The organism is Thermaurantiacus tibetensis, assembly GCF_015354055.1.
In the GTDB taxonomy this organism is placed as follows: Bacteria; Pseudomonadota; Alphaproteobacteria; order Sphingomonadales; family Sphingomonadaceae; genus Thermaurantiacus; species Thermaurantiacus tibetensis.
In genome coordinates this window covers 277501-388450 of record NZ_JACHTM010000003.1, presented here as the reverse complement: position 1 = coordinate 388450, position 110950 = coordinate 277501, and the positions used below count along the sequence as shown (strand labels likewise).

At 72.5% G+C, this 110950-nt stretch carries 102 protein-coding genes, 3 tRNA genes and 1 pseudogene (1 of these 106 cut by a window edge); 70 read left to right on the top strand and 36 right to left on the bottom strand.

Features of this window, described 5'->3' with window-relative positions:
- On the bottom strand, positions 1 to 222 hold the 5' portion of the coding sequence (locus H3H34_RS10445) for a hypothetical protein (protein WP_194745211.1). 75 nt of this gene lie to the left of the window's left edge; the window shows 222 of its 297 coding nt (coding positions 1-222); it begins with the start codon at positions 220 to 222; the stop codon falls past the left edge of the window.
- 147 nt (positions 223 to 369) lie between these two features.
- Here H3H34_RS10445 and H3H34_RS10440 point away from each other — a divergent pair, with 147 nt between their 5' ends.
- The 3 genes from H3H34_RS10440 (at position 370) to H3H34_RS10430 (ending at position 5950) form a co-directional block, all read left to right on the top strand.
- Entirely contained in the window at positions 370 to 2523 is a 2154-nt protein-coding gene (locus H3H34_RS10440) for an AMP-binding protein (protein ID WP_194745210.1), read from the top strand.
- A gap of 42 nt (positions 2524 to 2565) precedes the next feature.
- Complete coding sequence (locus tag H3H34_RS10435; protein WP_194745209.1) at positions 2566 to 2937, top strand: hypothetical protein; 372 nt, start codon at positions 2566 to 2568, stop codon at positions 2935 to 2937.
- A 709-nt stretch (positions 2938 to 3646) separates the two neighbouring features.
- Positions 3647 to 5950 carry a TonB-dependent receptor gene (locus tag H3H34_RS10430; RefSeq protein WP_194745208.1) on the top strand — a complete coding sequence of 768 codons (2304 nt, stop codon included), beginning with the start codon at positions 3647 to 3649 and terminating at the stop codon, positions 5948 to 5950.
- Here the strand turns inward: H3H34_RS10430 and H3H34_RS10425 are convergent.
- Positions 5928 to 6878, bottom strand: coding sequence for a Rid family hydrolase (locus tag H3H34_RS10425; RefSeq protein WP_194745207.1), 951 nt, complete (start codon positions 6876 to 6878; stop codon positions 5928 to 5930). The genes H3H34_RS10430 and H3H34_RS10425 overlap by 23 nt on opposite strands.
- Positions 6857 to 7675: an alpha/beta hydrolase gene (locus H3H34_RS10420; protein WP_194745206.1), complete on the bottom strand. Its 819-nt coding sequence runs from the start codon at positions 7673 to 7675 to the stop codon at positions 6857 to 6859. Before H3H34_RS10420 ends, H3H34_RS10425 begins: the two co-directional genes overlap by 22 nt.
- A 72-nt stretch (positions 7676 to 7747) precedes the next feature.
- On the opposite strand from H3H34_RS10420, the gene H3H34_RS10415 reads away from it, so the two are divergent.
- From H3H34_RS10415 to H3H34_RS10405, 3 genes are read left to right on the top strand one after another with little or no spacing between them, the layout of a single operon-like run.
- Positions 7748 to 8299 carry a VOC family protein gene (locus H3H34_RS10415; protein ID WP_194745205.1) on the top strand — a complete coding sequence of 184 codons (552 nt, stop codon included), beginning with the start codon at positions 7748 to 7750 and terminating at the stop codon, positions 8297 to 8299.
- Positions 8296 to 9186 (top strand): DUF1838 family protein, encoded by an 891-nt coding sequence (locus H3H34_RS10410; RefSeq protein WP_194745204.1) that lies wholly within the window; start codon positions 8296 to 8298, stop codon positions 9184 to 9186. The genes H3H34_RS10415 and H3H34_RS10410 overlap by 4 nt, the downstream gene beginning before the upstream one ends.
- Positions 9187 to 9211: 25 nt before the next feature.
- A complete protein-coding gene (locus tag H3H34_RS10405) occupies positions 9212 to 10345 on the top strand; it encodes a nitrilase-related carbon-nitrogen hydrolase (RefSeq protein ID WP_194745203.1) in 1134 nt (377 codons plus the stop codon).
- 111 nt (positions 10346 to 10456) lie between these two features.
- On the opposite strand, the gene H3H34_RS10400 is transcribed toward H3H34_RS10405, so the two are convergent.
- From H3H34_RS10400 to H3H34_RS10385, 4 genes are all read right to left on the bottom strand, one after another.
- Entirely contained in the window at positions 10457 to 11824 is a 1368-nt protein-coding gene (locus H3H34_RS10400; protein ID WP_194745202.1) for a sensor histidine kinase, read from the bottom strand.
- Positions 11825 to 11829: 5 nt separating this feature from the next.
- Positions 11830 to 12501: a winged helix-turn-helix domain-containing protein gene (locus H3H34_RS10395; protein ID WP_194745201.1), complete on the bottom strand. Its 672-nt coding sequence runs from the start codon at positions 12499 to 12501 to the stop codon at positions 11830 to 11832.
- 135 nt (positions 12502 to 12636) lie between these two features.
- Positions 12637 to 13260: a DUF1345 domain-containing protein gene (locus H3H34_RS10390; protein ID WP_194745200.1), complete on the bottom strand. Its 624-nt coding sequence runs from the start codon at positions 13258 to 13260 to the stop codon at positions 12637 to 12639.
- Positions 13257 to 13967 (bottom strand): VIT1/CCC1 transporter family protein, encoded by a 711-nt coding sequence (locus tag H3H34_RS10385; protein WP_194745199.1) that lies wholly within the window; start codon positions 13965 to 13967, stop codon positions 13257 to 13259. Before H3H34_RS10385 ends, H3H34_RS10390 begins: the two co-directional genes overlap by 4 nt.
- Positions 13968 to 14112: 145 nt before the next feature.
- On the opposite strand from H3H34_RS10385, the gene H3H34_RS10380 reads away from it, so the two are divergent.
- The gene (locus H3H34_RS10380) at positions 14113 to 14724 is read left to right on the top strand and encodes a PepSY domain-containing protein (RefSeq protein ID WP_194745198.1); all 612 of its coding nucleotides are present in this window, start codon (positions 14113 to 14115) and stop codon (positions 14722 to 14724) included.
- A gap of 24 nt (positions 14725 to 14748) precedes the next feature.
- Here H3H34_RS10380 and H3H34_RS10375 read toward each other — a convergent pair whose 3' ends face one another.
- Positions 14749 to 15624: a LysR family transcriptional regulator gene (locus H3H34_RS10375; RefSeq protein WP_194745197.1), complete on the bottom strand. Its 876-nt coding sequence runs from the start codon at positions 15622 to 15624 to the stop codon at positions 14749 to 14751.
- A gap of 103 nt (positions 15625 to 15727) precedes the next feature.
- Here H3H34_RS10375 and H3H34_RS10370 point away from each other — a divergent pair, with 103 nt between their 5' ends.
- On the top strand, positions 15728 to 17266 hold the full coding sequence (locus tag H3H34_RS10370; protein ID WP_194745196.1) for a proton-conducting transporter transmembrane domain-containing protein: 1539 nt from the start codon (positions 15728 to 15730) through the stop codon (positions 17264 to 17266).
- Between the two features lie 38 nt (positions 17267 to 17304).
- Positions 17305 to 19728: a YbcC family protein gene (locus tag H3H34_RS10365; RefSeq protein WP_194745195.1), complete on the top strand. Its 2424-nt coding sequence runs from the start codon at positions 17305 to 17307 to the stop codon at positions 19726 to 19728.
- Positions 19729 to 19740: 12 nt separating this feature from the next.
- Here H3H34_RS10365 and H3H34_RS10360 read toward each other — a convergent pair whose 3' ends face one another.
- Genes H3H34_RS10360 through H3H34_RS10350 form a run of 3 tightly spaced genes read right to left on the bottom strand, consistent with a single transcriptional unit; the run spans position 19741 to position 25101 of the window.
- Positions 19741 to 20964 (bottom strand): TolC family protein, encoded by a 1224-nt coding sequence (locus tag H3H34_RS10360; RefSeq protein WP_194745194.1) that lies wholly within the window; start codon positions 20962 to 20964, stop codon positions 19741 to 19743.
- Positions 20964 to 24071, bottom strand: coding sequence for an efflux RND transporter permease subunit (locus H3H34_RS10355; RefSeq protein WP_194745193.1), 3108 nt, complete (start codon positions 24069 to 24071; stop codon positions 20964 to 20966). Before H3H34_RS10355 ends, H3H34_RS10360 begins: the two co-directional genes overlap by 1 nt.
- Before the next feature lie 4 nt (positions 24072 to 24075).
- Positions 24076 to 25101 (bottom strand): efflux RND transporter periplasmic adaptor subunit, encoded by a 1026-nt coding sequence (locus H3H34_RS10350; RefSeq protein WP_194745192.1) that lies wholly within the window; start codon positions 25099 to 25101, stop codon positions 24076 to 24078.
- Between the two features lie 98 nt (positions 25102 to 25199).
- Between H3H34_RS10350 and H3H34_RS10345 the strand changes: the two genes are divergently transcribed.
- The 15 genes from H3H34_RS10345 to H3H34_RS10275 all read left to right on the top strand — a co-directional run bounded on the left by H3H34_RS10345 (position 25200) and on the right by H3H34_RS10275 (position 43326).
- Entirely contained in the window at positions 25200 to 25856 is a 657-nt protein-coding gene (locus H3H34_RS10345; protein WP_194745191.1) for a response regulator transcription factor, read from the top strand.
- Entirely contained in the window at positions 25856 to 27208 is a 1353-nt protein-coding gene (locus H3H34_RS10340) for a sensor histidine kinase (protein ID WP_194745190.1), read from the top strand. Before H3H34_RS10345 ends, H3H34_RS10340 begins: the two co-directional genes overlap by 1 nt.
- Before the next feature lie 226 nt (positions 27209 to 27434).
- Positions 27435 to 28367 carry a sigma-54 interaction domain-containing protein gene (locus H3H34_RS10335; RefSeq protein ID WP_194745189.1) on the top strand — a complete coding sequence of 311 codons (933 nt, stop codon included), beginning with the start codon at positions 27435 to 27437 and terminating at the stop codon, positions 28365 to 28367.
- 153 nt (positions 28368 to 28520) lie between these two features.
- Entirely contained in the window at positions 28521 to 28868 is a 348-nt protein-coding gene (locus H3H34_RS10330) for a DUF3467 domain-containing protein (protein WP_194745188.1), read from the top strand.
- Between the two features lie 6 nt (positions 28869 to 28874).
- On the top strand, positions 28875 to 32123 hold the full coding sequence (locus H3H34_RS10325; protein WP_194745187.1) for a YiiX/YebB-like N1pC/P60 family cysteine hydrolase: 3249 nt from the start codon (positions 28875 to 28877) through the stop codon (positions 32121 to 32123).
- An 88-nt stretch (positions 32124 to 32211) separates the two neighbouring features.
- Complete coding sequence (locus H3H34_RS10320) at positions 32212 to 33141, top strand: hypothetical protein (RefSeq protein ID WP_194745186.1); 930 nt, start codon at positions 32212 to 32214, stop codon at positions 33139 to 33141.
- Positions 33138 to 33401, top strand: coding sequence for a hypothetical protein (locus H3H34_RS10315; protein ID WP_194745185.1), 264 nt, complete (start codon positions 33138 to 33140; stop codon positions 33399 to 33401). Before H3H34_RS10320 ends, H3H34_RS10315 begins: the two co-directional genes overlap by 4 nt.
- A complete protein-coding gene (locus H3H34_RS10310) occupies positions 33398 to 34180 on the top strand; it encodes a hypothetical protein (protein WP_194745184.1) in 783 nt (260 codons plus the stop codon). The genes H3H34_RS10315 and H3H34_RS10310 overlap by 4 nt, the downstream gene beginning before the upstream one ends.
- Positions 34177 to 35565 carry a S8 family peptidase gene (locus H3H34_RS10305; RefSeq protein ID WP_194745183.1) on the top strand — a complete coding sequence of 463 codons (1389 nt, stop codon included), beginning with the start codon at positions 34177 to 34179 and terminating at the stop codon, positions 35563 to 35565. The genes H3H34_RS10310 and H3H34_RS10305 overlap by 4 nt, the downstream gene beginning before the upstream one ends.
- 67 nt (positions 35566 to 35632) lie before the next feature.
- Positions 35633 to 37522, top strand: coding sequence for a hypothetical protein (locus tag H3H34_RS10300; RefSeq protein WP_194745182.1), 1890 nt, complete (start codon positions 35633 to 35635; stop codon positions 37520 to 37522).
- Between the two features lie 10 nt (positions 37523 to 37532).
- Positions 37533 to 38564: a hypothetical protein gene (locus tag H3H34_RS10295; RefSeq protein ID WP_194745181.1), complete on the top strand. Its 1032-nt coding sequence runs from the start codon at positions 37533 to 37535 to the stop codon at positions 38562 to 38564.
- A gap of 19 nt (positions 38565 to 38583) precedes the next feature.
- On the top strand, positions 38584 to 39867 hold the full coding sequence (locus H3H34_RS10290; RefSeq protein WP_194745180.1) for a hypothetical protein: 1284 nt from the start codon (positions 38584 to 38586) through the stop codon (positions 39865 to 39867).
- Positions 39868 to 39870: 3 nt separating this feature from the next.
- Entirely contained in the window at positions 39871 to 41064 is a 1194-nt protein-coding gene (locus H3H34_RS10285; RefSeq protein WP_194745179.1) for a hypothetical protein, read from the top strand.
- 4 nt (positions 41065 to 41068) lie between these two features.
- The gene (locus H3H34_RS10280; protein ID WP_194745178.1) at positions 41069 to 42010 is read left to right on the top strand and encodes a hypothetical protein; all 942 of its coding nucleotides are present in this window, start codon (positions 41069 to 41071) and stop codon (positions 42008 to 42010) included.
- A 5-nt stretch (positions 42011 to 42015) separates the two neighbouring features.
- Positions 42016 to 43326: a hypothetical protein gene (locus H3H34_RS10275; protein ID WP_194745177.1), complete on the top strand. Its 1311-nt coding sequence runs from the start codon at positions 42016 to 42018 to the stop codon at positions 43324 to 43326.
- A gap of 26 nt (positions 43327 to 43352) precedes the next feature.
- Here H3H34_RS10275 and H3H34_RS10270 read toward each other — a convergent pair whose 3' ends face one another.
- Genes H3H34_RS10270 through H3H34_RS10255 form a run of 4 tightly spaced genes read right to left on the bottom strand, consistent with a single transcriptional unit; the run spans position 43353 to position 47063 of the window.
- Positions 43353 to 44111, bottom strand: coding sequence for an ATP-binding cassette domain-containing protein (locus H3H34_RS10270; protein ID WP_194745176.1), 759 nt, complete (start codon positions 44109 to 44111; stop codon positions 43353 to 43355).
- On the bottom strand, positions 44111 to 45181 hold the full coding sequence (locus tag H3H34_RS10265; protein ID WP_207790875.1) for a FecCD family ABC transporter permease: 1071 nt from the start codon (positions 45179 to 45181) through the stop codon (positions 44111 to 44113). Before H3H34_RS10265 ends, H3H34_RS10270 begins: the two co-directional genes overlap by 1 nt.
- Positions 45182 to 45186: 5 nt before the next feature.
- Entirely contained in the window at positions 45187 to 46008 is an 822-nt protein-coding gene (locus H3H34_RS10260; RefSeq protein WP_194745175.1) for a heme/hemin ABC transporter substrate-binding protein, read from the bottom strand.
- Complete coding sequence (locus H3H34_RS10255) at positions 46005 to 47063, bottom strand: hemin-degrading factor (protein ID WP_194745174.1); 1059 nt, start codon at positions 47061 to 47063, stop codon at positions 46005 to 46007. The genes H3H34_RS10260 and H3H34_RS10255 overlap by 4 nt, the downstream gene beginning before the upstream one ends.
- Positions 47064 to 47152: 89 nt before the next feature.
- On the opposite strand from H3H34_RS10255, the gene H3H34_RS10250 reads away from it, so the two are divergent.
- Complete coding sequence (locus H3H34_RS10250) at positions 47153 to 49420, top strand: TonB-dependent hemoglobin/transferrin/lactoferrin family receptor (protein ID WP_194745173.1); 2268 nt, start codon at positions 47153 to 47155, stop codon at positions 49418 to 49420.
- Here the strand turns inward: H3H34_RS10250 and H3H34_RS10245 are convergent.
- Positions 49392 to 50354: pseudogene (locus H3H34_RS10245) on the bottom strand (SUMF1/EgtB/PvdO family nonheme iron enzyme). The gene H3H34_RS10250 and the pseudogene H3H34_RS10245 overlap by 29 nt on opposite strands.
- A 134-nt stretch (positions 50355 to 50488) precedes the next feature.
- On the opposite strand from H3H34_RS10245, the gene H3H34_RS10240 reads away from it, so the two are divergent.
- Positions 50489 to 50565: transfer RNA gene (locus tag H3H34_RS10240), tRNA-Pro, on the top strand.
- A gap of 155 nt (positions 50566 to 50720) precedes the next feature.
- Here H3H34_RS10240 and H3H34_RS10235 read toward each other — a convergent pair.
- Together H3H34_RS10235 and H3H34_RS10230 are read right to left on the bottom strand one after the other, a co-directional pair.
- Positions 50721 to 51497 carry an SDR family oxidoreductase gene (locus H3H34_RS10235; protein ID WP_194745172.1) on the bottom strand — a complete coding sequence of 259 codons (777 nt, stop codon included), beginning with the start codon at positions 51495 to 51497 and terminating at the stop codon, positions 50721 to 50723.
- On the bottom strand, positions 51494 to 53056 hold the full coding sequence (locus H3H34_RS10230) for an MFS transporter (protein ID WP_194745171.1): 1563 nt from the start codon (positions 53054 to 53056) through the stop codon (positions 51494 to 51496). The genes H3H34_RS10235 and H3H34_RS10230 overlap by 4 nt, the downstream gene beginning before the upstream one ends.
- A gap of 124 nt (positions 53057 to 53180) precedes the next feature.
- On the opposite strand from H3H34_RS10230, the gene H3H34_RS10225 reads away from it, so the two are divergent.
- Positions 53181 to 55949 carry a [protein-PII] uridylyltransferase gene (locus tag H3H34_RS10225; protein WP_194745170.1) on the top strand — a complete coding sequence of 923 codons (2769 nt, stop codon included), beginning with the start codon at positions 53181 to 53183 and terminating at the stop codon, positions 55947 to 55949.
- 13 nt (positions 55950 to 55962) lie between these two features.
- Here the strand turns inward: H3H34_RS10225 and H3H34_RS10220 are convergent, their stop codons facing one another.
- Both H3H34_RS10220 and H3H34_RS10215 read right to left on the bottom strand, forming a co-directional pair.
- Positions 55963 to 56496 carry an EF-hand domain-containing protein gene (locus H3H34_RS10220; RefSeq protein ID WP_194745169.1) on the bottom strand — a complete coding sequence of 178 codons (534 nt, stop codon included), beginning with the start codon at positions 56494 to 56496 and terminating at the stop codon, positions 55963 to 55965.
- 48 nt (positions 56497 to 56544) lie between these two features.
- Complete coding sequence (locus tag H3H34_RS10215) at positions 56545 to 57246, bottom strand: squalene/phytoene synthase family protein (protein WP_194745168.1); 702 nt, start codon at positions 57244 to 57246, stop codon at positions 56545 to 56547.
- A gap of 106 nt (positions 57247 to 57352) precedes the next feature.
- On the opposite strand from H3H34_RS10215, the gene H3H34_RS10210 reads away from it, so the two are divergent.
- From H3H34_RS10210 to H3H34_RS10185, 6 genes are all read left to right on the top strand, one after another.
- On the top strand, positions 57353 to 59008 hold the full coding sequence (locus tag H3H34_RS10210) for an alpha-amylase family glycosyl hydrolase (RefSeq protein ID WP_194745167.1): 1656 nt from the start codon (positions 57353 to 57355) through the stop codon (positions 59006 to 59008).
- Positions 59005 to 60009, top strand: coding sequence for a glucokinase (locus H3H34_RS10205; protein ID WP_194745166.1), 1005 nt, complete (start codon positions 59005 to 59007; stop codon positions 60007 to 60009). The genes H3H34_RS10210 and H3H34_RS10205 overlap by 4 nt, the downstream gene beginning before the upstream one ends.
- Before the next feature lie 70 nt (positions 60010 to 60079).
- Entirely contained in the window at positions 60080 to 61024 is a 945-nt protein-coding gene (gene cysD / locus H3H34_RS10200; RefSeq protein ID WP_194745165.1) for a sulfate adenylyltransferase subunit CysD, read from the top strand.
- Positions 61024 to 62943, top strand: a complete 1920-nt coding sequence (cysN, locus tag H3H34_RS10195; protein ID WP_194745164.1) for a sulfate adenylyltransferase subunit CysN — start codon at positions 61024 to 61026, stop codon at positions 62941 to 62943. The genes cysD and cysN overlap by 1 nt, the downstream gene beginning before the upstream one ends.
- A gap of 75 nt (positions 62944 to 63018) precedes the next feature.
- The gene (locus H3H34_RS10190) at positions 63019 to 63471 is read left to right on the top strand and encodes a c-type cytochrome (RefSeq protein WP_194745163.1); all 453 of its coding nucleotides are present in this window, start codon (positions 63019 to 63021) and stop codon (positions 63469 to 63471) included.
- Positions 63468 to 64163, top strand: coding sequence for a cytochrome b/b6 domain-containing protein (locus H3H34_RS10185; RefSeq protein WP_194745162.1), 696 nt, complete (start codon positions 63468 to 63470; stop codon positions 64161 to 64163). Before H3H34_RS10190 ends, H3H34_RS10185 begins: the two co-directional genes overlap by 4 nt.
- Before the next feature lie 31 nt (positions 64164 to 64194).
- Here the strand turns inward: H3H34_RS10185 and H3H34_RS10180 are convergent, their stop codons facing one another.
- Positions 64195 to 65742 carry an AbgT family transporter gene (locus H3H34_RS10180; protein ID WP_194745161.1) on the bottom strand — a complete coding sequence of 516 codons (1548 nt, stop codon included), beginning with the start codon at positions 65740 to 65742 and terminating at the stop codon, positions 64195 to 64197.
- A 198-nt stretch (positions 65743 to 65940) separates the two neighbouring features.
- Here H3H34_RS10180 and H3H34_RS10175 point away from each other — a divergent pair, with 198 nt between their 5' ends.
- The 4 genes from H3H34_RS10175 (at position 65941) to rpoN (ending at position 70336) form a co-directional block, all read left to right on the top strand.
- On the top strand, positions 65941 to 66279 hold the full coding sequence (locus H3H34_RS10175) for a P-II family nitrogen regulator (RefSeq protein ID WP_194745160.1): 339 nt from the start codon (positions 65941 to 65943) through the stop codon (positions 66277 to 66279).
- Between the two features lie 53 nt (positions 66280 to 66332).
- On the top strand, positions 66333 to 67745 hold the full coding sequence (gene glnA / locus H3H34_RS10170) for a type I glutamate--ammonia ligase (RefSeq protein WP_194745159.1): 1413 nt from the start codon (positions 66333 to 66335) through the stop codon (positions 67743 to 67745).
- Between the two features lie 286 nt (positions 67746 to 68031).
- Positions 68032 to 68847 carry an LPS export ABC transporter ATP-binding protein gene (lptB, locus tag H3H34_RS10165; protein WP_194745158.1) on the top strand — a complete coding sequence of 272 codons (816 nt, stop codon included), beginning with the start codon at positions 68032 to 68034 and terminating at the stop codon, positions 68845 to 68847.
- A 7-nt stretch (positions 68848 to 68854) separates the two neighbouring features.
- A complete protein-coding gene (gene rpoN, locus H3H34_RS10160) occupies positions 68855 to 70336 on the top strand; it encodes an RNA polymerase factor sigma-54 (RefSeq protein ID WP_194745157.1) in 1482 nt (493 codons plus the stop codon).
- Here the strand turns inward: rpoN and H3H34_RS10155 are convergent.
- Complete coding sequence (locus tag H3H34_RS10155) at positions 70333 to 70980, bottom strand: HAD-IA family hydrolase (protein ID WP_194745156.1); 648 nt, start codon at positions 70978 to 70980, stop codon at positions 70333 to 70335. The two genes, rpoN and H3H34_RS10155, sit on opposite strands and share 4 nt — an antisense overlap.
- A 78-nt stretch (positions 70981 to 71058) precedes the next feature.
- On the opposite strand from H3H34_RS10155, the gene H3H34_RS10150 reads away from it, so the two are divergent.
- Both H3H34_RS10150 and H3H34_RS10145 read left to right on the top strand, forming a co-directional pair.
- On the top strand, positions 71059 to 72330 hold the full coding sequence (locus tag H3H34_RS10150) for a dicarboxylate/amino acid:cation symporter (RefSeq protein WP_194745155.1): 1272 nt from the start codon (positions 71059 to 71061) through the stop codon (positions 72328 to 72330).
- A 123-nt stretch (positions 72331 to 72453) separates the two neighbouring features.
- A complete protein-coding gene (locus H3H34_RS10145; RefSeq protein WP_194745154.1) occupies positions 72454 to 73698 on the top strand; it encodes a cytochrome P450 in 1245 nt (414 codons plus the stop codon).
- Positions 73699 to 73944: 246 nt separating this feature from the next.
- Here the strand turns inward: H3H34_RS10145 and H3H34_RS10140 are convergent, their stop codons facing one another.
- Positions 73945 to 75468 (bottom strand): YifB family Mg chelatase-like AAA ATPase, encoded by a 1524-nt coding sequence (locus H3H34_RS10140; RefSeq protein ID WP_194745153.1) that lies wholly within the window; start codon positions 75466 to 75468, stop codon positions 73945 to 73947.
- Positions 75469 to 75596: 128 nt separating this feature from the next.
- Here H3H34_RS10140 and H3H34_RS10135 point away from each other — a divergent pair.
- The 7 genes from H3H34_RS10135 to H3H34_RS10105 all read left to right on the top strand — a co-directional run bounded on the left by H3H34_RS10135 (position 75597) and on the right by H3H34_RS10105 (position 82167).
- Positions 75597 to 75669: transfer RNA gene (locus tag H3H34_RS10135), tRNA-Thr, on the top strand.
- Between the two features lie 168 nt (positions 75670 to 75837).
- Positions 75838 to 76461, top strand: coding sequence for a GTP cyclohydrolase I FolE (folE, locus tag H3H34_RS10130; protein WP_194745152.1), 624 nt, complete (start codon positions 75838 to 75840; stop codon positions 76459 to 76461).
- A 5-nt stretch (positions 76462 to 76466) separates the two neighbouring features.
- Positions 76467 to 77798 carry a 30S ribosomal protein S12 methylthiotransferase RimO gene (gene rimO / locus H3H34_RS10125; protein WP_194745151.1) on the top strand — a complete coding sequence of 444 codons (1332 nt, stop codon included), beginning with the start codon at positions 76467 to 76469 and terminating at the stop codon, positions 77796 to 77798.
- Complete coding sequence (locus tag H3H34_RS10120; RefSeq protein WP_194745150.1) at positions 77792 to 78313, top strand: methylated-DNA--[protein]-cysteine S-methyltransferase; 522 nt, start codon at positions 77792 to 77794, stop codon at positions 78311 to 78313. The genes rimO and H3H34_RS10120 overlap by 7 nt, the downstream gene beginning before the upstream one ends.
- A gap of 44 nt (positions 78314 to 78357) precedes the next feature.
- A complete protein-coding gene (locus H3H34_RS10115) occupies positions 78358 to 80598 on the top strand; it encodes a spermidine synthase (RefSeq protein WP_328831822.1) in 2241 nt (746 codons plus the stop codon).
- A 10-nt stretch (positions 80599 to 80608) separates the two neighbouring features.
- A complete protein-coding gene (gene argC, locus H3H34_RS10110) occupies positions 80609 to 81649 on the top strand; it encodes an N-acetyl-gamma-glutamyl-phosphate reductase (protein WP_194745148.1) in 1041 nt (346 codons plus the stop codon).
- The gene (locus tag H3H34_RS10105) at positions 81649 to 82167 is read left to right on the top strand and encodes a gamma carbonic anhydrase family protein (RefSeq protein ID WP_194745147.1); all 519 of its coding nucleotides are present in this window, start codon (positions 81649 to 81651) and stop codon (positions 82165 to 82167) included. The genes argC and H3H34_RS10105 overlap by 1 nt, the downstream gene beginning before the upstream one ends.
- Before the next feature lie 124 nt (positions 82168 to 82291).
- On the opposite strand, the gene H3H34_RS10100 is transcribed toward H3H34_RS10105, so the two are convergent.
- Positions 82292 to 82368, bottom strand: a tRNA-Pro gene (locus H3H34_RS10100).
- A 260-nt stretch (positions 82369 to 82628) separates the two neighbouring features.
- On the opposite strand from H3H34_RS10100, the gene ccmA reads away from it, so the two are divergent.
- Complete coding sequence (gene ccmA, locus H3H34_RS10095) at positions 82629 to 83270, top strand: heme ABC exporter ATP-binding protein CcmA (protein WP_194745146.1); 642 nt, start codon at positions 82629 to 82631, stop codon at positions 83268 to 83270.
- Here the strand turns inward: ccmA and H3H34_RS10090 are convergent.
- A complete protein-coding gene (locus H3H34_RS10090) occupies positions 83203 to 84126 on the bottom strand; it encodes a peptidoglycan DD-metalloendopeptidase family protein (RefSeq protein ID WP_194745145.1) in 924 nt (307 codons plus the stop codon). The two genes, ccmA and H3H34_RS10090, sit on opposite strands and share 68 nt — an antisense overlap.
- A 209-nt stretch (positions 84127 to 84335) precedes the next feature.
- On the opposite strand from H3H34_RS10090, the gene H3H34_RS13685 reads away from it, so the two are divergent.
- Positions 84336 to 85049, top strand: coding sequence for a PEPxxWA-CTERM sorting domain-containing protein (locus tag H3H34_RS13685; protein ID WP_194745144.1), 714 nt, complete (start codon positions 84336 to 84338; stop codon positions 85047 to 85049).
- An 11-nt stretch (positions 85050 to 85060) separates the two neighbouring features.
- On the opposite strand, the gene surE is transcribed toward H3H34_RS13685, so the two are convergent.
- The 8 genes from surE to H3H34_RS10045 all read right to left on the bottom strand — a co-directional run bounded on the left by surE (position 85061) and on the right by H3H34_RS10045 (position 91613).
- On the bottom strand, positions 85061 to 85819 hold the full coding sequence (surE, locus tag H3H34_RS10080; protein WP_194745143.1) for a 5'/3'-nucleotidase SurE: 759 nt from the start codon (positions 85817 to 85819) through the stop codon (positions 85061 to 85063).
- Positions 85819 to 87087 carry a serine--tRNA ligase gene (gene serS, locus H3H34_RS10075; protein ID WP_194745142.1) on the bottom strand — a complete coding sequence of 423 codons (1269 nt, stop codon included), beginning with the start codon at positions 87085 to 87087 and terminating at the stop codon, positions 85819 to 85821. The genes surE and serS overlap by 1 nt, the downstream gene beginning before the upstream one ends.
- 42 nt (positions 87088 to 87129) lie before the next feature.
- Positions 87130 to 87717, bottom strand: coding sequence for a hypothetical protein (locus tag H3H34_RS10070; protein WP_194745141.1), 588 nt, complete (start codon positions 87715 to 87717; stop codon positions 87130 to 87132).
- A gap of 155 nt (positions 87718 to 87872) precedes the next feature.
- Positions 87873 to 88718 (bottom strand): enoyl-CoA hydratase-related protein, encoded by an 846-nt coding sequence (locus H3H34_RS10065; protein ID WP_194745140.1) that lies wholly within the window; start codon positions 88716 to 88718, stop codon positions 87873 to 87875.
- A 27-nt stretch (positions 88719 to 88745) separates the two neighbouring features.
- The gene (gene ruvB / locus H3H34_RS10060; protein WP_194745139.1) at positions 88746 to 89774 is read right to left on the bottom strand and encodes a Holliday junction branch migration DNA helicase RuvB; all 1029 of its coding nucleotides are present in this window, start codon (positions 89772 to 89774) and stop codon (positions 88746 to 88748) included.
- Positions 89771 to 90376 carry a Holliday junction branch migration protein RuvA gene (gene ruvA / locus H3H34_RS10055; RefSeq protein ID WP_194745138.1) on the bottom strand — a complete coding sequence of 202 codons (606 nt, stop codon included), beginning with the start codon at positions 90374 to 90376 and terminating at the stop codon, positions 89771 to 89773. The genes ruvB and ruvA overlap by 4 nt, the downstream gene beginning before the upstream one ends.
- Positions 90373 to 90873, bottom strand: a complete 501-nt coding sequence (gene ruvC / locus H3H34_RS10050; RefSeq protein ID WP_194745137.1) for a crossover junction endodeoxyribonuclease RuvC — start codon at positions 90871 to 90873, stop codon at positions 90373 to 90375. The genes ruvA and ruvC overlap by 4 nt, the downstream gene beginning before the upstream one ends.
- The gene (locus H3H34_RS10045; RefSeq protein ID WP_194745136.1) at positions 90870 to 91613 is read right to left on the bottom strand and encodes a YebC/PmpR family DNA-binding transcriptional regulator; all 744 of its coding nucleotides are present in this window, start codon (positions 91611 to 91613) and stop codon (positions 90870 to 90872) included. Before H3H34_RS10045 ends, ruvC begins: the two co-directional genes overlap by 4 nt.
- Positions 91614 to 91658: 45 nt before the next feature.
- On the opposite strand from H3H34_RS10045, the gene H3H34_RS10040 reads away from it, so the two are divergent.
- The 15 genes from H3H34_RS10040 to ispG all read left to right on the top strand — a co-directional run bounded on the left by H3H34_RS10040 (position 91659) and on the right by ispG (position 103531).
- Positions 91659 to 92024 carry a DUF6152 family protein gene (locus H3H34_RS10040; RefSeq protein ID WP_194745135.1) on the top strand — a complete coding sequence of 122 codons (366 nt, stop codon included), beginning with the start codon at positions 91659 to 91661 and terminating at the stop codon, positions 92022 to 92024.
- Positions 92025 to 92031: 7 nt separating this feature from the next.
- Positions 92032 to 92487, top strand: a complete 456-nt coding sequence (locus tag H3H34_RS10035; RefSeq protein WP_207790874.1) for a DUF6644 family protein — start codon at positions 92032 to 92034, stop codon at positions 92485 to 92487.
- Positions 92488 to 92529: 42 nt separating this feature from the next.
- Complete coding sequence (locus tag H3H34_RS10030) at positions 92530 to 94059, top strand: MFS transporter (protein ID WP_235945664.1); 1530 nt, start codon at positions 92530 to 92532, stop codon at positions 94057 to 94059.
- A gap of 149 nt (positions 94060 to 94208) precedes the next feature.
- Positions 94209 to 95660, top strand: coding sequence for a signal recognition particle protein (gene ffh / locus H3H34_RS10025; RefSeq protein WP_194745134.1), 1452 nt, complete (start codon positions 94209 to 94211; stop codon positions 95658 to 95660).
- Positions 95661 to 95670: 10 nt separating this feature from the next.
- Positions 95671 to 96045, top strand: a complete 375-nt coding sequence (gene rpsP / locus H3H34_RS10020; RefSeq protein WP_194745133.1) for a 30S ribosomal protein S16 — start codon at positions 95671 to 95673, stop codon at positions 96043 to 96045.
- Between the two features lie 73 nt (positions 96046 to 96118).
- On the top strand, positions 96119 to 96586 hold the full coding sequence (rimM, locus tag H3H34_RS10015; protein WP_207790900.1) for a ribosome maturation factor RimM: 468 nt from the start codon (positions 96119 to 96121) through the stop codon (positions 96584 to 96586).
- A 1-nt stretch (position 96587) separates the two neighbouring features.
- Positions 96588 to 97364: a tRNA (guanosine(37)-N1)-methyltransferase TrmD gene (trmD, locus tag H3H34_RS10010; protein ID WP_194751911.1), complete on the top strand. Its 777-nt coding sequence runs from the start codon at positions 96588 to 96590 to the stop codon at positions 97362 to 97364.
- Positions 97361 to 97789: a 50S ribosomal protein L19 gene (rplS, locus tag H3H34_RS10005; RefSeq protein WP_194745130.1), complete on the top strand. Its 429-nt coding sequence runs from the start codon at positions 97361 to 97363 to the stop codon at positions 97787 to 97789. The genes trmD and rplS overlap by 4 nt, the downstream gene beginning before the upstream one ends.
- Before the next feature lie 29 nt (positions 97790 to 97818).
- The gene (ybgC, locus tag H3H34_RS10000) at positions 97819 to 98232 is read left to right on the top strand and encodes a tol-pal system-associated acyl-CoA thioesterase (RefSeq protein WP_328831811.1); all 414 of its coding nucleotides are present in this window, start codon (positions 97819 to 97821) and stop codon (positions 98230 to 98232) included.
- A gap of 116 nt (positions 98233 to 98348) precedes the next feature.
- Positions 98349 to 99026 carry a protein TolQ gene (gene tolQ, locus H3H34_RS09995; RefSeq protein ID WP_235945732.1) on the top strand — a complete coding sequence of 226 codons (678 nt, stop codon included), beginning with the start codon at positions 98349 to 98351 and terminating at the stop codon, positions 99024 to 99026.
- A 56-nt stretch (positions 99027 to 99082) separates the two neighbouring features.
- Complete coding sequence (locus H3H34_RS09990) at positions 99083 to 99478, top strand: ExbD/TolR family protein (RefSeq protein WP_235945663.1); 396 nt, start codon at positions 99083 to 99085, stop codon at positions 99476 to 99478.
- Positions 99475 to 100290, top strand: coding sequence for an energy transducer TonB (locus H3H34_RS09985; protein WP_194745128.1), 816 nt, complete (start codon positions 99475 to 99477; stop codon positions 100288 to 100290). Before H3H34_RS09990 ends, H3H34_RS09985 begins: the two co-directional genes overlap by 4 nt.
- A gap of 14 nt (positions 100291 to 100304) precedes the next feature.
- Positions 100305 to 101618 carry a Tol-Pal system beta propeller repeat protein TolB gene (tolB, locus tag H3H34_RS09980; protein WP_235945729.1) on the top strand — a complete coding sequence of 438 codons (1314 nt, stop codon included), beginning with the start codon at positions 100305 to 100307 and terminating at the stop codon, positions 101616 to 101618.
- Positions 101619 to 101754: 136 nt separating this feature from the next.
- Positions 101755 to 102291: a peptidoglycan-associated lipoprotein Pal gene (gene pal, locus H3H34_RS09975; protein ID WP_194745126.1), complete on the top strand. Its 537-nt coding sequence runs from the start codon at positions 101755 to 101757 to the stop codon at positions 102289 to 102291.
- A 115-nt stretch (positions 102292 to 102406) separates the two neighbouring features.
- Complete coding sequence (gene ispG, locus H3H34_RS09970) at positions 102407 to 103531, top strand: flavodoxin-dependent (E)-4-hydroxy-3-methylbut-2-enyl-diphosphate synthase (protein ID WP_194745125.1); 1125 nt, start codon at positions 102407 to 102409, stop codon at positions 103529 to 103531.
- Between the two features lie 319 nt (positions 103532 to 103850).
- Here ispG and H3H34_RS09965 read toward each other — a convergent pair whose 3' ends face one another.
- Together H3H34_RS09965 and ppa are read right to left on the bottom strand one after the other, a co-directional pair.
- Positions 103851 to 104120, bottom strand: coding sequence for a hypothetical protein (locus tag H3H34_RS09965; protein ID WP_194745124.1), 270 nt, complete (start codon positions 104118 to 104120; stop codon positions 103851 to 103853).
- A 256-nt stretch (positions 104121 to 104376) separates the two neighbouring features.
- The gene (gene ppa / locus H3H34_RS09960) at positions 104377 to 104958 is read right to left on the bottom strand and encodes an inorganic diphosphatase (protein ID WP_194745123.1); all 582 of its coding nucleotides are present in this window, start codon (positions 104956 to 104958) and stop codon (positions 104377 to 104379) included.
- A gap of 57 nt (positions 104959 to 105015) precedes the next feature.
- Between ppa and H3H34_RS09955 the strand changes: the two genes are divergently transcribed.
- The 6 genes from H3H34_RS09955 (at position 105016) to H3H34_RS09930 (ending at position 110167) form a co-directional block, all read left to right on the top strand.
- Positions 105016 to 105351: a DMT family transporter gene (locus H3H34_RS09955; protein ID WP_194745122.1), complete on the top strand. Its 336-nt coding sequence runs from the start codon at positions 105016 to 105018 to the stop codon at positions 105349 to 105351.
- 52 nt (positions 105352 to 105403) lie between these two features.
- On the top strand, positions 105404 to 106669 hold the full coding sequence (gene hisS / locus H3H34_RS09950) for a histidine--tRNA ligase (RefSeq protein ID WP_194745121.1): 1266 nt from the start codon (positions 105404 to 105406) through the stop codon (positions 106667 to 106669).
- Positions 106666 to 107751, top strand: a complete 1086-nt coding sequence (gene prfA / locus H3H34_RS09945; RefSeq protein ID WP_194745120.1) for a peptide chain release factor 1 — start codon at positions 106666 to 106668, stop codon at positions 107749 to 107751. Before hisS ends, prfA begins: the two co-directional genes overlap by 4 nt.
- Positions 107748 to 108644 (top strand): peptide chain release factor N(5)-glutamine methyltransferase, encoded by an 897-nt coding sequence (prmC, locus tag H3H34_RS09940; RefSeq protein ID WP_408033955.1) that lies wholly within the window; start codon positions 107748 to 107750, stop codon positions 108642 to 108644. The genes prfA and prmC overlap by 4 nt, the downstream gene beginning before the upstream one ends.
- Before the next feature lie 237 nt (positions 108645 to 108881).
- The gene (locus H3H34_RS09935; RefSeq protein WP_207790872.1) at positions 108882 to 109544 is read left to right on the top strand and encodes a DUF4167 domain-containing protein; all 663 of its coding nucleotides are present in this window, start codon (positions 108882 to 108884) and stop codon (positions 109542 to 109544) included.
- The gene (locus tag H3H34_RS09930; RefSeq protein ID WP_194745119.1) at positions 109544 to 110167 is read left to right on the top strand and encodes a pyridoxamine 5'-phosphate oxidase family protein; all 624 of its coding nucleotides are present in this window, start codon (positions 109544 to 109546) and stop codon (positions 110165 to 110167) included. Before H3H34_RS09935 ends, H3H34_RS09930 begins: the two co-directional genes overlap by 1 nt.
- Here the strand turns inward: H3H34_RS09930 and H3H34_RS09925 are convergent.
- Positions 110157 to 110441: a hypothetical protein gene (locus tag H3H34_RS09925; RefSeq protein WP_194745118.1), complete on the bottom strand. Its 285-nt coding sequence runs from the start codon at positions 110439 to 110441 to the stop codon at positions 110157 to 110159. The two genes, H3H34_RS09930 and H3H34_RS09925, sit on opposite strands and share 11 nt — an antisense overlap.
- 125 nt (positions 110442 to 110566) lie before the next feature.
- Between H3H34_RS09925 and H3H34_RS09920 the strand changes: the two genes are divergently transcribed.
- A complete protein-coding gene (locus H3H34_RS09920) occupies positions 110567 to 110950 on the top strand; it encodes a CBS domain-containing protein (protein WP_328831805.1) in 384 nt (127 codons plus the stop codon).

Genomic DNA, 110950 nt, shown 5'->3' with positions numbered 1-110950 from the left:
AACGTCATGCGCGGCGAGAGTGGCGGAGCTTGGGCTGGCGCGGGGCCGCACGGTTCCTGATATCTGGCGGCGAATCGAGGTTCCGTTGTTGGACATGACCGCAAGCGGCAAGCGCAGCACCCTCCCGGTGACCTGCATGCGCGTGGCCTGCCAGGCGGCCTCGAGACCATCGTCGGTCGGCCGGATGAACAGGCCGTGCCGGAGGGTGACCTCGCCAATCAAGGCACCGCCTGGTCGCCATGCGAGGCCGAGGGACAAGTTCCTCGCCCCGTCGCCGAGGGTCCGACGGTCGAGGTCCGGCCCTCGTTCCCGGCCGGTGCCACGGGGTGTTGGGGGCAGGGTGCTGCGTCCTCATGCGGGACGCGCCCGATGAATGCCGGTGCGTCATCGGCTGGCATCGGGCTTGCCATCGGGCTCGAACGCCATGGGGCGCAAATCGCCCTCATCACCGCCGATGGCCGGCGCTTCAGCTACACCGAAATGGCCGCCATGGCGGATGCAGCGCCCCTGCCGGCCACGCGCTGCCTCGTGGCGCTGGGAATCCGCCCGGTGCCGGAAGACATCGCCCTCTATCTCGGGGCGCTCAGGCGCGGTTATCCGATCCTTCTGCTCGCGGATACCGACAGCGAGGCGTCGCGGGCCATCATCGCCCGCTATGGTGCGTGGACCGTGAGGGATCCTGAACCCGCCAGAGTCCCTGAGCTCCACCCGGATCTTGCCGTCCTCCTGTCAACCTCGGGCAGCACGGGTAGCCCAAAGCTGGTCCGGCTTTCGGCCACCAACATTTCCAGCAATGCCGCGAGCATCGCCAGCTATCTCGACACCGCCCCCATGGATCGGGCCATTACCAGCCTGCCGCTGCATTATTCATACGGCCTTTCGGTGCTGAACTCTCACCTCGCCGTGGGCGCAGCCGTCATCCTCACCGAGGCCTCGGTGGCCGACGCCGGCTTCTGGGAGCTGTTCCAGCGCGAAAAGGCGACGCACCTGGCCGGTGTGCCCTACAGCTACGAGCTGCTGGAGCGCACGGGTTTCCGCAACCGTCTTCTGCCCAGCCTGCGAACGCTTACCCAGGCCGGCGGGCGGCTTCCGCCAGCGCTTGTGGAAACCTACGCGCAATGGGCGGCGGAGCGCGGCGTGCGCTTCTACGCGATGTATGGCCAGACCGAGGCCACCGCTCGCATCGCCTGGCTTCCACCCGAACTTGCCGCCACCCACAGCGATTGCATCGGTGTCCCGATCCCCGGCGGGACGCTGACGGTGGAGGACGAGGCGGGCCGCGATCTGGGCGACGGTCCGGGCGAGCTGGTCTACCGCGGGCCCAATGTGATGATGGGCTATGCCACGGGCCCGGACGATCTCGCGCGCGGCTCTGAACTGCAGGCGCTGCGCACTGGCGATATGGCCGAACGCACATCCGCCGGACTGTTCCGGATTGTCGGCCGGATGAACCGGTTTTCCAAGCTGTTCGGCCTGCGCATCAGCCACGACGAGGTGGAGCGACAGCTCGAGGCCGATGGGCTCGATGCCCTGGTCACTGGCGATGATGACGCGCTGGTGGTGCTGGTCGCGGGCGAACCTCCGGCCGATCTCGCCGCCCGTCTGGCCGCGCGCTATGGCTTGCCGGAGGGGGCCGTGCATGTGGAGGCGGTGGACGCGATGCCGCGCCTGCCATCGGGCAAGCCCGATTATGGCGCCGCTCGCCAGCTTGCCCGGCAGCGCCGCGCAGCGAGCGCGGGTGTGCGCCCCGGAAGCGTGGCCGCGGTGTTTGCGCAGGCGTTCCCGGGGAGGGCGCTGCGGCCGACCGACAGTTTTGCGAGCCTCGGCGGAGATTCGCTCAACTACGTCACCTTCGCGCTGATGCTGGAGGACGTGATCGGCGATTTGCCCGCGGATTGGCCCGAGTTGTCGATGGCCGAGTTGGCCGCTCGCGAGAACCGGACCGCCCGGCGGCGCCTGCGCTGGCTGGACAGCGACGTCGTGGTGCGTGCGGCGGCCATTTGCTCGGTGGTTCTGGTGCACACCGGACTTGGAATTCCCAAGGACATGGCACCCGCGGGCAGCTTCGGCGGCGGCGCGCTGGCGCTCATGATCCTGTTCGGCTTCAATCTGGGCCGCTTCCAGCAGCCGAGACTGCTGGCCGGAAAAGGACTTGAGGTGGCCGGAGATTTCTTCGGCCGGGTGATCCTTCTCTATCTTGGCCTGCTGTTCGTCTATGGGCTGTACAAGGGGAAGATGGACTGGCCCTCGCTGCTGCTGGTCTCCAACTGGTTCGGCCGGTTCGGCTCCATGCTGGAGCCCTACTGGTTCCTTGAGGCCGCCGGGCAGATGATGCTGGCAGTGGTGGTGCTGTTCGCCATTCCCGCGGTCCGTGCGCATGCCGCCGCCCGACCGCTGCGCTTTGCCGGAGAAATGCTGCTTGCTTCGCTTGCGATCAAGGCCGCTGGCGCGCTGCTGTTGGACCAGACAGCGCTCAAGCACCGCACGCTTGATGCCAATCTCGTCTGGCTTGCCATCGGCTAGGCGGCCACGCTGCCCCTCGCGCGCTGGCAGCGGGTCGGCCTGGTGGCGCTGGGCGGTGCCCTGGCCGCGCTCGATTGGGGGGGCCACTCGACCTATGTGCCGTGGGCGGTGAGTGCACTGGCGGTGATCCTGTTCGTCCCGAAGCTGCCGCTGCCGCGCCCGCTGGCATGGCCGGTCGTCACCGTGGCTCAGGCAAGCTTTACCATCTATCTTACCCATCTCATCGTCATCAACCTCATGGAATTGCGCCTTGGCGTGGTGGCGCCATGGATCACGCTGGTACTGGCGTTGGCATTCGGTGTGAGTGTGTGGTTCCTGCAGGAAGCTTTGATCGGCCGATATCGCGGCCGTCGCGGGCCTGCCCTCCGCAAGCGCGACCCGCAGCTTGTCACCCCTGCTCCGCCTCCCTCATAGGAAGGGACCGGGGGCTCGAAGGCCGCGGCCAGCGGATCATGGCCGGCCTGCAAGTGGTAGGCAACCAGCCGCCCTCCAGCGGGTTTGACTGAGCTGAGCCGGCAGTGCCCGGCGGGCTGGTTCAGGAACCGTCGATCCGGGGCAGGATCTGCTCGGCCAGGAGAGTGTCGGGCCGGGCATCCGTCCTGCAGTCGCCTCAGCCGCCCGGTCTCAGCGGCCTCGAGGCCGTCATCCTCTGACCTTCAAGTTGCAGCGCGGCGCTTTCGCCACCTCATGCTGCCTCGCGGGATCAGCCATCTCTGCCCCCGCCTCCGCCGTCTTCGCGAGCGCGACGATCGGTGCGTCCCCGGCTCCGTCTCATCCGTGCATGCGCTCCAGGGGCCGGACTCTCATCCTTGAAAGAAGCTTTCCGTGGCAGGTCGCACGAGGTCCGGGCCCTCCGAACCGGCACCCCCGATGACATGCCGACAGCCGCGGAGGGCGTGACGGCCAATGGCTCGGCAAGGCCACCCGAATGACCGGGTCGCCTCCTCATGCCACCCGATGCGGCCCCCCTCGCGATGGCGTCCGAGCCGTTGCGGCCGCGAGCGACCGTCGGGCCCTCGCTTGGCCTGCCCCCCGCCCACGCCCCACGGCGGCACCGCTCCATTTTTTGACAGGAGGGCATGAAACTATGCTGCGTTAGCGTAAGAGGTCCAAGGGGACTGCAATGTTGCGCACGACTGGCATCATCCTGCTGCTTTCAAGCGTGGCGGGCCTTCCCGTCGCGTTTCCGGCATCCGCCACGCCGACAGAGGAAGTCAACGAACGGAGCGGCATCGTCGATATCCTCGTCACGGCGCGCCGGAAGGAGGAACGGCTCCAGGATGCGCCCGTCTCGGTCAGGGCGTTCACGGCAGACGAGATTGCCCAGCGCGGCGCGGTCAACCTTTCGGATCTGATTGCCGCCACCCCCAACCTCATCCTTGACTCGCGCACCAACGGCGCCGACTTCCGTCCGGCCGTGCGCGGCATCTCCTCGCCGCTGTTCGACCCCTACCGGAACCGCGCCGTTCTCGGCTTCTTCATCGACGGCGTTCCGGTCATCGCCAATCTCCAGACCCTGCCGCTTGGCGATGTCGAACGGCTCGAGATCATCCGCGGCCCGCAGTCGGCCCTCTACGGGCGGGCGACCTATGCGGGCGCCATCAACTTCGTGCCCCGCCGGCCCGGCAGCGAGCTCTCGGGGCTGGTCGAGGTGTTCGCGGCCACGCGCGACACCTACCGGGCGCTCGCCACCGTTTCGGGGCCGACCGGGATCGACGGGCTCGGCTTTCGTGCCGGGGGCAGCTGGTACCAGTATGGCGGCCAGCACCGCAACCGCTTCTCGGGCCGGATCTACGGCGCGGAGGAGAATTTCTCCGGAAACCTCGGCCTCGATTTCGCCCCATCGGACGATCTCGAGGTCCGCTTCAACTACTTCTATGTCGGCGACAGGAACGGGCCCGGCGCCTACGGCCAGTTCCCCTCGCGCTACAAGAACCAGAACTGCCTGCAGCGCGCTGCCCGCCCGCCCATTCCGGCGCCGCGCATTCCGGGCGTGTTCGACGAGATCGGCTGGGTCTGCGGGAAGCTCGACGCGCGCGACCTCGTGATCAACATCCGCGACGATGACCTGGGCCCCAAGGGCCCGGGCTTCGACCAGGACACGCACATCGCAACCGGCAGCCTCACGTTCGAACGGGGGCCCATCCGTTTCGTCGCCAACACGGCCTGGAACTGGCAGCAGTATGAGCAGCGGTCGAACCAGAGCCGGGTCGTGAGCTCGGTCTTCGACACGCCGGCGCTGCCGACCGGAAGCCAGGCGATCGACCTCGGGACCTTCGAGAGCTTCAGCCAGGAACTGCGGTTCCTCTCCACCAACAGCGACGGGCTGCGCTGGTCGGTCGGAGTCAACTACTATCGGGAAAGCTTCGACCTCGAGCGGCTCAAGGGCGCGCAGAGCCTCGCCTACCCCGACCGGGACGTCGCCACCAACATCGCCGGCTTCGGCAGCCTCGCCTACACGCTGGGCCCCGTGACGCTGACCGCCGAGGGCCGGATGCAGGAAGACCAGATCCTGCGCCGGGATACCCAGCAGGTGGGCGCGACCGGGCAGCGGGTGCTGCGCGAGAAGGTCCGCTTCTCCCGGTTCCTGCCGCGGGTCACCCTCGAATGGCGGGTGGCACCCGACGTCAACCTCTATGGCTCCTATTCGGAAGGGGCCCGGCCCGGCGCCACCAGCCTCGCTTCCGACACCGGCGAGCCGGTGCGGGAAGAGCGCACCATCAACTGGGAGGCGGGCGTCCGCTCGACCTGGCTCGACCGCCGGCTGGTTGCGAACCTCACCGTCTTCCACATCGACTGGAAGGACATCTTCGGCGAAAGCGCCCGCGAAGCCGTGCCGGGTGACCCGACGACGCTCCGGGTCTTCCGCCAGAACCAGGGCGATGCGCGCATCCGCGGCCTCGAGCTCACCCTCATCGCCCGACCCGTCCCCGTGCTCACGCTCGAGGGGAACTACGCCTACCTTGACGCCGCCTATCGCCCGGGCTTCGTGACGCGCGAGGCCTTCGACCTCCTCGGCCAGGACAGCCGCGACTTCCTCGTCGGCAACCGGCCACGCTACATTCCCGCCCATTCCGGCACGGTCTCGGTCGTGCTTGCCGACCAGCTGGCCTCGGGCTTCGGCTGGCGCCTGCGCGGCGACCTCAACTACACCGGGGATCGCTACGGCACCGAGCTCAACACCGACCGCTTCGGCGCCCAGACGCTGGTGAACCTGGCGGCTGCGGTCACGTTCGATCGCTTCGAGATCGAGGCCTGGGGGCGCAATGTCCTGAACGACCGCACCATCCTTGCCTCGGGCCGCTTCCTCAACCTCGATGCGACGCCGGGGGCGCGGCTTCCCGCCAGCCGCTCGGCCAACTTCATCGCGGAAGGGACGCTGCCGCGCGGGCCGCAGGCGGGCGTCACTGCCCGGGCGCGCTTCTAGGCCTCTCCGGGGCGGGAGCCGGCGGGCGGCCCATCTCGGCCGGGGTGCGCTTGCGCCACACGCCGAGGAAGAAGTCGCCCGCGCCCGCGCGCAGCGGAATGATCTCCTGGTAGGCGCTCGACCAGTAGAAGGCGCGGGCCGCCTCGAGGCAGGGAAACTCGGCGACGAGCGCCATGTCGCGCTGGGTCCAGTCGCCTTCGAAGACCTCGAGGGGCCGGCCCGAGAGGAGATAGTGGCCCTGGAGCCGGCCGTAGAGGTCCGACGCCCGGAGCGCTTCCCCATAGGACATGGGCGCGCCTTCGGGCTTCGTGAACCCGCGCTCGGAGAGCGCGCCGAGGACGAGCATCAGCACCGGTTCGCGACAGTCGGCGATCGCCTCCGCCCGCGCCGGCGCCTGCCAGCCCGCGCCCGGTGGCGAGGGGAAGATGGCCGGCACGCGATCGGCCGGGGCAGCAGGCACCGGCGATGGCGGCGCGGACCGCGCGGGGCGGACCTTGGCGACGGCCTGGATCTGCACCCGGAACCGCGGATCCCATGGCACGAAGCCCATGACCGACCGCGCCGGCCGATGCCCGCCCATGCGCTGCACATAGACCGGGTTGGCCGCCCGATAGTCGTCGAGCGATGCCGTCCAGAAGGTCACCTGGACGATGTCGGCGAGCGTTGCGCCAGCGGCCTTCAGGATGGTCTCGAGATTGTCCATCGCCGCGGCCATCTGCGCTGCCGCATCGTCGGCAACGAAGCGCCGCGTCTTCGGGTCCATGCCGGTGATGCCGGCCGTGAAGATGAACCCGTCCTCGGTGCGCACGGCTGCCGACTGGTTGTCCATCACGAGATAGGCGGAGCCATCGTCGAGCAGGGTGAAGGGCCGCTCGGCGGCAGCCACGGGCACGGCGACGGCAAGGCTCAGGCAAAGGAGGCGAAGCATCGGGTCAGGATCTCCGGTTCGGTCAGCATCCCCATGCGGGTGACGGGCAGCTCGATCATCTCCCAGCCCGGCCCGCGTGCCGGGCCCCACATCCGCTCGGAGGAGGGGCTGTAGCGCTGCGCCATCGCCCGGATGCAGGTGCGCGGCAGCCCCTCCCAGCCGCCGTTCTCGAGCACCAGCTCGTCGAGCCAGGCCTTGGCCGGGTGCGGGGTGAGGCGCGCCTTCAGCAGCGCAACCAGGTCTTCCCGCTCGGGCGGCACCAGCATGTCCACCGGGTAGCTCTTCCAGAAGTCCATGGCGTAGCCGCCGGCGAAGCCCTCGGCGCGGCGGATCCACCAGTCAGGCAAGGACCCGTCGGGGTTGCGCGCGACTGCCGACATGCGGCCGGGTGCCGGGATGAGCGCGTCGAAGAAGACCATCCGGCGGATCCGCGCGCGCCTGCGGTCGGCTGCGCCGGTCGCCGCCAGCCCCGAGAAGCTGTGGGCCACGAGGATCACGTCCTCCAGCCCCTCCCAGTCGATGACGCCGGTGATGTCGCGGATGTGGGTCTCGAGCCCCACCTCGGGGCCGATCAGATGATGCCGCTCGCCGCAGCCGGTCAGCGTCGGCGTGAACACGCGGTGGCCCATGGCCCGAAGGCGATCGGCAACCTCCGCCCAGATCCACCCCCCGAGCCAGGTGCCATGGACGAGAAGGAAGGTTGCGCGCGGCCGCGCGCCGGACCGCCGCCCGGACGCGACCGCAGGCCCGGCCGCAAGCCCGGCGATGGCTCCAATCGCTGTCCTCCTGTCGGGCATCCTCTCTCCTCCGGCAGGCTGTTCCATGGGATGCTTCGGCATAGCCTGTCGCAACAAATGTTGCAGCGTGTCATGCTCCCGCTTCTGATCGCCCTCGGCATTGCCGGGCCTTGCAGCGCGGCGGCCGCGGCGCAGCCTCAGCCGGTCCCCGGTCCCTCGGCCCTGTGGAGGGCCACCTTCGTCGTCTCCGATATCGCGGCTGCGCTCGCCGTCTGGCGCGACGTGCTCGGTTTCCGGCTTGCCTACGAGGGCGGCTCGGCCCTCAACGACCCGCGCCTCGTCCGGCTGTTCGGCCTTGGCGAAGGCGAATCGGCGCGCCTGTTCGTGCTGGTCTCGGGCAACACCGCGCTCGGCAACCTCGGCTTCCTCGTGCCCGAGCGCGGCGCCGCCGCGCCCCCGGCGGGGCGGACCGCGTCAGGCGCTCCGGCGCTCTTCGTCAAGACGACGCAGCTCGAGGCAGTCGTGCCCCGGCTGGTGGCCGCCGGCTGCACGCTCCTCGCCGCGCCCGAGGCTGAGCGCACCCCGGGCCGCAACCGCATGGCCTGGCTCATCGACCCGAACGGCATCCGCTTCGTGCTGACCGAGCGCGAGACGATCGAGCTCGCCTACCCGGATCCGCGATGACGGACGGTTCCGACGGCCTTGGCCGCCGCGACATGCTCGGCCTGGGTCTTGCCCTCGGCGGCGCGTCGCTCGCTGGCCCGCCGCGCGTGGCGGCGGCGCCCGGTGCGGACCCGCGGTTCGCCGACCCGCTGTTCAACATGCACGCCGTGGCGCGCCTCCTCGGACGGACGGACGGCCGCGTCGCCTTCTACCACGCGCGCGGCCTCATGTTCGGGATGCGCCCGGGCGAGCACGCGCGGTCGCTGCTCGCGTTCGAGGGCTGCGCGGCGCGCCTGTTCCGCCCGCTGCCCGACGGCACGGGCTACGCGCTCGGCCTGCGCGAGTGGCTGCTGTTCCGCGACCCCGAGACCGGCGTCGTGGCCGAGAGCTGGCGCAACCCCTACACCCGGCGCGAGGGGCCGCTGCCGCACTTCCGCGGCGGCGGGGGCATGCGGCACCTCTGGACGGTGACCGGGCAGGGGCGGATCGGCCAGGAGGCGCTGGCAAAGCCGCTGCCGCCGCAGGTCTATGCCTGGGACTTTGACGGCGACCGCGGCGTGTGCACGATCGAGCAGTTCATCGCCTTTCCCGCCTATGTGACGCCCGACCAGGACCCGGTCGCCTCGACCGGCCCCGTCCGCCACGAGATGCAGGTGCGCAGCTTCACCTTCAGTCGTCGCGACCTCCTCGACTCGAAGCGCGCCTTCGTGCCCGTGATCGAGACCTGGGTCATGAAGAACGACTGGATGCCCTTCATGATGATGGGCAACTGGCCGGGCCACCACATCTGGCGCGCGTCGGGCCGGAAGCTCGATCGGCTGGAGGCGCTGCCGGAGGGCTTCGTCGCCGAGACCGAGCGCCGCTGGCCGGGCACGATCGCCGAGTTCGCCGCCTGGAGCGGCGCGTGACAGGAGAGGGGGGAGGGGGAGGAGCATGAAGTTCGACCGACGCAGCCTGTTCGGCCTTGCCGGGCTCCTCGGCCTCGCCGGGGCGGCGAAGGCGCAAGCAGCCGGGTCCGCCCCGTCCACGTCCACGCCGGCGCCAACGATGGTGCAGGCCGACGGCGGCTATGCCGCCGTGCCGCTCGCGCGGCCGCAGGTGCGCGCCACTGCCATCCAGTCGGCGCTCGTGAACGTCTCGATGGCGAGCCGCGAGGCCGACCTCCGGCGCAACCTCGCCCATGTGCTGGACCAGATCGACGCGGTCTTCAACTATTTCGGCGAGAAGGACCTGGTGACACTCCACGCCCAGGCGCTGCACGGCTGGGACAAGTGGACCAAGCCCGAGCTCGAGCGCATTGCGCTCCGCATCCCCGGCCCCCAGTCCGAGGCGATCTGCGCCCGCGCGAAGCAGTATGGCTGCTGGATTGCCTTCGGCGGCTACATGGTCACGCCCGAATGGCCTGGCCATGTTATCGATGCCATGTTCCTGGCCTCGCCCGAGGGCCGCATCGAGGCCACCCACTGGAAGGCGACCACCCAGCGCGGCCAGCGCGCCGGGGTGGACTATTTCGTGACCCATGTCGTCGACGTGCTCGACGCCTATGTCGAGCGCTACGGGGCCGATGCCGTGCTTCCGGTCGCGCGCACGCCGATCGGCAACATCGCCATGTCGTCCGTGTTCCGCGAGCCCGAGCTCTACCGCGCGCTGGCGATGAAGGGGGCGGAAATCTTCGTGCGCTCGGGGCTTGGCGGCTACACCGAGGCCGACGGCGAGCTGACCTCGCGGGTCAACCGGGCCTTCACCCTCTACATGTCGAACGCGCTCTCGCCAGGCAACCCCCGCTACTTCCCCGACAATGGCACGCTCGGCAACACGGCCATCTACGGCCTGCGCGGCGAGCGGCTCGCCTCCGCCCGCGAGCACGAGACGGCGGTGAGCGCCACTCTTGACGTGGCCGGGCGCCGCGCGCTCGGCCTCATCCCCGACATCAGCTGGGATCTTTACGCGCCCGTCTACGCCCAGTATCGCTCGCGCTTTGCGCCCAATGCCTATGCCAGCCGGGTGCCCGTCAGCCTCGAGGATGCCTCGCGCCTGATGGCAGCCGTGCGGCGCTGGAAGTCCTGAGGCGCCTCTCCCGTTGCCGGAAGATGGCGGGCGGACCACGTCCGCGACGCGCCTTTCCGCGCCCTCTCGTGGCCGCAGCCACGAGAGGGCGCGCTGCCTCGGTCAGGAGTCTCAGGCCGCACCGGGGAAGAGGAGGTCGACGCGGAGGCCGGGGGTAGCGTCGGTGAGGGTGAGGCGGGCGTCGTGGGCTGCGGCGACGGCGGCGACGAGGGCGAGGCCGAGCCCGTGGCCGGGAGTGGTGCGCGAGCGCTCGAGACGGTGGAAGCGGCGAAGCACCGCCCCCCGCTCGGCTTGCGGGATGCCGGGGCCGGTGTCGGCGACCGTCAGCTGCACGCCCTCTTCGCCCCTTGTCACCTCGACCCGCACAGATGTGCCGGGCGGGGTGTGGCGCAGCGCATTGTCGATGAGGTTGGACAGCGCCTGGCCGACGAGATCCCGGTCTCCCAGGAGCGGCACTTCGCCCGGCGGCCTCAAGAGGTCGAGCGCGTGGCCGCTCTCCTCGGCGGCCGGCGCATGGAGGTCGACGATGGTGGCGGCAAGCCCGGCGAGATCGAAGCGGGCGAAGCGCGCCCGGGCGCTGCCGGCCTCGATCCGGGCGATGTGAAGCAGCGCCTCGAAGATGCCGACTGCCCTTGCCGATTCCGCCTCGGCCCGGGCGACGAGCTCCGCCTCGGGGCCGTCTGCCGGCAGGCGGCGGCCGAGCTCCGCGAGGTGGAGGGCGATGCGCTGCACCGGGGTCTTCAGGTCATGGGCGATGTCGGCCGAGACCTGCCGGAGCGCCGCCATCGTCTCATCGAGCGCGCTGGCCATGCGGTCGACGGCGGCGGCAATCGCGCCGAGGTCGTCGGCGCGCGGCGGCTCACCGACGCGCGCGGCGAGATCGCCCGCGCCGAGGCGGGCGAGCGCCGCCTCGATCCGCGCCACCCGCCGCGCCGAGGCGAGGCCAAGCCACAGGCCCGCCGCGAGCGAGGCGAGGAGCGCCGGGGCAAGCCCGAAGAGCAGCAGGCGGCCAAACACCTCCTCGAGCTCGTGGATGGGCTCGAGGCTTTCGCCGAGTAGGAGACGGCCTCCGGCAACCGGCACCTCCCGCGTGGCATAGCCGTGGCGCGACGGCTTCCCGAAGCCGGGCGCGCGGGCGAAGCGGACGGCGCCTGCCTCGTCTTTGCCCGGGCGCAGACGGACATTGCCGAGGCTCGCGCCATCGGCTGCGACGAAGACGATCGCCCGCCGTTCCGGGTCAGAGGCGCGCGCTTCGGCTGCGACCGCCTCGGACACGTCCTCGGCCTCGTCGGGGGCGAGGAAGGGTGCAAGCCGGGCCTCGAGCGCGGCCTCGATCTGGGCCTCGAGGCTGGAGCGCATCTGCGCGAAGGCAAGCCCCAGCAGACCCGTGCCGGTGACCGCGAACAGGAGGACGAGCCCGAGCGCGAGGCGCAAGGGGGTGGCGCGCCACAGCGACCGCAGCAGGGCCGGGAGGCGCACCCGCGCTAGCCGTCGAGCCGGTAGCCGGCGCCGCGCACCGTCTGGATGAGCTCGCGGCCGAACGGCCGGTCCACCTTGGCGCGCAGCCGGCTGATGTGGGTCTCGACCACGTTGGTGCCGGGGTCGAAGCGGATGTCCCAGACGGACTCGAGGAGCATGGTCCGCGTCTGCACCCGGCCCTTGCGGCGCAGCAGATGTTCCAGCAGCGCGAACTCGCGCGGCAGGAGGTCGATCTCGACTCCAGCGCGCGTCACCCTGCGGCGCACGAGATCCATCTCGAGGTCGGCCGCGCGCAGCACCGTCTCCTCCGTGACTGCCCGGGGGCGGCGCGCGATCGCCTCGATCCGCGCCGAAAGTTCCCCGAACGCGAAGGGCTTGACGAGATAGTCGTCGCCGCCGGCCTTGAGGCCCTCGATGCGATCGTCGATTCCGCCCACCGCGGTCAGGAACAGGGCCGGGGTAAGGATCCTTGCCGCGCGCAGCGCCCGGACGAGCGACAGCCCGTCGAGACCGGGCAGCATCCGGTCGACCACCAGGATGTCGTGCCGGTCCTCCATGGCGAGCGCGAGGCCCTCGCGGCCGTCGGCGAGATGGTCCACCACATGGCCTTCCTCGCGCAGCCCGTTGGCGACGTAGGCAGCGGTCACGGGATCGTCCTCGATCAGGAGGATGCGCATGATCCCTCCGCCCGGTGGCCCGGTGGGCCGAAGTCTCCGGCTCCTCTCGTCTTTCTGGTCACGGGCGGGTGCATGGCGCCCGTTTCCGACGTCCGCCTGTCAGCGGGATTACAGGGCTGCAAGGGCGCCCCGCCATCACAGCACCCCGGCCAGCACGTTCACGACGAGCGCGAGGATGCCGAGGTTGAACAGGAAGGCAAGGAGGCCATGCACCGTCACCGCCTTGCGGATGGCACGCGAGGCGATGTCGAGGTCGGCGGTCTGGCAGGTCATGCCGATCACGAAGGCGAAATAGACGAAGTCCGCAAACAGCGGCTCGCCGCCCTCGGGGAAGAGGATGCCGCCGGCATCGCCACCATCCTTCCGGTCGTAGAAGAGATGGGCGTAGTGGAAGGCGAAGACGAGGTTGCCGAACAGCCAGGCGAGCAGGAGCGTGCCTGCGACCACGGCGAGGTCGGCCGCCGAGAGCCGCGCCCTGCCCTCGACGAGGTGACCGAGCGCGAGCAGCACGGCCACGAGCACGGCAACGGCAGTGACCAGCAGCAGCACGCGGCCGCCATCGTCGCGGGCGGCGCGCGCCCGGCCGGCATCCGGATGGTCCTCGGCCCAGAGCGGGAGCGCGCTGGCCACGAAGAGGAGCGCGGCGGCATCGAAGCCCCAGATGACGGCCTCCTCGAGCGGCAGCCACAGCAAAGCAGCCGCTGTTGCCGCCACCAGAACGCCGAGGAAGCCGAGGAACCGCGGATGCGGCAGGCTCATGCCGCGGCCACGCCGAACAGTCGGCCGACTGCCGCGGTTGCGGCCATCGCCAGCGTCCCCCAGAGGAGGACGCGCAGCGCGCCCTTCGTGCGGCGGGCCCCGCCGGCCGCCGCGCCGGCCGCGCCGAGGACGAGAAGCCCGGCAAGGGTGGCCGCAATGGTAGCCGGCAGGAGACGGGCGGCGGGCGCCAGCGCTGCCACCGCAAGCGGGAAGGCCGCGCCCGAGGCGAAGGTGAGCGCCGAGACGATGGCTGCCTGCAGCGGTGCCGCCGCCAGTGCCTCCGACATGCCGAGCTCGTCGCGCAGGTGCGCGCCGAGCGCATCGCGCGCCATCAGCTGCGCGGCAACCTGGCTGGCGAGCGCCGGCGACAGGCCGCGGTTCTCCCAGATGGCGGCAAGCTCCGCCCGCTCCGCCTCCGGGTCGGCGGCAAGCTCGGCGCGCTCGCGGGCGATGTCGGCGCGCTCGGTGTCGGCCTGCGAGCTGACCGAGACATATTCGCCGGCCGCCATCGACATGGCGCCTGCAACGAGGCCGGCAAGCCCGGCGACCAGCACCTCGCCGCGCGCGGTCCCGGCCGCCGCCACGCCGACGATGAGGCTCGCGGTCGAGACCATGCCGTCGTTCGCGCCGAGCACGGCCGCGCGCAGCCAGCCGATCCGCCCGAGCCGGTGCGCTTCCGCATGCCTTGCCCGCAGCCCCGCCCGCATCCTTGCGATCCGTCTGAACCCATGTCGCTTTCGGGCGGGATAACAGACTTTCAATCTGGCCGACAGGTGAGGACAAGCCGCGCGCGCCACTTCGTCCGCCGTGGCAGCCGCGAGCTGCGCTGCCGCAGCAGACGGGAGACAGACCATGAGGACCCTTTCGAAGACCGCGAAGATCGCGCTTGTGGCGGGCGTGGCCGCCGCGGGGCTGGGGACGGCCGGGGCCGTCGTGATGGACCGGCGCGAGGACCGCGCGAAGGAGGCCCGGCATGCGGAGGCGATGGCGGCCGCCCGCCTCTCGCTTGCCCAGGCCATCCGCGCCGCCCAGGCTGCCGCACCCGGCGCCGAGGTGGCGGAGGCGAAGTTCAAGGCCGGCAAGGGCGGGCCGCGCTACGAGTTGGAGCTTGTCCGCGGCCAGGAGGAAGTGAAGCTCTCGATCGACCTGGCGACCGGAACGGTCCTGTCGCAGCGGGTGAAGCCGCTGGGCGCGGGCGAGGAGGATGAGGAGGATGCGGCCGCGGTGCGCGGCGTCCGGCCGAGCCTCCTCGAGGCGGTCGCCGCAGCCGAGGCCAAGGGCGGCCGGGTGCTCGCCGCCGAAGTCGAGATGGAGGCCGGCCGGCCCGTCATCGCGCTCAAGGTCGCCGACAAGGCGGGACAGGTGACCGAAACGCGGCAGCCGGCAACCCGCGCCGCCGCCCGGCCGGCCACCCCCGCGCCCGCTGCTGCAGCAGCCGAGGCACCCACGGCCCCGGCGAGATGATCGCGCCAGACGCCGCCGACGCGCTCAGGCAGGCTCGCGCCCGGCAAGCAGCGGGGCGAGCAGCGGGTTCGGGAAGCGGCGCGGCAGGGTGACGGCAAGGAAGGTCTCGCGCAGGCCTGGGAGCTGCCCGGCCTCGACCAGGTCGCCCGAGCCCAGTTCGTCGCGCACGACGACCGAGGGCAGCACGGCAAGCCCGATGTCTGCGCGGGCGATGAGGCGGAGCATCGCCATGTCGTCGGCCTCGGCGGCAATTCGCGGCGCAAGCCCCATCCGCTCGGCCAGTGCGTCAAACCCGGCGCGGACGGCGGAGCCGGGGGCGGGAAGGACCAGCGGCTCGCGCGCGAGAAGGTCGGCAAGCGTCCGCCCGGTGCCGACGCGCGCCGGCGCCCCCACGAGGCTCACCGGCTGCTCCGCGATCGCGTGGAGGTGGAGGCCCCGCCCGGTCTCGGGTGGCACACGGTTCGTGAGCACCACGTCAAGCTCGAGCGCGGCGAGCTGGGCAAGCAGCACGTCCTCCGGGCCCGAGCGGATCACGACGGCGATGTCGGGGTCGAGAAGCGGCGCCCGCAGGAACTCGAGCTGGAAGTTGCGCGACAGGGTGGCGATGGCACCCACCCGCAGCACCTGCCGCCCTGCCGGCCGGCCGGCAAGGGTGGCCACCAGCTCGTCTGCGGTCGCGAAGATGGCATCGGCATGGGCAAGCGCGATCCGCCCCGCCTCGGTCAGCTGGAGCCGGCGCCCCACCCGGAGGAAGAGGTCAACCCCCAGCCGCTCCTCGAGCTGGCGCAGCTGCGCCGAGAGCGCCGGCGGCGAGAGGTTGAGCCGGGCCGCCGCAGCGGAGATTCCGCCCTCGCGGGCGATGGCATGGAACAGGCGCAGGTGGTGGAGGTTCAGGTTCATTCAAACGTTCCATATCATCTCATGATAGATTACGGAATATGTATTTCCGTCTAATTCCCTTGGCCTCTAAGCCGGCGGGCATCCCTGATCGAGGAGACGCCCGATGTCCGTGCCCCTTCTCCCCCTCGCGGCTCTGCCGCCCCTGCTCGCCGCCCTGGCCTTCGTGGCCGCGCCCGGCCGCAGGCCCGGTCGCCTGCCCGCGCTCGCCGAGGGCGCCGTCCTTGCGGCGCTCTTCCTCGCGCTCGCGGGCGCCGTGCAGGTGGCCCTTGGCGGGCCGCAGCCGGCCGGCTCCGGGCTTCTCGCCGGCGACCGGATCGCTGCAATCCTCGCCTCGCTCGTCGCCTTCATCGGGTGGGTGGTGGTGCGCTACACCCGCCGCTACCTCGATGGCGAGGCGCGCGAGGGCCGCTTCCATGGGCTGCTGCTTGCCGCGGTCGGCACGGTGCTCGCAACCGTCCAGGCCGGGTCGCTCGCGCTCCTCGTTGCGGGGCTTGCCGTCACGGGGCTTCTCGTCGAGCGGCTGCTCCGCTTCTACCCCGAACGGGCCGAGGCCGTGCGCGCGGCCCGGAAGTTCCGCCTGGCCTGGCGGACGAGCGACGCCCTGCTGCTCGGGGTGGCCGGCCTGTTCTGGGTGGCGTTCGGCACGCTCGATCTCGCTGCGCTGAGGGAAGCGGCCGCAGGCGGGCTGCCGCCGGTGGCCCAGGCGGGCGTCATGCTCGCCGCGCTTTCGGCCCTGCTGCGCACCGCGGCCTTTCCCGTCCACGGCTGGCTGACCGAGGTGATGGAAGCCCCCACGCCGGTCTCGGCCCTGCTGCACGCCGGCATCATCAACTCAGGGGGGGTGGTGCTCATTCTCCTCGCACCGCTCGTGCAGGCGAGCCCTGCTGCCATGGCAACGCTGGTGCTCGTCGGCGGCTTCTCGGCGCTCTTCGGCGCCTCGGTCATGCTGACCCAGAGTGCCGTCAAGACGGCGCTCGCCTGGTCGACCGTCGCGCAGATGGGGTTCATGCTGATGCAGTGCGGCCTGGGCCTCTGGGCGCTTGCGCTGCTCCACATCGTCGCCCACTCGCTCTACAAGGCCCATGCCTTCCTCGCCTCGGGCGGGGCGGTCATCGAGGTGCGCGACCGGCGGCGGCCCGGCCCCGTCGCCACGCCCGGCCCCATGGCGGTGACGCGGGCCTTCGCGATCGCCCTTGCCGTCTATGCCGCGGCGGCGACAGCCTCCGGCCTGGTGCTGGGGCCCAAGTCGGCGCAGGCGCTGGCCATCGGCGCCATCCTCGTGTTCGGCATCGCCTATCTGGTGGCGCAGGGCCTGGCGGATGCCGCGCCGGGCGCGCTGACGCGGCGCACCATCGCCGCCTCGGTGGCAGCAACGCTCGCCTACTTCGCCTTCCACGCGCTGGCCGAGAGCGTCGCCGGGCCGGCGCTTCCGGCTCCGCCCGTCCCCTCGCCGCTGGAGTGGGCGCTTCTTGCAGTTGCCCTCCTCTCCTTCGGTGCGGTGGCTGTGGCGCAGGCGCTCTTCCCGCTCTGGGCCCATCACCCGGCCGCCGCCGGACTCAGGGTCCACCTCGCCAACGGTCTCTACGTGAACGCGCTGCTCGATCGCCTGACCGGCGGCCTCGGCACCCGCACCGCCGCCTGACCCTCCCCACGGCGCCTGCCCGACCAAGGAGACGACCCATGCTCATCGCCCCCGACATCGCTCCCGCTGGCACCCGTGCCATCCTCGCTGCCGCCGCCCGGGCCGCTGCCGCCATCCCGCCGGCCTTCCCGCTCGATGCGACGGTCGCCGTCAACCCCTTCGTCGGCCAGGCCGGGGAGGACCTCGCGACCGCTGCGGCCAGGCTCGCGCGGGTGGGTGGTGTGCGCCCGTTCCTTGCCCGGGCCGAGCGGCGCCGGCAGATCGCCGCCGGCGAGATCGGCGAGGCGGACTTGGCCGAGGCGCTTGCAGCCTCCCCGCACCCCGGCAAGCCGGCCGATCTCGCAGCGCTCAGGGCCGCACTCGCCGCCGACCCGGCGCCTGCTGCGGCGCTCCCCACTGTCGCCGAGCTGCTCGCGCAGCACACGGGCACCGACTGGCCCGCGCTCGTCGCCCGCACCTTCGGCCTGTGGGCCGCCGGCCACTTCGACCGCGGCCAGGCGCTCTGGACTCCGGCGCCGGGGCTCGGCGCCTATGCCGCGTGGCGTGCATTCGCGACCCACGACCTCACGCCCGAGATCTTCGGCCTTGCCGGTTTCTGCGCGCATGTCGCCGCAGCTCCCGATACGCCGGAACGCGCCATCCTGCGCGCCAGCGAGCGGCTGGGCCTCTCCGAGCGCGCAGCCGAGACCGCCTTCCACCGCCTGCTCTGCGACCTCGGCGGCTGGGCGCAGCACGCGCGCTACCTCGGCTGGCAGGCCGAGCTTGCCGGCAATCGCGACGAGACGCTCGTCGAGCTGCTCGCCATCCGCCTCGTGTTCGAGGAGGCGCTCCTCGCCCAGGGTGGCGAAGCCGTGGCGGCGCAGTGGGCCAGGGTGGCTGCCGCGCATGTCGCGCCGGTCGCCCCGTCCGCGGACGACATCCTCGACGCCATTCTGCAGGAGGCAGCCGAGCGGGCCTTCCAGCGCGCGCTTGCGTCCCGGCTGGAGGCGGCCGCTGCCGCGCGCACGGGCGTGCCCGCTGCGCCGCCCGCCCCGTGGATGGCAGCGGTCTTCTGCATCGACGTCCGTTCCGAGCCGTTCCGGCGGGCGCTCGAGGGCCTCGATCCCGGCATCGAGACGCGCGGCTTCGCCGGTTTCTTCGGCCTGCCGCTCGCCCACCGCGAGCCGGGCTCGACGCTTGCCGACGCGCATCTGCCCGTGCTGCTGACGCCGGGTCTTTCGAGCAGGCCGGCGCTCGATGCCCCAACCGAGTCGCGGCTGTTCATCGCGGCGCGCGCGCGGCGGGCCTGGGGCCGGTTCCGCCAGGCCGCCGTCTCCTCCTTCGCCTTCGTCGAGGCGGCCGGGGTCGCCTATGCCGGCAAGCTCATCGCCGGAAGCCTCGGCCGCCGCGCGACCGCAGCACCCGCGCCTGCTCCGCGGCCGACCGTGCCCCTTTCGGCGGACGCGAAGGCGGAGACGGCTGCTGCCGTGCTCGGCGCCATGTCCTGGCACGGCGGCTGGCCGCCGCTCGTGCTGCTGCTGGGGCACGGCGCCAGCGTCACCAACAACCCGCATGAGAGTGCCTACCACTGCGGGGCCTGTGGCGGTCACACCGGGGAGGCCTCGGCGCGGCTCTTGGCGGCGCTCCTCAACGACCCGGAGACCCGCGCTGGGCTTGCCGCGCGCGGCCTTGCCATCCCCGAGGGCACGCTGTTCGTGGGCGGCCTCCATGACACCACGACCGACCGGGTGACCCTCTTTGCCGAGGACAGCGGCGCCCCCGAGCGCACCGACCTCGCCCGCGCGCGGGACCTGCTGGCCGAGGCCGGGGCGCTGGCCCGGGCCGAGCGGGCGCCGCGCCTTCCGGGCGCGAGTGCCGCCACGCTCGCGCGGCGGGCGCGGGACTGGGCCGAGGTCCGGCCCGAATGGGGTCTTGCGGGTTGCGCCGCCTTCGTCGCCGCCCCGCGCGAGGCAACCGCAGGACTTGCGCTCGACGGCCGGGCCTTCCTTCACTGCTATGACTGGTCGCGCGACACCGGGTTCGGCACGCTCGAGCTCATCCTGACCGCGCCCGTCGTCGTCGCCAGCTGGATCAGCCTCCAGTATTATGGCTCGTCGGTTGCACCGGACCTGTTCGGCAGCGGCAACAAGCTCCTGCACAACGTGGTGGGCGGCATCGGCGTGCTCGAGGGCAATGGCGGGCGGCTGCGCGCGGGGCTTCCGTGGCAGGCCGTCCACGATGGCGAGCGTTTGGTCCATCCGCCGCTCCGGCTCTCGGTGCTGGTCGAGGCGCCGAGGGACGCCATCCTCGGCGTGCTCGCCCGCCATCCGGAAGTCGCAACGCTCTTCGACCAGGGCTGGCTTCACCTGTTCGCGCTCGAGGGCGGCCGGGTCGCTGCCCGCTACCGCCCGGGCGGCGCGTGGGAGGCCGCGGGCGATGCCGGCCTCCGGACACGGGAGGGGCGGACGGCGGCAGCCGCCTGAGCCGGCGCGGCCTCAGTCCTCCAGCCAGAGGGCATGGGCATCGATGCGCAGCAGCGTCAGCGCCCGCCACGCCGCTGCGCGCGCCCGCGTCTCGGCGAGCTCGGCCTCGAGCGCCGCGCGCTCGGCAAGGAGACGGTCGGCGAGATCGACTCCGCCGAGCGCGTGGCCGCGGGCGAGGCGCGCTGCCACCTCGCGCGCGCGGGCGCTGGCGTCGGCCGAGGCGGCAGCGGCGGCAAGGGCCGCTTCGGCCTCCAGGCGCGCTGCTGCCGCCATCGCCTCGACGTCGCGGCGCGCGCTGGCCAGCTCGGCTGCGGCCGCGCTGCTCAGCGCAGCCCGGCGCTCGGCCTCGGCCCGGCGCGACGGGCCACCGAAGGGGACGCTCACGAGCAGACCCACGCCGCGCTCGGTGCCGCCCTGCTCGGAGAAGCCGCGCAGCCCGAAGGAGGGGTCGGGGAGACGGTCCCGCCGCGCCCGCTCCGCCTCGGCCTCGGCCAGGCGGCGCTCGGCCTCGAGCGCTCCGAGCTCGTGGCTGACCTCGGCGATGCGGCCGGCCAGCGCCACGAGTTCGGACCGCGATGCCTCGGGCAGGGGCAGGCCGGGCGCATCGGCGGGCAGGGGCAGGCCGGGAAAGCGCGCCGCAAGCGCGGCGCGGGCAGCCCGCGCCCGGCCTTCCGCGAGCAGCCGTTCGGCTGACGCGGCCGCTCGCGCCGCGGCCGCGCGCCCGGCATCGAGCGCAGGCGCGTCGCGGAGCGCCACCTGGCGCTCAAGCCCGGCCTGGGCTTTGGCCAGCGTGGCTTCCGCGCCGGCGAGCACCCGCGCCTCGGCCTCCGCGGTGACCCAGTCGAGCCACAGGCCGGCGAGCAGCCGGGCCGCCAGGTGGCGGGCGTCTTCGGCGCGGTTCCCGGCGGCGTCCACGAGCGCGTCGGCCGCAGCCCGGTCCAGCCGGGCCTTGCCGTTGATGCGGACCGCGCGGCTGACCTCAAGCCCGAACTCCGGCACCGCGTCGCCCTGAGCGAGGCTCCGGCGCACGAGGCTGGCAGACGCCTGGAAGGCGTGCGGGCCGGCGGCGCGGGCCCGGCCCTCGGCCACGGCAGCGTCGCGGCGGTCCTCTGCCGCCAGCACTGCGGGATGTTCGGCGATGGCCGCGCGTGCGGCCTCGGCGGGCGGCAGCGGAGAGTCGGCCAGGGCCGGCGCGGCTGCCGCAAACAGGACGAACAGGGCAAGCGGCCCTGGCATCAGCCCTCCATCGCCCGCGCGCGGTCCTCCGCCCCCTCGCCGAACCTGAGGTAGAGGAGCGGCAGCAGCACGAGCGTGAGGAGCGTGGCCGTCACCAGGCCGCCGACGACGACGATGGCAAGCGGCCGCTGGATCTCGGAGCCGGGCCCGGTGGCGGCCAAGAGCGGCATCAGGCCGAAGGCGGCGATCGAGGCAGTCATCAGCACCGGGCGCAGCCGCCGCTTCGCGCCCGAGACCACGGCCTCGCCGAGCGGCAGCCCCTCTTCGCGCAGGTGGCGGATGTGGCTGACGAGGACGAGCCCGTTGAGCACAGCAATCCCGAGCAGCGCGATGAACCCGACCGAGGCCGGAACCGAGAGATATTCGCCCGAGGTCCACAGTGCGAGGATGCCCCCCACCAGCGCGAAAGGGACCATGAGCAGGATGAGGATGGCCGGCCTGAGCGCGCCGAAGGTGGCGTAGAGCAGCAGGAAGATGAGCGCGAGCGCCGCCGGGACGACGATGGCAAGGCGGGCGGCGGCGCGCTGCTGGTTCTCGAACTGCCCGCCCCAGGCGAGGCGCACGCCTTCGGGCAGGGGCACGTCGGCTGCGACGCGCGCCTGCGCCTCCGTCACGAAGCCGACGAGGTCGCGCCCCCCGACGAACGCCTGGACGAGGGCGAAGCGCGAGCCGCCCTCGTGCTCGAGCCGGGCCGGACCTTCGGTTGGCGCAATCCGGGCGACGTCGCCGGGACGGACCAGCGTGCCCGATGCGGTCGCCAGCGGCTGGCCGGCCAGCGTCGCGGCATCGGTCCCGGGGCCGCGTACGAGAATCGGCACGCGGCGCAGCCCCTCGGTGACCACGCCCGCCGGCACGCCCTCGACGGCAAGCCGCAGCGCCTGCTGCAGCTCCTCGGCGGTGATCCCGGCGCGGCCGGCAGCGAGCCGGTCGACGTCGATGGACAGATAGTCGACCGTGTCGGCGGCGCGCGTGATGACGTCGGTCGCGCCGGGCACGCCTGCCACCACCGTCGCGATCCGGGTCGCAAGCGCGGCTAGCTCTCCGAGATCGGGCCCGAAGATGCGCAGCGCGAGATCGCCGCGCGCGCCGGTCAGCATTTCGGAGACCCGCATCTCGATCGGCTGGGTGAAGCCAGGCTCGATGCCGGGGTGCGCGGCCAGCGCCCGGCGCAGCTCGCCCACGAGCCAGCTCTTGTCGGGCCGGCGCCACCCCTCGCGGGGCTTCAGCACGAGGAAACTGTCGGTCTCGTTGAGGCCCATGGGGTCGAGCCCGATCTCGTCGGAGCCGACCCGGGCGACGATGGCCGTCACTTCCGGCACCGCCTCGAGGATGGTCCGCTGGACGGCGAGATCGCCGGCGATGCTGTGGGCAAGGCCGATCGACGGATCCTTGGTGAGCTGGACGAGCACGGTGCCTTCGTCGAGGGTGGGCAGGAACGACTTGCCCACCCGCGCGTAGGCCACGACTGCAAGGGCAAGGGCAGCCACTGCGACGGCGGCGACCGGAGCGGGCCTGCGAATCGCGAACGCAAGCGCCCGGTCGTAGGCGGGGGCGATCTGCCGCATGAGCCAGGGCTGGTGGTGCGCCTCGCCCGGCGGCGGGCTTCCAAGGCCGAGGCTCGCGAGCACCGGCACCAGGGTCAGCGCCAGCAGGAGGGAGGAGGCGAGCGCCATCACGATGGTGAGCGCGACGGGGGCGAAGAGCCGTCCCTCGAGACCCTCGAGCGTGAGGAGCGGCAGGAAGACGAGGATGATGATGGCAATCCCCGAGACGACGGGCTGGATGACCTCCGAGGTTGCGACGAGCACCTGGTTGAGCCGCCCGGTGCCCTGGTGGCGCGCGTCGGACAGGCGTTCGACGATGTTCTCCACCACGACCACCGCGCCATCGACGAGGAGCCCTATGGCGATCGCGAGCCCGCCGAGGCTCATGAGGTTGGCCGAAAGGCCGAAGGCCTTCATGAGGATGAAGGTGAGAAGCGCGGCCATCGGCAGCGCGGCGGTCACGATGAGGGCGGCGCGGACTTCGCCGAGGAACAGGAAGAGCAGCAGCACGACGAGGATCGAGGCCTCGACAAGCGCGCGCTCGACCGTGGCGACGGCGCGGGAGATGAGATCGGAGCGGTCGTAGAAGGGCAAGACCCGCACGCCCGGCGGCAGCGCGGGCGCGAGCTCCACCAGCCGGGCCTTGACCCCGGCCACCACTTCGGCGGCGTTGGCGCCTCTCAGGCCGATGACGATCCCCTGCACCGCCTCGGCCTGGCGGATGGTGCCGTCCTCGCCGCGCACCGAGCGGGTGACCGCCCCCTGCCGGGTGAGCGCGCCCATGCGCACCTCGGCGACATCCCCCACCCGGACGATCCTGCCGTCGACCGTGCGCACCGGCACGGCGGCAAGATCCTCGAGGCGGCGGATGGCAGCGGTTGCCCGTACCACCAGCGCGAACTCGCCATCGGCAACCCGGCCGGCGCCGTCGTTGCGGTTGGCCGCCTCGATCGTGCGCAAGAGCTCGGCCACCGGGATTCGTGCGGCGGCCAGCGCCTCCATGCGCGGCGTGACGAGAAAGGCTTCCACCTCGCCGCCGAGCGCGTTGACGTCGGCAACCCCGGGCACCGTGCGGAGCGCCGGCCGGATGGTCCAGTCGAGAAGCCGCCGCTTCTCCGCCAGCGACAGCGGCCCCTCGATCGTGAACATGAACATGTCGGAGAGCGGCGTGGAGATGGGCGCGAGCCCGCCCTCGACACCGGCCGGCAGCCCCGCCGCGGCGAAGCGTTCGGCCACCTGCTGGCGCGCCCAGTAGATGTCGGTTGCCTCGGAGAAGTCGATGGTGATGTCGGCCAGCCCCACCTTGGCGATCGAGCGCAGCTCGCGCTGGCCGGGGATGCCGAGAAGTTCCTGCTCGAGCGGCACGATCACGCGCGCCTCGACCTCCTCGGGGGTGAGCCCGGGGGCCTTCAGGATCAGCTTCACCTGGGTGGGCGAGATGTCGGGAAAGGCGTCGATGGGAAGGGTGCGGAACGCCCAGACTCCAAGCCCGGCCAGCGCCAGCGCCAGGCCGAGGACGGCGAGCCGCTGGACGAGCGCGATCGCGACGAGCCGGCGCAGCATGGCCTTACTGCCCGGCGGCCGCGCGCAGTTCGGGCAGGTTCGAGACTGCGACCCGCTCGCCGGCCGTCAGCCCCTCGAGGAGGAGCGCAACCCCCCCGGCGCGGGTGGCCACTGCAACCGGCCGGGGCCGGAAGCCGTTCTCGGTTGCCACGAACACGATGTCGCGTCCGCCGTCGCGCACCACGGCCTCGGCCGGCACGGCGACGGCCCCCGGCCCGGCGGGAGCAAGGATGGTCGCTTCCACGCTGCTGCCCGGAAGCAGACCCGGCGCCGACCCGAGCCGGGCCATGGCGGTGACCGCGCGGGCCGACGGATCGAGGCTGGGGGCGACCGAGACGATCTGCCCCCGTATCCCGTTCGCGACCTCGACCGCCATGCCTGGCCGCACCCGGCCGGCGAGCGCCTCGGCCAGCTGCAGTGCGAGAAGCACCTCCCCGCGGCGCTCGATGAGGAACAGGGCGCTGCCGGTGTCGGCGGGTGCGCCGGCGGTGGTGCCCACATGGGCCACGCGGCCGGCGATGGGAGAGATGAGCCGCACCGTGCCATCCGCCCCGGCATGCGCCCGCGCCTGGGAGCGGGCGGCAAGCTCCCGCTCCGCCCGGGCCGATGCGAGCCCTGCCTCGGCCTCGTCGAGGCGGGCGGCCGCCACGATCCCCTCCTCGACCAGCTGGCGCAGCCGCCGGACATCGGCTTCGGCCAGCCGCACGCGCGCCTCGGCCCGGGCGCGGTCGGCGGCGAAGGCGAGGGCCTCCCGGCTCTCGAGCAGCGCAAGCGTGGCCCCGGCGGCGACGTCCTGGCCCTCGATCACGCGGAGCTCGCGCACGAGCCCCGCAACCGGTGCGGCAACCGCCACCCGGGCGTCGGGCGGAAGCGTCACCATCGCCGGCACGCGGGCCAGCGGCGCCGCCTCGGCAGGGGTTGCGGGCGCGGTGCGGGGCGCGGCCGGCTTCGGCGCGGGCGGGGTTGCGGTCTCGGCCCCGTTTCCGCAGGCGGCAAGCAGGAGAAGGAGCAGGATGGTGCCGAGGCGCATGACTTGCGCCCTGCCGCGGGACTCTTGCACGAGGCTGACAGCCTGTCAGGAAGCTGCAAGGATGGCGCGAGACGGCAGCGGCGGACACGGGAGAAGCGATGCGCATCCTGCTGGTCGAGGACGACCCCGATCTCGGGCCGCGGCTCGCGCGCAGGCTCGCCGAGGCGGGCCTCGCTGTCGACCATGCGCGCGACGGCCTCGAAGCGGCGGACTGGCCGGATCTCGGAGCGATCGCGGTCGTCGTGCTCGACCTCGGGCTTCCGGGCCGCTCGGGGCTCGACGTGCTCAAGGGATGGCGGAGCGCTGGGCTTGCCGTTCCCGTCATCGTGCTCACCGCGCGCGGCAGCTGGCAGGAGAAGGTTGAGGGGCTGGAAGCCGGCGCCGACGACTTCGTGGTAAAGCCGGTCAGAAGCGAGGAACTGGTGGCCCGCATCCATGCGCAGGTCCGCCGAAGCCAGCAGGCGGGCGCGCCGGTCATCCGCTGCGGCCCCTTCGCGCTCGACCCGATCGCCCGCACGGTCACGCGCGATGGGCAGCCGCTTCTCCTCTCGGCGCGCGAATACCGGCTTCTCGAGCTGTTCCTGCGCCGGCCAGGCCATGTGCTGGCACCCGCCGATCTCCTCGAGCGGCTCTACCCGCTCGCCGAGACGCCCGACCTCAACACGCTCGAGGTGCAGGTCTCGCGGCTGCGGCGGAAGATCGGGCGGGAGGCCATCCGCACCGTGCGCGGCCTCGGCTACCGGTTCGAGCCCTGATGCGCCTGCCCGCGCGCGGCAGCCTGCGCCTCCGGTTCCTTGCCGGCCTGCTGGCCTGGGTCGGCCTCGGCCTGCTCCTGGTGGGGCTTGGCGCCTCGCGGCTGTTCCATGCTCATGTCGAGGCGCAGTTCCACGACGAGCTCGAAGTCCACCTCGAGGAGCTTGCCGCGCTCACCCGGCTCGATTCCGAAGGCCGGCCGGTGCTCGAGCGGCCGCTCTCCGACCCGCGCTATGCCATTCCCGGCTCCGGCTTCTACTGGCAGGTGGAGCGCCATGGTCGGCCGCCGCTCAGGTCGCCCTCGCTCGGCCCCGCCGGCCGGCTCGACCCCGAACTTGCCCACCAGCCCGAGATCCTCCACCGGCTCGCTCCCGGGCCGACGGGCCCGACGATGACCTACGGCGTCATGCGGAAGGCAGCCGATGGCGGGCCCGACCTGCACTTCGTGATCGCGACCGACCGCCGCCATCTCGACTCGGTGGTCGGCGCCTTCGACGCCGATCTCGCCCGCTGGCTCGGCCTGCTCGCGGTCGTCCTCCTGGGCTCGGCCCTGCTGCTGCTGGCCTGGACGCTCAAGCCGCTCGACCGGCTGGCCGGGGCCGTCGCGCGGGTCCGCAGCGGGGCTGCACGCCGGGTCGGTGCCGACTGGCCTGCCGAGATCCGGCCGCTGGCCGCCGAGCTTGACGAGGCGCTCGCCGCCAGCGAGGCGCGCGTGGCGCGCGCCCGGCTGGAGGCGGGCAACCTCGCCCATGGGCTTCGCACCTCGCTTGCGATCCTCGCCGATGAAGCGGAGGACCTGATGCGCGGACCGGCCGGCGCCTCGGCGGCAGCCGTGCTGGGCCAGTGCCGCACCATGGCCCGGCAGCTCGACTGGCACCTGGCCCGTGCCCGCGCCGGTGCCCCGCGCGGCGGGCAGACCGAGGTCGGGGCTGCCATCGTGCCCATCGTGGCGGCGATGGCGCGGCTTCACGGCCAGCGGAGCGTTTCCTTCCGTCTCGAGCCGGGGCCGGCCGCCGTCGCTGCAATCGATACCGAGGATTTCGCCGAGATCGTCTCGAACCTCCTCGACAACGCCGGCAAGTGGGCACGCGCCGAGGTGACGACGACATGGGCGCTCGAGGGGGGCGCGGTCGCGATCGCCGTCACCGACGACGGTCCGGGCATTCCGCCTGCAGCGCGGGAGGGGCTGTTTGCGCCCGGCGCCCGGCTCGACGAGCAGGTCCCCGGCCATGGCCTCGGTCTTGCGATCGCGCAGGATCTCGCCCTGCGTGTGGGCGGCGCGGTCAGCCTCGACGACCGCGCGGATGGCCGCTCCGGCCTCGTCGCCCGCGTCACCCTTCCCGTCGCCGCCTGACCGGCGCGAACCGGGCCGCGGCCCGTGGCATGCTGGCAGATGCGGCACTGTTCCCCATGAACGCGTGACCGGCGGCGACTGGGCGACGCAAGGTCCGGCGCTCGTGCCGCCGGGCCGGAAGACACCGTTGCGAATCGCGCGGCCAGATGGATAATCGTTAACAACGAAGTGGCCTCCCCGGCCCGTGGTCGCGCCCCTTGCCCTCTGATCGCGCGAGTGCGTGGCCATGCTGCAGCCGGCCGTCGGGATCCTCGGGAACAGTGCGGTGATGGTCGAGCTTCGGGCGTGGCTGCCGAAGGTGGCCCGCTCGTCGGCGAGCGTGCTCGTCACCGGCGAGACCGGAACGGGAAAGGAGCGGGTGGCGAGGGCCATTCACGCCCTTTCGCCTCGCGCGGGCGGGCCCTTCGTCGCCTTGAACTGCGCGGCGCTTCCCGAAGCGCTCGTCGAGTCGGAACTGTTCGGCCACGAGCGCGGGGCCTTTACCGGGGCCGTGCAGCGCGCCAGCGGGCGCATGGTGGACGCCGACGGAGGCACGCTGTTCCTCGACGAGATCGGCGACATGGCGCTTGCCGTCCAGGCCAAGCTGCTGCGGGCGCTCGAACAGCGGGAGGTTCGCCCGCTCGGCGCCAGCCGGACCCGAGCGGTCGACATCCGCATCGTGGCTGCCACGCACCAGCCGCTCGAGGCGCTCGTTTCGGAAGGGCGGTTTCGGGCCGATCTCTACTACCGCCTGAACGTGGCGGTCATCGCGCTGCCGCCGCTCCGGGAGCGGCCGGAGGACGTGCCCCTGCTGCTCGAGGCCGCGCTGGCCGCCGTGCGCGCCCGCACCGGCTGCACCATCGGGCCGCCGGACCCGGAACTCCTTGCCTGCCTCGTTGCGCACGACTGGCCCGGCAACGTGCGGGAGCTCTTCAACCTCGCCGAGGCCATCGCGATCGATCCGCCGGCCGGGCGGATCTGCATGCGGCACCTGCCGCCCTTCTGGCGGCACCGGCTGGAGCGCGCGGGTACGGCGATCACGACCGAGCGCGACCGGCTGGTGGCTGCGCTCTCGCAGGCGCGCTGGAACAAGGCGGAGGCGGCCAAGGCGCTCAACTGGTCCCGCATGACGCTCTACCGCAAGCTCGAACGCTACCGGATCGAGAGACCGCAGACCTGAGTGTCGCGCTGTGACAGCGAGAGCGGGCAGCTGTGACGGCCTGATGCGACACCCGCGCCCCGGGCCAGCCCTGCCTCCAGTCGCAACGGCCTGATTCCGCTTCGAAACCTTCCGCCGCGCGGACCTGGCACGCGGCTTGCTCCGGCAGAAGCGATGGCCGAACCCGATCCTTCCACCCGACGCCGGCTGGCGACTTATGCGAACTACTGCGAGGTCGCGCACAACGCCTTCGAGTTCCTGCTCGACTACGGCCAGGTGCGGCCCGACGGCAGCGGCATCGAGTTCCACACGCGGATCGTGGCCGGCCCGGTTCCGGCGAAGCTCTTCCTGCGCCTGCTCGCCGACTCCGTCGCCCGCTTCGAAGCCGATCACGGGCCCATCCCCGACCCGGGCGAGACCGATGCCCTCGCCCTGCTGCTCGCGGCCACCCCTGACTTCGAGGCGCGCGCGATCGAGGCCCGCCAGCGTCCCGCCCCCCGTTCCGATCCGGAGGAGAGCTAGTCCGCCATGCCCGCGCAGATCCGCCCGAGCCGCCTTGCCGTCACCGACCGCTTCCCCGTGCTGTCCTTCCTGATCCGCAGCTCGAAACCCGGCCGCGCAGAGATCGCGCTCGCGACCGACCCGGCGCTGTTCGAGCCCGGCGCAAGGGAGCGGCGCACGGCAGAGACCTTCTTCGCAAGCGGCGCTGCGGGCGAGCTTGCCGTGCCGCGCGGAGAGGCGGTCTGGACCGTGCCGGCGGATGTCCTTCTGCGCTTTGCCGGCCAGCCCCGGCTCTACTTCACGCTGGCCTTCGCGCCTGACGGGGAGGGGCGGTTCGCGGTCGCAGCACCGGGGGGGGCCGACCGGCCCTATGTCTCGCTTGCCGATCTCACCGGGCGGAGCCTGCGCGGCCTGCGCCTCATGCCGTCGCGCCAGGCCCGGAAGGGCGGCGGGCTCTCCTGGGCAGGCGACGCCGCCGAGCCTTCGGCGCAGCCCGCCCCTGCTTCCCCGGCTTCCGACGCCCCCGCCTACGACGACGGGTTCGGCCCCCTCGAAGACGCACGAGGCCCGGAGCCCGTGGCGGCTCCGCCGCCGGCCGAGGCGCCGCCATCTCCCACCCCGGCCGCCGCGCAGGCCCTCGGTCCGGTCGCACTCGCGCTGTCTCTCGGCAGCGAGCGCGTTCCGGTCTCGCCGCCCCCGGTCACGGCCCTCACGGGCTCGGCGCGGCTTGCAGCGGAAACCGCGCTTCTCGCGCTCAGCGGCCCGATGCTGCCCTTCGTGCTGGCCCTGCGCGGTGCCGCCCGCCTGTCTGCAGCCGCCGGAGCGCCCGTCACCATCGGCCTGGGGCGCGCCGTGGGGGGCGGGCTCGGGGCGGGCGCCTCGCTCGGCGCGGGCATCGTCTTCGGGCCCAACGGCGAGCTTGGCGTCTATGGCGCTGCGCAGTTCAACGTCGGCTTCCTCACCTCGATCTCGGCCACCGCCCAGGTCACCGTGGTGCGCGGCGGGCTCGAGTCCTTCGGCGGCTGGAGCCTCGCGGCAACCGTGTCGGGCGGGGAGGGGGTTGTCGGTGGCGCCTCTGCGCTCTTCGACATGCACGGCAACTTCGCCGGCGTGACGGCCGAGGCCGGCGTCGGGGTCGGCTTCTCGCCCGTCGACTTCTATGTCGCGGTCCAGCGGCAGGTCGCGCATGCCTTCGGGATGGCGGCCGCGCTGGGCGCGCTCGGGAGCGAGGCGGAGGCCATGGGAGCCGGCGGGCCGCGGGTCGAGATCCGTTATCGCGCCTTCATCCCCTCGCCTGCAGTCGCGGGCCCGTTCGACCTTCTGGGCGGCAGGGCGTTCGGCGGCGACGACCGCGGGTTCGACCCCGCCTTCGGCACCAGCCGCGGCGAGATCACGGCCCAGGTGTTCCTGACCGCCGGAGGCGGTGTCGAGCGCATCGAGATGACCGACGCGCGCTGGCACCCGACCACCGCCTACGCGTCGTCCGATGTCGAGCCGGTTGCCGGCAAGCCGGACTGGTGGCGGGCGAGGAAGCCAGGGGCGCGCCCGGTCGAGACGGCGACGCTCGCCCGCACGCCGGCCAACCTCGACGTCGTGCGCGGCGCCTCGGGCACGGCGCGCAATGTCGAGGCGATTGCGGAAAGGGCCTCGCTCGTCAGCGTGCGCGCGGCCGGCGCGAACCCGCTCGTCGCGCTTGCTCCGACCATCGATGCCGATCTCGCCGTCTTCCTGCGCGTGGCCGGCGAGACACTCGAGGCGAAGGTGGTCGGCACCCACGACGGCTTCCCTGCCCACGAGCTCTACGTGAACGGGGTGCGCCTCGTGGCCCACGACCCCGTGGCCGCCGGCAGCTCGCCATGGGATCTGGCCGATCTCCGCGGAGTCGAGGTCCGCACCGGCTGGACGCCCGTCGGCCGCGTGGCGGCTTCGCTCGGGCTTGCTGCACCGGCCGAAGCGTTCGCAGGCGACATTCCGCTCGACCCGGGCGCCGGTGGCATGAGCATCGGCTATGACGCGCTTCGGGTTGGCGACATCATCCTCTCGACGACCGATGCCGCCATCTCGCGCGCCATCCGGGCGGCGACCTCGGGCGCCGTCAGCCACGCGATGCTGTACGTGGGCCAGGGCGGCCAGGTGATCGAGGCGGTCGGCGACGGAGTCCGTCTCGTCCCGCTCGACCGGGCGCTTCAGGACGCGACGGTCGCGGTTGCCTTCCGGGCGCCAGGGCTCGACGATGTGGCGCGCCAGCGGGTGGCCGAGGAAGCCGCGCGCCTTCTCGACCGGCCCTATGACCGGATCGGCATCGCCCGCCAGGCGCTGTTCCAGATCGACCGGCGGCTGTGCGCGGCCCTCCCCAACGGCCTTGCCGAGCGCTGCCGCCGCTTCGCCGGGCGGATTGATCTGGGCACGAGCGGCAACGACTCCTTCTTCTGCTCGGAACTCGTGCTCGAGGCCTATGCGCGTGCCGGCCATCCGCTGACCCTGGAGCCGCCGCACTGGGCCACACCCGAGGACATCGCCGAGCTTCGCTTCGACTACGGCAGGCTGCGCTACGTCGGGCACCTGAAGGCCGCGCCTTCGGGCGGCCTTTTCGGCCACCTGCTGGCCCACGCCGCGGACGCACCGGTGGTGGAGGATGAGGGGCCGACCTCTGCCGGCCATGCGCTGGGTGCGGAGGCGCCAGCAGCCGAACCCGCGCCTGCCGCCGCGCTGGCGGAGGAGGGCCCCGCGCCAGACCCCGAGCCGGAGCCCGGCGGGGAGACGGAGGTGGCTGCACCCCCCGCGCCCCCGGCTGCCTCGGGGCTGGCCGCGGCCGAGCCGGGTCCGCGGCATCGCGTGACGCGCGAGGTGAACGGCGTGACCTTCGATCTCGAGCAGTATGCCGGGATGCGGAGCCCGGAGCCCGCGCCTGCGGTCATGTCCGATCCGCTTGCCGCCGAGGTGCTGATCGAGGACTGGCCCCGGCTGCCCGGCGACGCCGGTGAGGTTGTCGCGGGTGTCCGGATCGGCTGGAGGCATGCCGGCGGCGCCGTGGGCGACATCGAGGTCTCGCCCACCGACGCGGCGACGGCCGACGGCTGGTCGGTTTCCGTGCGCGGCCGGATTGCCGACGGCCCGGACGCGCCCGGGGTGGCAGCGGCGACGGTGGCGCTCGCCTGGCGGTTCGCGCGCGGGGACGAGGAGCGCCGCGCGACCGTGACCGTGATCGTGCGCGGCGACGGCCGCTGGGCGCGCGAGAACGCCTGGGCGGACGCGCCCGAGCCGGTCGAGGCCTGAAGGTTCCGGCGCCGTGCCTCCCCCGCCCGAGGAACGCCTGCCGCCGCCGCCTGCACCGTCTGCCGGCGCGGCGGCGGAGGGGCTGGCCATGGCGCGCGATGCCTTCGGCCGCCCCGTCCCGGCCGGGCCGCCCGCAGGCGAGGCCCCGGCCGATGCGCCGCGGCGCCGCGAGGCGGCGACCGAGAGCATCGGGCGGCGGGCCGGCGCGCTCTCGGACGAGCTCGATTTCCCTGAGTTCGTGGCGAGCCTGGTTCACGGAACCTTCGATGCGATCGTCGATTCCTCCATCCGCCAGATGGAGACGTTCGCCGACCTGATCGCGGCGGTCGCCAAGCCGCTCGACCAGTTCATGGCGGAGAATGTGACGCCGAACCAGGCGCGCGACCACCTGGCCGAGCGCTATCCGCAGGACGTTGCGCTCGCCTCCTCCGCCGACGGGCCGCGCCTGGTGCCGCGGGGCGGCGACGAGGCCGAGCCGGCCTCGCCGGCCTGGCTTCAGGACTATGGGCTGGCCGGCGAGCCGCTGACGGCCGAGCTTCTCGAAGGGGCGCTGCTGCCGCGCGTTCGCGAGCAGGTGGCGGCCCAGCGCCTGCAGACGCTCTCCACTCTCGTCCTCATGGGCATGAACCGCGTGGTGGTGAAGGACGGCAGCATCAACGCGCGGCTGCGCTTCCGGGCCATGGCCGCCGACCGCACCATGGTCGACTATGCGGCAGGCGACGAGGCGGGCCGCCACGCCGACGGCACCGAATGGGGCCGGCGGGGTGCCCGGACCTATGCGGCGCCCGTCACGAAGGTGGCGACGGTGGGCATCAACGCCCAGGCCGACAGCGAACTCAGGGCCGAGCTGTTCGGCGAAGTGCGGATCAACTTCGCAAGCGAGACGGTGCCGCTCGACCGCTTCGTGGACGAGGCGCGCCGCCGCTTCGTCGAGCGGCACGCGCGCGCGCCGCAGGCCGACCGGGCCGGGCCAGGCGTGCCGCCGCCCGTGCCGGGCGCCGGGGAGCGGCAGCCGTGAGCCAGCGCCGCAGCCTTGCCGAGACCATCGTCGACGTGGGCGAGGGCGCGCTTGCGCTGGCGCGGGTGCCGGGCATCCGCCCGCTCCGGATGGACCTGCGGCTGCCGGTCGAGATCCGGTTCGCCGCCGGTGGCGGGTTCCATGCCGACCTGCCGCAGTTCGTGACGCGCACGGTCTTCGACCGGCCGCCGGCGCACCTCGCGCTCGCCTTCGAGCTGGTTGCGCCGCTCTTTCCCGAGACGGAGGAGCCCGCGCCATGAGCCGCGACGCGACCCTGCCGCTCGAGGACTTCATCAAGGCAGTGCAGGCCCAGCTCGACCAGGCGCAGCGGGCCATGGCCATCCGCGCGCGCAACGCCGGCCTGCCGCTCACCTTCGCCGTCAAGGACATCTCGATGGAGCTGCGCGCCCAGGTCGAGTTCCAGGCCGGCCAGGTGCGGATCCGGCCGGCCGCCGCCGGCGACCCCAACGCCAGCGTGCTCCACTTCGCCTTCACCGGGATCACGCGGCCGATGATCGACGAGAACGCCGCGGCCCTTTCCGAGACGCCGGACGACCCGGGGCTCGAGACGCTCGATTCCGAGCTGACCGAGGAGGAGCGGCGGCGGCTCGAATGGGCTGGCATCCGGACCGTCGGCAAGCTGCGCGAGCTGCAGGAGACGGGGGCCGACCGCGAGGTGGCGCGCGTGGCCACGCTGCCCGTCGACCGGCTGCGCAAGGCGCTGGCGCGGACGAGCGCGCCCATGGTCGACGAAGTCCTCCCCGTGGCGCCGGGCCCGGGAGACCCCGGAGACCAGCCCGCCCTCATCCGGCTGCGTGGGCGCAACCTCAAGGGCGCAGGGCTCCCGCGCGTCGCCATCGGCGGGCGGGCGGTGCCCGTGGTGCGCGCGAGCGACCGCGAGATCCTGGTCGCGCCGGCCGCCGACCAGTGGGCGGGCGAGCTGAGCCTGGAGCCGGAGGGCGGCCTGCCCACCGCGGTGGCGTTCGACCTCTCGGCCGTTGCGCCCGTGCCGCTCCCCGGCGCGGAGGCCGGACGATGAGCTCCGCGACCCTCCCTGCCGTGCCGGGCGCGATCGTGCTCACCCTCGCGCTCGGCGAGGCGCCCGAGGCGATCCCCGCCCGCAACGACGTGCGCGACCGTGCCTGCGCCCCGGCCGAGCGGATCGACGGCGGCGCCATCGACCGGATCATCCGCACCCGCGGCGGTGGCGCCCGCATCGCGCGCCTGCACACGGCTGCAGCGGGCATCCGGCGCATCGGGCACCGGCACCGGGGCTATTCCGATCTCGAGCAGCTGACGGGCGTCGCCCGCACCTTCGTCGTGCGCACCGATCGCAGCGTCAGGCTCGGCGAGCTGGTCGACACGCTCATGGAAATCCCGACGGTCGAGCGGGCGATCCCCAACTATCTGAGCGCGACCCCGTTCGACCTGGCGCCCTCGAGGGCTCGGCCGGTGGCGGAGGACACCCGCCCGTGGGACCTGGTCCGCGCCGATGCCGCGCTCGCCCGCGAGCCGGGCGACGATGCCCTGATCCTCGGCGTCATCGACAGCGGCATGCCGCGGGCCCATCCCGAATTCGGCCGTCCGCTGCGCCAGGGGTATGACACCGTCCGCCTGACGGCCGGCGACGTGGCGGCCGGCGTCACGCTCATGGGCGACCTCCAGTCCCCGGACCGCGACCCCGTCGACGAGTTCGTGGGCCACGGCGCCGGCTGCGCCGGCATCGTCTCCGCCGACGGAGTGGGCATGCACCGCGGGCTCGCGGGTGCCGCCCGGCTGCTGCCGATGCGGGCGCTGGGTGCCGCCCGGCTCCCTGACCGCAGCGGCTGGGTGGGTCTCGGGGCGATTGCCGACCTCGACGCGGCGCTCAAGCTGGCCGTCGACCTCGGCGCCCGGGTCCTCAACCTCTCCTTCGGCACCGACGACGCGCTCCTGCCGCCCGCGCTCCCGAAGCCCCACGCCGAGACCGTGGCCTACGCGGCTGCGCGCGACGTGGTGATGGTGGCCGCCAGCGGCAACAACGGGCGCGAGGCGCTGTTCTGGCCTGCCGCCTTCCCCGAGGTGATCGCGGTCGGCGCCTGCGACGCGGATGGCCGGCCCGCCCCCTTCTCGACCCGCGGGTCGCACGTCGCGCTTGCCGCTCCCGGTGTTGCCATCCGCACCGCCGCCCTCGACGGCTACCAGCGCGCGACCGGCACGAGCTTCGCGGCCCCCTTTGTCGCGGCCACCGCCGCGCTGATGCTGGCGCACGCCGCGCGCCGCGCCGCGCCGCTCGCTCCGAGCCAGGTCAGGGCGCTGCTGATGGCCGCGAGCCGCCCCTTCGCCGCGCCGGCGCCGGGGATGGGTGCGGGCATCCTCGATGCGCTCTCCGCGCTCGAGGCGGTCGAGGCGGCGGTCGACCCGGACGGCCCCGACGATGGCTGAGCGGGAGGGACGAGAGGAACGACGGATGACGGGCGCAGGCGCGCCGCGAGGCTTGAGGAGACGACCGATGACGATCGCAGTGAAGGACATCCGCTACATCGATCTCGCCCGGCGCGAGCGCGACCACCGCCTCGCGCTCGAGAACCGGCTGAACCAGCTCGACCGGTCGGCCCGCGCCCGCCTCGGCGGCGCGCCTGGCGACCAGGCGCGGGTTGACCCCATCTACTACACCGCAGCCGAACGGGAGGAGCGCGACCGGATCGCGCGCATCCTCAAGATCCTGGGCGTCGTGCCGGGCCAGCGGGACAGCAACGGCAGTCTGCTCCCCGGCGAGCCGCCGGCCGTGCCGGGCGAATGGAGCGACCCGCTGTTCGTTGCCGCCCGCGAGGGCTTCAACGACTCCCGGCTCCTGATCGGTCGGCTCGGCAACCCGGAAGGCGATCTGGAAGGTGCCCGCGCCGGCGTGGTGCTGCGCAAGAGCCGCCGGGATCGGGACCGGGCGCCCTCTGCGCCAGAGTGCGTGCTCGTCGCCCACGTCCTCGGGATCCTGATCGTGGATGAGGCCCAGCCGCCGCCGCTGCGCATCGACGAGAGCGACGTTCCGATCGCAAACGCCGACGGGAACCTCGAGGCGAAGGATGGCCCTCAGGAGGACCGCGACCGCTTCGCGATCGAGCCCGACAAGGCCCATGCAGGCTGGAAGGGCTTCACCGCCGCCTTCTTCCGCGCCGTCGGCGAGGCCCGCGGGCTCGACGATCTCGCCGGGAAGGTGCTCCCCATTCTTGCGCAGGTGGGCGGCGGCCGCGTCGAGGTGGCCGAATTCGCGCGCGTCATGCGCCAGCTCGCGAAGGCCGGGGTGACGGCCGACGAGCCCCAGCTCGCGCGCCGCGTCGACATCGCGCTCGATCGCGTCCAGAAACGGGGCGGCGACGACCTCGACCGCGTGGTCGAGGGCGGCATCGACCTCCCCGACCTCGAGGACTATGCCGACAACGCCATCGTCTCGGACAATGTCAGGCTGATGGGCGCGGTCATCTGCGGGGCCATGCTCGAGGACCTGCGCGCCTTCCAGGTGGCCGACCATATCCTCGAGGCCGCGCAGGCCGGCACGCTGCCGATCGGCCCGGGCAACGCCGGGCGGATGCTCTACCGGCGCTGGAAGCAGGCGCCCTCGCGGATGACCGAAGCCGAGCGGCGCACCCTCTACGCCATGACCATGGGCCAGCCGGGCGGCGACCCCGCAGCCAATGCCAATCGCGAGTTCAGCGATCTGTGGCTGCGCTTCGTCTCGGCGGTCTCGAGCTTCGTCCGCCAGCAGGATGTCGACCGCCTGCTCCGGGCAAACCTGCCCTCCGCGCTCGGCCAGCAGCAGGTCCGCAAGGCCGCGCGGGACCTTGCGATCAACCTCTCGCTCCACGGCTACGGCATGACCTACTACGCCGCGCTCGACCTCCAGGAGGAGGTGAAGGCCGTCATCGAGCTGCTCTCGGACCCCGAGATCCGCGCCGTCTACGGCGCGCGCGACATGTACCAGGTGATCGACACGGTGGCGACGCTCGAGCTCGGCGGCGCGCGGACGGGCTCGCGCCTGCGCACGCTGGCGACGGCCGGCATGATCATCACCGCTTGGCTTGCCAACAATGTCGAGAAGATCATGCGCCCCTGGGGACCGCTCATCGACATGACCGAAGTCAGGAGCCCCGCGCCGCGCATGGCGGGCAGGCGCGCGACGGTCGAGCCTTCCGACTACGACCTCGTCAACGCCTGCGAGCTCTGGCTCGCCGACACCGCCGTCGACGACAGCCGGGTCGAGCAGCTGGCCCAGCCGCGCGAGACCCCCGTCATGACGTCGAAGCCCGTCCGGGTGCCCGCCTTTGCGCGCGAGTTCCTGGGCGACCTGCCGGACATCGGTCTCCCCATGTCGGCTGGTGCCAATGGCGCCCGCCGGATCAACTGAGGAGGGCGCCATGCCGCTTGCCGAACCGCTCTCGCGCCGCATCACGCACAGGCTGGAAAGGGCTGCCCGGATGATGGGCGCGCGGGATCCGACCGGCCCGCTCCAGGGGCTCATCCAGCGGACCTTCCCCTATCCGGCCGGGCATCCGGCCTATGCCGAGAACGCGCTCTCGCCGGGAGCCGCGCCCTTCGAGCCCAGCTTCTCCGAACTCCAGCCCGGCGCGCTCCGCTTCACGCTCGAGCCGCTTCCGCCCGAGGCCGGCCCGCACGACCGGCGGGACGAGGCGACGCGCGAGATGCGCCGTCTCGTCTCGTCCTTCATGGGCCGCGAGATGCTGCGCTGGTTCGACGAGCGCTCCGAGCCCTTCCGCGGCTTCGGCAGCGGCGGCCGGCTCGGCTACGGGGCCTTCTTCGGGGCCGCCACCGACCGCGACGGGCTTGCCGGCGCGCGCGTCTACTACGAGCTCGACGGCACCGGCATCGCCAACCTGACGCCGCGGCTTCTCCCCGTCGCCACCGCGGCCCTGGCCCATCTGCCCGGGCTCCGGCCGCTCTTCACGACGATCGCCGCCGCACGCGGCGAGGGCGACCAGCGCATCACCTTCCAGCACCCCGGAGCGATGCGCCTCGCCGATCTCGAGCCGCTCATGGAGCAGCTCGGCCTCGCCCACCGCCTCCCCGGCCTGATGCAGATCCTGGGCCTGGTGCTGGGCGGCCGCTTCGACCTGCCGGCAGGCTCGGCCCTCGTCGCGTTCGGGGTGGGTGCCGGCGGCGTGGAGCTTGAGCTCTACGTCGCGCTCGATGCGATCCCGGATCTGCCGCCCCAGTTCCTCGAGCTGCTGACGCTCGGCCTTTCGGAGCGCCCGCGCGAGCTCCACGCGCTGTCGCGCTGGATGGGCGCCTTCACGCCCGAGGACGAGGCGTGGCCGGGCCGCTTCTCGATCCTCTCGGTGCGCTGCGCGGCCGCTTCGCCGCCGCGTGTCAGCCTCTACCTGCGCCCGGCCGAGTTCGAGATCGCACCCCGCCCGTTCGCCGCCGCCTGACCCGAGGGGGGAGACCGCCATGCCGCCTGCCGCCGCTGCCACGCCGCTTCGCCCGGCGCCCCGGGCCGAGGTCCGCCGCGCCGTCCAGGAGCTTCTCGCGCGAAGCGAGGCCTTCGCCGCCATGCCGCCCGAGAAGCGGCGGGAGATTGCGCAGAACACCGCCCGCGTGGCCGATTATCTCGCCGCGCCCGAGGGCTTCGAGGGCAACCGGCTGGCCGCCGCGCAGACCCGCGACGAGGCCGATTACCAGACGGCGCGCCAGGCGGTGCAGGAGATCGGAAGCCAGCCGTGGCGCGCGGCCGCCGCGCGCGAAGGTGCGGAGGCCATGAGCCTCATGCGCTCGGCGATCGACTTTCCCAACTTCGTCGGCGGGCTCATCCAGGGCGTGTTCGCAGCCATCGTGAAAAGCTCCATCGAGCAGATGGAAGCCTATTCGAAGATGATCGCCGAAGTCGCCAAGTCGCTCGACCAGTTCATGCAGGACAACATCTCGCCCAACCAGGGACGGGACCACATGGTGGACCTGTTCCCCGACATCTTCGAAATCGGCACCGACGAATTCTCAGACAGCGGAGGTCCCCGCCTTCGGCTTCGGGACGGCGTGGACGAGAGCGCGGCCCTGAAGAGGGTCAACAACGCGGTCAGCTTCGAGGGCGGCGAGCTCAGGACGCTCGACCTGTCCGACGAGAACGTCGAGCTTGCGATCGTGACGGGCGCGCGCATGCAGCTCGCCCGCCAGCGCCAGCAGCTGATGGCAAGCCTCGTCCTCATGGGCATCAACCGCATCGTCGTGACCGACGGGCGGATCTCGGCCAAGATGCTGATCGACGTGAAGGCGCAGGACAGCCGCAAGCTGACACGAAGCGCGACCGCCTTCGACTATGCACGGGATGCGCAAGGAAACCTGCAGACCACCCACGCCGGCCAAGGCAACTACGATTCGGGCAGCAAGACGAGCGGCGCCAGCTCCTCGGGCTGGTTCCATCGGACGACCGGCGACAACTATGCGCACGAAGCCTATGCCAGGGGCAGCTACAAGTATGAGTCCCGGCCGGTGATGACGGCGATGAGCGCCGCGGCCGAGGCGAGCGATGCGCAGCTTTCCACCCGCGCCCAGCTCGCCGGCACGGTCGAGGTCAACTTCAAGTCGGACTTCCTGCCACTCGAGAAGATGGCGACGCCGGGCATGATCGCCGCCATCCAGGGCAACTCCGCGCCCGTCGATCCCAACGTGCTTCCCTCGCCGCGGGCCGCACCGGCCGCGCCAGGCCAGCCGGCGCCGTCGCCCGCGCCCGGTGCCTGAGCCATGACGGCCCCGACCCCGGCCCAGCCGCTGAGCGCCGAGGCGCTCGCCGCGGTGCGCCCGCAGGTGCGCGCCATGCTCGAGGCCATCCCGGCCTTCGGGAAGATGCCGGCCGAGGACCGCCAGCGGCTCGCGCGCGACCTTGTCAAGGTGCTCGGCTACATTGCCGATCCGGGCGGGATCGCTGCCGATAACGCAGCAGCTGCCCCGCCGCCGGCCGCGGGCCTGTCGCAGCGGGACACCATCCGGAACTTCCGCGATCTCACCCGCGAGCTTCCCGGCCCGGCGGGCAAGGACTTCCGCGCGGGCGCCGCGCGCGAAGGCACCGAGCAGTTCGGGGCACTCGTCCAGAAGGTCGACTTCCCGAAGTTCGTGGGCGGGCTCATCAAGAACGTCTTCGAGGCGATCGTCGAGAGCTCGATGGAGCAGATGCGGGCCTTCGGCGATCTCGTCGCCAACGTCGCCAAGTCCACCGACGCCTTCATGCGCGACAACATCGGCGAGGGCCAGGGACGCGACTGGCTCGTCAACCGCTTTCCCGACTCGCTAGCGCTTGACCTCTCGGGCGCCGGGGGCCTGGCCGAGGGGGCCGAACCGCCGCCGTCGCCCCGGGTGGTGGCGGTCGGCGAGGACCCGGAGCAGGCGCTCGCCGCCGCCTCGGCCGAGCTCGGGGTCACGCCCCCCGTGACCGACCTCTCCGACCCGGCGCAGGAGCTGCGGCTGGTGACCGCCGCGCGGCTCCAGCTGGCCCGCCAGCGCCAGCAGCTCCTCGCCTCGATGGTGATGATGGGGATCAACCGGATCGTCGTGACCGACGGCTCGATCAACGCCAAGGTCGTCTTCGACATGCGGGCGCAGGATGCGGCCAGGGTGGAGGGCCGCGCCTCGATGCTCGACCAGCGCAGCTCCGCCAACCGCAACCGGACGGTCGCCGGGGCCGGGGGCTGGGGCTGGGGCGCGGCCACCGACAACATCAACGAGCAGCGCCACATGGCAACCGTTGGCTCGGCGGTCGACGAGACGAGCGAATCGAAGGCCGAAGTCAAGGCGAAGCTCTCGGGCGAGGTCAGGGTCAACTTCAAGTCCGACTATCTGCCGCTCGAGAAGATGGCGACCCCGGGGATGATGTCGGTCATCCAGGGCAACTCGCTGCCCTTCGATCCGAACCGCCCCGCAGCGGCGCCCGCCGGCGGTTGACGCCATGGCAGACGCCGCGCCCGATGCTGCCCTGCTCGACCTCGCGCTCGTGCGCGCGCGCGCACTCGTCGCCCGCGCCGCCGCGCTCACCGTCAGCCTCGCGGACCTTGACCTGCCCGAGCCTGCGCGCCCCGAGGGAGAGGCCGCCCAGCTCCGGGCGATCGCGGGGCTCTACCTTCTCCGTGAAATCGACCGCGCTGGCCTCATCGAGGCTGCCGAGCGGCTCGCGGGCCTGGGCTCGACGGGGCGCGACTTCGGCGACGCGGCGGCCGACATCGCGGCCTTCTGGCGCGGGCGGCGCGACCGTCTTTCCGCTGCCGAACGCCGGGCACTCTTCGCCGGCCTGTTCGGCGCGGAAGACGATGACCCGCTGCCCGGTGGCCGCCCCGTCAACCGGCACTTCTTCGACGCGATGGTCGAGCTTGCGGAATCGCTCTACAAGCTCGACGAGCTTGCGGGCGGGAACCCCACGGGAGGCGTCGCCCAGCAGGCGCGGGTCCGCCGGGCCGCTCGCACTCTGGCCGATGGTCTGCTGGCGTCGGCCAGCGCGCTCACCCTGGTCGCGGCCGAGGATCTTCTCGCCACCACCCGGGCGGCGCTCGCCATCTTCCGCAAGCCTGCCGCGCAGCAGGCGCTCGGCGCGCGCGACACCTGGGGTGCCGTCTCGGCCGTCCGCCGGCTGGCGCGCCTCCCCGCGCGGCCCGCGGCCCTTCACCTTGCGCGCGGGCGGGCCGGCATGACGGTGCTCGCCTGGCTTGCCGACGCGGCACTCCACCTCGACCGGCTCGACCGGCCGCTCCTCGGCCTCGACAATCCGGTGATCGCGGCGGCGGCCGCCTGGCTCGAAGCTTCGCTCCGTATCGCCGATGGCGCGTCTCCGGCTCCGGGCGCCGGGCTCCTCGAGGTCGCAGCGCAGCCGGCCGGGGCGCTGGCCCCGGGGGCCTGACGCCCGTGCCGGGGGCGGCCCCCGCGCCCCAGCCGTCGCCGGCCGTCCGGCAGACGCTGAAGGGCCTGCTCTCGGCGTCCGAGGCCTTCCAGGCGCTGCCCGCAGCGACGCGCCGAGAGATTGCGCACCACCTCGCGCGGATCGCCCACACGGCGCGCGCGCTGGCCGACGCGGCCGGCGACCGTGACTGCGAGGGGCCCGCCCCGCTCGCGCTGGCCCAGAACGCCGGCGGCGCGTTCTCGGGCGCGGCCGTCGACCGGGTGGCAGACACCACGCGCCAGATGCTGGGCGCCATCAGCTTCCCGCGGTTCGTGAGCGAGCTCATCACTGGCGTGTTCAAGGCGATCCACGACTCGAACCAGCAGCAGCTGCACAGCTTCGTCGAGCTCATCCGCGGCGTCGCGCAGGCGACGGGCGACTTCGCCGACGGGCAAATTCCGCTGGTCGCGGCCCGACAGTGGCTCGTCGACAGGTTTCCGGCGAACTTCGAGCTGAGAGGCGACGATCCGCCCGATGAGGAGGAGCTGCGCGCCATGGACGCGGAGGAGCGGCGCGAGGCCCTGGCCGAACGCGACCGCGCGACGCGCATCGTGCTGAAGCCTGGCGCCGACTTCCCGAGCGAGGGGATGCTGCGCGCGGGTCTTTCGCTCCGCCCCGACGAGCCCGTCCCCGGCCGCAACCCGGAAGAGCTGGTCGGCTTCGCGCGCCAGGCGATCGCGCGCAACCGGCAGCAGCTCCTCGCCACCATGGTGATGATGGGCCTGCAGCGGATCGTCGTCGAGAGCGGGCGGCTTTCGGCCTCGATGAACTTCCACATCGACGCGCGGAGCGCCGCGGCCGAGGACCGCGCCTCGAGCTTCGATGTCCGCAACGAGACGAGCGTCGGGGGCGGCGCCAGCTTCGGCCCGTGGGGCGCGAGCGCCAGCGTCAGGAACACGATCGGCTACGTCACGACCAACGCGGTCTCGACCACCGAGGAGATGAACGCCAGCGCCAACCTCGGCTCCTCCGTCGAGCTCCTGTTCCGCTCCGATTATGTGCCGCTGACGCGGCTGGCGGGGGTGGAGGACATCGAGCGGATCCGGGTGAACAGCCTCAACCCCCAGGCCGAGTTCGGCGACCGCGCGGCGGCCGACCGCGACCGGCTTGCCGGCCAGCGGCTGGCCGAGGACGGGCGGCGCCGGGAGCTTCGCGAGCAGCTTGCCGCACCGCGCGCCCCGCTGCCACAACCCGCGCCGCCGCCCCCTCGGCCGGCCGAACGCCCACCCCCGCCCGGGGGAGGCGCGGCTCCGGCCGAGCGGCCGTCGCAGGGCTGACGGCGCTCGAGGCTCCGCGCTGGCAGTCAGGCGGCGAGCAGCCGGGCCTCGCGCTCCCCGAGCCCGAACCAGCGCGCAAGGAGGGGCGGCGCGAGCACTTCCCCGGCGGTGCCGCAGGCGCGCAGGCCACCCTCGGCGAGGAGGAGCACCTCGCCGCCCAAGGCGCGCGCAAGCGGCAGATCATGAAGGCTGAGCACCACCGTCGCGCCCCGGGCAGCGAGCCCCTGGAGGAGCCGGACGAGCGCGAACTGGTGGCGCCAGTCGAGCCCGGTTGCCGGTTCGTCGAGGAGGAGGAGGGGCAGGAGGCCGGCGGCAAGCGCCGCTTCCGCCTGCACCAGCACGCGCGCGAGGTGGATGCGCTGGCCTTCGCCGCCGGAGACCTGCGTGGCCGGTCGGGCCGCCATGGCGGCAAGGTCGAGCGCGGCCAGCGCGTGTTCGACAAGCGCCATGCCGGGGGGACAGTCGGGTGCAAGCCCGTGCGGGTGCAGGCCCATGGCGACGACCTCGCGGACGGCGAAGGCGAAGGCGACGGACGGCTGCTGCGGAAGCGCGGCGCGGCGGCGGGCCCGCTCCTCGAGCGGCAGCGCGTGGGGCGGGGCGCCGTCGAGCAGGATGCGGCCCGAGCTTGGCACAAGATCTCCGGCGAGCGCGGCAAGCAGGGTGGACTTGCCCGCGCCGTTGGGGCCGGCGAGCACCGTGACCTCGCCCGGGCGGAAGCGGTGGGTGAGGCGGCCAAGCACCCTGCGCCCTGCGCGGGCGAGACCGAGGTCGACAGCCTCGAGCATCAGCCCATCCGCCGCCAGGCCGAGAGCAGGACCCAGAGGAAGGCCGGCGCCCCGACGAAGGCCATGACGACACCGACCGGCACTTCGGCCGGCAGGGCGATGAGCCGGGCGCCGAGGTCGGCGAGCGAGAGGGCGAGCGCGCCGCCGAGGGCGGCCAGCGGGAGGAGCCGGGCGTGGCCAGGCCCCAGGGCGAGGCGCAGCATGTGCGGGACGACGAGGCCGACGAAGCCGATGATGCCGGCCAGCGACACTGAAGCGCCGACCGCAAGCGCCGAGAGCAGGGCAAGCCGCTGGCGGAGCCGGGGCACGTCCACCCCGAGGTGGCGGGCACCGTCCTCGCCCAGCGCGAGGAGATCGAGCGCGCGCGCGGTGGAAAGCAGGCCGGCGAGCGCACCGAGCGCGACGAAGGCTGCCGCTGCGAGCACCGGCCATTCCACCTGGGCGAGGGTGCCGAGGAGCCAGAGCGAAAGCGCACGGAGCTCGGTATCGGTGCTGAGGAAGGAGAGAAGGCCGATGACCGCGCCGCCGAGGGCGTTCACGCCGATGCCCACGAGGAGCATGAGGAGCGTGGCCTGCGGGCCGGCGCGGCGCCCGAGCGCGAGCACCACGGCGATCGCCGCAAGCGCGCCGGCGAAGCCGGCCAGCGGAAGCGCGAAGGGGCCGACGAGGGCAAGGAGGCCTGGAGCCGCGCCGGCGCCGATCACCAGCCAGAGCGCGGAGCCGAGCGCCGCGCCCGTCGAGACCCCGAGGAGGCCGGGGTCGGCCAGCGGGTTCCGGAACAGGCCCTGGAGCGCGGCCCCGGCAACCGCAAGCGCTGCCCCGACCACGAGCGCGGCAAGAAGGCGCGGCAGGCGGATCTCGCGCACGACCATGGCAGCGGCCGGGTCGGCCTCGCGGCCTGGGAGAAGGGCACCGAGCACCTCGTGTGCGGGAACAGGCACGGCGCCCAGCATGAGGTTGAGGAGCACCGAGAGGCAGACGAGGAGGCCGAGCGCCAGCGCGGCCAAGGTCCCGCGGCCGGGAAGGCGGGGGAGCGCGAGCCCGGGGCGCGCGGGCGCGGCGGTTGCCACCGTAGTCAGCCCTTCCCCAGCCGGGCGCGCACCGCCGCGAGCGCCTGCGGCAGCCGGGGCCCGAAGTTGAGTGCGGCCTGGCTGTCGATGACGAGGATCCGCCCGGCGCGGGCGGCAGGCAAGCGGGCAAGCGCCGGCTCGCGGGCGACGGCGGCGAGGCCGCCCAGCATCTCGACCACGTGCGAGGGGACAAGGATGACCTCGGGGGCGGCGGCGAGCGCGGCCTCGGCCGAGAGCGGCCGGTAGCCTTCGGCCGTGAAGACGTTGGTGCCTCCGGCCAGGCGGATGAAGCCGTCGCCCGCAGTGCCGGTGCCGGCGGCGAGGATCCGCCCCGGGGCGCTGGCGAGGATGAGGAGCATCCGGGGACGGGGGCCCGTGCGCGGGGCGCTGGCGAGCGCCGCTGCGGTCTCGCGCGCGAGCGCCTCGGCGCCAGCGGGCGCACCGACCGCAGCGCCGACTGCGCGGATCTTGGCCGCGACGGCCGCGGCATCGTGGCCTCCGGGCACGGTCACCACGCGCACGCCGGCGCGGGCGACCTGGCGCAGCACCGCCTCCGGCCCGGCGCCATCGCCGGCCAGCACCAGCGTGGGCCGGGCGGCGAGCAGCGGCTCGGGGGCGAGCGCGCGGTAGTAGCCGAGCTTCGGCAGCGCGGCGGCAGCGGCAGGGAAGGTGGAGGTCTCGTCGGCGGCAACCACGGCCTGCCCGCGGCCAAGGGCGAAGACGATCTCGGTGACGTCGCTGCCCAGCGTCACGATGCGGTCGGCGGCGCGCGCGAGGGCGGGCGCGAGGAGCAGCAGGCCGAGGACGAGAAGGCGGGCGGCGCTCATGCGTCGGGCAGCGAGTCGACCAGGCGCTTCCAGGCCGGAAGCTCCGGCCGGCCCGGCTTGCGCTCGCCGAAAAGCTGGCACACCAGCGTGCCGTCGGCGGCGAAGAGCTCGACCGAGTGGACCGGGCTGTCTGCCTGCGGCTTCCATACAGCAAACGCGTGGGCGACGTCGGCGATCCTCAGGTGCAGGTTGAAGCCCGGGTCGAGGATGTTGAGCCAGGGGCCGGCCGGCACGACGCGGTGCACGGGGCCGCTGTGGATCTGGATGCAGCCGCGGTTGCCGACGAAGCACATGAGGGGGACGCCTTCGGCCGCGGCGGCCTCGAGCAGGGGCTCGATGGCCGAGACCGGCACCGGCCGGCTGTAGGGCGGGCCGGCGAGGCGCATGGCCTGGAGGCGGCCGACCTCCTCCTCGCGGAGCAGGGCGAAGAAATCATGCACGTCGCGAAGGGCGGCCCAGCGCTGGCGCACCGTCTCGATCGCGATGGCCTCGTCGGGCCGGTCGGGGGTGGGCTTGGGCCTCGGGCTGACGGCGATGGGGCCCGGCGGGCTCTCCTCGCCGAGGTCGGCAACGAGCGCCGCCCAGGCGGTGCGGTCGGTCGCCTCGCGGGCGAAGATCTTGTGGACCGCCGTGCCGCTCGAATCGAAGACCTGCAGGCTCTGGCGCATGCCGCCGCCCTCGAGCGGGGTCTCGACCGCGAAGAGGTGGACCCAGTGGGCGAGGAAGAGCCGAAGGTCGATGGCGTGGTTGAGGACGAGGCCCATCGCCCCGGCCACCTCGATGTTGCCGTAGGCGCCCTCCTTTTCGTGGACGCAGAAGGGGTTGCGGGTGAGGGCCATGACCGGGCCGAGGGCGGGCAGGCGGGGGAGGAGGTCGCGTGCGCGCACCTTCAGGCGGCGGACGCGGCCGGGCGCGTGGGTGACGAGCCACTCCGCCTCGGAGATGCCGAGGGCGGCGGCCTGGTCGACGGGGCGGCGGGGCGGCGAGAGGGGCGGTGCGGCGGGGGGTGCGGGCCCGGGCTCGGGGTTGCGGGCCTTGAGGGCGGCATCGGCCATGGCGGCTCCTTCTGCGAACGCGTCCGACTTGCATTATCAGCTTGCGCATGGAAAGCAAGTGCGAATCGTTCTCACTTGTAGGAAGCGCCATGCCCCGTCCCGCCCGTCCCGCGCGCCGCCCGGCCCCGCTCCCCCTCCTCGCCACCCTTGCCGGCCTCCTCGGCCCGGCTCCGGTGCTCGCCGCCCCCGACGCCGCCGCCGAAGCCGCAGCTGCCGGCGACGGCTTCGTTCCCACCCCCTCCACCATCACGGTCACGGCCACGCGCGCGCCGCTCACCCTCCTCGAGGCGCCGGTCACCGTCACCGTCTTCGACGCCGAGACCATGGCCGACCAGCTCGTCGAGGACATCCGCGACCTCGTCCGCTTCGAGCCGGGGGTCTCGGTGCGCCGCGCACCGGCGCGGTTCGGGGCAGCGCTCGGCTCCACGGGACGCGACGGGAACGCGGGCTTCACCATCCGCGGCATCGGCGGCAACCGCGTGCTCATCCAGGTGGACGGGGTCCGCGTGCCGGATGCCTTCGCCTTTGGCGCCCAGCTGACGGGGCGCGACTCGGTCGAGCTCGGTCTCCTGAAGTCGGTCGAGATCCTGCGCGGGCCTGCCTCCTCCCTCTACGGCAGCGACGGCGTGGCAGGGGTGGTCAGCTTCCAGACGGCGGATCCGGCCGACCTTCTGGGCGCTTCGGGTCGCGTCGGCGGCGTGGTGCGCGCCGGCTACGACAGCAGCAGCAGCGACTGGGTGGCAACGGGCCTTGCCGCCGTCCGGGCGGGCCGGGTCTCGCTCCTCGCAGGCACCACCGTCCGCCGTGGCGAGGCGCTCCGGAACCAGGGCCGGAACGAGGCGCCGAACGCGACCCGCACCGCGCCGAACCCGCAGGACAACCGCTCGGAGGCGGTGCTCGGCAAGCTCGTGTTCGACGCCGATGCCCGCAACCGGATCCGCGTGACCGGCGAGCGCTTCCTGAACCGGATCGAGACCGAGGTGCTCTCCGGCCGCGCGCCCGTTCCCTCGGCGCCGACCAGCGTCATCGACCTCGACGCCTCGGACCGGGTGGCCCGCACCCGCTTGAGCCTCGACTGGACGCTGACCAGCGCGGGCCTCCTCGAGGAGGCGTTCCTGGTGGGCTACTGGCAGCAGGGCCGCGACCGCCAGTTCACCGCCGAGGACCGGCTCTCGGCTCCCGACAGGACGCGCCTGAACAGCTTCGACACCAGGATCGGCGGTGTTGCCGGCCATGCGCGGCTGGCGTTCGGGACCGGAGGCCTTGCCCACCGGCTCGTGTTCGGGGGCGAATATGTTGCGACGCGGCAGGAGGGCTTGCGCGACGGCACCGTGCCCACCCCGCCCGAGACCTACCCCACCCGCGCCTTCCCGCCCACCGACTTCCGGCTCGCCGGCATCTATCTTTCCGACGAGATCCGGCTCTTCGGGGAGCGGCTCATCCTCTTCCCGGGCCTGCGTTTCGACCACTATCGGCTGACGCCGGAGCCCGATGCGGCAACGCCCCCCGGCACGGTCGCCGGCACCCGAGGGAGCGCGCTCTCGCCGAAGTTCGGGGCAACGCTGCGGCTCGCCGGGGGGCTCAGCCTTGTCGGCAGCTATGCTGCGGGATTCCGGGCGCCGGCGCCCTCGCAGGTCAACCAGTTCTTCGAGAACCTGACCTCGCCCGTCTTCTCCTACACCTCCGTCCCCAACCCCGACCTCGGTCCCGAGCGCAGTGCGGCGCTCGAGGGGGGCTTGCGCTTTGGGGACGACCGCGTCTCCGGCCAGGTGACGGCCTTCGCCGCGCGCTACCGCGACTTCATCAGCCAGGAGATCGTGCGCGGCACCGGGAGCCCGCGCGACCCCATCGTCTTCCAGTTCGTGAACCTCGAGCGCGTGCGCATCCACGGGCTCGAGGGCCGGGCGAGCGTCGAGCTCGGCCGCGGTTTCCGCTGGAACGGCGCCTTCGCCTGGGCAAAGGGGCGGGTGATCGCGCCCGATGGCACCGCGACGCCGCTTCTCACCATCGACCCGCTCGAGTTCGTCACCGGGCTTGGCTGGCGCGCGCCCGACCGCAGGCTCGGCGCCGAGCTCGTCGGCACCTGGGTCGCGGCCAAGGAGGCACGGGAGGCGCGCGGCCTGTGCACCCCGCAGTGCCTCCTCTCGGACGAACGGGCGACGCTCGACCTCCTCGCCTTCTGGCGCGTCGCCGACCGCCTCACCCTGCGCCTCGGCGCCTTCAACCTGACCAATGCCGCCTACGTCGAGTGGAGCAGCATCCGCGGGCTTGCCGACACGCCCGCAAACCGAGCGGTGCGCGACGCCTTCACGAGCCCCCCCCGCAGCGTCACGGTCTCGGTGGCGGCGAGCTTCTGAGGTCTGCCGGCGGGTCGGGCCCCGGCCCGCGCCACACGCAGCGGAAGCCAATGTGGCCGGTCGTGCTGTCGATCGGCTGGGGCTGGCAGGCGGCGGGGCGGTCGGGCCGGCAGTAGCTCGGCGCAGAAAGATGGCTCTCGCCCTTCGGCCCCCGCGCGGGATCGGGACGGCGGGCTGGGCCGGGTCCGCGCTTGCGTCTTGGCTTCCGCCGTGCGGGTTCGGGGGCAGGCAGCAGGCCCCCTCCACGGGCGCGGCATGGTCTGGCCGCCACCAGTCGGCCGTCCATTCCCCAGACGTTGCCGATCATGTCGTGGAGGCCGAAGCCGCTGGCCGGGAAGAGCCCGACCGGCGAGGTGCGCAGGAACCCGTCTTCCCCCGTGTTGCCGTGAGGGAAGGGGCCCTGCCACAGGTTGGCCATGTGCCGGCCGCCGGGCTCGAGGTCATCTTACCAGGCGAACGTGGGGCCGCGCGTGCCGCCCCAGGCGGCAGATTCCCATTCCGCCTCGCTCGGCAGCGCCGTCCCGGCCCAGGCGCAGTAGGCCTCGGCATCTCCCAGCGCCACCTGGGCGACGCGGTGGTCCCACAGCCCGTCGAGGCTGCGGTGCGGCCCCGTCGCGTGCCTCCCGTCCGAGCCCGGTGTTAAGGCCCACCACTGGCGCCAGTCATCGAGCGGCACGGGGCCTCCCGTTGCCATGAACACGAGGCTTGCCGGCGTCAGGAGCCAGGGGCGCGCGCCGGGACAGTCGGCAGCGTTCGGGCCCGGGTCGGCGAGGGTCACGTGGCCGGTTTCCTCGACAATGGCGCCGAACTGGCGGTTGATGACGGGCGTGCGGTCGATCCAGAAGCCCGAGACCGCTCCCTCGTGCGCCGGCGCTTCTGCGCGATGGTGCGCGTCCGAGCCCATGCGGAACCGCCCGCCGGGAAGCCAGACCATGTCACGTGCCACCGCATCCCTTCAGCACGGGGAGCCGGGGCAAGCGGGCGGGGCCGCAGCCGCGCAGAGCGCGCCGGCGATGGGCTCCTCCGCATTGCGCCGCGCGGACATCTTGCCTAACGAGCAGCGCGCGCCGGGGAGTGGCGCAGTCTGGTAGCGCATCTGCTTTGGGAGCAGAGGGTCGCAGGTTCGAATCCTGTCTCCCCGACCATCAGCGAGGCCCTTTGCGGAGCCACCTCGCCCCGGTGTGCTGTGGCGCGCGGCCTCGAGATCCCCGTCAGCTGCCATGCGCAGGGTCGGGCCTGCCTCGCGCCGGCGTCCGCCCCGCGATGACTGACCCTGGCGAGCGCCGCCCCCAGGGGCCGGTCACGCGGTCGTCGCGTAGCCGCCGTCCACCGTCACCACGCTCCCGCACAGATAGGCCGATGCCCGCGCGCCGAGGAAGAGGGCCACGCCCGCCATGTCCTCGGTCGTGCCCCAGCGGCCGAGCGGGGTTGCCTTCAGCACCTCCGCATCGACCCGGTCGGCAATCCCGGCCGTCATCTTCGAGGGGAAGTAGCCCGGCGCAATGGCGTTCACCGCGATCCCGCGCGGGGCGAGGAACTTCGCCATCATTCGGGTCAGGTGGAGCACGCCGGCCTTCGAGGCCGCGTAGCTGTAGCTCTCGATCGGGCTCACGTGGAGGCCGTCGATCGAGCCGATGTTGATGACCCGCGCGAGATCGTCCGGCGTTGCCGCCGCCTCGAGGAGCGGCAGGAGGCGCTGGGTCAGGAAGAACACGGCCTTGAGGTTGATCGTCATCACCTTGTCCCAGCCGTGCTCGGGGAAGCTCCCGAATGGCGCGCCCCAGGAGGCCCCCGCGTTGTTGAACAGGACGTCCACCTTCGGCGCGACCCGCCCGACCTCGGCGGCGAAGCGGTCGATCTCGTCCATCCGCGAGAGGTCGGCCGGAATGGCGGTGGCGGCAGTCCCGAGCGTGGCGGCGAGCCCCTCGACATCCTCGGCCCGGCGGCTCGTCAGGATCACCCGGGCGCCGTTCTCCACATAGGCGCGGGCGATCATCTCGCCGATGCCGCGGCTGCCGCCGGTGATCACGGCGGTCTTGCCGGCAACCGAGAAGAGGGAGGCGATGGCAAGGCTCATGCAGGTTCTCCGGCGGCACGGGCACGCGCCACGCGGCTGGCTTCGGCCGCCGGGAGCGTGCGGTAGAGAAGGACGAGAAGGACGAGGATGGGCACGGCGAAGACGTAGAGCGAGAGGATGGCCTGGCCGAGATCGCCGAGCAGCTCCGACATCTTGCCGACGAGGAACGGCCCCAGCCCCAGCCCGATGATGGTGGTGCCGAGGAAGTAGGTGGCAGTGGCCGCGCCGCGCATCCGCGGCAGCACGAGGTCCTGGCTGGTGGCAGCCGCCACCCCCACCCAGGTGGAGGCGAACACCGAGGCGAGGAAGCCCCAGAGGTAGAAGAGCGTCTCCGAGTCGGTCGTGAACTGGAGGATGAAGAAGGGGGCAGCGCCGAGCAGCGCCACGAAGCCGATGAAGATTCGGCCTGCCGGGTTCCGGCGCTTGAACCAGTCCGACAGGCGCCCGCCGAGGATGACGCCGAGGAAACCCCCGGCTGCTCCTCCACCGCCCAGGAAGAAGCCGGCTACCGCCTTGTCGGCACCGAAGGTGCGGATGGCATAGGGCGCCTGCCAGAAGCCGACCGCGTAGCCGATCATCGAGATGAGGCCGAAGCCGGCAACCACGAACAGGAAGGTCGGCGTGCCCCAGATGAGGGCGAAGGTGGGCGGGTCGCGCCGGCGGATCGACTGCGCCCAGGAGAAGACCGCGTAGCCGGCAAGCCCGATTGCCGCCCACTGCGGCCAGTTGCCCGTGAAACGGATCATGGCGGCCATGAAGGCGAGCGCGACCCCGAGCCCCGCGATGTTCACGGCCAAGGCGCGCGCGCCGAACCGGGCGGCGTGGAGAAGCGTGAAGGGCGGGAGCACGGCGGACAGCTCGGTGAAGAAGCGGCGGAACGGGTCGGGCACCGGCGGGCTCGCGATGCCGTCGGCAAGCCCGCGGACCGGCTCGCGCAGGGTGGCAACCCAGAGTGCGAGGAGGAGGCCGGGGATGCCGACGGCGAGGAAGGCGGCCTGCCAGCCGACGAGGCCGAGCGGCCCGCCTTCGGGAAAGGCCGCGTTCCAGCGTTTCACGATGAGGCCGCCGATGAAGAGCGAGAGCCCGCCGCCGAGGTAGAGGCCCGAGGAGTAGATGGCGAGCGCGGTCGCCCGCTTCTCCTTCGGGAAATAGTCGGAGAGCACCGAGAAGGCGACCGGGCTGGCGCTCGCCTCGCCGACTCCCACCCCGATGCGCGCTGCGGCGAGCTGGCCGAAGCTCTTCGCGAAGCCGGAGAGCGCGGTCATGCCCGACCAGAGGGCAAGCCCGATGGTCAAGAGGCGGATGCGGTGCCAGCTGTCGGCGAGCCGCCCGAGCGGAATGCCGAAGAGGGCGTAGAAGACGCCGAACACGGTGCCGTAGAGGAAGCCGATCTCGGCGTCGCCGACCTTCAGGTCTGCCTTGATGTCCTCAGCGAGGATCGCCATGATCTGCCGGTCGACGAAGTTCATCACGTAGACGAGGACGAGGACGCCAAGCACATACCAGCTGTAGGGCCCGCCCACGCGCGCGCGCTCCGTTTCGGGCTCTCTCCCGTGCATGCGTCCTCCCTTCGGCCTTGCCGTCTGGGCGTGGCGGCTTGCGGCAGGCTTGGCAAGGGGCGCAAGGATCGGCCCCGGCTGGCAAGCCTTCGCCAACCGTCCTATCTGCATCTCGAGGCCTGCCTTGCCCATGCGCGCTGACCATGTCCCGAACCGGCGGGCGCTGATCGACCGGCGCCACGTGGCCGATGCAGCCGTGCGCGCGGTCGCCGAAGCGCCGGCAGGGGAGGGGCGTGCCGCGCTCGTCGCCGTCCTGAAGGGGGCGCTCGCGGCCGGGCGCGCCGAGCTGCGCCGCCGAATCCGCGAGACCCCGGGCCGCGGACTCGAGCTCGCGCACGCCAACAGCTTCCTCGTCGACCAGCTGCTCCGCGTCGCCTTCGACGTGACGACCGGGCAGCTCTACCCGGCCGCCAACCCCAGCGCAGGCGAGCGGCTGGCGATGCTTGCCGTCGGCGGCTACGGCCGCGGCGAGCTCGCCCCCTTCTCCGACGTCGACCTCATGTTCCTGCCACCGCTCCGGGGCACGCCCTGGGTCGAGCAGGTGGTCGAAAGCCTGCTCTACACGCTCTGGGACCTCGGGCTGAAGGTCGGCCACTCCACGCGCACCGCCGACGAGGCGATCCGCATGGCAGGCGCCGACCTCTCGGTCCGCACCGCTCTGCTCGAGGCCCGTTACCTCTGGGGCGACCGCCTGCTTGCCGACGGCTTCGCCTGGCGCTTCCGGCAGGAGGTGGTCGCCGGCCGCGCCCGCCAGTTCGTCGCCGCCAAGATGGCCGAGCGCGATGCCCGTCACCGCCGCATGGGCGACAGCCGCTACCTCGTCGAGCCCAACATCAAGGAAGGCAAGGGGGGCTTGCGCGACCTCCAGACGCTGTTCTGGATCGGCAAGTTCGTCCACGAGGCCGATGACCCGGCCGAACTCGTCGACAAGGGCCTGTTCACGCCCGCCGAGCTGCGGCAGTTCCTGCGGGCGCTGAACCATCTCTGGGCCATTCGCGTGCAGCTCCATGACCTGGCGGGCCGTGCTGAGGAGCGGCTCACCTTCGATCTCCAGCGCGAGATCGCCGAGCGCATGGGCTACCGCGCCCGGCCCGGCTCGGCGCCCGTCGAGCGCTTCATGCGCCACTATTTCATGACGGCGCGCACCGTCGGCGACCTGACCGGCCTCTTCCTCGCCCACCTCGAGGAGCAGACCAGCCGGCGCGCCCGCTTCACGCCTGCGCTCCGGCGGCCGCGGACTCTGAACGGCTTTCTCCTGAGCCGCGGCCGGATCGAGGCGCCCGGCGACGACTGGTTCCGCGAGGACCCGGTCCGTCTGCTCGAGCTGTTCCATCTGGCCGATGCGCACGAGCTCGAGATCCACCCGCTCACCATGCGCCAGGCCGCGCGCGACGCGCCGCTCATCGGCGAGAAGGTGCGTCGCGACCCCCGGGCGAACGCGCTCTTCCTCGAGGTGCTGACCTCAAGGCGCGATCCGGAAAAGCAGCTTCGGCTCATGAACGAGGCCGGCGTCTTCGGCCGCTTCGTGCCCGACTTCGGGCGCGTCGTCGCCAAGATGCAGTACGACATGTACCACCACTACACGGTGGACGAGCATACCATTCGGGCGATCGGGCTCCTCTCCCGCATCGAGCGCGGCGAGCTGGCCGAAGAGCATCCCCTCTCCACCGGCATCATGCGCCTCATCGTCTCGCGCCGGGTGCTCTACGTTGCGGTCCTCCTCCACGACATCGCCAAGGGCCGCGGCGGCGACCACTCCGTCCTCGGCGCGCAGGTGGCCGAGCGGCTGTGCCCGCGGCTCGGCCTCTCGCCCGCCGAGACCGAGACGGTCGCCTGGCTCGTCCGCTACCACCTCCTCATGAGCGCGACCGCCTTCAAGCGGGATCTGGCCGACTGGAAGACCATCCTCGACTTCGCCGACCGGGTGGCAAGCGTCGAGCGGCTGCGGCTTCTCCTGGTGCTGACCGTCGTCGACATCCGCGCCGTCGGGCCCGGCGTCTGGAACGGGTGGAAGGCGCAGCTGCTCACCACCCTCTTCGAAAGCGCGGAGGAAGTGCTCCGCCTCGGCCACAAGCAGACCGGCCGCGAGGCGAGGATTGCCGAGCGCAAGGCGCGGCTTGCCGCGGCAAGCGGTCTTCCGCCCGCGCAGTTCGAGCGCCATGCCCGCCGCTTCTTCGACAGCTACTGGCTGGCCGAGACCGACGAGGTGCTGCTGGCCAACTGCCGGCTGGCAGCCGAGGCCGACGCGGAAGGGCGGGCGCTCTCCATCCGCTGCGTGCCCGACCCGGTGCGCGGCACCACCCTCGTCACGGTCTACGCGACCGACCACCCGGGCATCTTCTACCGCATCGCCGGGGGAATCAGCCTTGCCGGCGCCAACATCCTCGACGCCCGCATCCACACCACCCGCGACGGCATGGCGCTCGACAACCTCGTCGTTGCCGACCCGCTCGGCGGGCCGTTCGACGAACCTGCGGCGCTCGAACGCCTCGCCCGCACCATCGAGGATGCCCTTCTCGGCCGGGTGCGACTCGCCGAGCGGCTCTCCGCCCGGCCCCTGCCGCGGCGCCGGCAGGAGGCCTTCCGGGTGGAGCCGCAGGTCTTCATCGACAACCGCGCGTCCAACCGCTTCACCGTCGTCGAAGTGAACGCGCTCGACCGGCCCGCGCTGCTCTACGGCCTCACCTACGCGCTCTACGGCCTCCGGGTCACCATCCATTCGGCCCATGTGGCGACCTACGGGGAGCGCGCGGTCGACACCTTCTATCTGACCGACCTGACCGGCGACAAGCTGACGGAAGCTGCGCGCCTCAAGGCGCTCGAGAAACGGCTGCTCGAGGTGGCGGCGGCGCCTGCAGCCCAGCGCCCGCGGCCGGCGCAGGCCGCCGAATGACCGGGCCCGCGCGCTAGCTGCACTCGCAGGGCGGAGCGTTCCGGGCGGCCGTCTGCGTCTTCGGCGGCCGGGCCGTTGCCGCGAACTCGGCCGGGTCGAGGCGGGCGTCGCCGTTTCTGTCCGCTTCGCCGAACCTGCGGATCCCTTCCGCCGCATATTCCTCGAAGCTGAGCACGCCGTCGCGGTTGCGGTCGAGGCGGTCGAAGTTGCGCCGGCGGTTGGCAAGGAACTCGGCCTGGCTCACGACGCCGTCACCGTTCCGGTCGGCGCGGGCGAAGCGCTTCTCCTCGCGGCTGAGCGGGCGGGCCGGGGCCGGCTCGGCGAGCAGCGTGAACGGGTCTTCCTCCTCCACGAGCTCCGCATCCGCCGCCGCCGGCAGGGGGCGAGCCTCGCCGGCGGCTGCAGCGGTGGCCGCGGTGCGCGAGGTGGCGGCAGCATCGGCGCGGCCGCCTTCCGAGCGGCTCCAGAGCATGACGGCCACGGCCAAGAGGGCGACTGCGCCGGCAGACGCGGCAATGCGGGACAGGGTGCGGGCAAGCGGGGCCATCGTCGTCTCCGGCGCCTCGCGGCGCAGCTGCCCGACCCCGGGGCGCGCCTACCAGCTCCGCGCGCGGGAGGGAAGGCGGAAAGCCGCGCGCACGAGCACGAGCTGCCGGCCGGCGCCGGCGGCCGGCTTGAGCGCAAGACCGCCGCGCAGCCGGAGGAGATCGGCCCGGGCGAGCCGGTCGAGACCGGCAAGGGCGGGTGGTGTGCCGCCCGTCTCGCGCTCGAAGGCGGGCGGCGGTGCCGCGCGCCAGGCCGCAAGCCCGTCCGCGATGGCACCGGCGCGCGCCGGCCACGGCCGGCGGGCGAAGCGGGCGAAGGCGAGCCGCGCAAGTGCCGGCGCGCTGCCCGGCCCGACGAGCGGGGTGCTGGCTGCCGCGAGCGCCGCGCCGCGCCGGGCGGCCACGTCGGCAAGCGCGGGTGCCGTGCCGCCAAGCAGCGGCAGGAGGGCGTCCTCGAGCCCCTCGAGCGCCACGAGGTCGGCGCCCGCGGGGCGGGCATGGGCGGCAAGGGCGCGCAGATGCGGTTCGGCCGGGGGGCGCGCCCCGCCGGCCAGCTCGGCCAGCCGCTCGCGCCACCAGGCAAGCCGGATCTCGGCGAGGAGCGGCTCGCGCACCTCCGCCACCACCCGCTCGAGCGCGAGATCGAAGGCAAGGAGGGCGGCGAGCGGCTGGCGCAGCCGCACCGGAAGCCAGAGCAGCGCCAGCCAGCGCTCGCGGCAGGCGGTGCGGAGCAGGGCGAGCGCGTCCTCCATGGCGCTCCTCTTCCGCGGGCGGCGCGCGGCGTCCAGACCGGCTTGCACGCAGGGCTGCGGCCTTCCATGCGCCGGGGCGGCGGCAGGGGCCGTGAGGAGGCGGCGGATGGCCGAGGCGAGGCGCGCAGGAGCGGGGCGGCCTTCGGCACCCTGGTGGAAGGGGGCGGTCATCTACCAGGTGTGGCCGCAGAGCTTCATGGACTCGAACGGCGACGGGGTGGGGGACCTGCCGGGCCTTGCCGCCCGCCTACCCCACATCGCCGCGCTCGGCGCCGATGCAGTCTGGATCTCGCCCTTCTACCCCTCGCCCATGGCGGACTTCGGCTACGACGTGGCCGACCACTGCGACGTGGACCCGGCGTTCGGCACGCTCGCCGACTTTGATGCCCTCCTTGCCCGCGCCCACGCCCTCGGGCTTCGCGTCATCCTCGACATGGTGTGGTCCCACAGCTCCGACCGGCACCCCTGGTTTGCCGAGAGCCGCGCGAGCCGCACCAACCCGCGCGCCGACTGGTATGTCTGGGCCGATGCCAGGCCCGACGGAAGCCCGCCCAACAACTGGCAGAGCGTCTTCGGCGGCCCTGCCTGGACCTGGGACGCCCGCCGGGGCCAGTATTATTTCCACAACTTCCTGAAGGCGCAGCCCGACCTCAACCTCCACCACCCCGCCGTGCGGGCCGCCGTGCTCGCCATCGGCCGCTTCTGGCTCGCGCGCGGCGTGGACGGCCTGCGCCTCGATGCCATCACCTTCGCTCTCCACGACGAGCGGCTGCGGAACAACCCGCCCGCACCCGTCCGCCCGGAGCGGCCCAGCCGCCCGTTCGACTTCCAGACGCCGCGCCACACCCTCTCGCACCCGGCGCTGCCGCGCCTCCATGCCGAGATCCGCGGCCTTCTCGACTCCTTCCCCGACCGGTTTGCACTGGCCGAGGTGGTGAGCCCGACGCCCCTTTCCGACATGCGCCGCGCGACTGCGCCGGGGCGCCTGCATTCGGCCTACGGCTTCGCGTTCCTGCGCGCACCGCGCCTCGCCCCCGCGCTCGTGGTGGAGGCGATGGCGGGCTTCCCGGCCCGCTCCGGTGTCGGCTGGCCGAGCTGGGCCTTCTCGAACCACGACGCCGTGCGCGCCGTCTCGCGCTGGGCGCCGCCCGAAGCGCGCGCGCCGATGGCGCGGCTGCTGCTTGCGCTCCTCGTCGCGCTGCGCGGCACGATCCTCCTCTACCAGGGCGAGGAGCTGGGTCTGCCGCAGGCCGAGGTGCCGTTCGCCGACCTGAAGGACCCGGAGGCGATCGCCAACTGGCCGCTGACGCTGGGCCGCGACGGCGCCCGCACGCCAATGCCCTGGGTGGCCGGTGCGCCGCACGCCGGCTTCACCATTGGCACGCCGTGGCTGCCCATCGGAGAGGGCCATGCCGCGCTCGCCGCCGACCTCCAGGAGCGGGACCCGGAGTCGACGCTCGCGCTGGCCCGCCGCCTGCTCGCGCTCCGCCGGCGCCACCCGGCGCTGCGGCTTGGCCGCTTCGTCCCGCTCGTTGCCGACGACACCCTGCTCGCCTTCGACCGGGTGCGCGGGCGCGAGCGGCTGCGTTGCCTGTTCAACCTGGGCGAGGTGCCCCGCCGGCACGCCCTCGGCACGGGGGCGGTGCTCGCTGCGGTCAACGGGGCGGAGCCGGGCTTCCTTCCGCCGCGCGCTGCGCTCATCGCCTTCGCGCCGGGTGGGGAGGGGCAGGGGGAGGGTGCGGGGCAGGAGCGCTGCGCATGACCCTCCTTGTCGGCGACATCGGCGGCACGCACGCGCGCTTCGCCGTCGCCCGGCGCGCGGGGGCCGGGGTGGCGCTGGGGCCCGTCGTCCGGCTTCAGACCGGGTCCTTCCCCGGCCTCGCAGAGGCGCTCGAGGCCGCCCGCGCCGGGCTCGGGCAGCGGCTGCCGCGGCGGGCCGCGATCGCGGTTGCCGCCGCGGTCGGCGACGGGCCGGTCACGATGCCCAACGCCGGCTGGGCGATCGCGGCGGAGGCGGTGGCCGCCCGGCTCGGCCTTGCGCGGCTCGACCTCCTCAACGACGTGGAAGCCGCCGGCCATGCCGTGCTCCGCCTCGGCCCGGCCGGCCTGGCCCATGTGTCCGGCCCCGCCGTCTGGCCCGCGCGCGGGGTCATCAGCCTCGTCGCTCCAGGCACCGGTCTCGGCGCTGCCCTCCTGCTTGCCGACCCGCGGAGGCCGCGGGTGCTGGCGACCGAGGCCGGCCACATCGGCTTCGCGCCCGCCGACGCGTTCGAGGATTCGCTCGTTGCGGCCCTCCGCAAGCGCTTCGGGCGGGTCTCGGCCGAACGGCTCGCCTCGGGGCCGGGGCTCGCCGCCATCCATGGCGCGCTCGCCGCCACGGCCGGAGCGGGCACGCCTGCGGCCGCGCCGGCCGATGCGGCCACCCTCTGGGAGGCCGCGCGCGACGGCCGGGATCCGCTTGCGGCAGAGGCACTCGAGCGCTGGCTTGCCATCCTCGGCGCCGTTGCCGGGGATCTCGCGCTTGCTCATGGCGCCCAGGCGGTGGTGCTGGGCGGCGGGATCGCCTCTCGGCTTGGTGCGCGCCTCGCGGCGCCCGCCTTCCGCACCCGCTTCCTCGCCAAGGGCCGGTTTGCCGGGCGAATGGAGCGGCTGCCGCTGTTCCGCATCACCCACCCCGAGCCCGCGCTCCTCGGCGCGGCCCTTGCCGGCTTCGCCCTCGCCCGCGCCGCGCGCGCCATGCCAAGACCATCTCCCCTCGCATGAAGGAAAAGTGGCAGCGCCCCGCGCGCGGCTCTGCTAGCAGCGTGGGTTCATGTCCGCAGTCCAAGGGTCCATGACGGCCTCGGCCGCCCACCTGTCGCAGACGCGCCTTCCGCCGCGCCCGCTTGACCACCTCGACCGGCTCGAGGCCGAGTCCATCCACATCCTGCGCGAGGTGGTGGCCGAGTGCGAACGGCCGGTGATGCTCTACTCGGTCGGCAAGGACTCGGCGGTGATGCTCCACCTCGCGCGCAAGGCCTTCTTCCCTGCACCGCCGCCCTTCCCGCTCCTCCACATCGCCAGCGGGTGGGACTTCGCGGATGTCCTCGCTCACCGCGACCGGATGGCGGCTGCCGCCGGCATGGAGCTCATCGTCCACCACAATGCCGCCGCCGCGGCAGCAGGCGTGAACCCGTTCGACACGCCCACGCCCGTCTACACCCGCCTCATGCTGACGGAAGCGCTCGTCGCCGCGCTCGACGCCCATGGCTTCGATGCCGCCTTCGGCGGCGCCCGGCGCGACGAGGAGAAGGCCCGCGCCAAGGAGCGGATTTTCTCGTTCCGCAGCGCCTCCCACGCCTGGGACCCGAAGGCGCAGCGGCCCGAGCTCTGGAACCTCTACAACGCGCGCAAGAACCCGGGCGAGAGCATCCGCGTCTTCCCGCTTTCGAACTGGACCGAGCTCGACATCTGGGCCTACATCGCCCGCGAGGGCGTGCCGCTGGTGCCGCTCTACTTCGCGGCCGAACGCCCCACCGTGCGCCGGGGGAACCTGCTGCTCGTCGTCGATGACGACCGCTTCCGCTTCCTGCCCGGCGAGACGGTCGAGCCGCGATGGGTCCGCTTCCGGACGCTCGGCTGCTACCCGCTCACCGGCGCGGTCGAGAGCCGGGCGGCAACGCTTGCCGAGGTGATGGCCGAGATGCAGGCCGTCCGCGTCTCCGAGCGGGCAGGGCGTGCCGTGGACCATGACGAGGCCGCCTCGATGGAGAGGAAGAAGCAGGAGGGCTACTTCTGATGGACGGGCGCGACTCTCCGCTGGCCCGCGCTGCCGCCGAACCCCTGGCGGCGCCCGAGGGCGCGGCCGCGCCGGCACCTGCCACCGGGGGGCTGCTGCGCTTCCTCACCTGCGGCTCGGTGGATGACGGCAAATCGACCCTCATTGGCCGGCTCCTCCACGACTGCCGCGCGCTTCTCGAGGACCAGCTCGCAGCGCTCGCGGCGGACTCGCGTCGCCACGGCACCCAGGGCGACGACCTCGACTTCGCGCTCCTCGTCGATGGCCTCGCCGCCGAGCGCGAGCAGGGCATCACCATCGACGTGGCCTACCGCTACTTCGCCACCCCGCGGCGCAAGTTCATCGTTGCCGACACGCCCGGCCACGAGCAGTACACCCGGAACATGGCAACCGGCGCCTCGACCGCCGATCTTGCCATCCTCCTCGTCGATGCGCGGAAAGGGGTCGTCACCCAGACCCGCCGGCACGCCACCATCGCCCACCTGCTCGGCATCCGCCACTTGGTGCTGGCGGTCAACAAGATGGACCTGGTCGGCTTCGGCGAGCCCGTCTTCGCTGCCATCGTCGCCGAGTTCCGGGCCTTTGCCGACCGCCTCGGCATCGGCGAGGTGGTGGCCATCCCCCTCTCGGCGCTGGCTGGCGACAATGTGACCGCCCCCTCGGCGCGGATGCCCTGGCATGCCGGCCCCACCCTCCTTGCCCACCTCGAGACGGTCGAGGTGGATTGGGACCGCGCCCGCGCCCGCCCGTTCCGCATGCCGGTCCAGTGGGTGAACCGCCCCGACCAGACGTTCCGGGGCTTTGCCGGGCTCGTCGCCTCCGGGGTCATCCGGCCCGGAGACGAGGTGAGAGTGCTGCCCTCCGGCCGCACGACGCGGGTGGCCCGCATCGTCACCATGGAGGGCGATCTCGCCGAGGCGGCGGCCGGCCAGTCGGTAACGCTGACCCTTGCCGACGAGGTCGAGGCGGGCCGCGGCAGCGTGATTGCGGCTGCCAGCGCGCCCCCGCAGGTGGCCGACCAGTTCGAGGCGACGATCGTGTGGATGGACGATGCGCCGCTTCACGTCGGCCGCGGCTACTGGCTGAAGCTCGCCACCCAGACGGTGACGGCAACGGTTGCGCACCCGAAGCACGTGCTCAACGTCAACACGCTCGAGCATCTGGCGGCCAAGACGCTGGAGATGAACGCGATCGGCGTGGCCGAGGTGCGGACGGACCGGCCCATCGTCTTCGAGCCCTACGCCGACAGCCGCACACTCGGCGGCTTCATCCTCATCGACCGGCTCACCAACCGCACCGTGGGTGCGGGCATGCTCCACTTCGCGCTGCGGCGCTCGCAGAACGTGCACTGGCAGGCGCTCGAGATCAGCCGCGAGGCGCGCGCGGCGCTCAAGAACCAGAAGCCGGCCGTGCTCTGGTTCACGGGCCTGTCCGGCTCGGGCAAGTCGACGATTGCCAACCTGGTCGAGAAGCGGCTCCACCGGATGAACCGCCACACCTTCCTGCTCGACGGCGACAATGTCCGCCACGGGCTCTGCCGCGACCTCGGCTTCACCGAGGCCGACCGGATCGAGAACATCCGCCGCGTCGGCGAGGTGGCGCGCCTCATGGCCGATGCCGGGCTCATCGTGATCACCGCCTTCATCTCGCCGTTCCGCGCCGAGCGCGAGATGGTGCGGCGCATGCTCCCCGAGGGCGAGTTCCTCGAGATCTTCGTCGACACCCCGCTCGAAGTGGCCGAGGCGCGCGACGTAAAGGGCCTCTACGCCAAGGCCCGCCGCGGCGAGCTCAGGAACTTTACCGGGATCGACAGCCCCTATGAGCCGCCCGAGGCCCCGGAACTGCGCATCGACACCACCCGCACGTCGCCCGAGGAGGCGGCCCGCCTCGTCGTGGCCCGACTGCTCGGCGAGGACTGAGCCCCGCCGGGCCGGGCGTTGGCAGGCCCGGCGGCTGCCGCTAGGAAAAGGCGCTGCAACAGGAGGAGGCGTGGCATGCGGCGATTCGGTTCGGCTCTCTTGGGCCTCACGGTTCTGGCGGCGGCCGGGGCGGCCTCTGCCCAGGTGGCAAGCGTGATCGAGGCGCGCCAGAACAACTTCAAGGCGATCGCCAAGGCCTTCAAGACCATCAACGACGAGCTGAAGGCCTCCCGGCCCTCGCTCGCCGTGCTGCGTGCGGCGGCCGCCGATCTCACCGCGGCCTCGCAGCGGATCCCGAACGGCTTTCCCGCCGGCAGCGGCCCGGAATCGGGAGTGAAGACCGAAGCGCTGCCTGCCATCTGGCAGAATCCGGCCGGCTTCACCGAGGTGGCCAACCGCCACATCGCCGCCGTCCGCGCGCTCGAGGCCGCCGCGCAGTCCGGCGACATCGCGCGGATCCGGTCTGCCACCGACGCAGTCGGGCCTACCTGCAAGGCCTGCCACGACCAGTTCCGCCTGAAGAAGTGAGGGCGCAAGCGTCCGGCGAGGGGCCGGCGCGCATCGTCCGCGTCTGGGATCTCCCCGTCCGCCTGTTCCACTGGACGCTCGTGCCCCTCCTGCTCGCGATGTGGTGGACCGGCGAGGAGGGCGAGCTCGAGACCCACGTGCGGATCGGGACCGTCGTCCTCGGCCTCCTCGTCTTCCGGATCCTCTGGGGCCTCGTCGGCAGCGAGACGGCGCGCTTCGCGAGCTTCCTGAAAGGGCCGGGCGCCATCCGCGCCTACCTCGCAGGCAGCCGGCCGCATCATCTCGGCCACAACCCGCTGGGCGGCTGGAGCGTCGCTGCCATCCTCCTCGTGCTCCTTGCCCAGACCGTCCTCGGCCTCTTCGCCCAGGACATCGACGGCATGTTCTCCGGGCCGCTCAACCACCTCGTCTCCTACGAGACGGGCGAGCTCGCGCGGACGTGGCACCACCGGCTGTTCAACCTCGTCCTCGCGCTCGGCGCGCTCCACATCCTTGCCATCACCTGGTATCTCCTCGGGCGGAGCGAGGACCTGCTGCTGCCCATGATCACCGGCCGCAAGGCGGTGCCCGAGGCGGTGCGCGAGCCCGCGCGGGCTTCGCCCCTTGCCCTGGTGGTCGCGGTCGCGCTCGCCGTCGCGCTGGCCTGGTGGGTGGGGGCGGGCGCTCCGCTCCCGGAACTCTCCGGCGCGTGAGGCGGAAAGGCTGGGCCGGCCCCGGTCGGCCCTAGAAGCCGAAGGGGATGCCGCCGGCGAAGAACAGCACGAGAAGGCCCGACCAGGCCACGAGGAACGCCACGGAGTAGGGAAACATCATCACGAACATTTCCCCCAGCGTGAAGCCCGGCACGTAGCGGCGCATGAAGGCGAGGATCACGCCGGCGTAGATCATCATGGGCGTGATGATGTTGGTGACCGAATCCCCCACCCGGTAGGCCGCCGCCACCACGTCCGGCGTCATCGCCGGATTCACCGTGTAGAGCATCGGCACGAACATGGGGCCGAGCAGCAGCCACTTGGAGGTGAGGCCGCCCACCACCAGGTTCACGAGCGCGGTGAGCAGCACGAAGGCCAGCAGCAGCAGGACGGGCAGCTTCTCGAGGCCGAGCGCGATGAGGCCGCTCGCCCCGAGGTGGGTGAGGAGCGCACCGAGCCCGGAGTAGGAGAAGAGCGAGAGCGCGTTGTAGGCGAAGAAGGCGAGCACGATGACGTAACCCATCGTGTTCATCTGCTTCACCATGCCCGCCACCACGTCCTTCACCGAGCGGAAGGTGCCGGCGCCGAAGCCGAAGGCGGCCCCGACCGCCAGGAAGACAAAGGCAATGAGCAGCACCAGCCGCTCGAGGTAGGGCACCACCCGCTGCCCCGTCTCGGGGCTGTCGAACGGGGCAAGCGGCCCGCGCGCGAGGAGCCAGACGAGCAGGAGCGCGACCGCAAGCGCGAGGCCCGCCCAGCGCAGGCCCCGCCGTTCCTCGGCCGTGAGTGCGAAGGCGCCGATGTCGAGGTCCCCCGGCCGCTCCCAGCCGAGGCCCGCGAGCCGCGGTTCGACGAACCGGTGCGTGACCCAGGCGCCGACCGGTGCCAGCACGAAGACCGAAGCGGCGGTGAACCAGTAGGTCATGGTCGGCGGGGTCAGCGCCTGCCCGAGCGAGCCGAGGAAGGGCACGCCCTGGGCCTCGGCGAAGGCGCGGGCGTTCACCCCCATGATCACGTCCGACGTGGTGCCGGGCACGAGGTTGGCGGAGAAGCCGGCGGAGACTCCGGCGAAGGCAGCGGCCATGCCGGCGAGCGGGTGCCTGCCGACCGAGGCGTAGAGGAGCCCGGCGAGCGGCACGAGGATGAGGTAGCCAGCGTCTGACGCAAGCGAGCTCATGACCCCGAGGAACACGACGGCAAGCGCCAGGAACCGCCCCGGAATGCCCGAGGCCGCCCGCTTGATGAGGGCCCCCAGCAGCCCGGCATGCTCGGCGACACCGACCGCCATGACGATCACGAGGATGATGCCGAGCACCCCGCCGCCGAAGGCAAGGAAGTTCTGGACGACCATGTTGTCGAAGATCCACAGGACCCCCTCGCGCGTGGACATGTCGCGGATGGTCTGGGTCACCGTTCCGCCGGTCGGGCTTCGCGCCTCGTAGCTGTAGCCGCCGAGCGCCGTGCTCGCGAGGAAGAAGAGCGGCCAGAGCGCCATGAAGATGACGACCGGGTCGGGGATGAGCCGGGCGATCCGGAGGATCAGGCCCTCGGGCGTTTCGGCGGGAGCGGTCTTGGCCATGGCGCGGCCCAGTGGACGAGCGCGCGGCCGGTGTCGAGCCGGCGAGTGCTGCCCGCTTCTTCATCAGCCTTGCCGGAGAATCGGGCAGCGCCCGCGGCCGTTCGTGGGGTGCTGCCCCGGGTTTTGGAGGTTGGCACGAACCTTGCTGGCTTGGAAGCGCGGGCGGCGCCGCTCGCCTGCCTGGCCCTGGGGAGTGCGATGAAGAAGGTCGAGGCCATCATCAAGCCGTTCAAGCTCGACGAGGTGAAGGAAGCGCTTCACGACGTCGGCGTGTCCGGCATCACCGTGACCGAGGCGAAGGGCTTCGGCCGGCAGAAGGGTCACACCGAACTCTATCGCGGAGCGGAATACATCGTCGACTTCCTGCCCAAGGTCCGCCTCGAGGTCGTCGTCGACGACACCCAGGTCGACAGGGTCGTCGAGGCCATCGCCGCGGCCGCGCGCACCGGGCGCATTGGCGATGGCAAGATCTTCGTCTCGCCCGTCGAGGCCGCGGTCAGGATCCGCACTGGCGAGCGCGACCTCGACGCCATCTGAGCCCTGGGCCCGAGGTCAGTCCGAACTTTCATTTTCCAGGAGAGAGAGCAGCGATGGCCACCAAGCCCGAAGACATCCTCAAGATCATCAAGGAGAAGGAGATCGAGTGGGTCGATCTCCGCTTCACCGATCCCAGGGGCAAGTGGCAGCACCTCTCGATGGCCAAGCGCGTCATCAACGAGGACAACCTGACCGAAGGCTTCATGTTCGACGGTTCGTCGATCGCCGGCTGGAAGGTGATCAACGAGAGCGACATGATCCTGAAGCCGGATCTCGACGCGCACTACATCGACCCCTTCTCGGCGACGCCGATGCTCATCCTCTTCTGCGACATCGTCGAGCCCGCAACCGGCGAGCTCTATGGCCGCGACCCGCGCTCGACCGCCAAGCGCGCGGAGGCCTATCTCAAGGCCTCTGGCGCCGGTGATACGGTCTATGTCGGCCCGGAGGCCGAGTTCTTCGTGTTCGACGACGTCCGCTTCGCCCAGGGCTATGCCGGCGGCCACTACGCCATCGACGACGTCGAGCTCCCCACCAACTCCGGCCGCCAGTATGACGAGGGCAACCTCGGCCACCGGCCGCGCGCCAAGGGCGGCTACTTCCCGGTGCCGCCGGTCGACTCGGCGATGGATCTCCGCTCCGAGATGGTGGCCACCATGCTCGAGATGGGCCTGCCCTGCGACAAGCACCACCACGAGGTCGCAGCCGCCCAGCACGAGCTCGGCCTCGAGTTCGGCACGCTCGTCCAGACCGCCGACCGGATGCAGATCTACAAATATGTCGTGCAGATGGTGGCGCAGGCCTACGGCAAGACGGCCACCTTCATGCCCAAGCCCATCAAGGACGACAACGGCTCGGGCATGCACACCCACATGTCGATCTGGAACAAGGGAAAGCCCTTGTTCGCGGGCGAAGGCTATGCCGGTCTCTCCGAGACGGCGCTCCACTTCATCGGCGGCATCATCAAGCATGCGAAGGCCGTGAATGCCTTCACCAACCCCACGACCAACAGCTACAAGCGCCTCGTTCCCGGCTTCGAGGCGCCAGTGCTGCTCGCCTACTCCAGCCGCAACCGTTCGGCCTCCTGTCGGATTCCTTACGGCGCCAGCGCCAAGGCCAAGCGCGTCGAGGTGCGCTTCCCCGACGCCACCGCCAACCCCTATCTCGCCTATTCCGCGCTGCTGATGGCCGGCCTCGACGGCATCGAGAACAAGATCCACCCCGGACCGGCGATGGACAAGAACCTCTATGATCTCCCGCCCCGCGAGCTGAAGAAGGTGCCCACCGTCTGCGGATCGCTGCGCGAGGCCCTGATCAGCCTCGACAAGGGCCGCGCCGTGTTCACCAAGGGCGGCGTGTTCACCGACGACCAGATCGACGCCTACATCGAACTCAAGATGGAAGAAGTGCTCCGTTGGGAGATGACCCCGAGCCCGGTCGAGTTCGACATGTACTTCAGCGCCTGACGGCGGGGCGCCGGAGCGGGCCGTTCGGGCGAACGGTCCGCTCCGGACCCGTCTTCACCCCTCCGGTTGCGCGTTCAGCACATCCTCGCTAGAGTTCCCTGCAAGAATCCTGCCAAGTGGCCGAGGCCGTGAGCCGGGCTCGGCCGGGCCGTTTGGGTCGTGCGGCCGGTGTTGCCTTCGTGGCTGAGGGCCCGGCAGGTTCCCTTCGTTCGTGGAGGGGGCTGCGCGGCAGGGCTGGTCGGTCGCCGGCAGGAGTCGGCAGGCGGGGTCGGAGCGGGAGTGGCGCGTGGAGGCAGTCGCCGCGGCGAGGGCCGGGCAGGAACCGGGGGAGCCGAACCCAGGCGGGGGCGCTGCGCGCGCCGATGGCGGTGAGGCGAGGGACACCGGGCTTGCCGTCATCTCCATCGGCAAGTCCTACGACGGCCGCGTCGTCCTCCGCGACGTCTCGCTCTCCGTGAACCGCGGCGAAGTGGTGGGTCTCCTCGGGCCGAACGGCGCCGGCAAGACGACCTGCTTCTACTCCATCATGGGTCTTGCCGCGCCCGACCATGGGCGCATCCTTCTCGACGGCATCGAGATCACGTCGCTACCCATGTATCGCCGGGCTGCGCTCGGGCTCGGCTACCTTCCGCAGGAGACCTCCATCTTCCGCGGGCTGACGGTGGCCCAGAACATCGAGGCGGTTCTCGAGATCGTCGAGCCTGACCCGGCGTGCCGCGCGGCGCGCCTCGATGCCCTGCTCGTCGAGTTCAACATCGCCCGCCTGCGGAACGCGCCGGCCATGGCGCTCTCCGGCGGGGAGCGCCGCCGCTGCGAGATCGCCCGGGCACTCGCCGCCAGCCCCTCGATCATGCTTCTCGACGAGCCGTTCGCCGGCATCGACCCCATCTCGATTGCCGACATCCGCAAGCTCGTCATGCACCTGCGCGAGCGCGACATCGGCGTCCTCATCACCGACCACAACGTCCGCGAGACGCTCGACATCGTCGACCGCGCCTGCATCATCTACGACGGCCGCGTGCTGTTCGAGGGCACGCCCGAGGCGCTGGTGAAGGACGCCCGCGTGCGCGAGGTCTACCTCGGGCAGGACTTCAGCCTCTAGCCCCGCCATGGCCCTCGGTCCCCGCCTCGATCTCCGCACCACCCAGACGCTGGTGCTGTCGCCGCAGCTCCAGGCGGCAATCCGGCTTCTTGCCCTTTCCAACCTCGAGCTTCAGGCCGAGGTCGCCGCCGAGCTCGAGCGCAATCCGCTTCTCGCCGAAAGCGACGAGACCGGTGACGGAGCCGGCCCGGACGAGCCTGGAGAGGCGGGCGACCCCCTGTCGCAGGCTGCCGCCGATCCGGCGGCAGAGTCCGAGGGCGGCGTGCCCGATGGCAGCGGCGAGGCGCTCGATGTCGACTTCGTCGAGGAACGCTTCCATCACGACAGCGTGGCAGACCTGCCGCGTGCGCCCGGTGACGACGAGGACGCCTTCACGCCCGACATGCTGGCGGCCGAGGAGGACAGCCTTGCCGAGCATCTGGCGCGCCAGGCCGGGAGCCGCCTCGCCGGCACCGACCTTGCCATCGCGCTTGCCATCATCGCCGTCCTCGACGAGGCGGGGTATCTCACCGAGCCGCTCGAGGAGGTGGCCGCGCGCCTTGCCATCCCGCTCGCCGAGGCGGAGCGCGTTCTCGGCCTCGTCCAGCAGTTCGAGCCGACCGGGGTCGGTGCCCGCACCCTTGCCGAATGCATCGCGCTCCAGGCCAGGGAGCGCGACCGTTACGACCCCTGCATGGCCACCCTCATCGCCCATCTCGACCTTGTCGCGAAGGGCGACCTCGCCCAGCTCCGGCGCCTCTGCGACGTCGACGCCGAGGATCTTTCCGACATGTTGCGCGAGCTTCGGAGCTACGACCCCAAGCCAGGCTTGCGGGTGGGCGGCGGACGCGTCACCCACGTCGTCCCCGACCTCTTCGTCCGCGAGACGGCCGCGGGCTTCGTGGTCGAGCTCAACCAGGCCACGCTCCCGCGCCTCATCGTCAACCGCCGCTACCAGGCGGTCATTGCGGCGCACGCGGCCAGCCGCGGCAACCGTGCCGAGCGCCAGTTCCTCGAAGGCTGCCTCGCCAGCGCCCAGTGGCTCATCCGCGCGCTCGACCAGCGCGCGAGCACCATCCTCAAGGTCGCCTCCGAGATCGTGACGCAGCAGGCCGGCTTCTTCGCCCACGGCGTCTCGCACCTGAGGCCGCTCACGCTCCGCCAGGTCGCCGATGCAACGGGCGTGCACGAGTCGACCGTGAGCCGGGTCACGTCGAACAAGTATCTCTCCTGCGCGCGCGGCGTCTTCGAGCTGAAGTATTTCTTCTCCTCTGCCGTCCACTCGGCCGACGGCGGCGAGGACGTGGCGATCGCTGCCGTCAAGGCCCGGATCCGCGCGCTCATCGAGGCGGAGGAGCCGCTGAAGCCGCTCTCCGACAGCGACCTCCACGCCCTCCTCGAGAAGGAAGGCCACGCGCTCTCGCGGCGCACGGTCGCCAAGTATCGGGAGGCCATGGGCATCCCCTCGAGCTTCGACCGGCGGCGGCGGGCGCTCGTCCGCGCCGCCTAGAGGGCAATCCCGAGCGCGGCGGAAAGCTCGGCGAGGGCCTCGGCTTCGTCCCTCACCTTGATGGCCGTCATGCCCATCGCCGCGGCCGGCTTGCAGTTGATGCCGAGGTCGTCGAGGTAGATGCACGCTTGCGCCGGCACGGCCAGCCGCTCCAGCATCATCGCGTAGATGCGCGGATCGGGCTTGCGCACGCCGGCCTTCGAACTCTCGATCACATGGTCGAAGCGGGCGAGCACCGCCGCCACTTCGGCCGCCCGCGCACCCCCTGGCGCCATGCCCGGGCCTTCCCCAACCCGGGCGTTGTTGGTGATGCAGCCAAGGAGCAGGCCCGCCGCCCGACAGGAGTCGAGGGCTGCCACCATCCGCGGCCGGATGGCGCCCGAGAGAAGCGGCAGCACGTCGGCACCCCTCACCGCGTGGCCGAGCGCTCCACTTTCGGCCGCGAACAGCGCATCGAAGGTCTCGGCGTCGATCTCGCTGCGCTCGAGCCGCGCCCAGGCGTTGGCATCGGGGTTGGTGGCGTTGACCTGCCGGAGGAAGCCATCGGGCAGGCCCCGCTCTGCCTCGAACCGGCGGAACGCCGCGAAGGGGGATTCGGTGATGACCCCGCCGAAATCCCAGATGACCGCCCGGAACTGCCCCATGCCCTGTTCCCTGCCGGCCTTGCGCGCGCACGGCAAGCCGCCCTTGCCGGAAGCGCCGGCCCGCCCTAGGGCCGCGCGATGCGCGCCGGGCTCACCACCTGGATCATCGCTGCCCTCCTTCTCGGCCTTGCCGTGGGTGGCGCCGTCAACCTCACCCGCGCACCCGAGGAGGCCAAGGCCTTCGCCCAGGCGCTGACGCTCGTCACCGACGTCTTCCTTCGGCTCATCAAGATGATCATCGCGCCCCTCGTCCTTGGCGCACTGGTCTCGGGCATCGGCCGCATGGGCGGCGACGTGGGCGCGCTTTCGCGCATCGGCTTTCGCGCGGTCGCCTGGTTCATCGCAACGTCGGTCGGCGCGCTCCTCATTGGCTGGGCCGCCGTCAGCCTGTTCCAGCCGGGCGTGGGCCTCGGCCTGCCGCTGCCTCCGGCCGCCGCCGACAGCGGCGTCTCGACCGAGGCCTTCACCTTCCGCCGCTTCGCAACCGAGCTCGTGCCCACCTCGATCTTCGACGCGCTGGCCCGGAACGCCATCCTCCAGGTCGTCGTCTTCTCGGTCTTTGCCGGCACCGCGCTCGCCCGGATGGGGGAGAGGGGCAAGGTTCTGCTCGAGGGCGCCCATGCCCTCATGGACCTGATGCTCATCGTCACCGGCTTCGTCATGAAGGTGGCGCCCGCCGCCGTCTTCGCCGCGGTTGCCGCCACGATCGCCGAGCGCGGGCTCGGGGTCGTCCTCACCTACGGCAAGTTCATGGGCGGCTTCTACGTCGCCCTCCTCGGTCTCATCACGCTCAACCTTCTCGCCTGCGGGTTCGTGATCGGCTTCGCCCCTCTCACCCGGCTGGTGAAGGAAATCCGCGACCCCTTCGTGCTCGCCTTCTCGACGGCAAGCTCAGAGGCTGCCTACCCGCGCATTCTCGCCGCGCTCGACCGGTTCGGCATCCCCAACCGCATCTCCTCCTTCGTCCTGCCCTTGGGCTACAGCTTCAACCTCGACGGCTCGATGATGTACTGCGTCTTCGCCGTCCTCTTCATTGCCCAGGCCTACGGCATCGAGCTCACGCTCTTCGAGCAGGTGGCCATGATGGGCCTGCTCCTCGTCACCTCGAAGGGCATCGCCGGCGTGCCGCGCGCCTCGCTCGTGGTGATTGCCGCCACGCTCCCGGTCTTTGGCATTCCGGTTGCCGGCCTCCTCCTCATCCTCGGCGTCGACCATTTCCTCGACATGGGGCGCTCGGCCACCAACGTCGTCGGCAACGCGGTCGCCTCGGCTGCCGTCTCGCAGTGGGAGATGGAGCGGGAAGCACGCGAGGCAGCGCGCGCTGCCGCCCGGCCAGCGGTGGCGGAGTAGCCGCGCGGGGGTTCGGACCGGCCGCTTCGGACCGGTTTTTGCGTAATCGAACTCCGCATTTTCCTTGACTCGTCCGGCGCCCCGGCTAGGCTTGGCAGCGGGAGGAATGAAAGGGAGAGACCGATGGCCACGCTCGCTGCCGAACCGGCGCTCACGCTTGATGATCTCGATGTCTCGCGGCTCGACGAATGGCTCGAGCACCGGGCCATCCTGCCCAAGTTCGCGAAGCTCCGCCGCCACGGGCCGCTCCACTGGTGCCCGGAATCCCGGTTCGGCCCCTACTGGTCGGTGGTGACCCATGCCGCCATCATGGAGGTCGAGGGCCGGCCAGACCTCTTCTCCTCGCGCTGGGACCTCGGCGGCATCACGATTGCCGACCGAAACCCGGAGCGCGAGGAGCCGGAGATGCCGATGTTCATTGCCATGGACCGGCCGCAGCATACCGGCCAGCGCCGGACGGTGGCGCCGGCCTTCACCCCGGCCGAGATGCAGCGCCATGCGCCGAACATCCGCCGCCGCACGGCCGAGCTCCTCGACTCCCTGCCCGAGGGCGAGGTCTTCGACTGGGTCGACCGCGTGTCGATCGAGCTGACGACCGGCATGCTCGCCATCCTCTTCGACTTCCCGTGGGAAGACCGGAGGCTCTTGACCATGTGGTCTGACACGGCGACCGACTTCCAGGCGATCGACGACGACGAGGCCAACCGGCGGCGCTGGGAGATCCTGTTCGAGATGGCGGCCTACTTCACCCGCCTGTGGCAGGAGCGGGCCGATGCCCCGCCTCGCCCCGATCTCATCTCGATCATGGCCCATTCGCCTGCCACCCGCAACATGAGCCCGCAGGAGTTCCTCGGCAACCTCGTCCTCCTCATCGTCGGCGGCAACGACACCACCCGCAACACCATGTCGGGCGCGGTGATGGCGCAGAACCTCTGGCCCGAAAACTGGCAGCGGATGATGGACGACCCCGCGCTCATCGAGAACGGTGTCGCCGAGCTCATCCGCTGGCAGACGCCGCTTGCGCACATGCGCCGCACGGCGCTTGCCGACGTCGAGCTCCACGGCCAGACCATCCGCGCCGGGGACAAGGTCGTCATGTGGTATCTCTCCGCCAACCGCGACGAGAGCATCTTCCCTGACGGCGATGTCTTCATGCCGTGGCGCGCGAATGCGCGGCGCCACCTTGCCTTCGGCTTCGGCATCCACCGCTGCGTCGGCGCCCGGCTTGCCGAGCTGCAGATCGGCATCTTGCTGGAGGAAATGCAGCAGCGGCGGATGCGGGTCGAGCTCGCGGGTGAGCCCACGCGCGTCTATTCCAACTTCGTCCACGGCTTCCGGAAGCTTCCGGTGAGAGTGAGCCGGGGCTAGCCGCGGGGCGCAGGGCGCGTTCCGGGGGGCGAGCGGCGCGCGGGCCGGAAGGCGAGGCGCCCGTGGCGCGCTGCGGGGGAGCGACGGGCCGGCGGGGCGTTCTGGGAGCGCGAGGGGCCCGGGGGAGCGACGGGCCCGGGGGAGCGACGGGCCCGAGGGAGCGACGGGCCCGGGGGAGCGACGGGCCCGAGGGAGCGACGGGCCCGGGGAGCGACAGGCTGGTGGCGCGTCCGGCGAGCGAGGCGCTCAGGCCCGCGGCGGCTGGCGACGGAAGCCGAGCGCCTCGGCGACATGGCCGCGGCGCACGCGTTCCTCGCCGGCAAGGTCGGCAATGGTGCGCGAGACGCGCAGCATCCGGTGGAAGCCGCGCGCGGAGAGCTTCATCGCCTCGGCCGCGCGGTGGAGCAGCTGGCGGGCCTCGCCGTCGAGCGCTGCGGCCTCTTCCAGGAGCTGGCCGTCGGCCTCGGCATTGGAGCGCACCCCGGTTCCCGCGTAGCGCTCCGCCTGGCGCGCGCGCGCGACCGCAACCCGGGCGCGGACCTCCGCACTGGTCTCGGCCGGGGGCGGCAGCAGCAGGTCGGAGGCCTTGACCGCCTGGACATCGACATGGAGGTCGATGCGGTCGAGCATCGGCCCCGAGATCTTCGCCTGGTAGTCGGCTGCGCACTTGGGCGCGCGCGCGCAGGCGAGCGCCGCATCGTCGAGGTGGCCGCAGCGGCAGGGGTTCATCGCTGCCACCAGCTGCACGCGCGCCGGCCAGGTCACGTGCACTTCGGCGCGCGCCACCTCGACCGCGCCGCGCTCGAGCGGCTGGCGAAGCGAATCGAGCACCTGGCGGCTGAACTCCGGCAGCTCGTCGAGGAACAGCACCCCGAGATGGGCGAGACTCACCTCGCCGGGCCGCGCCTTCGGCCCGCCGCCGACGAGCGCCGGCATCGAGGCGGAATGGTGAGGGGCGCGGAACGGCCGGACCCTGCTGATCCGCCCCCCCTCCAGCACGCCGGCGACGCTCCGGATCATCGCCACCTCGAGCGCTTCGGCGGTCTCGAGATCGGGCAGGATGCCCGGCATGGCGGCCGCCAGCATCGACTTGCCCGCACCCGGCGGCCCGCACATGAGGAGGTTGTGCCCGCCGGCGGCGGCGATCTCGATCGCGCGCTTGGGCACGTCCTGCCCCTTGATGTCGGCAAGATCGGGCCCCGTAAAGCCGGCCGGCGGCGCAAGCGTCGCCTCGGGCGCCGGCAGCGGCCGGCTGCCCTTGAGGTGGGCGATGAGCGCGGCGAGATCGGGTGCCGCCACCACCTCGACCGGCCGCTCGCTGGTGGCGAGCCACTGCGCCTCCGCGCCTTGCGCGGCCGGGCAGATGAGCGCGAGGCCCGCCGCCGAGGCATGGAGCGCGGCGAGCAGGACGCCGGGCGTCGGCGCAATCCGCCCGTCGAGCGAGAGCTCGCCGACCGCAACGGCCGAGGCCACCGACTCGGGGTCGACGATGCCGAGCGCGGCGAGCAGCCCGAGCGCGATCGGAAGATCATAGTGGGAGCCCGCCTTCTCGAGGTCGGCAGGCGCCAGGTTGACAGTGATCCGCCGGGGCGGAAGGGCGAGGCCAAGCGCGGCGAGCGCCGCCTGCACCCGGTCGCGGCTCTCGCGCACGGCCTTGTCGGGAAGCCCGACGATAAGAAACGCGAAGGCGCCCGGCGAGAGCTGGACCTGCACGTCGACCGCGCGGGCCTCGAGGCCGACATAGGCAACGGTTGCGACATGGGCGACCATCCGCGCATCCCTCGCGTGGCCCGACCCTCGCGTCCGTCTAGCCGGGTGGGGCGCGGAGGAAAAGTCGCAGCCCGCGGGCGTTTCGGGGCGGTTGAACGCGGGCAGGCGCCCGCCTATCAGGGCCACGCGCCGGATTAGCTCAGCTGGCAGAGCAGCGGTTTTGTAAACCGAAGGTCGCGGGTTCGACCCCTGCATCCGGCACGCGGGTTCCGCGCGATGGCCGGCAGCCGGCGCGGCTGCCGGCCATTTCCACGGGCCAGCAGCGGGCAGGGCGGGCCGGGCGGGCCGGGCGGGCAGGGCGGGCCGGGCGGGCCGGGCAGGCAGAGCGGGGCGAGCGGGGCGAGCGGGGCGAGATCGAAGGCGGGACGGATGGCCGACTACGCGACGCAGGACGACGACGAGCCGTTGACCGGCGAGGACCGGGACGCGGCGATCCCGCCCGAAGTGCTGGAGGCGGTGCGCACCCTCATCCGCTGGGCCGGCGACGACCCCACGCGCGAGGGCCTCCTCGACACGCCGGGCCGCGTGGCCCGCGCCTACCGCGAATATTTCCGCGGCTACGCCGAGGATCCGCGCCAGCACCTCGCCCGCACCTTCGAGGAAGTGGGCGGCTATGACGAGATCGTGCTCCTGCGCGACATTCCCTTCCAGTCGCACTGCGAGCACCACATGGCCCCCATCATCGGCAAGATCCACGTGGCCTATCTGCCGACCAACCGGGTGGTCGGCATCTCCAAGCTCGCGCGCGTCGCGCTTGGCTACGCCAAGCGGCTGCAGGTGCAGGAGCGGCTGACGGCCGAGATTGCGGATGCCATCCACGAGGGCCTGAAGCCGCGCGGCGTGGCCGTGGTGGTGGAGGCCGCCCACGCCTGCATGTCGGCGCGCGGCGTGCTGACCCCCGGCGTCACCATGACGACCTCGCGCATGATGGGTGTCTTCCGCGACGACGAGCGCTCGCGCGAGGAAGTGCTGAAGCTCATGGGGCTGGGCTGAGCGCCGTGGCGACCGCGCTCGCGCGCCCGAAGCGGGTGGGGATGGTCTCGCTCGGCTGCCCGAAGGCGCTCGTCGACAGCGAGCGGATCCTGACGCGGCTGCGCGCCGACGGCTATGCGATCGCGCCCGACTATGCCGGAGCCGACGTCGTCATCGTCAACACCTGCGGCTTCCTCGACTCGGCGAAGGCCGAAAGCCTCGAGGCGATCGGCGAGGCGCTGGCGGAGAATGGGCGCGTGGTCGTCACCGGCTGCATGGGGGCCGAAGCCGAGACCATCCGCGCCCGCTTTCCTGACGTGCTCGCCGTCACCGGCCCGCAGCAGTATGAGGCGGTCGTCGGCGCCGTCCGCGCGGCAGCCCCGCAGCCGCCCCAGCCCTTCGTCGACCTCGTGCCCGAAGCCGGGCTGAAGCTCACCCCCCGGCACTACGGCTACCTCAAGATTTCCGAGGGCTGCAACCACCGCTGCAGCTTCTGCATCATCCCGAAGCTCCGCGGCCGGCTTTCGAGCCGCCGGCCGGATGCCATCCTGCGCGAGGCCGAGAAGCTCGTGGCAGCCGGCACGAGGGAGCTCCTCGTCATCAGCCAGGACACCTCGGCCTACGGCCGCGACCTCGGCCATGCCCGCTTCGGCCCGGCGGGCCTGCGCGCCCACATCACCGACCTTGCCCGCGCGCTCGGGGAACTCGGCGCCTGGGTCCGGCTGCACTACGTCTACCCGTACGCGCACGTCGATGAGCTCGTCGACCTCATGGCCGAGGGGCTGGTGCTCCCCTACCTCGATATCCCGTTCCAGCACGCCCACCCGCGCATCCTCAAGGCCATGCGCCGACCGGCAGACGAGGCCCGCGTCCTCGAGCGCATCCGCGCCTGGCGCCGGCGCGTGCCCGATCTTGCCATCCGCTCCACCTTCATCGTCGGCTTTCCCGGCGAGACGGAGGAGGAGTTCCGGCACCTCCTCGCCTGGCTCGAGGAGGCGGAGATCGACCGGGCCGGCTGCTTCGCCTTCGAGCCCGTCTCCGGCGCGGATGCAACCGCGTTGCCCGATGCCGTGCCGGAGGAGGTGAAGGCCGAGCGCCGGGCGCGCTTCCAGGAGGCGGCCGCCGCCGTCTCCGCCCGCCGCCTGGCCGCGAAGGTGGGACGCGAGATCGAGGCGCTCGTCGATGCCGCCGACGGTGCCGCGGGCGGCGGGGGTGCGACGGCGCGGAGCCGCTGGGACGCACCCGAGATCGACGGCCGCGTTCTGCTTCGCGACGCGCCGCACGCGAGGTCCGGCGACATCCTCACCGTCCGGATCGAGGATGCCGACGCCTTCGACCTCTACGGCGTGCCGTGCTGAACCGCTCGGTCCTGGCCACGCCGCTCGGCCAGCTCGTGCTCGTCCACGGCGAAGAGGAAGTGCTCTGGGCCGCGGAATTCCACGACGCGCCAGACGCCATCGTTCGTTCCCTTGCCCGCTTCGTCCCGGCCGAGGTGATCGCCGGGGACGTGCCGGTTCCCGCCCGGTTCGCCGATGCCTTCGCCGGCTACTTCGCCGGCGCCTTCGACAGCTTCGACGAGATCATGACGGGCCGGTTCGGCTCGCCCTTCGAGCGGGCGGTGTGGGCGGCCGTGCGCGCGATTCCGCCGGGCGAGACCCGAAGCTACGCGGCCATCGCCGCCATGCTCGGCGACATGGGCCGGGCCCGCGCCGTCGGCGCTGCGAGCGCGCGCAACCCGCTGCTTCTGGTCGTGCCCTGCCATCGCGTGATCGGCAGCGACGACGCCCTCGTCGGCTATGCCGGCGGCCTCGACCGCAAGGCCTGGCTGCTCCGCCACGAGGGCTGGACCGTCCGCCAGGGCCGGCTGGTGTGAACCGCGCGGAGGGCGCCTCAAGCCTCCGCGCCGGAGCGCTTCCCGTGCGGCCGCTGTTCGTGGCGATCGTCGGGCTCGGCAGCTTCCTCCTCTTCCTTGTCCAGCCGCTCGTCGCGCGCATCGCCCTTCCGCTCCTCGGCGGCGCGCCCTCGGTGTGGAACACGGCCATGGTCTTCTACCAGGCGGCGCTCCTGGCCGGCTACGCCTATGCGCACGCGCTCCAGCGCCTGCCGCTCCGCGCCCAGGCGGGGGTCCACCTCGCCTTCCTGCTGGCCGCGGCCCTCACCCTGCCGCTCGGCCTGCCGACGGGACGCCTGCCGCCACCGGGCGAGGAAGCGCGCTGGCTGCTCCTCCTCCTCGCGGGGAGCATTGGCCCCCTCTTCGTGGCGATCGCCGCGCAGGCGCCGCTCATGCAGGCCTGGTTCGCCCGCAGCCGCGACCCCGAGGCGCGCGAGCCCTGGTTCCTCTATGCCGCCTCGAACGCCGGCTCGCTCGGCGGGCTCCTCGCCTATCCCTTCCTCTTCGAGCCCTTCACCGCGCTGCCCTTCCAGCAGGGGCTGTGGTCGGCGCTCTACCTCGTGCTGGTCGCGCTCGTCGGCGCCGCCGCGCTCGCCCTCACGCGCGGCGGTGCCGCGGCGGCTGCCGCGCCCCGGGTCCGGGGAACGCCGATCCCGGTCGGCCGGCAGATCCGCTGGGTGCTGCTGGCGGCCGTGCCCTCGGGGCTCATGATCTCGACGACCACCCACATCACCACCGACATCATGGCGATGCCGCTGCTCTGGGTGCTGCCGCTCTCGCTCTACCTCCTCTCCTTCATCCTCGTGTTCGGCCGCCACGGCGCGCGCTGGTTCGAGGCGGCGCTCCTCGCCACGCCCGTCCTTCTCCTCCTGTTCGGGGCCGTCGCTCTCGTCTCGCTGGAATGGGCGGCGAGCCTCTACGGGCTTGCGAGCCTCTTCCTCCTGTTTGCGGTGGCGGTCGCGCTGCACGGGGCGCTTGCCATGTCGCGCCCGGACGTGGGGGGGCTGACCCGCTTCTACCTGCTGCTCGCGCTCGGCGGGGTCCTGGGCGGCCTGTTTGCGGCGCTCCTTGCGCCGCTCCTCTTCGACTGGGTGTGGGAGCACCCGCTGCTGCTGCTCGCCGCCGCGCTCCTGCTCCCGGCCCGGCCCATCTCCCCCCGGCTTGCCCGGCTCTGGGCCGGCCGGGGCCTTGCGTCCCGCGCGCTCCGGGTCCTGACCCCCGGGGCCACGCTTGCCCTCTCGTTCGTGCTCGGCACCGGCTTCGACCCGGTGGAGCCGGCGCCGTGGCAGGTGGCAGCCGTTGCCGCTCTCGTCCTCGTTGCCGTGCTCGCCATCGGCCGGCCGATCATGTTCAGCTGGGCCTTCGCCATGCTCATGCTCGGGGTGGGCGGCTGGCAGCAGCTCGACATCTCCACCATCGAGGGCGCGCGCACGCGCAGCTTCTTCGGCATCTACACCATCCAGAACGTGCAGAGCAGCCGCGTGCGCCGGCTGCTCCACGGCACGACGCTTCACGGCGTCCAGTCGCTCGATCCGGCGCGCGCGCGCCTGCCGATGAGCTACTACGCGCCCGACAGCGGCGTCGGCCGGGCGATGCGGGCGGTGCCTGCCCTGTTTGGCCCGGGCGCGCGCGTGGGCTTCGTGGGCCTGGGTGCCGGCACGCTCGCCTGCTATGCCAAGCCCGGCCAGCGCTGGACCGCCTTCGAGATCGACGAGGCCGTCGTCGGTCTTGCCGTCACCAGCGGCGCCTTCACCTATGTGGGCGACTGCAAGCCCGATCTGCGCATCATCCTCGGCGACGCCCGGCTCACGCTCGCCCGCCAGCCGCCCGGCAGCTTCGATCTGCTCGCGGTCGACGCCTTCTCCTCGGACTCGGTGCCGCTCCACCTGCTCACGGTGGAGGCGCTCAGGGTCTACATGCAGGCGCTTGCGCCTGACGGCCTCCTCCTCCTCCACGTCTCCAACCGCTTCCTCGACCTCGAGCGGGTGGTGGCGGCCGCCGTCGCGGCCGAGGGGCTCGCCGCCCGCCGCCTGCGCTACACCCCCGCGAAGGAGGATCTCGCGAACGGCCTCGTCTACGGCTCCTCGGATTGGGTCCTCGTCACCCGCACCGAGCAGCGGATGGCCGAGGCGATGGCCGCCGCGCGTGGCGGCCCGAACGCTGCCGCCGAGTGGGAGCCGCTCAAGACGCCCGAGGGCATCCCGCCCTGGACCGACGGCCACGCTTCGATCCTCAGGGTCTTGAAGCCGCTTCCGGCGCTGTTCTAGGCCGGCCCGCATGGAGCGCATCCGGATCGCCGTTCTCGGGGCCTCGGGCTACACGGGTGCGGACCTCGTCCGCCTGGCGCTTGCCCACCCCGCCGTCGAGATCGCGGCGCTCGGGGCCAACCAGAAGGCGGGCCAGGCGATGGCCGAGATCTGGCCGCACCTCATGGGGGCGGGCGGCCTGCCGCTTCTCGAGCGGGTTGAGGCGATCGACTGGTCGGGCGTGGACGTGGTGTTCGGCTGCCTGCCACACGGCGCCAGCGCCGAGCTTCTGGCCGGGCTCGGCGACCGGCGGATCATCGATCTCTCCGCCGACTTCCGCCTTGATGACGCCGCCACCTACGCCGAATGGTATGGCGTGACCCACCCGGCGCCCCAGCTTCTCGCCGAGGCGGTCTACGGGCTTACCGAGTTCGCGCGCGACCATCTGCCCGGCGCCCGGCTCGTGGCCTGCCCCGGCTGCTACCCGACGGCCGCGCTCCTTGCCCTTCTGCCGCTGGCGAAAGCCGGAGTCATCGTGCCCGAGGGCCTCTCGATCTTCGCCCTCTCCGGCGTCTCGGGCGCGGGCCGCAGCTTGCGCGAGCCGAACCTTTTCTGCGAGGTGGCCGAGGCGGCTGCCGCCTATGGCGTCGGCCATCACCGCCACATGCCCGAGATCGAGCAGGAGCTCGGCAAGGCCTTCGGCAGGCCGGTCCGGGTGTCGTTCACGCCCCATCTCGTGCCGATGAACCGGGGCGAGCTCGAGACCATCGCCGTCACCCTCGCGCCTGGCGCCACGCTTGCCGATCTCCGTGCCGTGCTCGACGAGCGCTATGCGACGGAGCCCTTCGTCCACCTGCTCGCACCCGGCCTGGCGCCCGCCACCCGCATGGTCCGCGGATCGAACCTCTGCGTTCTCAACATCTTCGCGGACCGCATCCCGGGTCGGGCGCTGGTGGTGGCCGCCATCGACAACCTGGTGAAGGGCTCGGCCGGCCAGGCGATCCAGAACATGAACCTGATGTTCGGCCTGCCCGAAACGATGGGCCTCGAGGCCGTGCCGCTGTTTCCCTGATGCCCCTCTATCCCTTCGCCGGGCGCCTGCCCGAGCTGGCCCCCTCCGCCTGGGTCGCCCCGACGGCGGCAGTCGTCGGCGACGTGACCTTGGGCGAGGGCGCATCCGTCTGGTACAATTGCGTGTTGCGCGGCGATGTCATGCCCATTCGCGTCGGCGCGCGCTCCAACATCCAGGACGGCACCGTCGTCCATGTCACGCGCCGGCTGGCCGAGACGGTGATCGGCGCGGACGTGCTCGTGGGCCACAGCTGCATGATCCACGGCTGCACCCTCATGGACCGTGCCTTCGTCGGGCTCGGTGCCATCGTGATGGACGGCTGTGTCGTCGAGCCTGATGGCATGGTGGCCGCCGGTGCGCTCCTGACGCCGGGCAAGCGGGTGGGCGGGCGCGAGCTCTGGGCCGGCCGGCCGGCGAAGCTGGTGCGGCTGCTTTCGGACGAGGAGGTGGCCCGCAACCGGGCGGGGGCGGCGGGCTATGTCGAGCTCGCCCGGCTGCACCGCGAGAGCCAGGCATGACGCAAGCCCTCGCCAGCTCCCGGGTGGCGCGGGGAAGCCCCGCAGCTTCACGCTGCCGGCCCGTGCCGGCTGCGGCTTCGGCGGCCCCGGGACGGTGCTGCGCCCATCCCGGCCGCCTGCGGAATGGTCGGAGCGACAGGATTCGAACCTGCGACCCCCAGACCCCCAGTCTGATGCGCTACCAGGCTGCGCTACGCTCCGACGTGGGTTTCGGGTTAGGCGAGCGCGCGGGCGATGGCAAGGCCGGACGGAGTGACAGGATTGACGGCTTCGCCGTCGTCTCCGGCGCTGGCGCGCCTCCGGCCCGAACCTGCGCCCCCCAGACCCGGAGGCGGATGCGCGACCAGGCTGCGCTACGCTCCGACGTGGGATGCGGGTCAGGCGAGCGCGCGGGCGATGGCAAGGGCGAGGCGACAGGATCGCCGCCGCTGGTCCCGGCGCGCGTGAGCGGCGCCTAGGGCGTGACGGAGCCGAACGCACGCGCACGCCTCGAGGTCGAGGCTCTCGCGCTGGTCCGCGGCGGCCGGCTCCTGTTCCAGGGCCTCGGCTTCGCGCTCCGGCCGGGCGAGGCGCTCCTCCTCACCGGCCCCAACGGGAGCGGCAAGACCTCACTTCTCCGCGCGCTTGCCGGCCTCCTCGAACCCGCTGCCGGGCGCATCGTCAATCCCTTTGCCACGGCCTTCCAGGGCCCCGAGCCGGCGCTCAAGCCCGACGCGCGGCTCGGCGACGAACTCGCCTTCTGGGCAGCGCTCGACGGCAGGGGCAGGGCGGAGATGTGGGCGGCGGCCGAGGCGATGGCGCTCGAGGGCCTGCTCGACCTCCCGGTCGGCATGCTCTCCGCCGGCCAGCGCGCGCGTGCTGGTCTCGCCCGGGTGATCGCGAGCGGTGCCGCCCTCTGGCTCCTCGACGAGCCGACGGCCACCCTCGATACTGCGTCTTCGGCACGGCTCGAGGAGGTGCTGGCGCACCATCTCCGCCGGGCCGGTCTGGTGGTGGCCGCCACCCACCGCCCTCTCGGCCTTTCCGCTACCGAGCTCAGGCTTGGCCTCGAAGATGGGGCAGCGGATCCACCGCCTTCCGACCCAGCCTCAGCTGGAACATGAGCTGGGGCTCGCGGGCCACGCCCGAACTGCCGGCCCGGCCGATGATCGCGCCCTGCTCGACGCGCGCGCCCGTCTGTACCAGCGCGTCCTCGAGGTGGCCATAGGCGGTCACCGCCCCGCCCTCGTGGCGGAGCAGCACGAGAAGGCCGAAGCTCTCGATGGCGTCGCCCACATAGAGCACGGTGCCGGCTGCTGCCGCCCGGACCGGCGCGCCGCGCACGGCCTTGATGGTCACCCCCTCGTTCACCTTGCCGCCCGGCTTGGGCCCGAAGCCCGAGAGGATGACGCGACCGTCGACAGGCCAGGCAAGCCGCGGTGCCACGGGCGCCGGCCGCGCGGCAGGGGGCGGCAGCGGGGCCGTGCCTGCGGCCGGCGCGGATGGCGCGGCGGGCGCAGCCACGGCGGAGCCCGAGACCAGCTCGTCGATGTCGAGCGTGAAGGCTTTCGCCAGCGCTTCCGGATCGGGCCGCGGGCTGGGCGGCCGGCCCTGCGGCGGGGCCTGCCGGGGCGGCTGGCTGGTGCGTGGGCCCGGCGCTGCAGCGGCATGCGGCCCGGTCGGCACGAACAGGGTCTGGCCGACGCGGATGACCGAATCGAAGCCGATGCCGTTGGCGGCCGCGATCGTCCGCCACGGAACGCCATAGGCCTGGGCAATCGCAAGCCCGGTCTCGCCCGGCTTCACCACATGCGCCCGGCCGCCCGGCACCGGCTTCCCGTCGGCAACCGCCGGCACCGGCTTCCACGCCGGCCGGGGCTTTGCCGGCTCGACCCGCGGTTGCGGTGCCGGCCGGGGAGGCGGCGTCTGGCGCGTGGCGCAACCGGCGGCCAGCAGCAGGACGAGAAGAAGGGCGCGCACGGGCCCGCTCCTACTCCGCAAGGCCCGGCGCGGCCAAGGCGCGCAGCAGGGTAAACGCCCCGGCACCTGTCAAAAGATTTGACAGTCTGGCGTGTCCGCTTGGCTCGGGGGCACGGCCAACCTTCTGGATTCCCGAAAGGACTCCTCGACGCTCACGCGTGGCACGACTCTTGCTCGGAGGCCGGCATTTAGTGTCAGAGAGGATCTCGATGGTTCGTCTTGCCGCTGCCCTTGGCGCCGTTGCCCTTGCCGCTGCCGTGCCCGCGTCCGCCTTCAGTTTCTTCGACGGGTTCGAGGGCGAGACGACCGGCCCGTCGATCCTGAACTACGCGGGCTTCGCGAACTGGACCGTTTCCGACGGCACGGTCGATCTTGTCCGCTCTGGCGATTTCAGAATCCGCTGCCGCACCGGCAACTACTGCGTCGATCTCGACGGTTCGACCTCGAATGCGGGCAAGTTCAGGCTCAACCTCCCGATCGTCTTCGCTGCCGGCGAGACCGTCGCGGTCGAGTTCTGGCTCTCGGGCAACCAGCGCAACGGTGCCACCGATGCCCAGCAGGTCTGGTTCGATTTCGCGGCCCCCACCAATCTCGCCAGCGCGGTCTGGACCAACGGCGGGGTGGATACCGTCTATGGCCCCTCGCCGGGTGTCGTGGCCTTCGGCTGGAACGTGAGCCTCCCCGGCACTTCGCCCTTCCTCCGCTATGGTGTCGTTTTCACGCCCACCGAGGCAGGCTCGGCTACGCTGTGGTTCGACGACTGGCGCGCCGGCAACGACAATATCGGCCTCATCCTCGACGATGTGTCGGTCCGCATCTCGGGCGCCGTCATCCCCGAGCCGGCCACCTGGGCCATGCTGATCGCCGGGTTCGGGCTGGTGGGAGTGGCCGCCCGTCGTCGCCAGCGGCCCGCCCTCGCCTAGCGCGCGGGCGCCTAGGCCTCGAGCGCCTTGATCAGCGTGCCCATCGTCTCCCGGTGGGTGAGGTCGAGGTGGAGCGGAGTCACGCTCACATAGCCTTCGCGCACCGCCTCGAGGTCGGTGCGGTGGCCGGGGGTTTCCACCTCCCGGCCGTAGCCGAACCAGTAATAGGGGAAGCCGCGCGGGTCGATACGGGCGTCGATCCGGATGTGGCCATAGTCGCGGAAGCCCTGGCGGGTGACCCGCACCCCCAGCGGCACCGCCCGCGCGGGGAAGTTGATGTTGAGGAGCACGCCCTCGCCCCAGTCGGACGCGGTGACCTTGCGGATGATGTCGGCCGCGCAGGCCTCGGCGGCTGCGAAACTCTCGGCGCCGTGGGTATAGTCGGCCATGGCCTGCGAAAGCGCGATGGAGCGAACGCCGGCGAGCGTCCCTTCCATGGCCGCCGAGACGGTGCCCGAATAGGTCACGTCCTCGGCGAGGTTCGGCCCGCGGTTGACGCCGGAAAGAATGAGGTCGGGCCGCTCGCCGTTCATCAGGTGGCCGAGCGCCATCATGACGGCATCGGTCGGGGTTCCGGCCACCGCGAACCGCCGGGGCCCGAGCTCGCGCACCCGAAGCGGCCGCGTGAGGGTCAGCGAATGGCCGGCGCCCGACTGCTCCTCGGCGGGTGCGACGAACCAGAGGTCGTCGGAAAGCTGGCGGGCGATGCGCTCGAGCGCGGCGAAGCCGGGCGCGTTGATGCCGTCGTCGTTGGTGAGAAGAATGCGCATCAGGCCTCCGGGGTCAGCCGCTCGAGGCCGCCCATGTAGGGGAGGAGCGGCGGCGGCACGATGACGCTGCCGTCGGGCTCCTGGAAATTCTCGAGCACGGCAACCAGCGCGCGGCCGACCGCCACGCCCGAGCCATTCAAGGTGTGAACGAAGCGGGTGCCCTTCTCGCCCTTCGCGCGGAACCGGGCATCCATCCGCCGCGCCTGGAAGTCCCCGCACCAGGAGATGGACGAGATCTCGCGGAAGACGCCCGCGCCCGGCAGCCATACCTCGAGGTCGAAGGTGCGGCGCGCGGCAAAGCCCATGTCGCCGGCGCACAGCAGCATCCGCCGGTAGGGAAGCCCAAGCGCCTCGAGCACGCCCTCGGCGGCTTCCACCATGCGTGCCTGCTCGGCCTCGGCCTGCTCGGGCGTACAGATGGTGACGAGCTCCACCTTCTCGAACTGGTGCTGGCGGATGAGCCCGCGCGTGTCGCGCCCAGCCGCGCCCGCCTCGCGGCGGAAGCAGGGGGTGAGCGCCGTGAGGCGCATTGGCAGCTGCGCTTCGTCGAGGATGGTCTCGCGCACCAGGTTGGTCAGGCTCACCTCGGCGGTCGGGATGAGCCAGCGCCCGTCCACCGTCTCGAACTGGTCGTCGCGGAACTTCGGCAGCTGGGCCGTGCCGAACATGGCGGCCTCGCGGACGAGGAGCGGCACGGCCCGCTCCTGCCAACCTGCCGCGACGTGCTGGTCGAGCATGAACTGGCCGAGCGCCCGGTGGAGCCTCGCAAGCCCACCCGAGAGCACGGCGAAGCGGGCGCCGGCAAGGCGGGCAGCGGCCTCCGGGTCCCAGCCGAGCCGGGCGGCCAGCGCATCGTGCTCGAGGCCACCTGCGCGCGGCTCGCCCCAGCGCTTCACCTCGACGTTGCCGGCCTCGTCGAGACCGTCCGGCACGTCGTCGGCGGGCAGGTTCGGCAGCTGGCTTGCCAGCGCCTCCACCCGGGCAACGGCACCGGCCTCCGCTGCCTCGGCCGCCGCGATCCGGTCCTTGAGCGCGGCCACCTCGGCGCGGAGCGCCTCGGCCTCGGCGTGCGCGCCGCGGGTCATCGCCGCGCCGATCGCCTTCGAGAGGTCGTTGCGGCGCGCGAGATCGGCCTGGAGCAGGGTCTGGATGGTGCGGAGCGCCTTGTCGGCCTCGAGCACCGCGTCGAAGGCGCGGGGGAGGCCGCGCCGGGCAAGGGCTGCCTCGAACCTCTCGGGGTCGGCGCGCAGGGCCTTCAGGTCGTGCATCGGCGGGGCCTATGGCTGGGCCGGCGCGAAAAGGCGAGGGGCTTACGCTCCATCGCCAGGGTCGTCGGGCGGCGCGGCGCGGCGGAAGCGGGGCGCGAGCAGCGCCGCGATCTGGTCGGCGAGCGCCGGGAGCGGCCGCGGCACCGCTCCCACCGCGCCCGACTCGAGCGCCCAGGCCAGCATCGCGTCGGCCTCGCTTACGTCCATGCCGCGTTTGAGCAGCGCCTGGCGGATCCGGCGGCAGGCCGGCTTCCACCCCGAGGGCACCTGCACCTCGGCGAGGCAGTAGGGCTCGACCTCGGGATCCTCGCGCATCGCCGCCCCCGCCAGCCGCTCGGCCTGGCGCAGCTCGACGCGCATGAGCCGCGCATAGGCGCGATCGGCGGCGACATCGAGCCCGAGGTCGGTGAGGAGGCCCGCTGCAACCAGCGCATCGGCGATGCCGCTCCGCATGGCCGACGGCTTGATGGCGACCACCCGCTCGGGCGCTTCCTCCTCGGGCAGGGCGTCGGCAAGCGATGCGAGGCTGAAGGGCAGGGTGGGCCAGGCGAACGGCGTGCCCTCGAAGTCCTGGAGCTCGAGGCCCGTGCTGCCGTTGGCGTAGGCGAGGAGCCGCAGGCGCACGTCCATGGTTCCGCGCGGCAGCGCGACGGGAACGGCGGGCGTGACCCGTCCGCCCCCGTTGCCGCCACCTGGCGGGGTCTTCGCTCCGAATGGCCTGTTCACATGTTTCAGTCACGGGCGGGCGCGCCGCCGCTTAGGCCCCGGGGTCGGTAAACGCTCCGTCAGCCGCTCCGGGGCGGCCACCCGACGGCCTCGGGCATGTCGGTCGAGACCCGGCCGGGGAAGCGGGGCCTGCGCTTCTCGAGGAAGGCCGCGACGCCCTCGCGCACGTCCGCGCTCCTGCCGAGCGCGATGTTGAGCCGGGAATCGACGGCAAGGGCGCCCGACGGGTCCGGGTCTCCGGCGTGGCGCCAGAGGAGCTGCCGCGTCAGGGCCACGGCGACAGGCGCGGTATTCTCGGCGATCTCGTGAGCGATGGCCAGGGCGCGGGGCAGGAGCGCGTCGGGCGCGACCAGCTCGGAGACGAGCCCGGCGGCAAGCGCCTCCTCGGCTGGCACCATGGCACCCGTCAGGCACCAGCGGAGCGCCGTCGGCAGGCCGACGAGCCGGGGCAGGAACCAGGCCGAGCCGGCCTCGGGCACGAGGCCGCGGCGGGTGAAGACGCAGCCGAACTTCGCCTGCGCGACGCTGATGCGGATGTCGCAGGGGAGGGTGAGGGTGAGCCCGACGCCTGCCGCCGACCCGTTGAAGGCGACGATCGATGGCTTCCGGCAGGCCATCATCGCACCGATGAAGTCGCTGTCCCGTCCAGCCCCGCCGAAGTTGCCGGCACCTGCGCCCGCCGCCGTGTCGAAGGCGCGAGGCCCCGCGGAGACGTCGGCGCCGGCGCAGAAGACGCGGCCGCGGCCGGTGAGCACGACGGCGCGGATGGCATCTTCGGCATCGGCGGCGCGGAAGGCCTCAGCCAGCTCCGCCCCCATGGTGGCGTTGTAGGCGTTGAGTACGGCCGGCCGGTCGAGCGTCACCACCATCACCGGCCCCTCGGTCCGGACCTCCAGCGTCTCCATCGCAGTCCTCCCCCCAGACCTTCCCCGTCACTCCTCGTCGAGCGGCAGGCCCGGCTGCGCGGCCGCAGAATCGGCCGGCGGCTTCAGCCCGAGATGCGCCCAGCCCGGCGGGTTCAGCACCCGCCCGCGCGCGGTACGCGCAATGAGCCCGGTCTGCAGGAGGAAGGGCTCGACCACGTCCTCGAGCGTGTCGCGCGCTTCCGAAAGCCCCGCTGCCAGCGTCTCGATGCCGACCGGCCCGCCGCGGTAAAGATCGGCGATCATCCAGAGGTAGCGCCGGTCCTGCGCGTCGAGGCCGAGCGCGTCCACCTCGAGGCGCGTGAGCGCGGCATCGGCGAAGGCGGCATCCACCGGCTCCGAGCGGCCGGCAGCGAAGTCCCTGACCCGGCGCAGCAGCCTGCCGGCGATGCGGGGCGTGCCGCGGGCGCGGCGGGCGATCTCGCGCGCGCCATCGTCGGCCAGCGCGAGGCCGAGGAGCGCCGCCGCCCGCCGCACCACGAGGAACAGCTCGTCCTCGGTGTAGAAGACGAGCCGGACCGGGATGCCGAACCGGTCCCGGAGCGGCTGGGAGACGAGCCCGGCGCGCGTGGTGGCCCCGATGAGCGTGAAGGGCGGAAGGTCGATTCGGATCGAGCGCGCCGAGGGGCCCTCGCCGATCATGATGTCGAGCGCCCGGTCCTCCATGGCGGGGTAGAGGATCTCCTCGACGCTGGCTGGCAGCCGGTGGATCTCGTCGATGAAGAGGACGTCGCGCGGCTCGAGGTTGGTCAGGAGTGCGGCAAGATCGCCGGCGCGGGCGATGACCGGGCCCGAGGTCGCCCGGAAGCCCACCCCGAGCTCGCGCGCGACGATCTGGGCAAGGGTCGTCTTGCCCAGCCCCGGTGGGCCGGCAAGGAGCAGGTGGTCGAGCGCCTCGCCCCGCGCCCGCGCGGCATCGATGAACACCCGCAGATTGTCGCGCGCGGCGGCCTGGCCCACGAACTCGGCGAGCGTGCGCGGCCGGAGCGCCGCGTCCTGGTCGGCCGGCTGGGCCGCGGGGGAGGTGAGCGTGCTCATCGCGCGGCCCGCCGCAGGGCCTCGCGCACGAGGGCCGCCGTTTCCGCGCCTTCGCCGAGCGCCGCCTCGGCCGCCGCCACGGCAGCGGCTGCCTCGGGCCCGCGGAAGCCGAGGCTGGCGAGCGCCGAGAGCGCGTCGCGCGCGGCGGCTGCAGGCGAGGGGAGGGCAGGCGCCGCTCCGCTCTCGCCGACCGCAGCCAGCGCTGCGGGCACGGCGCCCCGCAGCTCGGTCACGAGACGGGCGGCGAGCTTCGCCCCGACGCCGGGGGCCCGGGCGAGCGAAGCCCGGTCCTCGAGCGCGATCGCGCGGGCGAGCTCTGCCGGGGCGAGCGTCGAGAGGATGGCAAGCGCCACGCGCCCGCCCACGCCCTGGACGCCCGTGAGCAGCCGGAACCAGTCGCGCTCGGCGGGCTCGAGGAAGCCGAAGAGGGTGATCGCATCCTCCCGAACCTGGGTCTCGACATGGAGCCGGACGGCCGCGTCGGGTGCAAGCCGGCCGAGCGTGCGCACCGAGGCCTGAACGAGATAGCCCACCCCGCCGACGTCGATGACGGCATGGTCGGCCCCCAGCGCCGCGACCGTGCCGTGGAGCAGCGCGATCATGCCGCAAGCCCGCGCCTGAGCGTGCCCGCTGCGGCGATGGCAACGGCAAGGGCATCGGCCGCATCGGCGGCAACGGGGCCGGCCGCCGGCAGCAGCCGCCCGACCATGTAGGCCACCTGCGCCTTCTCGGCTGCCCCCGTCCCGGTCAGCGCCTTCTTCACGAACCGCGCCGCCAGCTCGTGCACGGGAAGACCCGCGAGGCCGGCTGCAAGAAGCGCCACGCCGCGCGCCTCGCCAAGCTTGAGCGTCGACTGCGGGTTGCGGTTCTGGAACACCTCTTCGACCGCCACGGCATCGGGCGCATGGGCCGCGAGCACTGTGGCAAGCCCTGCGTGGAGCGCCGCCAGCCGCACGGGCAGCGGGTCGGCCGGCCGGGTCGTGACCACGCCGTGGGCGAGGTGCGCGAGCCGCGCGCCCTCCACCAGCACCATGCCCCAGCCGGTCCGCGCGAGCCCGGGGTCGAGCCCGAGCAGCCGGAAGGGGCGCGCCCCGCTCATGCCAGCGCGTCCGCCACCTCGTCGGTCATGTCGTGGTTGCCGTAGACCGCCTGGACGTCGTCGGAGTCCTCGAGCGCGTCGATCAGCTTCATGAGGAGCCGCGCGTCGTCTGCCGAGACCTCGACGAGCGTCCGCGGCCGCCAGGCGAGCTTCGCGCCCTGGGGTTCGCCGAGCCGGGCCTCGAGGGCCTTTGCCACCTCGTGGAGCGCGTCGGGCGCAGTCCAGATCTCGTGGACATCCTCCCCGCTCTCCACGTCCTCCGCACCCGCCTCGAGCGCGGCCTCGAACACCGCCTCCGGGCTTCCGGCAGAGGCCGGATAGGTGATGAGGCCGAGCCGGTCGAACTGGTGCGCCACCGAGCCGGAGGCGCCGACGTTGCCGCCGTTCTTGGCAAACGCGGTGCGCACGTCGGTGGCCGTGCGGTTGCGGTTGTCGGTCAGCGCCTCGACGATGAGGGCGACGCCGCCGGGGCCGAAGCCCTCGTAGCGGATCTCCTCGTAGGTCTCGGCCTCGTTGCCCTCGGCCTTCCGGAGCGCGCGTTCGATGTTCTCCTTGGGCATCGAGTTGGCCTTGGCGGTCGCGATCACGGCCCGCAGGCGCGGGTTGAACGCCGGGTCGGGGTTGCCGCCCTTGGCGGCAGTCGTGATCTCGCGGGCGAGCTTCGAGAAGAGGCGGGAGCGCTTGGCATCCTGCGCGCCCTTCCGGTACATGATGTTCTTGAACTTGGAATGGCCTGCCATGGCCGCGCTCTACCGCCGCAATGGCCGCCTGAAAAGGGAAGCCCAATGCGCCGAACGCCCGCCCGCCCCGTGCTTGTCGCCCTTCTCCTCGCGGTTTCCCTGCCGCTCTCGCCGGCTGCCGCTCACCACGGCTGGTCGTCCTATGATGCGGGCCAGCTGCTCGAGGTGACGGCCGCGCTCACCGACCTCGACTGGGCCAACCCGCACGCGACCGCGAAGATCGTCTTTCGGGGCGCGCGCTGGGACGTGATCCTCGCGCCTACCGCGCGGATGGAGAACCGGGGCCTCTCGAAGGACATGATCGACCGCGGCCAGAGCGTGACCCTTATCGGCTATCCGCGCAGCGACGGCACGAAGGAGATGCGGATCGAGCGCATCGTGGTCGGCGGCAAGACCGTCGAGCTGCGCTGACAGGCCGGTGGAGGCGCTCGCCGCCGCGGCCGAGGCCTCGGCGCTCGGGGCCTGGATGCGTTCCTCCACCCTCGCCTACCCGGTCGCCAACAGCCTCCACCTGCTCGGGCTCGTGCTGCTTCTGGGCAGCATCGGCCTTCTCGACCTTCGCCTGCTGGGCGCCTTTCCCGCGCTGCCGCTTTCCGCACTGGCCCGCGCGCTGACCCCGCTCGGGCTTGCCGGCCTTGCCCTCCTGGCGCTGACCGGCGCGCTGCTCTTCGCTGCCGACGCCCGCGCGCTCGTCGGCAACCCCGCCTTCCGCTGGAAGCTCGCGCTCATCGCGGCAGCCCTCCTGAACGCGCTTGCGTTCCGTGCCCGGTGGCGGGGCGGCCCGCCCACGCCCCTCCTCCGCGCTCTGGCGCTCGCGTCGCTCCTGCTCTGGCTCGCCACGGCGACGCTCGGCCGCTTCATCGCCTATGTGTGAGGGCTGCGTCCGTCTTGCTCCCGCCGCGCGCCGACCCTAGGCTTGGCTGCGGGAGAAGGAGGACGGGCGCTGCACCAGCCGCTGCAGCCTGACGCCAGCGCGGCCAGCGCGGTCGCTCCCTCTGCTGCGCCGGCCGCGACCCTGCCGCCGGTCCGGCTCGGCACCCGCCTCGCCTTCGGCCTCGGTGCGGTTGCCAACGGGGTCAAGGAAAACGGCTTCAGCTACTTCCTGCTGCTCTTCTACAGCCAGGTCGTCGGCCTTGATGCACGCCTCGTCGGCCTTGCCATCACCGTTGCCCTGCTGCTCGATGCCGTCTCCGATCCGCTGGTCGGCACCTGGTCCGACAACACCCGCTCCCGCCTCGGCCGCCGCCACCCCTTCATGTATGCCGCCGCCATCCCGCTGCCGCTCGCCTTCTTCTTCCTCTGGAGCCCGCCGCTTGGCTGGAGCCAGACGGCCCTCTTCTGGTACCTGCTGCTCCTGGCCGTCACCATCCGCACCTTCATGACCTTCTTCGAGGTGCCGAGCTCGGCGCTTACCCCCGAGCTCACGCAGGACTATGACCAGCGGGCGTCGCTCCTGTCGCTGCGCTTCTACTTCGGCTGGACCGGCGGGAACGCCATGACGGTCCTCACCTTCGGCGCCATCTTCCCGGCCTTCGCCACGGCCGCGATTGCCGACGGCCGCTTCAACCCCGAGGCCTACCGCGTCTTCGGCCTCGTGGCCGCTGCCGTCATCTTTCTCTCCGTCATGACCTGCGCGCTCGGCACCCACGCGCGCATTCCCCACCTCATGCCGCCGCCGCCGCGCCGGCCGGTCTCGCCCGGCCGGTTCTTGCGCGACCTCAGCGAGACGCTTGGCACGCGCTCCTTCATGGCCCTCTTCGTCGCCACGCTCTTCGGGGCCGTCGCCTCCGGGCTTGCCGCCAGCCTTGCCTTCTACCTCAACATCTTCTTCTGGCGCTTCTCGAGCCAGCAGATCGCGCTTCTCACGCTCGGCATCTTCCTCTCCGCCCTCCTCGGCGGTCTCGTCGCGCCCGCCGTGAGCCGCCGTCTCGGCAAGCGCCGGGGCGCAATCGCCGTCGGCCTCGTCGCCTTTCTTGGTGCGCCGCTTCCCATCCTGCTGCGGGTGGCCGGCATCCTTCCCTCGGCAGCCGAGGCGCCGTGGGTCTTCTGGATCGTTGCCACCGCGACCGTGCTCGACGTCGGTCTCATCATCGCCTTCCAGATCCTCTCCGCGGCCATGATCGCCGACCTCGTCGAGCAGGCGGAGCTCCGGACCGGCCGCCGCTCGGAGGGCACCTTCTTCGCGGCCGTCAGCTTCAGCCGCAAGGCGGTGACCGGCATCGGGGTCACCGTTGCCTCCCTGCTGCTCGCCGCTGCGGGCTTGCGCGAGGGGCTCGACCCCTCGCAGGTGCCCGAGGCGGTCTCGCTGCGCCTCGGCGCGCTCTACGCGCCGACCGTGCTCGCGCTCTGGCTCGCGATGATCGCGGTCCTCTCCCTCTATCGGCTCGAGCGTGCCGACCACGAGGCGAACCTCGCGGCACTTGCCGCCCGGCGCGCTGCACCTTGACTTCTGCCCCCGCTTCCCGCTAGCCGGACAGCCCGCCCGGAACCTGTTTTCGAGCGTCCGAGGATGCACGCCGGTCAGCGAGGCTTCGCCCGCCGGCGCGCTTGGCATTTGGGTGCGCGGCCCAAGCCGCGAAGGAAGGAAGCGCCGGCGTGTTCGAAAGCCTGTCCGATCGCCTGAACGCGGTCTTCGACAAGCTGCGCGGCCGCGGCGCACTGAGCGAGCTCGAGGTCCGCGCGGCCATGCGCGAGGTGCGCATCGCCCTCCTCGAGGCCGACGTCGCGCTCCCCGTCGTCCGCAGCTTCATCGACAGGGCGACCGAACGCGCCGTCGGCGCGGAGGTGCTGAAGTCCGTCACGCCGGGCCAGCAGGTCGTCAAGATCGTCCACGACACGCTCGTCGAGACGCTGGGGGCCGAGGCAGCGGACCTTGCCGTCGACGTGCCGCCGCCCGCCATCGTCATGATGGTGGGGCTCCAGGGCTCGGGCAAGACGACGACGACGGCCAAGCTCGCAAAGCACCTTGCCGAGAAGCGCCGCAAGAAGGTGCTGATGGCCTCGCTCGACGTGAACCGGCCGGCGGCCCAGCAGCAGCTCGCCATCCTCGGCGAGCAGGCGAAGGTGGCGACGCTGCCCATCATCCCCGGCCAGCAGCCGACCGACATCGCCCGCCGCGCCCGGGAAGCGGCCCGGCTTCAGGGCTTCGATGTCCTCCTCCTCGACACTGCCGGCCGGCTCCATGTGGACGAGCAGCTCATGGCCGAGATGGAGGCGGTGGCGGCAGCGACTGCGCCGCACGAGGTGCTGCTCGTCGTCGATGCGCTGACCGGCCAGGATGCCGTCAATGTCGCGGCGAGCTTTACCGGCCGCGTGCCGCTCACCGGCGTGATCCTCACGCGCATGGACGGCGACGCGCGCGGCGGCGCGGCCCTCTCGATGCGGGAGGTGACGGGCAAGCCCATCAAGTTCGTCGGCACCGGCGAGAAGCTCGACGCGCTCGAGCCCTTCCACCCTGAGCGCGCGGCAGGCCGCATCCTCGGCATGGGCGACGTGGTGAGCCTCGTCGAGCGCGCGGCCGAGACGCTGGATGCCGCCGAGGCCGAGCGGATGGCAGCGAAGCTCGCCAAGGGCGGCTTCGACATGACCGACCTCCTCGCCCAGTTCCGGCAGATGAAGCGGATGGGCGGGCTCGGCGTGCTCGCCTCCCTGCTGCCGGGGCTCGGCAAGGCGCAGGCCGCCATGAAGCAGGCCGGCGTCGATGACCGCACCATCGGCCGGATGGAGGCGATCATCCTCTCGATGACTCCGAAGGAGCGGGCCCGCCCCGAGATCCTGAACGCGCGGCGCAAGATCCGCATCGCCAAGGGCTCGGGCACCACCGTCCAGGAGGTCAACCGCCTGCTCAAGATGCACGCCGACATGGCAACCGCCATGAAGCGGCTGAAGAAGATGGGCGGCATGAAGGCGCTCGCAGGGCTGTTCGGCGGCGGGGCAGAGGCGGGGGCCGCGCCCCCGCCAGGCCTGCTTCCACCCGGCCTTCCCCCCGGGCTCGGCGGGCCCGGGCTTCCGCCGGGCCTGCCCGGCAACATCCGTTTCAAGCGATAGGAGACACCTGATGGCACTTTCGATCCGGCTGGCGCGCGGCGGCGCCAAGAAGCGGCCGGTCTACCGCATCGTCGTGGCCGACAGCCGCAGCCCCCGCGACGGCCGCTTCATCGAGAAGCTCGGCACCTACAACCCGTTGCTCCCGAAGGACTCGGAGCAGCGCGTCACGCTCGATGCCGAGCGGGCGCGGGAATGGCTGGCGAAGGGTGCGCAGCCGACCGACCGGGTCGCCCGCTTCCTCGACGCCGCCGGAGTCCGCCCCCGGCCCGCGCGGATGAACCCGAAGAAGGGCGAGCCCGGCGAGAAGGCGAAGGAACGGGCCGAGGCCCGCGCGGCGAAGGCGGCCGCGGCCGCCGAGGCTTCGGCCGAGGGTGCCGACGCCTGAGGCGGGCGAGAGAGGGGCGGGCCACGCAGGGGCGGGCCCGGCCGAGGCGGGTTCCGCCGGGCGGCCGGTTGCGCTGGCCGCCGTCGCCGGCGCCCACGGCATCCGCGGCGAGGTCCGCCTGAAGCTCTTCGCCGAGAGCCTCGCGAGCTTCGCTGCCCACCGCACGTTCGACGCCGGCGGCCGCACGCTCACCCTCGAGGCAGTGCGGGAGGGACCTTCCGGCCCCATCGCCCGCTTTGCCGAGGTGGTCGATCGCTCCGCAGCCGAGGCGCTGCGCGGCGCCGAGCTCACGGTGCCGCGCGCGGCGCTGCCGCCGCTTTGCGAAGGCGAAGTTTACTGGGTGGATCTCATCGGCCGCGCGGTCGTGACGCCCGATGGCGCGCCTGCCGGCCGGGTGGTGGCCATGGCGAACTATGGCGCCTCGGACCTTCTCGAGGTGGCCCGGCCCGACGGCCGCACCGTGCTCGTGCCGTTCACCCGCGAGGCCGTGCCCAAGCTTGCCGACCCCCTCGTCATCGACCCGGTCTGGCTCGAGGTCTGAGATGGCGGCCCCCTGGCACGCCAGCGTCATCACTCTCTTTCCCGGGATGTTCCCGGGCCCGCTGGGTGAGAGCCTTGCCGGCCGGGCACTCGCCGAAGGGGTCTGGTCGCTCGAGACCCTGCAGCTGCGCGACTTCGCGACCGACCGCCACCGCTCGGTCGACGACACGCCGGCCGGCGGCGGCCCTGGCATGGTGCTCCGCGTCGACGTGATGGCCCGCGCCGTCGACGCCGCGCGCGCCCGTCACCCCGGGCTTCCCGTCCTCGCCCCCACGCCGCGGGGGCCACGCCTCACCCAGGCGCGCGTCCGCGCGCTCGCCGGAGGGCCTGGCGTCATCCTGCTGTGCGGCCGGTTCGAGGGCCTCGACGAGCGCATCTTCGCCGCCCGCCAGGTCGAGCCCTTCTGCCTTGCCGACATCGTGCTCTCAGGGGGCGAGATCGCCGCCCTTGCCCTCCTCGATGCTTGCGTCCGCCTTCTCCCCGGCGTAATGGGCGCGGCCCAGAGCGGGGTCGAGGAAAGCTTCGAGACCGGGCTTCTCGAGCACCCGCACTACACGCGCCCCCTCGACTTCGAGGGGCATGGCATTCCGGAGGTGTTGCGCTCCGGGAACCATGGAGCGGTCGAAGCCTGGCGTCGCGCCCGGGCGGAGAGCGATACCCGGGCATGGCGGCCCGACCTGTGGGAGGCGCACCTGAAGGCCACCCCCGCATCGCCGCCCTCTGCCGCGCAACGGCAACGCCGCCCCAAGGGTCCGGGCGGCGACGGAGACGAACGATGAACCTGCTGCAGACGATCGAGGCCGAACAGATCGCGAAGCTCGCCGCGCGGCGGCCGGTGCCGGAGTTCCGCGCCGGGGACACGCTCCGCGTGGGGGTGAAGGTCAAGGAAGGGGACCGCACCCGCATCCAGTATTTCGAGGGCGTGTGCATCGCCCGCTCGAACAAGGGGATGGGCTCCAACTTCACGGTGCGCAAGGTGAGCTTCGGCGAAGGGGTGGAGCGCGTCTTCCCGCTCTATTCGCCCGCGATCGAGTCGATCGAGGTCGTCCGCCGCGGCGTCGTCCGCCGCGCGAAGCTCTACTATCTGCGCGGCAGGTCGGGGAAGTCGGCCCGGATCGCCGAGCGCCGCGATGCCCGGGCCGGCGCGGAGGCCGCGCCCGGCACGTCCGCCGAGGCCGGCGCGGACTCGGGCGCCGAAGCCTGAGCCCGGCAAGCGGCACCATCGAGGCGGGCGTGCACCGGTTTCCGGTGCGCGTCTACTTCGAGGACACCGACCTCTCCGGCATCGTCTACCACGCCAACTACCTCCGGTTCATGGAGCGGGCGCGGTCCGACCTGCTGCGCCTTCTCGGAATCGACCAGCGCGCTGCCTTCGCGGCCGGCACCGGCGTCTATGCGGTGGCCGACATGGCGCTGCGCTTCGCCGCGCCCGCCCGGCTCGACGACGATCTCGTGGTCGAGACCCGCTGCCTCGGCGTGGGTGCGGCAACCGTCACCATGGACCAGCGCATCCGCCGCGGAGAGGAGCGCCTCGTCGAGGCCCGCGTGCGCGCCGCCTTCCTCGGCCCCGACGGCCGGCCGCGCCGGCAGCCGGCCCATTGGCTCCGCCTCTATCGCGCCTTGAGCGGCTCCGTTCAGGCCGCATAAAGAGCAGGCGCAACAGGGGCGGCGGCCCCGGCGGCGCAACCGTGGTCCTGGCGGTCTCGGCGGGCAGCGGGTCGGGAAACCGGAGAGGCGGAAAGGCACGCGTGGACAAGCTGGTGATGACCCCGGCGGCCGGCATGTCGCCGCTCGCGCTCTTTCTCGAGGCCGACATCGTCGTGAAGCTGGTGATGCTCGGGCTGCTCGCGGCCTCGGTCTGGTCGTGGGCCATCATCCTCGAGCGCTCCCGCCTGCTCGCCCGCCTCCGCCGCGAGGTCGCCCAGTTCGAGGCCCGCTTCTGGAACGCGCGGACGCTCGACGACATCGGCGGCGGGCGTGGCGATCACCCGGCCGCCGCGCTGTTCCGCGCCGGCATGGACGAGTGGAAGGCCTCGACCGATGGCCGCCGCGTCATCGACCGCGAGGGCGTTCGGGCCCGCCTCGCCAGCGTGATGGCGGCCTCGATCGACCGCTCGGTCTCCGACCTCTCCGACCGGCTCAACGTGCTGGCAACGATCGGCGCGGTCGCCCCCTTCGTTGGCCTGTTCGGCACGGTCTGGGGCATCATGCGCGCCTTCATCGCCATCGGCCAGACGCAGAACACGAGCCTCGCCGTCGTCGCACCCGGCATCGCCGAGGCGCTGTTCGCAACCGCCATCGGCCTGTTTGCCGCCATTCCCGCCGTCATCGGCTACAACCGCCTCCTCCATGTCATCTCGCGCCTCGAGGACCGGCTCCTGGCCTTCTCGGCGGCCTTCCACGCCATGCTCTCGCGCGAGCTCGACCAGGAGGGCGGCTGATGGCGATGGGCGTGCCGACTCTTTCCGGAGGGCGCGGCCGGCGGCGGCGGGCGCCCATGTCGGAGATCAACGTGACGCCGCTCGTCGACGTGATGCTGGTTCTCCTCATCATCTTCATGGTGGCAGCCCCGCTTCTGGTGACGGGGACGGCTGTCGACCTGCCGGAGACGTCGGCCAAGGCTCTTCCCGCCGATGACGAGCCGCTGGCCATCACGCTCACGCGCACGGGCGAGCGGCAGATCGGCGAGGAGACCCTCGCGCCCGAGGCCTTCGCGGCCCGTCTGGCTGCCATCCGCGCCGCGCGGGGACCCGAGGCGAGGGTCGTGATCCGCGCCGATGCCGCCATTCCCTATGGCGAGGTCGCCGCGCTTCTTGCCGACGTGACCGGCGCCGGCTTCACCCGCGTCGCGCTCGTCAACCGCCCGCGGCGCGAGCCCGCGAGCTCCCGGTGACCGAAGGCCGCGCGCTCGCCGTCGCTGCGGCCGGGCACCTTGCGCTGCTCGCCGCGCTGTCGCTTGCAATCCGCCACGCGCCGCCGCCCTTTGCCGGCGATGACGTGACGCCGGTCGAGTTCGTGGAGATCGGCCCGGTCACCTCAACCCCCGCGCCCGCGCCGCCTGCGCCGCCTGCGCCCGCGCCCGAGCCGCTCGCGCCGCCCGAGCCCGAGCCGCTCGCGCCGCCAGCGCCGCCGCCCGAGCTTGCCCCAGCTCCGGCGCCGGCACCGCCCCCCGTTCCGCGTGACCGCGCGCCGCAGGAGGCGGTGCCGCGCGAGCCGGAGCGCCCCCAGTTGCGCCCCGCGCCCGCGCCCGCGCCCGCGACAGCGCCGCAGCCGTTCGACGCCCGCGCGCTCGAGGCCCTCATCGACCGCTCTGCCACGAAGAGCCCCCGCCGCCCGCCCCGGGGCATCGAGGCAGGGGCTGAGGGCGCGGCGCCGGGTGCGCCAGGCCCGCGGGCGCTCGCCACCCTCGAGGCTGCCATTCGCGCGCAGATCGCGCCCTGCTGGAACCCGCCGGTGGGCGGCGAGGACGTGAAGGGCATGACGGTGGTGCTCCGCATCCGCCTCAACCGCGACGGTTCGCTCGCCGCGCCGCCCGAGTTCGTGAGCCAGACCGGCGCGACCGAGGCCAACGCGGCCTATGCCCGCGCCTTCGTCGAGACGGCCCGGCGCGCGGTCCTGCGCTGCACGCCGCTCGAGCTTCCGCCCGAGCTCTACCGCGAGTGGCGGGAGTTCGAGCTCAACTTCGACCCGAGGATGCTGACCTGATGCCCCGTGCCCCGCTGCTCCGCCGCCTCGCGTGCGCCCTGCTCCCCCTCCTTGCCGCGCCAGCTGCGGCCCAGCTCCGGGTCGACATCACCGAGGGGATTGCAGCCCCCATGCCGATCGCGGTGCCTGTCTTCCCGACACCGGCGAATGTGCCGACGCCGGCGGGCGACACCGCGGCGCTTGGCGACAGCATCTCGCGCATCATCACGTCCAACCTCCAGGGCTCGGGCCTGTTCCGCCCGGTGGACCGCGCTGCGCTTCCGCGCCCCACCGCGCCCGAGATCCTGCGGCCGGCCTTCTTCGCCTACCGCACGCTTGCCGCCCAGGCGCTTGTCTCCGGCACCGTCACCGCCAACCCCGACGGCACCCTGACGCTTTCCTGCTACCTCCACGACGTCTTCTCGGAAGAAGAGCTCGCCCGCCAGGGCTTCACCGTGCCGGTTGCCGGCTGGCGCCGCGCCGCCCACAAGTGCTCCGACCTCGTCTACGCCCGCCTCACCGGCGAGAGCGGCTATTTCGACACCCGCATCGTCTACGTCTCCGAGGCCGGTCCGCGCACGAACCGCGTGAAGCGCCTGGCCATCATGGACCAGGATGGCGCCAACCACCGCTTCCTGACCGGCGGCCAGAACCTGGTGCTGACCCCGCGCTTCGCTCCCAACCAGCAGACCATCAGCTACATGAGCTACGAGGGCAACCGGCCGCGCGTCTGGCTCTACACCCTGGGCTCGGGCCGGCAGGAAGCGGTCGGCACCTTTCCGTCGATGACCTTCGCGCCCTCCTTCACGCCCGACGGCAGCCGGCTGCTCTTCTCGGTGATGAGCCAGGGCAATGCCGACATCCACATGCTCGACCTCGCCAGCCGCACCAGCCGCAGGCTGACGAGCGCAAGCGCGATCGACACCTCGCCCAGCATGAGCCCCGACGGCCGCCGCATCGTCTTCGAGAGCGACCGGGGTGGAACCCAGCAGCTCTACGTGATGAACGCGGATGGCACGGGTGCCACCCGGATCACCTTCGGCGAGGGGCGTGCGGCGAGCCCGGCCTGGAGCCCGAGGGGCGATCTCATCGCCTTCGTCCGCATCCGCGGCGGCCAGTTCCGGATCGCCGTCATCCGCCCGGACGGTACCGGCGAGCGGCTCTTGACCGACGGCTGGCAGGACGAGAACCCGACCTGGTCGCCGAACGGGCGCGTGATCCTCTTCGCGCGCACCGAGCGCAACGGGCGGTCGACCCTGCGCTCGGTCGATCTGACCGGCCGCAACGAGCGGCTGATCCCGACGCCGCTCGAGGCAAGCGACCCGTCGTGGAGCTCCCTCCTTCCCTGATTTCCGGGACAGGCGTTTCGCCCGCCAAGCTTCATTTCCCGTGCAGGAAAGAAAGGCTAGGGCAGGGGTCGGGCAGGCACTCTCTCGGGCCTTGGCTGCGAGGGGGTGCGGACAGGACGGAAGAAGGGGACACGCCATGTCGCGAAGGCTCGCTCTGGCTCTGGTGGCAGCAACGGTTGCGCTCGCAGGCTGTGCGCGCAAGCGCGAGGATCTGCCGCCCCCGCCGCCGCCGGCAACTGCGCCCGTGGTGCCGGCCGAGCCTGTGCCCCCGCCGCCTGCCGTGGGAACGACCGCCGTGCCCGGGAGCATGGCCGACTTTCTTGCCCGCGCCGGCTCGGACCGCGTGTTCTTCGGCTTCGACCGCTACGACCTCGATGCCGACGCGCGCGCGACCCTCGACCGCCAGGCGGCCTGGCTGCGCCAGTATCCGGCCGTCCGCGTGACCATCGAGGGCCATGCCGACGAGCGGGGCACGCGCGAGTACAACCTGGCGCTCGGCGAACGCCGGGCCAATGCCGTTCGCACCTACCTTGCCGCCAATGGCGTGGCCGCCTCGCGCATGACGGTGATCAGCTACGGCAAGGAGCGGCCTGCGGTCGACGGCTCGAACGAGGAGGCATGGGCGCAGAACCGGCGCGCCGTCACCGTCCTCGTCTCGGGCATGGCCGGCTGATCCTGACCCCGGCGGTCGGATTTCCGGCTTTCCCCTTCGGCGGGGGCGCGCTATAGCGGAGCGGCGGCAGCCCGCAGAGCCGGGAGGCCGGTGTGATGGCATCCTGGAGAGGGGCATGAGCGTTCGCCCGTGGCGCGACATCGTCCGGCGCAAGAGCCGGCAGATCATGGTGGGCCGCGTGCCGGTGGGGGGTGATGCGCCCATCACCGTCCAGACCATGACCAACACGCCGACCGAGGACGCGAAGGCGACCATCGACCAGATCCGCCGCTGCGAGGAGGTCGGCGCCGATATCATCCGCGTCTCCTGCCCGACCGAGGAGGCGACGCGCGCCTTCCGCCTCATCACCCGGGCCGCCCGCGTGCCCATCGTCGCCGACATCCACTTCCACTACCGGCGCGCGCTCGAGGCCGCCGACGCGGGCGCCGCCTGCCTTAGGATCAATCCCGGCAACATCGGCTCGATGGAGCGGGTGAAGGAAGTGGTGCGCGCCGCCAAGGCCAACGGCTGCGCCATCCGCATCGGCGTCAATGCCGGCAGCCTCGAGAAGCATCTGCTCGAGAAATATGGCGAGCCCTGCCCCGAGGCCCTTGTCGAGTCCGCGCTCGAGCACGCGAAGCTTCTGGAAGACTGCGACTTCCACGAATTCAAGATCAGCGTGAAGGCGTCCGACGTGTTCCTGGCGGTGGCGGCCTACAACGAGCTCGCCGCCCGCACCGACTATCCCCTCCATCTCGGTATCACCGAGGCGGGCGGGCTCATCGGCGGCACGGTCAAGTCGTCGATCGGGCTTGGCATGCTGCTCTGGGCCGGGATTGGTGACACCATCCGTGTCTCGCTCTCGGCCGAGCCCGAGGAGGAAGTGAAGGTCGGCTTCCACATCCTGAAGGCGCTCGGCATCCGCGCGCGCGGCGTGAAGATCGTCTCCTGCCCGTCCTGCGCGCGCCAGGGCTTCGATGTCATCCGCACCGTCGAGACGCTGGAGGCGCGGCTTGCCCACATCACCACGCCGCTCTCGCTTTCGGTCTTGGGCTGCGTCGTCAACGGCCCGGGCGAGGCGCGCGAGACCGACATCGGGCTCACCGGCGGCGGCAACGGCCGGCACATGGTCTATCTCTCGGGTGTCACCGACCATCATGTGACCGACGAGCGGATCATCGACCACATCGTCGAGCTGGTCGAGAAGAAGGCCGCCGAGATCGAGGCTGCCAACGCCGCCGCCCTCCGCGCCGCGGAGTAGGCTGGAGTGGGCTGAAGCCGGCCGGCGCGACGCCCTCGCCCACGGCTTCCAGGGGGGCGTGTCTCGGGATCGGCAGCCCGTGGCCGAGCCGGCCGTCTGTCGTCGCTCTCCTTTCGCGACCTCTTCGGGCGGCCAGACGTCGCGTGCAGGGACGAACCGCCCTGCCTCTCCTCGCTGGCTGCGGCGTCGCGCAGCTTCGTCTCGGGCAGGACATCGGCACGGAAGCGCGCCCGGTCCCGGGTGTGCCTACGGGATTGCTGAGCAGGCCCACCCGGTGCGACGGTGCTCCGAAGGGACAGGGCAGGGGCTGCCTGGGCCGCTAGGGAATGGCCGGCCCGGGCCGGAGCCTGACGTGCGTGACCGCCCACGCCGGGCCGAGTTCCGCCTGCAGCCGCGCTGCCAGGAGATCGCCCGTCGCATTGTGCCCGGCGAGGTCGAAATCCGGGTCGTCCTCGGGGTAGAGATACTCCTGCCCGGGCCTGAACGAGCTCCAGGCCCGGCCCCAGGCAAGCAGGGCGGCCTCGAGATCCTCCGAGATCGGCCACTCGCCGGGCGTGGAGCCCAGGCCCTCGTGGTTCCAGATCAGCAAGTCCAGCCCCCTTCCTCGGGAAAGAGGCGCAGGCTCCGCTCGCCGGGACCCAGCAGCCCCCAGGGCGAAACCAACGGGCCATCCCGTTCCGTCATGCGTCCCTCCGGCCATTGTCGCCGTCCTGCTCCCGGCCGCCGCGCTGACCTCCGCGCGCTCCTGGTGTCGTCAGTCCGTTGCCGTCTGGCACCATGCCCCGGCCGCGCACCCGTGCGAAGCCTGCGAAGGCTGGTCACTCCCGAGGCGATCGCAGCCGACGTCAGACCGGGGCGCCGAGGTGTTCCTTGGGCGTCACCTCGAGTTCGCCGGCCTTCACCTTCTCGGCGCGCTCGATTGCCGCCAGGATCAGCCGCTCGGCTTTCGCACGGCCCCGCCATCCCTCGCATCGCACCCACTTGCCGGGTTCGAGATCCTTGTAGTGGGTGAAGAAATGCTCGACCTGCTTCAAGAGGATGTCGGGCAGGTCGGAGAATTCCTGGACGTCGGTGTAATAGGGGTGGAGGGTGTCGACGGGCACGGCCAGCACCTTCTCGTCGGGCCCCTTGTCGTCGGTCATCATGAGCACGCCGACCGGTCGCACCCGGGCGATGCAGCCGGGCACGAAGGGCGTGCCTGCCACCACCAGCACGTCGATCGGGTCGCCATCTTCGGCCAGCGTGTGGGGGATGAAGCCGTAGTTGGCCGGGTAGCGCATGGCCGTGTGGACGATCCGGTCCACGAACAGGGCACCGCTCGCCTTGTCGAACTCGTACTTGACCGGCTCGCCGCCGAGCGGACATTCGATGATGACGTTGACGTCGGTCGGCGGCGCCTTGCCCACTGGCACCTGGTCGATGCGCATGGCACGCTCCCCTTCAGGTTCGGGAGTGAACCCTAGGCGCGCGGAGGTGGGGGCACAATGGGCGGTCCGGCGGTTGCATGGATCCTTCTTGTCATGGCCGGCCTGTTCGAGGTGGCCTTCACGACGTTCCTCCGCTTTGCCGACGGGTTCCGGAACCTCTGGCCCACGCTCGGCTTCCTCGCCTCGGCCACCTTGAGCTTCTTCTTCCTCGAGCGCGCGGCCCGCGCCATCCCCATCGGCCTTGCCTACGCCGTCTGGGTCGGCATCGGGGCGGTCGGCACCATCCTCGTCGGCCGGCTCTTCTTCGCCGAGCCCCTCTCGCCCGCCCAGCTCGCGCTGGTTGCCGTGCTGCTGGCCGCCATCGTCGGCCTGAGGCTTGTCACGCCTGCATGACCCCTCCCTGACCCTTCCCCGCGCCCGCCGCCGCTGCTAGGCGCCCGCCCCCATGAAGCCTCCGAAGCTCCAGGCCGTGCGCGGCATGCAGGACCTCGTCGGCGAGGCGGCGGCCCGGTTCGAGCGGGTGGTCGACGCGTTCCGCGAGGTCGGCCGCCGCTTCGGCTTCCGCCGGGTCGAGGTGCCGGTTGTCGAGTTCACCGCCGTCTTCGCCCGGACGCTGGGCGAGACCACCGATGTCGTCGCCAAGGAGATGTATACGTTCGACGATCGCGGCGGAGAGTCGCTCACGCTCCGCCCGGAATTCACCGCGGGCATCTGCCGGGCCTTCGTGGCGAACGGCTGGGCCCAGCATGTGCCGATGAAGCTCATGACGCACGGGCCGCTTTTCCGCTACGAGCGGCCGCAGAAGGGCCGGTACCGGCAGTTCCACCAGGTGGATGCGGAGGTCATCGGGGCTGCCGAGCCGCAGGCCGATGTCGAGCTGCTCGCGCTGGCCGACATGCTGCTCGCCGAGCTCGGCATCGGCGGGGTCACCCTCCAGCTCAACACGCTGGGCGACGCGGCGAGCCGTGCCGCCTGGCGCGAGGCGCTCGTCGCCCACTTCGCCGCCCACCGCGACGCGCTCTCCGATGACAGCCGCCGCCGGCTCGAGACCAACCCCTTGCGCATCCTCGACTCGAAGGACGAGGCTGACCGGGCGCTCGTGGCCGAGGCGCCGGTCATCGACTCCTTCCTCACCTCGGAGGCCGGCGCCTTCTTCGAGGCGGTGCAGCGCGGCCTTGCCGCTGCGGGCGTGGCCTTCGTCCGTGCCCCGCGGCTCGTTCGCGGCTTCGACTACTACCGCCATACCGCCTTCGAGTTCGTGACGGACCGGCTGGGCGCGCAGGGCACGGTCATCGGCGGTGGCCGCTACGATGGTCTCATCGAGGCGATGGGCGGCCCTCCGACCCCTGCGGTCGGCTGGGCGGGGGGCATCGAGCGGCTGATGGCGCTCTCTGCCGAACCGCCGCCCGAGCCGCTGCTCGCCGTGATCCCCGAAACGGCCGAAGCCGAGCCCGCGGCCGCCCGCGTCGCCCTGCAGCTGCGCCGGGCGGGGATCGCGACCGATTTCGCCTTCCGCGGCAACCAGAAGCGCCGCCGCGAGCTTGCCGCTCGGGCGGGCGCGACCGACCTGCTGTTCGTCCGCCCCGGCGAGGCACTCGAGCTCAACCTTGTCGGCGACTATCCGGATGAGTCCGCGCAGCGCGCGCGGGCGGCGGCGTTGCGCGCGGCCCTCCCTGAGGCACAGCTCCTCGTGCGCGGGGCGCCCGCATGACCATCCACCTGCCCGACCTGCGTCTCTCCCAGCTCGTGGAGCGCCACGCGGCGCTCGCCGAGGAGCTGGCCCGGCCCGACCTCTCGACGGAGCGCCTGATCGCGCTTTCGAAGGAGCGGGCAGACCTTGCACCGGTCGCCGAGGCGGCCGAGGCGCTTCTGGCCGCTCGTGCCGAGCGCGCCGCGCTCGAAGGGCTGCTGTCCGACCCGGCGACCGAGGCCGAGATGCGCGCGCTGGCCGCAGACGAGCTCGAGGCCCTGAAGGCGCGTCTTCCGGAGATGGAGCGGGCGCTTGCCCTCCGGCTCCTGCCGAAGGACGCGGCCGACGCCCGCTCGGCCATCCTCGAGATCCGCGCCGGCACCGGCGGTGACGAGGCCGCCCTCTTCGCCGGAGACCTCGCCCGCATGTACCAGCGCTACGCCGACCTCCACGGCTGGCGCGTCGAGCAGATCTCCGCCTCGCCCGCCGAGCTCGGCGGCTTCCGCGAGATCGTCTTCGCGATCGAAGGGGAGGGCGTGTTCGCGCGCCTCAAGTTCGAGAGCGGCGTGCACCGGGTGCAGCGCGTGCCGGTGACCGAGGCGGGCGGGCGCATCCACACTTCGGCGGCGACCGTCGCCGTGCTGCCCGAGGCCGGGGAGGTGGACGTCCAGATCGACGAGAAGGACCTGCGGATCGACGTGTTCCGCTCGTCGGGGCCGGGCGGCCAGTCGGTCAATACGACCGATTCGGCCGTGCGCATCACCCACCTGCCCACCGGCATCGTCGTGTCCCAGCAGGACGAGAAGTCGCAGCACAAGAACAAGGCCAAGGCCATGAAGGTGCTGCGCTCGCGCCTGTTCGAGCTGGAGCGGGAGAAGCAGGCCGCAGCCCGCGCCGATGCGCGTCGGTCGATGGTGGGCTCGGGAGACCGCTCCGAGCGGATCCGGACCTACAACTTTCCCCAGGGGCGCGTGACCGACCACCGCATCAACCTCACCCTGCACCGGCTGCCCGAGGTGCTGGAGGGAACCGCGCTCGACGAGCTGGTCTCCGCCCTCGTGGCCGAGGATGAGGCGGCGCGTCTTGCTGCCATGGAGTCGTGAGCGGGAAGGCGCCCGGCGCCGCCCCAGACGGTGCCGACCGGCGCGCCCTGCTGCGTGCGGCAGCGGGGACGCTGCCGGGCCCGACGCCCCTGCTCGATGCCGAGCTGCTGCTCGCCCATGCGCTCGGCGAGGAGCGGCTCGAGATGCTGCTCAAGGCGGATCCTGTTCCCCACGAGGCGCGGGTGAGGTTCGAGGCGCTGGTCGCGCGCAGGCGGGCGCACGAGCCCGTGGCGTACATCACGGGGACGAAGGAATTCTGGTCGCTGCCGCTTGCCGTCACGCCTGCCGTACTGATTCCCCGGCCCGACAGCGAGACGCTCGTCGAGGCAGCCCGTGAGGCGCTGGCCGATGCAGCGCCGGCGCAGGTCCTCGACCTCGGCACTGGCTCGGGCGCGCTTCTGCTTGCCGCGCTGTCGCTCTGGCCCGAGGCGAGGGGGCTCGGCATCGACTGCTCGGCCGACGCGCTCGCGGTGGCCCGCGCCAACGCCCTGCGTCTCGGCTTTGCGCCCCGCGCCGATTTCCGGGTAGGCAACTGGGGGGAAGGCCTTGCCGGCCCCTTCGACCTCGTGCTGGCAAACCCGCCCTATGTGGCCGAGGGCGCGGACCTGCCGCCGGATGTCGCAGGCCACGAGCCGGCGTCGGCGCTGTTCGCCGGCCCGGACGGGCTCGACGCCATCCGTCGCATCCTTCCCGATCTTCCGCGCCTGCTTGCGCCTTCGGGCGTTGCGGTCCTCGAGCTCGACCCCGGGCAGGTGGAGGCCGCAACCGCCCTCGCTGCGGCGGCGGGGCTGGCGGCCGAGATGCGTTCCGATCTTGCCGGGCGGCCGCGGGCGCTCCTCCTTCGCCCGCATCGGACACGCTTTGGGCTTGGCAACGCGCCACTGACCCGGTAGACGGTCGGGGAGGTTGGCGCCCCCGCGGCTGGTGCCGATGGGGCTTCCCGCGCGGAACGGCAGGCCAGACGCCGGGCAGCGGCCGGGGCGCCTCTCGCAGGATCGCTGGAAACCTGCTGCGCCCGCTTCGCGCGGCTTGGCAACGTCTGGCAACCGCCCGCGGCACGCCATGTGCGGCTCCGGGCGCTTGGGTGGCACACGAGGCAACCCTCTCGAACGAAGGTGCAGGGTTCGATCATGAACAACAGGCAGAACGGGCGCAGGCGCCGCGGTGGCGGGGGAGGCGGTTCGCCTCGGCCGATGGGCCAGAACCTCGGCGGTCAGGTCGGGAACCGGCTGGAAGTGCGCGTGCGCGGCAACGCCCACCAGCTTCTCGAGAAGTACAAGGTGCTTGCGCGCGATGCCCATCAGGCGGGAGACCGGGTGGCGGCCGAATATTACCTCCAGCACGCCGACCATTATTTCCGCGTTCTGAACGATAGTCGGATTCGCCAGGAGGAAATGCGGGCGCGGCGCGGCATGTTCGACCCGCTCGACGACGTGCTCGACGAGGACGAGGCGCCCGAGGGCGGGTTCGACCCGCCCCCTCCGTTCGGCACCGAACCGGTCGCCCGTGCCGAGGGTGCGCAACGCCACGACCGGCGGGATCGCAACCGCTTCGATCGGCCGCGAGAGCCCCTCCAAGGGTCCGAGCAGGCGGCAGCGGTCGCAGCCGCCGAGACCTCGGGCTCGCCGGACCTGGCGGCGGAGGCTGCCGAGACGATGTCCGATGGCGAGGCCGCGCTTCTCGCCTTCGGCGGTGCGCCGGCCGGAGCCGAAGGGCAGGCTGCCGAGGCGCCGCGGCCGGCCCGCCGCCGCGGGCGGCCGCGTCGCTCGGAGCCGGCGCCTGCCGAAGGCTGATGGCCGCAGCCCCACCGTCGCTCTTCCCGCTCGACGATCTGGCCGAAGCGCAAGCGGCGCTGTGGGCGCGCCTTGCGCGCGCCGTCCGCGACCGGCGCTCGCCGTGGCACACGCCGGCTGTCGCAACCGTCGCGGCCGACGGGGTGCCGAAGGCGCGGGTGATGGTGCTCCGCGCCGTTGACCAGGTGCGCGGCTGCTTCCGCCTCCACACCGACCGCCGCGCAGGCAAGGTCGCCGAGCTGGCTGCCACGCCGCGGGCGGCGCTCCTCTTCTACGATGCCGGGGCGCGGCTCCAGCTGCGCGTCGAGGGCCGCGCGCGAATCGAGACCGAGGGCGCGGAAGTCGATTCGGCCTGGGCAGCGAGCCGGCCCTTCAGCCGCCGCTGCTACACCGCGCCTCAAGCGCCGGGCACCGAGTCGCCAGGTCCTGCGTCCGGCCTTCCTCCCCATCTCGAAACGCGCGAGCCGACGCTTGCCGAAAGCGAGGCCGGGCGCGGCAATTTCGCGATTCTCCTGCTCGAGGCCGAGCGGCTCGAGTTCCTTCACCTGGCCTTCACCGGCCACCGCCGCGGCGTTTTCCTGCGGGATGAGACAGGCTGGGAAGGACGCTGGCTCATTCCCTGAAGGAGCCGTCCGCCTCCCCGTCGATACCGCTGCGGCTGGAGAGGAACAGGAGGCTCATCAGCACGCCAGCGAGCGCGAACGTAAGGATGATCGCGCTCGAGACGGCCAGGATCAGGTGCAGCCTGAGCGGCGTGCCGGTCGCGTGAAGCCAGGCGAGCGCGAGCCCCGCCACGACGCCGCCGGCGGCGGCCGCGATTCGCCGCAACTGGCGCGCGGCAGAACGGGCGTCCGTTGCAGCCGCGCGCGTGTGGCTTGCCTCTCGGGGTGCAGGCATGGCTTTGCAATCGCCGCATCTTGCGCGACACTCAAGGGCGCGGTCGGGGAGGACCGCAGGAAACCAGGCGGGAGGTCGACATGGGGATTGCCTCGATTCTTCGGGAAAAGGGAAGCGATGTCGCGGTGATCGGAGCGGATGCGTCGCTGGCCGACGTGGTGTCGGAACTGGTGGTGCGGCGGATCGGGGCGCTGCTCGTCCTCGAGCGGGACGAGATCGTCGGTCTCGTGTCCGAGCGCGACGTGATCCGCGTGCTGGCGGCGGAAGGGGCGGCCGCGCTCGCGCGCCGTGCCCGTGATGCGATGACGGCCCCGGTCATCACCATCAGCCCGCACGACTCGGTCACCGCTGCCATGGAGCTGATGACCGACCGGCGGATCCGCCACCTGCCGGTGGTCGAGGATGGCCGCCTCGTCGGCATCGTCTCGATTGGCGACCTGGTGAAGCGGCGGATTGCGGAGGTGGAACAGGAGGCGCTGGCCCTCAAGGACTACATCGCCGCCGGCTGA

Excerpts from the sequence above, each read along its gene's own strand:
- H3H34_RS10260 (WP_194745175.1), bottom strand. The coding sequence starts at position 46,008 with ATGAGCGCCGCCCGCCTTCTCGTCCTCGGCCTGCTGCTCCTCGCGCCC.
- H3H34_RS09935 (WP_207790872.1), top strand. The coding sequence starts at position 108,882 with ATGAACAACAGGCAGAACGGGCGCAGGCGCCGCGGTGGCGGGGGAGGC.
- H3H34_RS13685 (WP_194745144.1), top strand. The coding sequence starts at position 84,336 with ATGGTTCGTCTTGCCGCTGCCCTTGGCGCCGTTGCCCTTGCCGCTGCC.
- H3H34_RS10415 (WP_194745205.1), top strand. The coding sequence starts at position 7,748 with ATGCTCCCGCTTCTGATCGCCCTCGGCATTGCCGGGCCTTGCAGCGCG.
- rpoN (WP_194745157.1), top strand. The coding sequence starts at position 68,855 with ATGGCCCTCGGTCCCCGCCTCGATCTCCGCACCACCCAGACGCTGGTG.
- H3H34_RS10220 (WP_194745169.1), bottom strand. The coding sequence starts at position 56,496 with ATGGCCCCGCTTGCCCGCACCCTGTCCCGCATTGCCGCGTCTGCCGGC.
- H3H34_RS10330 (WP_194745188.1), top strand. The coding sequence starts at position 28,521 with ATGGCCGAACCCGATCCTTCCACCCGACGCCGGCTGGCGACTTATGCG.
- H3H34_RS10395 (WP_194745201.1), bottom strand. The coding sequence starts at position 12,501 with ATGCGCATCCTCCTGATCGAGGACGATCCCGTGACCGCTGCCTACGTC.
- pal (WP_194745126.1), top strand. The coding sequence starts at position 101,755 with ATGTCGCGAAGGCTCGCTCTGGCTCTGGTGGCAGCAACGGTTGCGCTC.
- hisS (WP_194745121.1), top strand. The coding sequence starts at position 105,404 with ATGAAGCCTCCGAAGCTCCAGGCCGTGCGCGGCATGCAGGACCTCGTC.
- H3H34_RS09930 (WP_194745119.1), top strand. The coding sequence starts at position 109,544 with ATGGCCGCAGCCCCACCGTCGCTCTTCCCGCTCGACGATCTGGCCGAA.
- H3H34_RS10105 (WP_194745147.1), top strand. The coding sequence starts at position 81,649 with ATGCCCCTCTATCCCTTCGCCGGGCGCCTGCCCGAGCTGGCCCCCTCC.
- rpsP (WP_194745133.1), top strand. The coding sequence starts at position 95,671 with ATGGCACTTTCGATCCGGCTGGCGCGCGGCGGCGCCAAGAAGCGGCCG.
- ispG (WP_194745125.1), top strand. The coding sequence starts at position 102,407 with ATGAGCGTTCGCCCGTGGCGCGACATCGTCCGGCGCAAGAGCCGGCAG.
- H3H34_RS10205 (WP_194745166.1), top strand. The coding sequence starts at position 59,005 with ATGACCCTCCTTGTCGGCGACATCGGCGGCACGCACGCGCGCTTCGCC.
- serS (WP_194745142.1), bottom strand. The coding sequence starts at position 87,087 with ATGCACGACCTGAAGGCCCTGCGCGCCGACCCCGAGAGGTTCGAGGCA.
- H3H34_RS10390 (WP_194745200.1), bottom strand. The coding sequence starts at position 13,260 with ATGAGCCTGCCGCATCCGCGGTTCCTCGGCTTCCTCGGCGTTCTGGTG.
- H3H34_RS10065 (WP_194745140.1), bottom strand. The coding sequence starts at position 88,718 with ATGGAGACGCTGGAGGTCCGGACCGAGGGGCCGGTGATGGTGGTGACG.
- H3H34_RS09925 (WP_194745118.1), bottom strand. The coding sequence starts at position 110,441 with ATGCCTGCACCCCGAGAGGCAAGCCACACGCGCGCGGCTGCAACGGAC.
- H3H34_RS10040 (WP_194745135.1), top strand. The coding sequence starts at position 91,659 with ATGCGCCGAACGCCCGCCCGCCCCGTGCTTGTCGCCCTTCTCCTCGCG.
- H3H34_RS10405 (WP_194745203.1), top strand. The coding sequence starts at position 9,212 with ATGAAGTTCGACCGACGCAGCCTGTTCGGCCTTGCCGGGCTCCTCGGC.
- prfA (WP_194745120.1), top strand. The coding sequence starts at position 106,666 with ATGACCATCCACCTGCCCGACCTGCGTCTCTCCCAGCTCGTGGAGCGC.
- H3H34_RS10210 (WP_194745167.1), top strand. The coding sequence starts at position 57,353 with ATGGCCGAGGCGAGGCGCGCAGGAGCGGGGCGGCCTTCGGCACCCTGG.
- ruvC (WP_194745137.1), bottom strand. The coding sequence starts at position 90,873 with ATGAGCGGGGCGCGCCCCTTCCGGCTGCTCGGGCTCGACCCCGGGCTC.
- H3H34_RS10335 (WP_194745189.1), top strand. The coding sequence starts at position 27,435 with ATGCTGCAGCCGGCCGTCGGGATCCTCGGGAACAGTGCGGTGATGGTC.
- H3H34_RS10280 (WP_194745178.1), top strand. The coding sequence starts at position 41,069 with ATGGCAGACGCCGCGCCCGATGCTGCCCTGCTCGACCTCGCGCTCGTG.
- H3H34_RS10255 (WP_194745174.1), bottom strand. The coding sequence starts at position 47,063 with ATGGCCGATGCCGCCCTCAAGGCCCGCAACCCCGAGCCCGGGCCCGCA.
- H3H34_RS10295 (WP_194745181.1), top strand. The coding sequence starts at position 37,533 with ATGCCGCTTGCCGAACCGCTCTCGCGCCGCATCACGCACAGGCTGGAA.
- H3H34_RS10145 (WP_194745154.1), top strand. The coding sequence starts at position 72,454 with ATGGCCACGCTCGCTGCCGAACCGGCGCTCACGCTTGATGATCTCGAT.
- H3H34_RS10355 (WP_194745193.1), bottom strand. The coding sequence starts at position 24,071 with ATGCTGCGCCGGCTCGTCGCGATCGCGCTCGTCCAGCGGCTCGCCGTC.
- H3H34_RS10300 (WP_194745182.1), top strand. The coding sequence starts at position 35,633 with ATGACGATCGCAGTGAAGGACATCCGCTACATCGATCTCGCCCGGCGC.
- rplS (WP_194745130.1), top strand. The coding sequence starts at position 97,361 with ATGAACCTGCTGCAGACGATCGAGGCCGAACAGATCGCGAAGCTCGCC.
- H3H34_RS10340 (WP_194745190.1), top strand. The coding sequence starts at position 25,856 with ATGCGCCTGCCCGCGCGCGGCAGCCTGCGCCTCCGGTTCCTTGCCGGC.
- H3H34_RS10270 (WP_194745176.1), bottom strand. The coding sequence starts at position 44,111 with ATGCTCGAGGCTGTCGACCTCGGTCTCGCCCGCGCAGGGCGCAGGGTG.
- tolQ (WP_235945732.1), top strand. The coding sequence starts at position 98,349 with ATGACCCCGGCGGCCGGCATGTCGCCGCTCGCGCTCTTTCTCGAGGCC.
- H3H34_RS10285 (WP_194745179.1), top strand. The coding sequence starts at position 39,871 with ATGACGGCCCCGACCCCGGCCCAGCCGCTGAGCGCCGAGGCGCTCGCC.
- H3H34_RS10325 (WP_194745187.1), top strand. The coding sequence starts at position 28,875 with ATGCCCGCGCAGATCCGCCCGAGCCGCCTTGCCGTCACCGACCGCTTC.
- H3H34_RS09955 (WP_194745122.1), top strand. The coding sequence starts at position 105,016 with ATGGGCGGTCCGGCGGTTGCATGGATCCTTCTTGTCATGGCCGGCCTG.
- H3H34_RS10155 (WP_194745156.1), bottom strand. The coding sequence starts at position 70,980 with ATGGGGCAGTTCCGGGCGGTCATCTGGGATTTCGGCGGGGTCATCACC.
- H3H34_RS10140 (WP_194745153.1), bottom strand. The coding sequence starts at position 75,468 with ATGGTCGCCCATGTCGCAACCGTTGCCTATGTCGGCCTCGAGGCCCGC.
- H3H34_RS10375 (WP_194745197.1), bottom strand. The coding sequence starts at position 15,624 with ATGAACCTGAACCTCCACCACCTGCGCCTGTTCCATGCCATCGCCCGC.
- H3H34_RS10070 (WP_194745141.1), bottom strand. The coding sequence starts at position 87,717 with ATGGACGTGCGCCTGCGGCTCCTCGCCTACGCCAACGGCAGCACGGGC.
- H3H34_RS10290 (WP_194745180.1), top strand. The coding sequence starts at position 38,584 with ATGCCGCCTGCCGCCGCTGCCACGCCGCTTCGCCCGGCGCCCCGGGCC.
- H3H34_RS10310 (WP_194745184.1), top strand. The coding sequence starts at position 33,398 with ATGAGCCGCGACGCGACCCTGCCGCTCGAGGACTTCATCAAGGCAGTG.
- H3H34_RS10370 (WP_194745196.1), top strand. The coding sequence starts at position 15,728 with ATGTCCGTGCCCCTTCTCCCCCTCGCGGCTCTGCCGCCCCTGCTCGCC.
- H3H34_RS10215 (WP_194745168.1), bottom strand. The coding sequence starts at position 57,246 with ATGGAGGACGCGCTCGCCCTGCTCCGCACCGCCTGCCGCGAGCGCTGG.
- H3H34_RS10430 (WP_194745208.1), top strand. The coding sequence starts at position 3,647 with ATGTTGCGCACGACTGGCATCATCCTGCTGCTTTCAAGCGTGGCGGGC.
- H3H34_RS10150 (WP_194745155.1), top strand. The coding sequence starts at position 71,059 with ATGCGCGCCGGGCTCACCACCTGGATCATCGCTGCCCTCCTTCTCGGC.
- H3H34_RS10305 (WP_194745183.1), top strand. The coding sequence starts at position 34,177 with ATGAGCTCCGCGACCCTCCCTGCCGTGCCGGGCGCGATCGTGCTCACC.
- H3H34_RS09990 (WP_235945663.1), top strand. The coding sequence starts at position 99,083 with ATGTCGGAGATCAACGTGACGCCGCTCGTCGACGTGATGCTGGTTCTC.
- H3H34_RS10420 (WP_194745206.1), bottom strand. The coding sequence starts at position 7,675 with ATGCCCGACAGGAGGACAGCGATTGGAGCCATCGCCGGGCTTGCGGCC.
- H3H34_RS10425 (WP_194745207.1), bottom strand. The coding sequence starts at position 6,878 with ATGCTTCGCCTCCTTTGCCTGAGCCTTGCCGTCGCCGTGCCCGTGGCT.
- H3H34_RS10360 (WP_194745194.1), bottom strand. The coding sequence starts at position 20,964 with ATGCCAGGGCCGCTTGCCCTGTTCGTCCTGTTTGCGGCAGCCGCGCCG.
- surE (WP_194745143.1), bottom strand. The coding sequence starts at position 85,819 with ATGCGCATTCTTCTCACCAACGACGACGGCATCAACGCGCCCGGCTTC.
- H3H34_RS10235 (WP_194745172.1), bottom strand. The coding sequence starts at position 51,497 with ATGAGCCTTGCCATCGCCTCCCTCTTCTCGGTTGCCGGCAAGACCGCC.
- H3H34_RS10350 (WP_194745192.1), bottom strand. The coding sequence starts at position 25,101 with ATGCGCCTCGGCACCATCCTGCTCCTTCTCCTGCTTGCCGCCTGCGGA.
- H3H34_RS10440 (WP_194745210.1), top strand. The coding sequence starts at position 370 with ATGAATGCCGGTGCGTCATCGGCTGGCATCGGGCTTGCCATCGGGCTC.
- ruvB (WP_194745139.1), bottom strand. The coding sequence starts at position 89,774 with ATGAGCACGCTCACCTCCCCCGCGGCCCAGCCGGCCGACCAGGACGCG.
- H3H34_RS10320 (WP_194745186.1), top strand. The coding sequence starts at position 32,212 with ATGGCGCGCGATGCCTTCGGCCGCCCCGTCCCGGCCGGGCCGCCCGCA.
- argC (WP_194745148.1), top strand. The coding sequence starts at position 80,609 with ATGGAGCGCATCCGGATCGCCGTTCTCGGGGCCTCGGGCTACACGGGT.
- H3H34_RS10175 (WP_194745160.1), top strand. The coding sequence starts at position 65,941 with ATGAAGAAGGTCGAGGCCATCATCAAGCCGTTCAAGCTCGACGAGGTG.
- H3H34_RS10190 (WP_194745163.1), top strand. The coding sequence starts at position 63,019 with ATGCGGCGATTCGGTTCGGCTCTCTTGGGCCTCACGGTTCTGGCGGCG.
- H3H34_RS10250 (WP_194745173.1), top strand. The coding sequence starts at position 47,153 with ATGCCCCGTCCCGCCCGTCCCGCGCGCCGCCCGGCCCCGCTCCCCCTC.
- folE (WP_194745152.1), top strand. The coding sequence starts at position 75,838 with ATGGCCGACTACGCGACGCAGGACGACGACGAGCCGTTGACCGGCGAG.
- ruvA (WP_194745138.1), bottom strand. The coding sequence starts at position 90,376 with ATGATCGCGCTGCTCCACGGCACGGTCGCGGCGCTGGGGGCCGACCAT.
- H3H34_RS10410 (WP_194745204.1), top strand. The coding sequence starts at position 8,296 with ATGACGGACGGTTCCGACGGCCTTGGCCGCCGCGACATGCTCGGCCTG.
- H3H34_RS10230 (WP_194745171.1), bottom strand. The coding sequence starts at position 53,056 with ATGCACGGGAGAGAGCCCGAAACGGAGCGCGCGCGCGTGGGCGGGCCC.
- H3H34_RS10180 (WP_194745161.1), bottom strand. The coding sequence starts at position 65,742 with ATGGCCAAGACCGCTCCCGCCGAAACGCCCGAGGGCCTGATCCTCCGG.
- H3H34_RS10385 (WP_194745199.1), bottom strand. The coding sequence starts at position 13,967 with ATGCGGGCGGGGCTGCGGGCAAGGCATGCGGAAGCGCACCGGCTCGGG.
- cysD (WP_194745165.1), top strand. The coding sequence starts at position 60,080 with ATGACGGCCTCGGCCGCCCACCTGTCGCAGACGCGCCTTCCGCCGCGC.
- H3H34_RS10345 (WP_194745191.1), top strand. The coding sequence starts at position 25,200 with ATGCGCATCCTGCTGGTCGAGGACGACCCCGATCTCGGGCCGCGGCTC.
- trmD (WP_194751911.1), top strand. The coding sequence starts at position 96,588 with ATGGCGGCCCCCTGGCACGCCAGCGTCATCACTCTCTTTCCCGGGATG.
- H3H34_RS10365 (WP_194745195.1), top strand. The coding sequence starts at position 17,305 with ATGCTCATCGCCCCCGACATCGCTCCCGCTGGCACCCGTGCCATCCTC.
- glnA (WP_194745159.1), top strand. The coding sequence starts at position 66,333 with ATGGCCACCAAGCCCGAAGACATCCTCAAGATCATCAAGGAGAAGGAG.
- H3H34_RS10380 (WP_194745198.1), top strand. The coding sequence starts at position 14,113 with ATGAGGACCCTTTCGAAGACCGCGAAGATCGCGCTTGTGGCGGGCGTG.
- cysN (WP_194745164.1), top strand. The coding sequence starts at position 61,024 with ATGGACGGGCGCGACTCTCCGCTGGCCCGCGCTGCCGCCGAACCCCTG.
- H3H34_RS10045 (WP_194745136.1), bottom strand. The coding sequence starts at position 91,613 with ATGGCAGGCCATTCCAAGTTCAAGAACATCATGTACCGGAAGGGCGCG.
- ppa (WP_194745123.1), bottom strand. The coding sequence starts at position 104,958 with ATGCGCATCGACCAGGTGCCAGTGGGCAAGGCGCCGCCGACCGACGTC.